Raw genomic sequence first — 113,844 nt, 5'->3', positions numbered from 1 at the left:
GGCGCGCCGGAGAACGATCCGGCGCGCCCCGCCTCTCCCCCGTCCCCGCCTCTCCCCTGTCGGCAGAGCCCTACTTCGTCGTCGGCACGATCGGCGACGCCGCCACGGACTGCGGCGACGTCGTGGAGGCGTACGCGGACGGGGCGGCCACCGCCGCTGTCGGGTCGGCGGGCGCCGTCTCCCCGTCCGCCTGGGCCGGCAGGCCGCCCACGATCTGGATGTCGGCCGCGTCGAAGGCGATCTTGATGCGCCAGCGCAGCTCGCGCTCGACCGACAGCGCCTTGCCGGGCATGGTCTTGGCCGAGACGCGGACCACCATCGAGTCGAGCAGCACGCTGTCCAGGCCGAGCACCTCGACCGGCCCCCACAGCCGCTCGTTCCAGGGCTCGTCCCGGCTCATGCCCTCGCCGACCTCCACCAGGACGCGGCGCACCTTCTCCAGGTCCTCGTCGGGGCGCACGGTGACGTCGACGCCGGCGGTGGCCCAGCCCTGGGAGAGGTTGCCGATGCGCTTGACCTCGCCGTTGCGGACGTACCAGATCTCGCCGTTGTCACCGCGCAGCTTGGTCACGCGCAGCCCGACCTCGATGACCTCACCGGAGGCCACCCCCGCGTCGATGGTGTCGCCCACCCCGTACTGATCCTCGAGGATCATGAAGACGCCGGACAGGAAGTCCGTCACCAGGTTCCGGGCACCGAAACCGATGGCCACGCCCGCGACACCGGCCGACGCCAGCAGCGGGGCGAGATTGATCTCGAAGGTGGCGAGCACCATCAGCGCGGCCGTCCCCAGGATCAGGAAGGACGCGACCGAGCGCAGCACCGAGCCGATCGCCTGCGACCGCTGACGGCGCCGCTCGACGTTCACCAGCAGACCGCCGAGGGCGGTGCCGTCGACCGCCTGGGCCGTGCGGTTCATACGGTCTATGAGCTTGGTGATGGCCCGGCGGATCACGACTCTCAGCGCCACCGCGACGACCACGATCAGCAGCACCCTGAGCCCGATCGCGAGCCAGGTGGACCAGTTCTCCTCGATCCAGCCGGCGGCGTTCGTCGCGCTCTCCTGGGCGTCCTGAAGCGTGGGCACAGCGGGCGTCGACGTCTCCGAGGGCGTCGGCGACGGCTCGGAACCGGCGGCCAGTAGGACGGCGGGCAAGGACACGGCAGGTACCTCCAGGTGCAGCGGTCCGCTCCGGCACGGCGACCGAGGTCATCTGAGGCCAAGGTCACCGGCGACCGAGGCCACGGTCGACCAAGGTCACGAAACGGTCACCGCGCGGGCGGACCCACCACACTATCGGGGCATCGCGGGCAGTTCGTCCCCATGTTCTAGGGATGGACTGTGCGCACCCCGGATGAACAGGAGGGATGAAGCACTCCTGTTCCGGGGGATGAATGAGGTGTGGTCGAAAACACTCCCAGCCCGTTACGGGCACATGGTGGCGCTTCCACCAGGCATGAGGGGAGACTGACTACGGATCGTCCCGGCGCGAGCCACGCGCCGCCGGCGTACAAGGAGGCATCCGTGCCGCATGTCCTGGTCCTCAACGCGTCGTACGAGCCACTCGGCGTCGTACCGCTCCGCCGCGCGCTCGTCCTCGTCCTCGAGAACAAGGCCGTCTGCCTCGAGGAATCCGGCGCCCATCTGCACAGCGCGACCATCACTCTCCCCGCGCCCAGCGTGGTCCGGCTGAAGAGGTTCGTGCGGGTCCCTTACCGGGGGCCCGTTCCACTGACCCGCCGAGCGCTGTTCGCGCGCGACGGCGGCCGGTGCATGTACTGCGGTGGCGTCGCAACCAGCGTCGACCACGTCATCCCGCGCAGCCGCGGGGGCAAGCACGTCTGGGACAACGTGGTCGCGTCCTGCCGCCGCTGCAACCACGTGAAGGCCGACCGCCACCTCACCGAGATCGGCTGGCGGCTGCGCCACAAACCCGCTCCGCCCACCGGCCTGGCCTGGCGCATCATCGGCACGGGCCATAGGGACCCGCGCTGGCTGCCATATCTGCAGCCGTACGGCGCGGACGACGCTCTGGCCCGGATCGACGGCATCTCCGCCTGATGGTCCGGGCTTTCGCATGTCCGGAGTTCATGCACGGGGGTGCGAGTGGTCTGCCCTGAGGCCTGTCCCGCGTCCGAGCGCGCCCACTGCAGACCGCGCGCCCCGCGGCCTCATGCCCGTCGCGGGGCCTTCCCCATGCCTGCGGTCAGCCGAACCAACTCACCTGTACCACCACGATCCGCTCGCCCCGCACGTCCGTCAGATACTCGAGCATGAGGAGACCGCGACTCTCGGTACGCACACCGGGCCCGGGTCCGGTGTAAGCGGCTCCTTCGAGGTAGACCATGGACTCACGCACAGCGATTTCGTTGGCCAGCCGCTCGGTCTCGGCGCGGGCCGCTTCCGGAAGCCCTTCCTGCAGATCGTCCTGGAACGGCTCCCAGCGCCAGTCAGCCACCGGCGACCTCGCGATGCGCCGCGCGCACGATCTCCCCGGCCTCACGAATGGCGCGCTCGCGCACAGCGGCGTCTGGGCTGCTGATGGCCTGCTCGGCCGCGTGCAGACGACGCGCGGTCTCGGGGTGGCGCTCGATCTCCACGACGACGGCCCACTGCCGGTAGAACATGCGGATCGGTACGACGCTGTCCTCGTCCCCGGCCCGCACGAACGCCTTCTGCAGATCCTCGAAGAACTCGGGCAGCCGCGACGGGACGACCGTGGCGACGGCCTGGCGCAGGGACGGCAGCGTCATCTCGGGCCGAGGGATCAGCGGACCGTCCTCGTCCGCGTACGGCATGGTCATCGGCCGTCCCTTCCGCTCGCCCAGCGCCCACTCGGCGCGTGCCCACGCTACCGCCATTCCCATCACCCCCTCGCGTCCATGAGAGGAAACGGGCTACACAGCGACGAGGTCACATAGGTCACATACGCACCTGCCGACTGTTGTCACGCCCAGGTCGGCGGCCGCGGCCAGGGAACGAGGGTCGACTTGATTCCGGAGAGACCGAAAAGCGGCAGCCGCAGAGTCAGGACGACGTTGAGCAGCAGTCGTCATCGACGGTGCGAAGCCTGGACCTGCGGGCGCCGGCAGCCGGGCTACCAGCCTTCTTCGGACGGCCCCACGACTTCGGCGCCGACCCGGGCCGCCAGCCAGGCGGCTCGGGCGTCATGTCCGGGTCGCGCGTGGACGAAGACGGTGTGCTCGGGTGCCCACTCACCACTGTGGATGGTGTGGCTGTTGCCCGCGATCTGCAGCTCGGCGTACTTGTACTCCTCGCCCAGTCCGAGCTCAGGTACCTCCGGCCACTTCAGGTTGTGCCAGAGGACGTAGCCCATGGTGATGTTCAGGCAGGTTCCGAGGGCGTCGCGGGCTTGCGGCACTGTCCCGAGCCCCAGATTCACGCTGACCGGCAGCCCGGTACGGCCCTGCCCGTCTCCGGTGCGGCCCTCCCCGTACGAAGTGGCCTCGGCCTCCGGGAAGGCCGCGGTCAGACGTCGCAGGTCACTCTCGGTGCGCGCCCAGGCATCCAGATAGCAGGCGTCCGGGTCGTACCAGGACGCGACCGACAGCAACCGTTCCGCGAGGCTCACCGCCTCGTCCAGGTCCGTGGTCCGCAGCACGGGCCATGCACATGTGTTCCCCATGCGCGCATCCTGACAGAGCGATCACTCCGGCTTCACGCGCATAAGGCCGTGAGGCCAGAGACGATGTCGCACCGCGGATCGCCCCGAGACGGCGACTGCCGGCCGTCCCGGGCGATCCGCGCAAGCCGGTGGGAGTGCCCTCAGCGCCCCAGAAGCTCCGTGACGCGGACGAATCCGTCCGTCCCGTGACCTCGTGCGATGACACGGCGGGCCCAGCCCTCAACAACCCGCATCACCCCAGCGTCGATGCCATGGGCCTCGGACGCGTGGATGATGTGCGCCATGGACGACGCCGCCGAGGTGATCGGGTTGATCTCGCCGGAGTAGCTTCCGCTGTCCACGTCCCCGGCGAACTCCTCGAAGAGCGGCGGCAGGATCGCGGCGATCCCCTGGGCGAACGGGGCCAGCTCCCCGGCGGTGACTCCCTCCGCCTTCGCCACCGCCAGGGCGTGCGCGTAGCCCGCCATCGCGGTCCAGAAGATGTCGAGCAGCGCGATGTCGTACGCGGCCGCCCGGCCGATGTCCTCACCGAGGTGGGTATGCGTACCGCCGAGCTTCTCGATGACGGGCCGGTGCTCCCGGTAGAGCTCCTCCGGGCCGCTGTGGATGAACACCGCGGCCGGTGTCCCGATGGTGGTGGCCGGCGTCATGATCGCACCGTCCAGGTAACGGACGCCGTGCTCGGCCGCCCACGTCGCGGTGTCCCGGGCCCGGCCCGGCGTGTCGGCGGTCAGGTTGACGACCGTGCGGCCCTTGAGCGCGGTGGTGACCGCCTCCCGCCGCAGAATGGCGTCCGCGGCGTCGTAGTTGACCACGCAGACCACGATCAGCTCGCTCACGGCGACGGCTTCCTCGGCCGACGGGGCGCTGACCGCACCCCGCTCGACCAGTTCACGGTCCCGGCCCGGCGTCCGGTTCCAGACCGTGGTGCGCAGGCCGCCGTCGAGGAAGGCGCTCGCCAGGGCCCGGCCCATCGGGCCCAGACCGAGGACGGTGACGGAAGAAGGTAACTGGTGCGACTGTTCGCTGTGCAGGGACATGACTCAACTCCGTGAACAAATCAACGAATTGTGACGAATGGGGTAGTGATGACGCGCAGCCGTGCCCTGGACCCGGATGTCTGTGGGGTGACCGCCGCGATCGCGGTGATCGACGGCAAATGGAAGACGGCCCTGCTCTGGCTGCTGGAATCGGGCCCGCACCGCCCCGGCGAACTGCGCCGGCAGCTGCCGGGCCTCAGCGAGAAGGTGCTGACTCAGGCGCTCCGCGAGATGGAGACCGATGGACTGGTGCACCGTGAGGTGCACGACGTGCTTCCACTCAAGACCGTGTACTCCTTGACCACGTTCGGTCGAGAACTCTCCGAGGCGCTGGCACCCCTCTCCGACTGGGGCCACCGCCGCCTGGACAAGCTTCGCGAGACCAGGTCGGCCTCCTGACCCCTCCGGGGCTCCGACCGCCCTTCATCAGGATCAACCCCTTGCCGGCAGCCGCCAAGTACCCACACAAAAGTGGGTACTCGGTGGCTACGCGGAGGAGTGAGCGCTCGACGGGCCACAAGAAGGTCGGATGCGCGCTCAGGTTGCCGGTCGGCGGCCGTGTCCGTCGTCGTCCGGCGGACACGGCCGTGCAGACGTGCTGGGCGCCGGTGGCGTCAGCCGGGCATTGCGGAAGGTCACCGGTCGGACGTCAAGGAAGCCTTGCGTCGGCGAACCACGTAGACCGCACCGACACCGGCGCTGACCGCGAGACCGCCGGCCAGGGCGATGGTGGGGAGGGCGGGACCGGCGCCGGTCTCAGCCAGGTGGCCGGTCGCCGTCGGCGCGTTGGTGGCTGTGGCGGTGGCGGTGGGCGTCAGCGGCTTCTCGTCCTTGTCGCCCTGGGGCTTGGTCCCGGGCGCGGTGCCGGGCTTGGTGCCGGGCTTGGTGTCGGGGTCGGTGCCGGGTTCCGTCTGCGGCGGCGTGCTCGGGGTCCAGCCGGCCGGTCGGATGTCGAACACGCCGGGGTGGTAGCCGTACCAATCCCATTCGCCGGAATAACAGGTACCGCCATACCCGTCGTCGTACTCGCCAAGGGTGAGGACCATGCCCAGCGCGGGCGAGGCCTCACTGGCCACGCTGATGCGCATGTCGATGTACAACGACTCCTGGGCCGCGACGTCGACGGTGGTGATGTGTCCGCCCGAGACGTCCGCCCACTGGCCGGTGGCCGGGTCCTTGTACTGGGCGGTGATGTACCTGCTCTCGTCTTCCCCGGTCCCCCAGACCTCCGAATCGAAGTCGATGCTGAGCCTGAGGGCCGTGAGGTCACGATCACTCTTGTTCCACACGTTGTAGCCGAAGTAGTGGAACCCGGCGCCGGCGACAACCGTCGGCAATTGGTTCGTGAAGGCGTTCAGCTTGCGGTTGATCTCGTACGGGTCACCGGGATTGCACCGGCCCATGACCGGTTCGGCCTCGCCCTTCGGGCCGTCCGAGCCAGGCTTGGCAGGGTCCGCTTCGGCGTCCTTCACCTCGCCACCGGTGTTGTTCTCACCGGACGGTCCGCCAGCGCCTTCGCCGCCGGTCGAGCCACCTTCCTCACCGTCGGCGGCCCCGTCCTCGTGACCGGCGGAGCCGGAGCCGGACTCACCCGGGCCGGTGCTGTCGTTCGCGTCGTCGAGCGGGTTCGTGTCCCCTGCGGACGGGGCCGAGTCCTCCTCGGTCGTCGTAGAGGCATCGTCCTGAGCAGCGACGGTGACACCCGACGTGTCCTCGGGCGAGGCACCGCCCGTCGCGTACGCGCCTGGAGCTGAGAAGAGTACGGCGGGAGCCATGGCGGCCGTCGCCGCCGCGAGAGTCAGAGAACGGCGCAACTTCATGTTCACCTTCACGGCATCTGTGATCAATGTTCAACGTGATGCCTCCATGACCACCCACCCCGTCAAAGGGTTGTGTGGCTACGCGGCACCCAGGACGCACCACACGTACTTGCCACGGCTGCCGTGTCTGGCCAGCGGCTGCCAGCCCCAGAGATCCGCGCAGGCACGGACGAGGTCGAGCCCGCGCCCTTCCTCACGATCGCCAGCGGGGAGGTGGGCCGCGGAGTACGGAGGGTCCGGCGGTTCCGGACTGGCGTCCCACGCACCGATACGGAGGACGCCGTCCGCCCAGAGCACACGGAGCGCGGCGGGGCCCTTGGTGTGGCGTACGGCGTTGGAGACCAGCTCGGTGGCCAGCAGTTCTGCCGTGTCGGTGAGGTGGGGGAGGTCGTGCATGGTCAGGATGAGGCGCAGGGTGCGGCGGCTGACGGTGACGGCGCGGGGGTCGTTGGGGATGTGGAGCCAGTACTCCCACGGTGCGGCCGGGGCGCTTTCGGGCATGGCGGTGCTCCGTTCTGCTGAGGGGTGGGTGAACTTCTCGCCGCGGGGTGGCGGGCGGTGGCATTGCCGCAGCCGTCATGGCAGGACGGAGTGGTGCGCTTCCGGATCCCCGGTGTTCCGCAACGTGTGCGTCGCGTCACCGACAGTAGGTCCCTAAATTAGGACCGGGCAAGTCGTTGCCGTAATCTCACCCCCGAACGAGTCACTGCCTCCCAGCAGTTGGGGGCGAGGAGGAAGCCATGCCACGCAGGCCGCACCCCACTGCACGCCAGGCTCGCCTGGGCGCTGAGCTGCGGAAGCTGCGCGAGGCCGCAGGCCTCAAGGCACGCGAAGCCGCTGTACTGCTCGACGCCGATTCGGTTCAGATGAGCCAGATCGAGTCCGGCATCGCGGGGGTGAGCGAAGCGCGCGTACGGCGCCTTGCTGCCCATTACGCGTGTGACGACGCGGACTTGATCGACGCCTTGGTGGCCATGGCCGTCGACCGGACCCGCGGCTGGTGGGACGAGTACCGAGGAGTCCTGCCGCAGGTGAATCTGGACGTCGCCGAGGCGGAACACCATGCGACGTTCTTGCGCGAGGTCGTCATCAATCACGTACCCGGGCTGCTTCAGACCCCTGATTACGCTCGCGCGGTCTTCACGTACATGCGCCCAGAGCTGCCCGAGGACGAACTGAAGCCCCGGGTGGAGCACCGGATGAGGCGACGGGCTGTCATCGAGGGCGACGATCCCACCCCGTACACGACGATCATTCACGAGTTCGCCTTGCGCATCCGGGTGGCCGACCGCCGGACCTCCCGCGCTCAACTTCGTTGGGTACTGGACAACATCGAGCACGGCAGCGTCTCTGTCCGCGTCATCCCTGTCGACCAGGACGGTTTCGGCGGAGCGGGTGCCTCGATGATGTACCTGGGTGGTCCGGTCCCCCAACTGGACACCTGCCTCAGGGACGCCCCCACCGGTATCGCGTGCATTGACGCGCGGCCCCAGCTGGAACGGCTCCGAACACTCTTCCGTAAGGTGGAGGCAGCGTCGCTGGACACCGTGGCGTCGCGGGACTTCGTCCACCGGTTGTCGAAGGAACTGTGAGGCGTTCCATGACTCAGGCCCTGCGCTGGCAGAAGTCCACCTTCTCCGACGGCGGCGAGGGCAACACCTGCGTCGAGCTCGCCACCGCCCCGGACGCCCTCCACCTCCGCGAAAGCGACACCCCCACCACCCTCCTCACCACGGCCCCCGCCCCCGTCGCCCACCTCCTCCACGGCATAAAAACCGGCAAGTTCGGCTGAACCCGGGCGCGTCCCGGAGGGAACCGAACCACCCCGCCCCGCGTATTCATGAGCAGGAGGTGGTACGGGAAAACTCGTGCGGTTCGGTGCACTGGTGGCCGGATCGGCCGGACGGTTCGGCCGGACGGTGATTCGAACAAGATCCGGGCAAGGCTGATGCGCGATGTCGGTCCCGGGGACGATACTTGCGGCCGGGCACCTCCGCTCGCGTGCCGAGCATCGGGCACCCGTGCGGCGCGACGCGCGGCACACGCACCACACGCACCTCGTACGGCACGGCGCAGGGAGGCGTCGGCCGCCGGGCCGGGGTGTGTGACGGATGACCATGGGGGAGGTCAAGTGACGTACACGCCCAAGGCCGGCGTGGGCAGTGCGGCACCGCCGACACAGGCGGGTCCGTCGGTCCCCGCGGTCCCGGCCGCCCCGTCCCGGGCTGTGCGGCCGTCATCCACGGTGTCCACCGTGTCCCCGGCGCCCTCGTCGCCCGGTGGCCCGGGCGAGCCGCCGCGTCGTACCGCTTTCGCGGAGGGACTCGACCAGCTGCGCGCCGCCGCGACGACCGAACCGGGGCGGCTGCGGATCATCGGTGCCGCCCTCGCCCTCCTGGTCGTCGCGTTCGGCGCCGTGGCCGCCTGGCAGATGGCGGACCGTTCCGCCGCCGCCGACGACGTCCTCGGCAGCAGTCAGCCCCTGAGCGTCGCCGCGGCTGACGTCTACCGCTCCCTCGCGGACGCCAACACCGCCGCTTCCAGCGGCTTCCTCGCCGGCGGCCAGGAGACCCCGCAGTCCCGCGACCGCTACGAGCGGAACATCAAGGAGGCCGCCGACGGGCTGGCCGAGGCCGCCGCCGCCTCCGAGCCGGGCTCCTCCTCCGCGCGGACCGTCGCCGAGCTCGGCAAGCTGCTGCCGGAGTACAAGGGTCTCGTCGAGCGGGCCCGCGCCAACAACCGCCTGGGCTATCCGCTCGGCGGCGCGTATCTGCGGTACGCGAACGACAAGATGCAGGACGAGATGCTCCCCCGGGCCGAGCGGCTCTACAAGAACGAGAACCAGCGGCTGCGGGACGACTACGACGCCGCGACTCCCTACCCATGGGCCGCGATCGGTCTCGGCCTGCTCGCCCTCGGCACTCTCGTCTGGGCGCAGCGGCGCAACTACCGGCGCACGAACCGCGTGCTGAACCACGGCCTCGTCGCCGCCACCGCCGCCTGTTCCGTGGTCCTGCTGTGGCTCGTCCTCGGCCACACCCTCGCCCGCTCGGGCCTCAACGACTCGTACGACCACGGGGTGCGCTCGCTCAACGTGCTCAACGACGCCCGTATCGCCTCCCTCAAGGCCCGCGGCAACGAGAACCTCACCCTGGTCAGCCGGGGCGCGGAGATCACCGGCGACGGCGAGGACAAGTTCGACGCCGCCTACCAGGACGAGATGAGGACGCTGTCGCGGTACCTGACCGCCGCCGCCGACATCGCCGACGACAAGGCAGGCGAGGCGCCCGTCGAGGCCGCCACGGGCAACATGGAGGTCTGGCAGGAACGGCACCGGGAGGCACGCGACGCCGACACCGGCGGCGACTACCAGACGGCTCTCGACAAGGTGATCGGCACTCCGGACAAGAAGCCGACGGGCGAGTGTTTCGACGCCGTCGACGACAACCTGAAGAAGGCGCTCACCCACGAGCAGAACGAGTTCCGGGAGGCGGCCCGGGACGGCAGGAGGGCGATGAGCGGGCTTCCCCCGGGGTCCGCCGCCCTCGCCGTGCTCGCCGCGGCGGGCGCCGTGCTCGGCATCGGACGCAGGCTTTCGGAGTACCGGTGACAAGGACGGTGGGGACGGGGAAAGGGGGAGCGGTGATGAGTGCGATACGACGTCTGAGGGCCAGTGCGAAGGGCTGGGGCGGCGTGGGCGCGATGGTGGTCGCCTGCGCCCTCACCGCCGTCCTGGCGCTGCTGCCGCTGCGCGACGCGCGCGGGAGCGGCGACGCGGGACTCGGCGGCCCCGGCGCCGCCCGGGTCACGTACGCGACCGCCGAGGACTGCACGGAACCCGAGAAGAAGAGCCCCGCCCCGTCCACCGACGAGAGCGGTGTGACGATCGAGAAGATCAAAGAGCGCGGTTACCTGATCGTGGGCGTCGACCAGAACAGCTACCGCTGGGGCTACCGCGACCCGAACAGCGCGAAGGCCGGCGGCGAGCTCGAGGGTTTCGACATCGATCTCGCGCATGAGATCGCCGACAGGATCCTCGGCAGCGGCCGACCGGACAACATCCGCTTCCGGGCCATTCCCACGAACCAGCGCATTCCGGCGATCCAGAAGGGGGAGGTGGACATGGTGGTCCGGACGATGACGATCAGCTGCACGCGCCTGGAGGAAGTCACCTTCTCCGCGCCCTACTTCAAGACCGGCCAGCAGGTGCTCGCACCGCGCTCCTCGCCCGTCGGGGGATACGACGAGACGCTGGCGGACCAGCGGATCTGCGCCGCCGAGGGCTCCATCGCGCTGGAGACGCTGCGGAACGACAAGGCGGACGGCGACCTCCCGCCCTCCGCCACCATCGCCGAGCCCGTCCCCAACCAGCTCGACTGTCTGGTGCGGCTCCAGCTCGGCGAGGTCGACGCCGTGGTCACCGACGGCGCCCTCGCCGCGAGCCAGGCCGCGCAGGACCCGACGGTCGAGCTCAAGGGCAGGCCCTTCACGACCGAGTACTACGGCGTGGCGATGCGGAAGGGCGCGGACGACCTGGTGCGCCGGGTCAACCGGATCCTGGAGGACTACCGCGAGAGCGGCTGGCAGGAGTCGTACGAGGACTGGCTGTCGCCGACGCTCGGCGACGACTGGTCGAAGTCGCTGCCGCCGCCCCCCGACTACCGCTGACCCGGACCCGGACCCGGGTACGGACCGGGTACGGCCAGGGCCCGGTACGGCGCGGACCCGGGACCGCATCCGGAACGAACAGAACCCCGAGCCGGACAACCGACCTGATACGACTGGAGAGTTGCCCGGGCGCCGATGACGCGCGGGGGACGGACGAGAGCGAGAGGTGATCGATGGGCGTCGCGGGATCCACCGGGCCGGTGATGGACCGGGACGAGGTGGACCGTGCGCTGGCGCGGCTCGGCGCGGAGCACGAGGCCATCGAGACCTCGCTCCTCGCGCTGCAGGACCACGCGGGCCGCCGACTCCTCGAAGGCGCCGAGCTCACGGGCGTGACCAAGGAACGCTGGACGGCCACCGAGGCCTCCATCGGCCTGCTGTGGGCGTACTTCGACGCGTACACCGACGCGCTGCGCACCGCCCGCGAGGTCCGCTCCCGCCGGCGCTGGTCGAGCCGTGAGGACCTGGTCGAGCTGACGGAGCTGCTGCGCGGCGAGAGCGTCACGGTGGCGGGCAGCACCACCGCCGCCGTCACGGCGCACGTACCGGAACAGGGCCTGGCCGGGGCGGGTGCCGGGAAGCTGAGCGAGCGGTTCACCCTGGCCTCGCTCGTGGACCGGATGAACGAGCTGTACGCGTCCTCACTGGACATGGTCGTCACCGCGGACGCGGTCTGGTCGGCGCTGCCCGCCCGTATCGATCTGCTGTCCGCCGAGTTGCGGCGCACCCGCCGGCTCGCGCACGACGTGGGCGTCCGCCCCGGCGAGCATCCGGCGGGCGACGACCTGGACCGGATCACCCACACCCTCAGCGCGCTGCGCGAGCAGGTGGTGTCCGACCCGCTGGCCTTCTGGGTCCGGGCGCCCGGGAGTTCCGCGCCGGGCGGCGGCCGGCCGGACACCTCGACGTACGACCGGGAGGCACGCGCCCTGGAGGACGTACGGCGGGAGATCGACGCCGTACTGACGGTGCGTCAGGACGCGGAGGCGCGGCTGATCAAGCTGCGGGACCTGCTGAGCCGCGCGGACCGTACGCTCGCCGAGGCGCGCAGTGCCCGCGGCGAGGTGCTCGCGAAGATCGCCGCGACCGAGGTGCCGAAGGTCAGCGGCCCGCCGACGGTGCTCCAGGAGCAGCTCGCGACGGCCGCCGAGTACCGCAGACGCGCGCAGTGGCACCGGCTGTCCCCCCTGCTGGAGGCCCTGGAGGAGAAGGCCGAGGACGAACTGCTGCGCGCCCGCGAGTCCCTGACGGCGGTCACCGCTCCCCTTGCGGTCCGCGCCGAGCTGCGCGGCCGTCTCGATGCGTACAAGGCCAAGGTCGCCCGGCACGGCCTGGCGGAGGACCCGGAGCTGGTCGAGCGGTACGAGAGGGCGCGCCGCATGCTGTGGAGCGCGCCCTGTGACCTGCGCGCCGCGGAGCACGCCGTGCTGCGCTACCAGCAGGCCGCCGCCGAGATGCTCGGTCCGCGGGTACCTGAGCAGGGCGGAACCGGCAGGGCGCAGGACGGGAGGGGGCCCGGAACGTGAGCGGCAGAGGTGGTGCGGCATGAGTGAGCAGCCTGAACAGCCGGAGCAGCCGGAGCAGCCGGAATCCTGCCAGCGGCCCGGCTGTGACGGGCAGTACGAGGACGTGGGCGGCGGCGAGCTGTACTGCGACACGTGCGGACTGGCGCCGGTGGTCTCCGTGCGGGGTGAGGTCGGCTCTCCGGCCACGGGCGTCACCATGGGCAGGAACTCCGACGGGTCGGGCAGCGGTTCCCGTCCTTCGTCGAGGTCGTCGTCCCGATCTTCACGGTCGTCGTCCCGTTCGTCGTCCCGTTCGTCGTCGCGGTCGTCGTCGCGGTCGTCGCAATCCCGGCGTTCCGTGTCCGGGCGGCTGTCGCGTTCACTGTCGGGGAAGTCGACGGGCCGCTCGGTGTCGGTCCGCAGCTCCGGCTCGGCCGCCAGTTCCTCGGGGCGCGCCCGGCTCGGCATGGGCCTGGTGCAGGTCCCGCAGGTGCCCCGGCCCGACCCGCGCGCGATGGTGCTGGAGAACCCGGAGGTACCCGAGCGGAAGCGGTTCTGCTCGCGCTCCGACTGCGGGGCGCCGGTCGGGCGGGCGCGCGGCGACCGGCCGGGGCGCACGGAAGGCTTCTGCACCAAGTGCGGCCACCCGTACTCGTTCGTCCCGAAGCTGAAGGCCGGCGACGTCGTGCACGGGCAGTACGAGGTCGCGGGCTGCCTGGCGCACGGCGGTCTCGGCTGGATCTACCTCGCCGTCGACCGCGCGGTGTCCGACCGCTGGGTGGTCCTGAAGGGCCTGCTGGACACCGGCGACCAGGACGCGATGGCCGCCGCGATCTCCGAGCGCCGCTTCCTCGCCGAGATCGAGCACGCCAACATCGTCCGCATCTACAACTTCGTCGAGCACCTCGACCAGCGCACCGGCTCGCTGGACGGGTACATCGTCATGGAGTACGTCGGCGGCAAGTCCCTCAAGGAGATCGCCAACTCCCGCCGCACCCCGGACGGCAGACGCGACCCGCTGCCGGTGGAGCAGGCGTGCGCGTACGGTATCGAGGCGCTGGAGGCGCTCGGCCACCTGCACAGCCGCAACCTGCTGTACTGCGACTTCAAGGTCGACAACGCCATACAGACCGAGGACCAGCTCAAGCTGATCGACATGGGCGCGGTGCGCCGGATGGACGACGACGAGTCCGCCATCTACGGCACGGTCGGCTACCAGGCGCCCGAGGTCGCCGAGGTCGGCCCGTCCGTGGCGAGCGACCTGTACACGGTGGCCCGCACCCTCGCCGTGCTCACCTTCGACTTCCAGGGCTACACGAACATCTACGTGGACTCCCTGCCCGATCCCGACCACATCGAGGTCTTCCGCCAGTACGAGTCGTTCTACCGGCTCCTGGTCCGCGCCACCGACCCCGACCCGGCCCGCCGCTTCGCCTCCGCGCAGGAGATGGCGGAGCAGCTCACCGGCGTGCTGCGGGAGGTCGTCTCCCTGCAGTCGGGCCGTGCGCGTCCGGCGCTGTCCACCCTGTTCGGTCCCGAACTGAGGGTCACGGACACGGAACTGTTCATGGAGCTCGACGGGGAGGTGTCCCGACTGGGGGCGCGATCCGTCCCCGTACGCCGCGGGAGCGGCAACGGCGGCACAAGCAGCACGGGCGGCACAGGCGGCACAGGCGACACAAACAGGGCAAGCGGCACCGGCGGCGGAAGCAACGCAAGCGGCACCGGCGGACGGACGGCCCTGACCGCCCGGGCCGCCCTGGTCGCACCGCTGGACACGGCCGCCGCCGCGCTCGCCCTGCCGGTTCCGCGTGTCGACCCGAACGATCCGAACGCCGGGTTCCTCGCCGGTCTCATCGCCTCCGCGCCCGCCGAGCTGATCGCCGTGCTGCACGCGGCGCCCTCCCCGTCGCTGGAGCTGCGACTGCGGGAGCAGCGGGCACGCCTGGAGATGGGCGAGTCCGCCGGTGCCCTCGGCACGCTGGAGGCCCTGGAGCGGGACCACGCCGACGACTGGCGGGTCGTCTGGTACCGGGGCGTGGCGGCGCTCGCGACCGGCGACCACGAGAGCGCGGCGCTGGCGTTCGACGCGATCTACGACGCGTTCCCCGGCGAGCCCGCCCCGAAGCTGGCCCTCGGCCTGTGCGCGGAGGTGCTCGGACAGCTGGACAACGCCGCCGAGTACTACCGCCTGGTGTGGTCGACCGACCCCAGCTATGTGAGTGCCGCGTTCGGCCTGGCCCGGGTACGGCTCGCGGCCGGGGACCGCGGTGGTGCCGTACGGACACTGGAGTCCGTGCCGGAGTCGTCGATCCACTACACCGCGGCCCGGGTCGCCGCGATACGGGCACGGCTGCGGCAGCGGACGGCCGAGGAGTCCGGCGCGTCGTTCCTGGATGACCTGGTCGCCGCCGCGGGCCAGGTGGAGGCGCTCGGCGGATACGGTCTGAGCCCGGTGCGCCGCGAGCAGTTGGCCACGGAGGTCCTCGGCTGCGCCCTGGACTGGGTACTCTCCGGTAGCCAGGGTTCAGCGCCTCCGGCGGGCGGCGGACGTGCGCTGCTCGGCAGCGAGCTGGACGAGCGCGGCCTCCGTTTCGGCCTCGAACGCTCGTACCGTGCGCTGGCCCGGCTCGCCCAGCGCGGCGAGGAAAGGATCGACCTGGTGGAACGTGCCAACCGTTACCGCCCCCGGACGTGGGTGTAGTTGATGTCGCAGATGCCCCAGCTGGCCGCCTGCCCGAGCTGTGAGTGGCCCCTCGAATCGGGCGACCGCTTCTGCGGTGCGTGCGGGTACGACCTGTCGGCGGTCCCGCCACCGCCGCGGGACACCCCGACGCTCACCATGAACGGGACGGCGTCGCCCCCGCCGTCCGAGGCCGCGTCGGTGGACTGGCCGTCGGCTCCCGCCGGTGGTCAGGGCACGCCGCCGCCGGTCCATCTGCCCGACGACATCCCGGGCACCGACTCGGGTGACGCCGAACCGCCGTCGCCGTCGTCCTCATCTCTGCCCTCGTCCTCATCCATGCCCTCGTCCTCATCCATGCCCTCGTCCTCATCCATGCCCTCGTCCTCCTCTCCGCTCTCCTCCGTGCCCGCGCCTCCGTCCGGGCCCGCGCCGGACGAGCCGACCGGGCCGGATGGGCCGGATGGGCCGGACGAGCCGGACCACTACCCGCTGGCCGCCCCGCAGCCCGTCGACCCGCGCACCGCCGACCTCGCCACTCCCCCGGCGGGCACCAAGACCTGCGTGGCCTGCCGCGCAGGCCGCGTCGACCGGGACGGCTACTGCGAGAACTGCGGTCACGCCCAGCCCCGCGAGCGCGACCACATGGAACAGGAACTGGACGCGGTGGCCGCGGTCAGCGACCGGGGGCTGCGCCATCACCGCAACGAGGACGCGTTCGCGGTCTCCGCCACCGCGCTGCCCGACGGTTCGCCCGCGGTGATCGCGATCGTCTGCGACGGCGTGTCGTCCGCGACCCGCCCCGACGACGCGTCACTCGCCGCCGCCCACACGGCCAACGAGACGCTGCTCGCGTCGCTGCCGCGGGGTGCGCATCCGCAGCAGGCCATGCACGACGCGATCGTCGCCGCCGCCGAGGCCGTCAACCTCCTGGCCGGGGAGCCCAGGACAGCTCAGCAGCAGGCCCCGCACCAGAACGCGCCCGCCTGCACGCTGGTCGGCGCCGTCGTGACCCCCACCCTGCTGGTCGTGGGCTGGGTCGGGGACAGCCGTGTCTACTGGATCCCCGCGGACCGCGGCGCGCCCCCCGCCCGGCTGACCGAGGACGACTCGTGGGCCGCGCAGATGGTCGCCGCGGGACTGATGAGCGAGGCCGAGGCCTACGCCGACGACCGCGCCCACGCCATCACCGGCTGGCTGGGCGCGGACGCGTACGAACTGGAGCCGCACACCGCTTCCTTCAAGCCGGATCGTCCGGGTGTAGTGGTGGTGTGCACCGACGGACTGTGGAACTACGCGGAGACGGCCGGGGAGATGGCCCGGGCCGTACCCCTCGACGCGGCGCGACGTCCCCTGCACACCGCTCAGGTACTGGTGGGCCACGCCCTGGACGGCGGGGGCCACGACAACGTAACAGTGGCCGTCCTGCCGTTCCCGGCCCCGCCGCAGGGGGCAGGATCGGCCTGAGGACGCCCCGCGCGGGCCCCTGGCCGGACGGGACCGGCCGCCAGGACACAGGGTGGGCGGCCGGGCCACGGACCCGGCCGTACGGCCGAGGGAGAACCGTCGGCGCAGGGCGTCGGCCGACGGACCGGAGGGGACGGACCGGAGGGGACGGACCGGAGGGGACGGACCGGAGGGGACGGACCGGAGGGGACCGGTCCGCTCACGCAGGCACAGTCATCGCCCCACGTCGCCGTGGGGGGCCTTGAGGGGGAGCGGAGAAGGCATGGCCAATTTCTCGAAGTCGAACGTGCCGCAGTTCTCGGTGGACGTCTACCAGAACGAGTACCTGCCGGAGGGGGGCCGCGAGGTCAACGCCATCGTGACGGTCAGCGCGACGGGCGGCGGCACGATCGGCAGCGCCGTCACCGCACCGCACCTGTACTCGCCGGGGCAGGGCCCGTCCGCGGCGGTCGCGATCATGGTCGACTGCTCGGGCTCGATGGACTATCCGCCGACGAAGATGCGCAACGCCCGCGACGCGACGGCCGCCGCGATCGACACCCTGCGCGACGGGGTGCACTTCGCGGTGGTCGGCGGTACGCACGTGGCCAAGGAGGTCTACCCGGGCGGCGGCCGGCTCGCCGTGGCGGACGCCACCACCCGCGGCCAGGCCAAGCAGGCGCTGCGCAGGCTGAGCGCGGGCGGCGGCACCGCGATCGGCACCTGGCTGAGGCTGGCCGACCGCCTGCTCTCCTCCGCGGACGTCGCCATCCGGCACGGCATCCTGCTCACCGACGGCCGTAACGAGCACGAGTCGCCGCAGGACCTCAAGACCACGCTCGACGCCTGCGCCGGCCGCTTCACCTGTGACGCGCGGGGCGTGGGCACCGACTGGGAGGTCAAGGAGGTCACCGGGATCGCCTCCGCGCTGCTCGGCACCGCCGACATCGTCGCCGACCCGGCGGGCCTGGCCACCGACTTCACGCAGATGATGGAGACGGCCATGGGCAAGGAGGTGGCGGACGTCGCGCTGCGGCTGTGGACACCGGTCGGCACGACGATCAAGTTCGTCAAGCAGGTGGCGCCCACGGTGGAGGAGCTGACCGGCCGCCGCACCGAGGCGGGCCCGCGTGCCGGGGACTATCCGACGGGTTCGTGGGGCGACGAGTCGCGCGACTACCACGTGTGCGTGGAGGTCCCGTCCGCCGGGATCGGCCAGGAAATGCTGGCCGCCCGTGTCTCGCTGGTGATCCCGCAGCCCGACGGGACCGTGCAGAACCTGGGCGCGCAAGGCCTCGTACGGGCCGTGTGGACCGACGACATGACCGCCTCGACCTCGATCAACCCGCAGGTCGCGCACTACACGGGTCAGGCCGAACTGGCACAGGCCATCCAACAAGGGCTGGACGCCCGCAAAGCGGGAGACATCGACGGCGCAACGGCCAAGCTGGGCCGGGCCGTTCAGCTCGCGAGCGTCTCGGGGAACGCCGATACTGCGAAACTGCTCGCGAAGGTGGTGGACGTCGTGGACGCCGCGGCAGGTACTGTGCGACTGAAAGCGAAGGTCGCGGAGGCCGACGAGATGACTCTCGAGACTCGGTCGACAAAGACTGTTCGCGTAAAGAAGTAGCGAGCCGAACCCCGACCGGGGATCGGACAAAACCGGTCACACTGGCCCACTTGTGGCCGAGAAACCCGGCCCGGACGGCCGGAGAGGAAAGGGGGACGCACCTCCATGCCGACCTGCCCGAACGGACACCAGTCGGGTTCCGACGACTGGTGCGAGGTCTGCGGTCACCGCATGTCCGGTGCCGTGCCCCCGCCACCTCCGCCGCCACCCCCGGCCCCCGGTTACGGCTACCCGCCGCCCGGCTCCGCTCCCCCGCCGCCCGGTGCGGCCGGGCGCCCTCCGCACCTGTCCGGTGCGCCCGACTACGAACCGGAGCTCTGCCCGCAGTGCCGTACGCCCCGTGAGGGCGGTGCGCCGTTCTGCGAGGAGTGCCGGTGGAACTTCCTGACGAACACGGCCACCACGTACACCCCGGCCGCACCCCGGCCCTCGGCGCCCGGTCCCGCAGGACCGGGCGGCCCGGGAGGACCTGGCGGGTTCGGCGGAGCGGGCGGTCCCGGCGGGCCCGGCCCGTCGGGTCCTCCCGGTGGGCCTGCGGGCCCCGGAGGCCCCGGAGGACCGAATCCGGCACTCCGGTTCCAGCAGCCGCCCGGACCTCCGTCCTTCGGCGGTGACGCGTACGAGTACCAGGGGTCACGGCCCTCCCAGGTGAACCGGCCGGCGGAGCCGATCCCGCCCGGCCCGCCGTTCGGCGAGCCGTCGGGTCCTGGCGGTCCGTCGGGTCCTGGTGGCCCCTCGGGCTTCGGCGACCCGTCGCGTCCGGTTCCGCCGCAGGCCGGGCCGACGCCCGGTGGGCCGGGTGGACCTGCCCGTGGCCCGGGTGGGCCCGGTGGTCCTGGCGGTCCTGGTGGACCTGCCGGTCCTGGTGGTCCTGCCGGTCCCGGTGGGCCCGGGATCCCCGGTCTGCCGCAGGCGTTCCAGCAGCCGGGGCCGCCCGCTCCCCCCGCGTTCCCGCAGGAGACGGGACACCCGGGGCCGGCCGGTCCCGGCGGTCCGGGTGCTCCCGGTGGCCCCGGCGGTCCCGGCGGTCCCGGCGGTGGTCCGCAGCGCGGTGGGCCGTCCTTCGGGGGCGGGAACGACGACTGGGTGATCTCGCCCCCGTCGTCCGGTCCCAGCGGTCCCGGCGGCCCGGGCAGCCACGGCGGCCCCGGCGGTCCGGCCGGCCCCGCCCAGGGCGGATACGGCTATCCGCAGCCCGGCGCCACCACGGCGCCACCCGGCCCCGGATACCCGCAGCAGCCCGCGACCTGGACGGCGACGATCGGCCCGGACCGCGAGTACTTCATGTCGATGATGCAGCGCTCGGGCCCCGAGGCCGCGGGGCTCAACCTGCCCGCGTACTCCCCCGAGCAGCAGCGCACCCTCAGCGGCAACCAGATCACCATCGGCCGCCGCCGCCACTCCACCGGTGACACCCCCGACATCGACCTGTCGGTGCCGCCGGAGGATCCGGGTGTCTCGCACCAGCACGCGGTCCTGGTCCAGCAGCAGGACGGCAGCTGGGCGGTCGTCGACCAGAACTCCACGAACGGAACCACGGTCAACAACTCCGAGGAGCCCATTCAGCCCTTCGTGCCGGTACCCCTGCAGGACGGGGACCGCGTGCACGTGGGCGCGTGGACGACGATCACCATCAGGCGCGGCTGAGGACGGCACGGGAGGGGAGTGCGCGGCTCACGGGAGGGGCCAGGAGTACGGCCCCTCCGGGTCGTCCAGCCACGCCCACGCGCGCTCGTCGCTCACGGTGATCCCGTACCGCTCCCGTACCGGCCGGCCCTCGCGGTCCCACAGGGCGAGGGCCTCGTGCGGATCGAGGTGGCCCGAGGCCAGGGTGAGCAGGAACCGGAAGAGTTCGTGCTCCCTGGCCCGCTGCGGCAGCCCGCCGAGGTACGGGCGGACCCGCTCGGACCCTCCCCCCGGTTCCCGGCCGCGCCCGGGCGGGAAGGCGCCCTCCGCGCCCCGCAACGGCACGAAGTACGCCGGCGTGGACAGGAACCGCCCCTCGGCGTACCCGGCGTCCTCTACCCGCAGCCTGACCAGGCCCGTGGCCAGCGGCGTCAGAATGCGGGCGCCGGGGGCGCACTGCGCCAGCCAGGCGCGCGGGATCGAGGGCAGCATGCAGGTCGCGATGATCCGGTCGTACGGCGCGCGTTCGGGCACCCCGCGCGCCCCGTCGCCGGTGACGACGGTGGGGTGGTAGCCGGCGGCGTCCAGATGTCTGCGCGCCCCCTCGGTGAGGTCGGGGTCGAGGTCCACCGTGGTGACCAGGTCGTCCCCGAGGCGGTGCGCCAGCAGAGCGGCGTTGTAGCCCGTGCCGGCGCCGATCTCCAGGACGCGGCTGCCGTTCTCCACCTCCAGTTCGGCCAGCATCCTCGCCATCAGCGAGGGCTGGCTGCTGGAGGAGATCAGCTCACCGTCGCGGACCCTGGTGGCGAGCGGGGCGTCGGCGTACGCGCCGCGCAGCCAGCGCTCTCGTCGGCGCGGATCGCGTTCCTCGCCCCACAGGCGCTCGTATCCGCCGAGGACGCCGATGAAGTAGTACGGCACGAAGAGGTGGCGGGGGACCGACGCGAACGCCTCCCGCCAGACCGGGTCGTCGTCCCAGACGCCGCTCGCCTCGATCTCGCGCACCAGGGCCGCACGGACCTCCGACGCGAGGTCCTCCAGGCCGTGGCCGAACGCGTGCGAGCCCATGTCTCCACTGTGCTGCGCGATCCGTCCCGAGGCGAGCACCACGGCCCGACGACCCGGAATCCCCTCCTCCTTCGGCCGCGGTCCTAAGCCTCGAGTCCTCGTCCCTTCCGTCTGAGACCATGGACGTGTGAGAGAGATACGGCGCGGCACACTGTCGGAGCAGACCTTCTACGAGCAGGTCGGCGGCGAGGAGACCTTCCGGCGCCTCGTGCGCCGTTTCTACGAGGGCGTCGCCGACGACCCGCTGCTGCGGCCCATGTACCCCGAGGAGGACCTGGGGCCGGCCGAGGAGCGTCTGGTGCTCTTCCTCATCCAGTACTGGGGCGGCCCCACCACGTACAGCGAGAACCGTGGCCACCCCCGTCTCCGTATGCGCCACGCCCCGTTCACCGTCGACCGCGCCGCCCACGACGCCTGGCTGAAGCACATGCGCGTGGCCGTCGACGAGCTCGGCCTCTCCGAGGAACACGAGCACACGCTGTGGAACTACCTGACGTACGCGGCGGCGTCGATGGTGAACACCCCCGACTGAGCTCTGCCCGCCCTGCTCCGGACCGGCCGGACGTCAGCGGCGCACGCTGACGTCCAGGGCGCCGAGTCCCGCCCTGCGTACGGCGATCGACCCGTAGGGCGTGCGCAGCCTCAGCCACGCTCCCGACGAGAACAGCCCCAACTCCCTCTCACCGGAGGTCTCGGCCTCGGGAGTGCCGGGCGCTCCGGGAGCATCTGTGGGGCGCGGGCGGAGGAAGCCCAGTGCCTGTGCCGCGTGCGCGGCCCGGACCGGGAGGCCGGTGCCGCCGATCGACCGGGACCAGATCTCCCGCCCGACGCGGTCGAGCTCGGCCCGCGTACGCCGCTCGGGCGCCAGCTCCCCCGTACGTGACCGGAACTCCGCCACCGCGGCGGCGACCGTCCTGCGTACGGCGTCCGGTGCCGGCAGCCCGGGCTCCGGCCGCCAGCCGCCGCGCGGGGGCAGCACCCCGGCCCACGGCGGCCCGGTGACCGCCGTCGGCACGACCGCCGTGGCGGCCTGCTCGTCGACGGACTCCAGGAGTTCACCGGCCGACACGGTCACGTCGAGGCCGACCTCGAGCCCGTTCTCGTACGGCTTCGCGAGCCGTGCCGTACGGATCGCGAGGACCTCGAACGACGGCGGGCGCCCGAACACCGCGAGCTTCGTCCCGGCCGCCTGCAGCCGCACCGCGGCCGCGCGGTCGTAGTGGATCAGCCGGCCGAGGAAGGCGGCCAGGTCGGCCGCCTCCCCGTCGTCGGCGAGGTGGAGCACCGTCATGCCGCGACGGCCTCGTCCCCGTGCTTCTCGGCGGCGGCGTCGGCGGCCGACCCGGACCTGTCGTCCCGGTACTCCTCCAGGAACTCCCGCTCCTCGGAGGTGATCCGGCGCGGCCGCTGCGCCTCGAAGTCGAACGGCACTATCACCGTCGAGGCCCGGACGTAGACCTGGTCCGGGTCCTTGACCTCGTAGGCGAGCGTGAACGACGCCGCCCTTATCTCGGTGACCCACAGCTCGATGTCCACCGGGGTGTGCCGGTGGACGAGCTGGCGCTTGTAGTCGATCTCATGGCGCGCCACCACGGAACCCTGCTGGAAATCCTTGTCCGGGCGGAACAGGAAGTCGATACGGGCTTCTTCCAGGTAGCGGAGGAACACCACGTTGTTGACGTGGCCGTACGCGTCCATGTCCGCCCAGCGCAGCGGGCAGCGGTAGAGATGCCGCAAGATCAGCCCCGGGTCAGCTTCTTGTAGGTGGCACGGTGCGGACGGGCCGCGTCCGCGCCGAGCCGCTCGATCTTGTTCTTCTCGTACGACTCGAAGTTGCCCTCGAACCAGAACCACTTGGACTCGCCCTCGTAGGCGAGGATGTGCGTCGCCACGCGGTCCAGGAACCAGCGGTCGTGGGAGACGACCACGGCGCAGCCCGGGAACTCCAGCAGCGCGTTCTCCAGCGAGGACAGGGTCTCCACGTCGAGGTCGTTGGTCGGCTCGTCGAGGAGCAGCAGGTTGCCGCCCTGCTTCAGGGTCAGCGCCAGGTTCAGGCGGTTGCGCTCACCGCCGGAGAGGACGCCGGCCGGCTTCTGCTGGTCCGGGCCCTTGAAGCCGAACGCGGAGACGTACGCGCGCGAGGGCATCTCGACCTGGCCGACGTTGATGTAGTCCAGCTCGTCGGAGACGACGGCCCACAGCGTCTTCTTGGGGTCGATGTTCTCGCGGGACTGGTCGACGTAGGAGATCTTGACGGTGTCGCCGACCTTGATGGTGCCGGAGTCCGGCTCCTCCAGGCCCTGGATCATCTTGAACAGGGTGGTCTTGCCGGCGCCGTTCGGGCCGATGACGCCCACGATGCCGTTGCGCGGCAGCGTGAAGGACAGGTCGTCGATCAGGACCTTGTCACCGAAGGCCTTGTGGAGGTTGCTGACCTCGACGACCACGTTGCCCAGGCGCGGGCCCGGCGGGATCTGGATCTCCTCGAAGTCCAGCTTCCGCATCTTCTCGGCCTCGGCGGCCATCTCCTCGTAGCGGGCCAGACGCGCCTTGGACTTGGCCTGCCGCCCCTTGGCGTTGGAGCGGACCCACTCCAGCTCTTCCTTGAGGCGCTTGGCGCGCTTGGCGTCCTTCTGGCCCTCGACCTTCAGACGGGTCTGCTTGGTCTCGAGGTACTTGGAGTAGTTGCCCTCGTAGCCGTGCAGGCGGCCGCGGTCCACCTCGCAGATCCACCCGGCGACGTTGTCCAGGAAGTACCGGTCGTGGGTGACCGCGACGATCGTGCCCTCGTACTTGGCGAGGTGCTGCTCCAGCCAGTTCACGGACTCGGCGTCGAGGTGGTTGGTGGGCTCGTCGAGGAGCAGCAGGTCGGGGGCCTCGAGGAGCAGCTTGCAGAGCGCGACGCGGCGCTTCTCACCACCGGAGAGGTTGACGACGGGCCAGTCGCCGGGCGGGCAGCCCAGGGCGTCCATGGCCTGCTCCAGCTGGGAGTCCAGGTCCCACGCGTTGGCGTGGTCGAGGTCCTCCTGGAGCTTGCCCATCTCCTCCATCAGCTCGTCGGTGTACTCGGTCGCCATCTGCTCGGCGATCTCGTTGAACCGGTCGAGCTTGCCCTTGATCTCGGCGACACCCTCCTGGACGTTCTCCAGGACGGTCTTCTCCTCGTTCAGCGGGGGCTCCTGGAGCAGGATGCCGACGCTGGCGCCGGGCGCCAGGAACGCGTCACCGTTCGAGGGCTGCTCGAGACCGGCCATGATCTTGAGGATGGTCGACTTGCCGGCGCCGTTCGGGCCGACCACACCGATCTTCGCGCCGGGCAGGAAGTTCAGCGAGACGTCGTCAAGGATCACCTTGTCGCCGTGCGCCTTGCGCGCCTTGCGCATGGTGTAGATGTACTCAGCCAAGAGAAACCGTCCGGCAGCTTGATATCTGGCAGTGGGCAGTACCACCCATCTTGCCGCACTGCCACCCCTCGACGGAAACCGGATCCCGGGGGTCCTCGGACGACCGCCGCGGACAGCCACCCACGAAGGCCGCGGCCCCGGCGCCTGGGGTGCGCACCGGGGCCGCGCCGCTCGCCCAGGTCACCGCGCGGTCACTCTCTGTTGAGTTGCCAAGGGGCAGTGCCGTAGGGCCTGGGTCCGGCCGCGCGCGGGCGTGTTGTCCTCGTCACTCCTGCGTGGGCGCCTTCTCCTGTGCGGCCGCCTTCTTCTTGCCGACCAGGAGCAGCGCGGCGCCGCCGATCACGACCAGGGCGATGGCCACGCCCCCGATCAGGACGGTCGCCCCGGAGCTGCCCGTCTCGGCGAGGTCGGTGCTCTCCTCGACGGAGGGGCCCGCCACCGTCGCCGGGCTGGGCTCACCGGCCATCTGGACCGCGTCGCCGCCCGCGGCGGCCGCGGTCTCGGTCGCACAGTCGAGGACGCCCTTGAACCGCTGCTCGAAGCCGTTCGGCCCCGTGATGGTGAAGTCGTACGCCTGGTCCTCCTGCAGCGGGACCGTCACGGTCTCCGTCGCACCCGCGGTGATGGTGTGCTCGGTTCCCATGAGCTCGAAGGTGAAGGGCTTGTCACCCTGGTTGACCGCCGTGATGTCCACGCCGCCCTCGGCGCAGTTCTTCTCGGCGGACAGCGCGGGTATCGCGCCCTCCTTCGCCCAGTTGACGGTGGCCGTCGCGGAGACCGTGGACTCGCTGGAACCCGCGAGTATCTGCGTCTGGCTGCGGGTCTCGGAGGCGAAGGCACGGCCGACGGGCACGGTGGTGGAGGCCTGCACGGTCACCGTGGCCGAACCGTCCGCGGCGTCCTCGGGCACGTCGAAGTACAGTCGGCTGCCGTTGCGCGCGGTGGTCACGGCCTTGCCGTCCTCGTCGACGAGGCGCACTCCGCCGGCCGCCGCGTCCGCGGACGGCGTCACCGTCGCGGAGTCCGCGTTGGTGCGGACCGTGACCGGGCCGAGGCGCTCGCCGACGCGGCCGGAGACCGCGGGCGGGTCGAGAGTGAGGGACGCCTTCGGCTCCGCCAGGTTCCGCGCGTTCTCCTCCAGGTAGTCCGCGAGCTTCTCGGCCTGCGGGTCCACGGCCTGTACGTCGGCGCCGTCCGAGTAGCGCCAGATGGCCACCTGGGTGCCGGCCGCCGCGTCCTGCTCGGTGAGGCCGGCCGCCCCGGCCTCCTCGGCGAGCGCCGCCAGATCGTTCACCTTCGGGTAGGAGTTCTGCAGGATCCAGCGGATCCTGCCCGCGTCCTTGTTGCCGTTCAGCGACGTGCCGCTCCAGGGTGTCTCCTGGTATCTGGCGTCCTGCTGCGTCGGGTTGTGCAGGTCGATGCAGTAGGTCTGCAGCATGCCGCCGCCCTCGACGGACATCTCGAACAGGCCGGCGGACACGTGCTGCTCCTCGCCGTCCTCACGGATGACGGCGTCCCCGTACGTCTTCAGGCCGTCCATCGTGGCGGTCGCGCCGCCGGGGCTCTGCGAGGTCTCCTCGGCGGCGGCCGGGCCCGCGGTGGCCACCGCACCCGCGACGACGATCCCGGACGCCAGCGTCACTGCGGCGAGGCGGGCGGCACCTCGCCCGCGCGCGGCCGACGCAGAGAGCGAAGAAAACACTGAACTTCCCTTCGAGCGAGACCTGTTGCCGCAGTGGTGTGGGTCATCACCGGCATCAACAGTCCCATGAGCCATGTCGGGCATCCTAGGGAGAGCCGCGCGCCGCTCCTCCCGGTCATGCGGCCCGACGGCCGATCCGAATCGGAATCGTTATCGCTCACACAGGCTGTTCACACATGCGGTGAGCTGCGCTTATCCAGAGCTACTTACGGAGTGTCCACAACGCTCTCCCCGATAAGCCGCAGTCCGGTCAGGCCGGTCGAACCGTCATCTGATGTCACGTCACACCGGCTGTTTCGCGGTGGTGTTGTGGGGCGTCGACCGACTGACTGGCCGATGCCGTATGCCAGTTGGGTTCGGACGCGGGCGGCGTGGCCGTCGCCGCGTTCGGTTCCGCCCTGGCGCCCCGGCGGAACGCCGATGTGCCGCGCGCGAGATCGTGGCCGATCGCCGTCGCGTCGATGTCCGCCCAGGTGCGGCTCTCGCCCTCCTCCGTCCGCTCGGTGCGCACCCTCAGCCGGCCCTGGACGATGACCGGGTCGCCCACCGACACCGAGGAGGTCACGTTCGCCGCGAGCGTGCGCCTGGACCACACCGTGAAGAAGTTGGTGTGCCCGTCCGTCCACTCGTTCTTCTCGCGGTCCCAGTACCGTGACGTCACCGCCAGCCTGAACCTGGCCGACGTGCCGAGGGCCGTCTCCTTGCACACCGGCCGGGTGGCCACGTTCCCCACCACGCACAGCGTCGTCTCGTTCATCGCGAATCCCCTCCTCCGCCCGGCACCCGGGCCTGGCGGACACGCGCACGGGCCCGTCCCGTACGGCTGCGTCCGACGCGGCGAACCGCGTCCGCCGCGGTCACCGCGAGATTCAGACTGCCTCTGCCGGGCCGACCCCGCTGAACCCTGTGCACAACCTCCGACCTGTGGAGAACTCCGCCACCCGAAAGAGCGAAGCACCGAGCGACAGCGATCGCGGCGAGCCTAGGCAACGAGCAAGGCCCCCCGGCTCACCGCACGACGGTGGTCATTCCCAGCACTCGTCCGTACTGCTCCCGTACCTCCTGGTACCGCAGCAGTTCCGCGGCCACCGGTTCCAGCACGCGCGTCCGACCGCAGCCGGCGGCCGCTTCCCTCAGTCGGTGTTCCGCCTCCAGCCCGTAGCGCCGGGCCGGGCCGCGCGCCGCCAGTCTGCTGCCCCACTCGACGACCGGTCCGCCGACGATGCCCATCGCCATGAGCAGGGCCGGCACCCCGAGGTTCGGTGGCAGGACCCCCGCGATCTGCGCCACCAGCCACAGCCCTCCGAGGACCTGCAGAAGCGTCATGCATGCCTGGGCGAGGACAGCCACCGGCCACCAGCCGGGGCGCGGCGGCCGCCCCTGTGGTCCGGTGGCCCGCGCAGCCAGCCCGTCCAGCGCCTCGGGCAGCCCCTGAGAACCGTGCAGGGCCGCTTCACGCACGGCCTGAGCCCAGGGATCGGGCAGGCCGGCGACGGCCCGTTCGGACAGCGTGCGCACGGCCTGCTCGACGCGCTGCCGGGCGGTGGCCTCCTCCTCCGCGGGTACCGGCAGGATCAGCCGCCCGGTGGAGGGCTCCCGGCGACTCTGGAGCCATCGCCACAACCGCAGCCAGGGCGTGCCGCACGCGCGGTTGGCGTTGCGCAGCCAGGCCCGTTCGGCCGCCTCGCCCGCCGCGCTCGCGCCGACGGCGTCCGCCAGCCGGGCGGCGAAGTCGTCGCGCGCCTCCTCACCGAGCCCGGAGCGCTCCCCGGTCGCGTACGCGGACCGCAGCCGCCAGGCCGCCGCGTCCAGGTCGGCGGCGACACGGCGGGCCGGGGCACCCTGCTCCGCCACGAACCGGCCGAGCGCCTCGCGCAGCTCTCCGACCCCGTCCCCGGTAAGCGCGGACAGGGCGAGCACGGTCGCGCCCGGTTCGCCGTACTCCCCCACCGCGATCCCGTCCTCGTCGAGCAGCCTCCGCAGATCGTCGAGGACCTGGTGGGCGGCTTCCCCGGGCAGCCGGTCCACCTGGTTGAGGACCACGAACATCACCTCCGCGTGCCCCGCCAGGGGCCGCAGATAGCGCTCGTGGAGGACGGCGTCGGCGTACTTCTCCGGGTCGACGACCCAGATGACCGCGTCCACCAGCGCCAGGATGCGGTCCACCTGCTCGCGGTGCTGCACCGCCGCGGAGTCGTGGTCCGGCAGGTCCACCAGGACCAGCCCGCGCAGCGCCGACTCCCCCTCCACGCCCTCCAGCGGGCGGCGGCGCAGCCGCCCCGGTACTCCCAGCCGGTCGATGAGACTGCCCGCGCCGTCGCTCCAGCTGCACACGATGGGCGTGGCGGTCGTGGGGCGGCGGAGGCCGGTGTCCGAGAGAGGGGCGCCCGCGAGCGCGTTGAAGAGCGTCGACTTGCCGCTGCCGGTCGCTCCCGCGAGGGCCACGACGGTGTGCTGCCCGGAGAGCCTGCGCCGCGCGGCTGCCTCGTCCAGGACACGTCCCGCCTCGGCGAGCGTCCCGCTGTCGAGACGCGCGCGGGAGACACCCACAAGCTCCCGAAACTCGTCCAGCCGCGACCGCAGCGGTACGTCGTAGGCGACGGGGAACACGATCTGCGTGCCGGTCGGCCCGGACTTCGCCAGGTCGCCCTGCGCCGCCTGGGCTGCCTGAGCCGTCTGTCCCGCCTGTTCGGCTTGCCCGGTCTGTGCGGTTTGCGTGGCCTGCTGGGCGGGCTCCTCGTCAGTCGCGCGTCGGGCGATCAGGCCGTCGTCCCACTGGCTCCCGTCCCGGGGTCTGCCCTCCGCGTCCGCGTGCGCATACGCGTCCACCTCGGCCTCGGTCTCGGTCCCGGCGTCGGCATCGGCATCGGCATCGGCATCGGCACCGGTCTGCGCAGGGGCGTCCCCGCGTGAGGCCGTGCCATCGGAGCGCGGGGGCGGGTCGTCGGGGCGCGAGGCCGGAGCATCGGGATGCACGCGCGCGCGGGCACCCTTTTCGCCCCCGTCGTGGTCCGTGCGGTCGGTGACGGCGGTCACGGCAGTCATCTCTCCTTCTGCAGTACGGACAGCGCGGCGATCAGTTCGACCTGGGGTTCGGGAGTCACGTCGAGTGCCTCGAGCGGGGCGAGCCGACGCTCACGCTCGACGCGCAGCGCCCTGCCGAGGTACTCGGTGAGCAGCCGCCCGCCCCGGTCGCGCAGCCGGAGGGCACCGTGCGCGCCGATCAGCTCGGCCAGCCGTTCCCCCGCGGACCGCACCCGGCGCCCGCCCAGGAGCGCGGTCGCGACCAGTGCCGCCAGGGCCTCGGGATCCGGCGTGGTGCTTCCGCCGAGGTCGCGCGCCTCCTCCTCGGCGTACTCCTCCAGGACGCGCCGCCAGCGTCGTACGGCCATCCCGATGCGGTGCTCGGCGCTCTCCAGCACCGGGTCGCGGCGCGTCAGTTCCGGGGCGCCCGCGGCCGGCTCCCGTCGCCAGGCGTCGTCGACGCACTGGTCGGCGGCGATGACGGCGCACAGCAGCAGCGCGGCGAGGCTCTCCACGAGCGCGTCGAGGAGTTCTCCGGCGGTGCAGTCCAGCGGGTAGCCGCGCCACCTCTTGAGCGCGTCCCCGGCGAGTACGGCCCCGCTCTGCAGACTCCTCTTCACGCGCGTGTGCTCCCGGTCGTACGCCGTGTCGACGGCCGCGGTGAGCCGCAGCGCGGCCGCGTACTGGGCGGCGGCAGCTCCGGCGAGCTCGGGCATCCGTGCCCTGAGCGAGTCGAGTACGCCGTGAGCGGTGCGTGCCATCGCCTGGTGCCGGGCCCCGGGGTCGGTCGCCTGGTGTGTCAGCCAGCTGCGCAGCGGCGCCACGGCCGTGGCCGGCAGCAGCCCGCCGCCCCAGGCGGATTCGGGCAGCTCGGGCACGGTGAACCGAGGCACCTCGCCGAGGCCGGCCTTGGCGAGCAGTGCCCCGTACTGCCGTGAGACCTCGGACACCACCTGGTGGGGCACCCGGTCGAGCACGGTGATCAGGGTCGCCCTGTGCTGCTTGGCCGTGCGCAGCAGATGCCAGGGCACGGCGTCGGCGTAACGGGCTGCTGTGGTGACCATCACCCAGATGTCGGCCGCGGAGATCAGTTCGGCGGCCAGGACGCGGTTCTCGGTGATGAGGGAGTCGACGTCGGGCGCGTCGAGGAGGGCCAGCCCGGGGGGCAGGCTGTCGGCGGTCTCGATCCGCAGGACGCGCCGACCGTCGCCGCCGTCCGGGAACGGCTCGCCACCGGGCTCCCGACGGGGCACCCACGCGCGCGTGAGATGGGGCAGCACGCGCATCCCGCTGAACCAGTGGTGATCCCCCGGGTGGCACACGAGCACCGGAGTGCGGGTGGTGGGGCGCAGCACCCCCGCCTCGCTGACCCTCCGGCCCACGAGGGAGTTGACGAGGGTCGACTTCCCGGCGCCTGTGGAACCGCCCACGACGGCGAGCAACGGCGCTTCGGGCTCTCTCAGCCGGGGCACCAGGTAGTCGTCGAGCTGTGCGAGCAGTTCGTCGCGGTTGGCTCGCGCGCGTGGGGCCCCCGCGAGGGGCAGCGGGTAGCGCACGGCGGCGACACGGTCGCGCAGGGCGGAGAGTGCGTCGAGGAGCTGAGGCCGTACGTCCAGAGTCACCACACGCGAAGAATGCCCAATTTTGATGGCATTTTGAAGCATATGAACACGTCAGCGCGCCGACAGAACACAAGGGACGGAAGGGACTACTGGGACTCAGGCATAACGAGTGCACAACACCCGGTGCGCGAGACGCGAAAAGCGATGCACGATTCGTACCTGCCTGCGATTATCAGGACCGCTTCACTGAACCTCCACATTGAGCCACGGAGGCGAAGCAACAGGGACACGGACGCGGGAGCCCTATCCTTGTCCCCGGCAACGTCACGGATCAGCCCACACCCGGGCACCACGACAGAGGCCACCACACCCGGCCCCCGTAGCTCAGTGGATAGAGCAGGCGCCTTCTAAGCGCTTGGCCGCAGGTTCGAGTCCTGCCGGGGGCGCCACCGGCCGTCCGACATCCAGCCCTCCCTCGGGAGGGCTTTTCCGCTGGCCGGATACCGCGAGCGCGCCCGCGCGCGGGCGCGGGGCAAGGTTGGCCGAAGGTGATCGTCGCACCCGCACATTCGCGCCGCCCCGCCCGTTCTCCGACCCGCCCCGCCGCGCTCCTCGTCCCACCATGGCCCGCCCTTCGTCCCGTCCCGGCCCATTCCCCGGCGCACGGGAAAAACCCTGTTCAAATGGGGTGATCCCTAACGAATGCCGTGACTCGCGGTGCGTGAGCGCGTTGAAGGAGAGTGCGGCCGCGTACGGGCGGCCGGCTCATCGAACGAAGGAGAACGCGATGTCTCGCATGGCGAAGGCTGCCGCCGTCGCGCTGGGCACGTCCGCCGTGATGCTCAGCGGGGCCGGCCTCGCGACGGCCGACTCGGGCACCCAGGGCTCGGCTCTCAACTCGCCCGGCATCATCTCGGGCAACGCAGCGCAGCTGCCTCTCGACGTGCCGATCAACCTCTGCGGCAACTCGATCAACATCATCGGCCTGCTGAACCCCGCGTTCGGCAACGTATGCGCCGATGTGGGCCGCAAGCACCACCACGGTCACCAGAACGGGCACAACAACGGCCACAACAACGGCCACAACAACGGGCCTCAGAACGGATCGCACAACGGGTCGCACCACGGGTCCCAGAACGGGTCCCACAACGGGTCCCACGGCTCCGGTGGCTACGGTCGCTGACATGCGAAGACGCCGACGGACGCGGTCGGCGGAGGAGAGCCCCGGTGGCGGGAGACCACCGGGGCTCTTCCGTGCGGTACGCACCGTCCTCGTATCCGTGCTGACAACCGCGTCTCGCCCGCGCCTGCACCCGCCCTTGCTTCCGCGTTTGCACCCGCCCCTGCTTCCGCGTTTGCACCCGCACCCGCGCCCGTTCACGCGTACCGGTAGATCTCCCCGACCTCCTCCATCCGGTCCGGAGTCGCCTCCCACGGCGGCAGGGGCTCGTGCCGCGCGACGACCCGGCCCCGCTGCGGGTCGTCCACATCGAGCGGCCGGGCCGGCAGGTACCGGGCCTCCGGGTGCCGCCGCCGCCAGCGCGTCCACTGGAGGTCCACGAAGGCGTGGTGCAGCCAGAAGACGGGATCGTTGACGGAGGCGGCGCCGACCATGTGGCCACCGACCCAGCGGTGCACCCGGTTGTGGATGCGCCAGGAGGCGCTGCCCCGCCCGGCCCCCCAGCCCTCCAGCTTGTTGCGGAAGCCCTTCCGGGAGGTCGAGTCCCAGGGCGCGGAGTCGTAGACGGGATCAGCCAGCGCCTCGTCGACTTCGCGGCGCGTGGGCAGGTCCACCGGTTGTCGGGTATGACCGAAGTCCCGGGTGAGGTACGCGACATCGGTGACCCCCACTGTGACCGTCCAGTCCCCGGTGGCGTAGGCGAACGGCCCGGTCATCACCCGGTGGTCCGTACGCCGCCCGTTGCCGCCGAGCAGATCCCCGGTCCAGGGCGCGGACGTCGTCGAACGATCGCGGGTCCAGTCCCAGTACGGAATCGTCACCGAGGGCTCCACGCGGCGCAGCGCCCGCTCGAACTCCAGCAGGTACGCGCGGTGCCAGGGCAGGAAGGAGGGCGCCATGTGGGCGGTGCGCAGTCCCCTCTCGCCGTCGGGCACGTAGTAGTCGATGTGCGTCCGTACGAACTCGTCGTACTCGCCCCGCCGTTTGAGCTCCAGCAGCGCGCCGACGAACCGGCGCCGCTCCGCGCGCGTCAGCGTGCTGACGTCCTTACGCACGTACGCCATGGCTGTTCTCCCTGTGCCTCTTCTCCCTCTGGTGGTTCTCCCTGTGGCCGTTCTCTCTCTCGTGGCTCTCCCTGTGGCCGTTCTTCCGGTGGCGTCCGCCCGGCACGGCGTCCGTGACCCGCAGACGCTGCGCGGGCCCCAGTTCGTCGACGGCGGCGCGCGTCGCCTCCAGGGCGGTGGGATACGACCGGTAATGGTCCACCATGCTCAGGTACGTGCCGTCCGCGCGCCGCATCAGATGCAGCGGGCGTCCGTCCACGGTGACCTGCCACCGCGCACCCATGGCCGTCGCGCGCTCCTCGGCGGCGATCCCGCCCCGGATCCGGCAGCCGCAGTACGTCTCGTCGAACGCCACGTCCACCTCGTCGAGAGCGATGCCGCCGGAGGGCGCGGTGTGGCCCGGGGGCAGCACCGTGCTGCCCGGATGGGCCGGGTGTCGGGAGTGCCGGTTCCGTGACGCGGTGACGACCGGGGCGAGTGCCAGGGCGGTCGCCACCGCGAACAGTCCCCGCATCACGTTCCGGCGCCGCACTCCGCTGACGAACAACACGCTCGCTCTTCTGACGAACAACACGCTCGCTCTCCTTACGAGCACGCTGACGACCGGCGTACGGGCCGTACTGGCCGTAGGGCCCGTGGAGGCCCTACGGGCCGCGTCGGCTCCGCGGCCCGTACCGGGTCGGCGTGTCGCTCCGCCGTGGCCACCGTCAGCTGCGGGGGCTACGGGCCGGCAAGAGGACGTGGGCGGCGCTGGACAGCGTCTCCGGGGCGCCCGCGAACGCGGCCAGCGCCTCGGGCTCGACGGACCTGCCGGGGGCCGCCTCGGGCCAGGGGCGGGTGGCGAAGACGAGATGGGCGTACCCGCGTTCGGTGACGGCGGCGAGCCACTCGTCCGGCGCGGGGCACCGGGCGGCGAAATGCGGCATGGCCACGACGGCCTGCCCGGCCTCGAGGACGAGGGTCACCGGCAGGTGGGGCAGGCCTGCGGCGTCGGTCTCCTCTCCGAGGGGAAGGCCGATATCGCGCAACAGCTGTCCTACGGCGGCCGAGGAGGCCTCCGGGCCGTTCTCGCCGTCCCCCAGGGGATAGGCGAGGAGATAGGGCATGTCACCGTCGGCAGTTCCGCCGCTCCAGGCCATGACGACGAGCGTGCCCAGGTCACCGGGACGGAAAGGGCGTGCTTCAGTGGGAGTTGAGGTCACCGCGGCACCCTAACCGCGCTCCCGGCCCGGTCATGCACCTTTCTCACCCGACTGGGCGATACGCCTCGATCGACCACACGAACGAGGGATGCGCGTCATCCGCACGCCGGAGTGTCGTCGAACGGCATACGGCGGACAATCCGCATCGCACAGTACGAACGGCCTGCTGCACTCCATATGTAATGCCGATATGCATTCCGATCGCGGATACCGAGTGCGAATATCGGATGCGGACCGGATGCGGACCGGATGCGGACCGGATGCGGACCGGATGCGGACCGGATGCAAACCGGATGCGGACCGGATGCGGACACCGATATGGAATGCCGATGCGGACTTGGTTCCAGCGCGGGGCCGGTGCAGGACCGGGAAGCGCTCACCGCCCGAGAGGCAGACCGCCCAGGAGCCGTAGCGGACTGCCGGCCGCATTGAGGGCCGTGGTGGCGCTCTTCACGCTGCTGAGCAGCGAGTCCTTGTTCTCGGTGTCGAGCATGTTCGACTGCTGCTTCAGCGGGGAGATGTCGATGGGCTCGCTCATGAGCTGGTTCCAGGCGCCGTTCAGACTCATGGGCGCCACCTCCGAGGGGTCGAACGCAGAGGCCGGTGTGGCGGCACCAGCCAGGACGACGGACCCGGTAACGACAGCGGCGGCCTTCAGCGACTTCATGGTGTTCCTTTCTTCGGCGACTTGCACCGCCGGGGAATTCTCACCGCCCGGGCAGGGAAAGACCCGGGCTCTCACTGCGCCCTGCCCAACGAGTCCCGGACGCCCCGGAAACCCCGTGTTCCGGAAATTCCTGGTCTCCTCGCAAGGAGACCGTCGTACTGGCCGGACAGAGGCCGGCACGACTGATTTCCCTGTGAAACGGCTTATACGAGGAGGTGATGAGCCGTTGCTCCCGGCGGGGGCTCAGAAGGGGAGCAGCGGAGCGGTGGGCGATTTCTGCGGCAGGATCGAGGCCGTGTCCGCCGGTGGTGCCTGCTCGGGTCTGCCGGCCGCGTCCGCAGCCGGCACTCCATTGCCGAGCAGGGCGGCCGCGACCACGTTGGCCAGGCCGGTCAGCACGCTGTCGGCGGCGGGCTCCACGTCGGCGGACTCACCGGAGGAGCCGGCGGCCAGCAGGGCGTCGACCGCCGCCTCGAGAGCGGTGATCGCATCACTCTTGGCCGCGGCAGGGTCGTCGACCCGCGACGCGTCCGCAGGGGTGTGGGGCGCGGCGGGAGACGAGGGCTCCGCGGGGTACGGCGGCTCGGCGGGGTACGGCGGCTCGGCGGGGAGTGACGGGCTCGCGGGCGCGGTGGGCCATTGCGGCAGCGCGGGGGAGACAGGACTCGCCGGACTCGTCGGCGCCGCGGGGCTCTGCGGCGCTACAGGGCTTTCCGGCGCCACGGGACTCTGGGGCACCGCGGGACTCTGCGGCTCCACGGGACTCTGCGGGAGCGTCGGCGCGACGAGAGCCAGCGAGTTCAACTTGGTGACCACCTGCTGGACGGCATCCCGGTACGCCGCCACTTGGCCGTCGGAGAACCTCTCGTCGTCGTCGGCTTCGAGTGCCGACTCGAGCAGGTCGGTCAGCGGCTCGAGCGCATCGTCGAGCCCGCTCAGCGCTCTCGTCCGCGCCAGGAGCGTTTCCGCGTCGGGGGCCGGTGCCGCCGTCTGGACGCGGTCGCGCGCCGGGTCGCTGCCGGCCGCAGACGCGCCGGGGGCGGCGATCCCTAGCAGGACCGTGGCGCAGAACGCGGACGACGCGAGATGTCGGACGGGCGGGAGACTCATGGGGGCTGTTCCCTTCGGTCGGTGCGACAGATCGTGTGATCACCGTGAAATCGGTCATCGCCGCCTGCAACCGATCGCCCGTGCCGCGCGGCGGCCCGTCGCTCGTGTCGTCCACGTCCTCGCTGGTGAGGCCCCATGCACGAGCCTGCCGCCCGCCAGCCCCCATTCGGGGCATCCCCGACCGGTCACCGCACAACGCGGTCCGGCCGTCCTCCCCGTACAGGGAGGACGGCCGGCCGTCGGGCGGTACGTCGTGATGTCAGTCGTTGACGCACTGATTGCCGAACGCAGGGTTCAGCAGACCGATGATGTCGATGGAGTTCCCGCAGAGGTTGACCGGAAGGTGGATCGGAATCTGGGCAGTGTTGCCCGAGATGACACCCGGGGAGTTGGAGGCGGCCCCCTGCGCGCCACTGTCGGCGACGGCGGCGCCGGCGGTGCCCGCCACGGCGGCGGCGGCAACGGAGGTCAGGGCCAGGCCCTTCGCGATACGCGACATGGAGAAGTGCTCCTTGGTGTTGACGCAGAACATCCGGGCAGTGCGCCCGACGCTGGCATCAACGCCCGGACGCGCGCGGGGTTGCGCGTCCGAAGGAGTGATCCACGCAAACGCCCATCTTGCCCATGGCGACACATTTTTCCTGTTTCACCGATAAGCGCGGATAGGGGGACAGCGGGATACGGTTGTGGTCCCTCCCGGGTCGCCGTCCGCCGTCCGCCGCACGCCGTCCGCCGCTCGCCTCCCGACACCCCGCCGCTCGCCTCCCGGCACCCGGCACCCGGCACCCGGCACCCGGCATCCGGGGTGACGCGGCGTCCCCGAGGCGGTCCCGCGCGTCACCTACGCGACAACCGAAAGAGCACTGCCGGTCATGCGTCACTCCCCGGACCGTCCGTCGCGCCGTCCTCCGCGCCGTCCGCCGCGCCGTGCGGCGCTGGACCTCCGCCGTGCCCTCTCCGCGTCCGCCCACCGGGTTCCAGGGATGCCCCTGACGGCCCCTGTGCCGCGTGGCCACCGGCGCTCATCACGTGTGCACGCCGGTGCGTGCTCCCGCGCTCGGACGTGGCCTCGCTGCCGCCGGTCCGGGCAATGGGCTCCGTCCCCGTGGTGACCAGTTGGTCTCCTCGCTCGTTTCGCAGCGCGGCGCCGCCCGGGCAGGGGCGCGCTTCGTCGTCGTCAACGCCCAGCAGTGACGCGCGCCCCCAGCGCCGTCCGCGAGCAAGGAACCCGCATGTGCCCGTCACCGCCCGACTCCTCGTTGCCCTCGTGGTCCCCCTTGCCCTCCCTGCCCCCGCTGCGGGTGCTGCACATCGCCCAGCCGGTCGGCGGCGGAGTGGCCCAGGTGGTCACGGACCTGGTACGGGCCCAGCTCGCCGACGGTCTGCGTGTCTCGGTAGCCTGCCCCGGCGGCTACGGCACTCCCGCCCGCGCGCTCCGGGCGCTCGGGGAGCTTCAGGCGCTCGGGGCGCTCCGGGCGCTCGGGGCCGACGTACGGCATTGGGATGCGACGCGTTCGCCCGGGCCGTCGCTGCTCGGGGAGGTGCGCCGGATCGCCCGGATCGTCGACGCGGTACGGCCCGATCTGGTGCACGCGCACAGCGCCAAGGCCGGGCTGGCCGGGCGGATCGCCGTACGCGGGCGGATCCCGACCGTGTTCCAGCCGCACGCCTGGTCCTTCGAGGCGGCCGGCGGGGTCACCGCAGCGCTCGCCCGGACGTGGGAGCGATGGGCGGTGCGGTGGGCCGACCGGGTCGTGTGCGTGAGCGAGGCCGAGCGGCTGACCGGGGTGCGGGCCGGGCTTCGGGCGCACTGGCGGGTGATTCCGAACGGAGTCGATACGGAGCGCTTCCGCCCCATGGCGGCGGCGAAGGCCCTACGAGCCGCGGTGACCACGAAGGCCGCAGAGACCGCAGAAACCGCGGAGACCGCAGAGACCTCGGAGATCGCAGAGATCGCAGAGGTCGCGAGGGTCGTGGAGGCTACAGAAGCCGCAGAGAGCGTACGGGCCCGGATTCCGCTGCTCGACGGGGTGCCAGCGCGGGCTCCGCTCGTGGTGTGCGTCGGGCGGCTGTGCCGGCAGAAGGGGCAGGATGTGCTGCTGGCGGCGTGGAGTTCGGTGGTGCTGCGGGTGCCGGAGGCGCGTCTCGTGCTCGTCGGTGACGGGCCGGACGCCGCGCGACTGCGCAAGCTCGCCGGCGCCGGTGGGGGCGTGCTGTTCGCGGGGGCGGCCGCCGACGCCGTGCCCTGGTACCGGGCCGCCGATCTCGTCGTCCTGCCGTCCCGCTGGGAGGGCATGGCGCTGGCACCGCTGGAGGCCATGGCGTGCGGACGGCCCGTCGTGCTCACGGATGTGGACGGCGCCCGCGAGAGCCTGCCGCCGGGCCGGAAACCGGTGCCTGTCGGCGACCCGGCCGCACTGGCCCGTGCGATCGTCCGGCTCCTCCTCGATCCGTCGCTGCGCGCCCTGCTCGGCCGCCAGGCGCGCCGCCACGTGCTGACCGCGCACGACGTACGGCACACGGCCGAGGCCGTCACGGGCGTGTACCGCGAGCTGCTGGGCACCGCAGAGGCCCACCGCGAACTGCCCGGCGGCGAAGCCATCGGATGCGGGGCCGAGCACAGGACCGAGTGCAGGGAGTCCACCCACACGTGACTGCGGAAAGCGCGGAAAGCACCGTCCCCTCCCCGGCCGGACCGGCCGACCCAGCAGAACCGGCCGAACCGGCCGAACCGGCCGAACCGGCCGAACCGGCCGAAGGAGCACGGGCCTACGGTGTCCCTTTCGTTTCCTCGCCCGGCTCCCCGTTCGGCTCCGTCCTCCTTCCACTCCGCGCCACCCCCGGTCCCGGCCCCGGGTTCTCGATCGGTGAGCGGTCCGTCGTACGAGTGCGGCTCTCGGTGCTGCCGCTGCTCGCCATGGACGCGGGGGCCGCGCTGCTCGCGGCCCTGGTGGTGGCGGGGAGCCGGGCGCCGGGGCAGCCGCTGCCGGCCGCCGGACTGCTGCTCACGGTCGTCTGCCTGAACGCGCGGGCCGGTCTGTACCGGCCGCCTGCCGTGCCCGCGGCGCTGGCCGAACTGCCCGCGCTGTGCGGCCGGGTCTCGGTGGGCTGGTGCGCGCTGGCGGCGGCCGTGGCCGCGTACGGTCCCGGCCACGCGCTGTCCGTACGGGCCCTGGTCCTCGGCTGCTTCCTGCAGACGGTGGCGAGCTGCACGGGCCGTGCCGCCGTGCACGGGTGGCGACGCCGGGTCCTCGTCCGCAGGCCCGGAGCGGCCCTGGTGGCCGGGCCCGCGGAGACGGCGCAGTGCGTGGCTGCCGCGTTTCTGCGGCAGCCGGGGTGCGGGCTGCGGCCCGTGGGCGTCGTCGCGGAGCGCCCCATCGGGGCTCCTGGAGTTCCCGGGGGCCCCGGGGGGCCCGGGGGGCCCGGGGGGCCCGGGGGGCCCGGGGGGCCCGGGGGGCCCGGGGGGCCCGGGGGGCCCGGGGGGCCCGGGGGGCCCGGGGGCCCCGGGACTCCCGAAGGCCTGGCGGTCTCTACGGACACGGACGCCAGGGGCTTCTACGAACCCAGGGACGGCCTTCTGCCGGTGCTGACCACCGGCGAGGAGGTGCGGCGGGCCGTCGTCCAGAACGGGGTACGGGCCGTCCTCGTCCTGGACGTGCGGCCCGAACGCGCGCCCCTGCTGCGGGCGCTGGCCGACTCGGGGTGCGTGCTGTGGCACGTGGATGCGGACTCGTCCGCGTACGACCGCGGGGGCGAGCGGCACGAGCGGCTTGAGCGGCTTGAACGGCTTGAGCGGCAGGAGCGGATCGCCGGGTTCGCGTGCCGGCGGCTGGGGACGGCGGAGCACCGTCACACGTGCGGCAAGCGACTGCTCGACGTGTCCCTGGCGGGGACGCTGCTCCTTCTCACCGGCCCGCTGCTGCTGGCCACCGCGGCGGCCCTGCGGTGGAGCGACGGGCCCGGCGTGGTGTTCCGCCAGGAGCGGATCGGCAAGGACGGGCTGCCGTTCACCCTGCTGAAGTTCCGCACCCACCGCCCGGCCGACGCCCACGAGGCGGCGACCCGCTGGAGCGTGGCGGACGCGCGGGAGATGAACCGGTTCTGCCGCTTTCTGCGCCGGACCTCGCTGGACGAGCTGCCCCAGCTGTGGAACGTCCTGCGCGGTGACATGAGCCTGGTCGGGCCGCGCCCCGAACGGCCGTACTTCGTCCGCAGGTTCCGTCACACGTACCCGGACTACGCGGCCCGGCACCGCGTGCGGACCGGTGTCACCGGCCTCGCCCAGGTCAACGGGCTGCGCGGCGACACCTCGATCGAGGACCGTGTCCGCTTCGACAACGCCTACATCGACGACTGGTCGCTGTGGCAGGACGTCTGCATCCTGCTGCGTACGGTGGCCGCGCTCGTCCGGCCGACGGGGAGCTGACCCGTGTCCCTCTCCGGCACTTCCGGCTCCCCGAGCGCAGGGGAACGCCCCTGCCGCGCCGTCCGGCCCGCTTCGCCCGTGCGATCCGTCCTGCCGGACGTGGCGGTCGTGCCAGTCGTGGCGGTCGTGCCGGTCGTGGCGGTCGTGCCGGTCGTGGCGGTCGTCGTCATGGTCGCGCTGCCCCTCGCCCCCGGCGGCGGAGGCGTGGGGGGAGCTGGAGTCGACGGCGGTGGGGGCGGGGGCGGGGCGACCGCAGCCGACGCCGTCTCCGGGCTTCTGGTGGTGTGGTGCGCGATCCGTCTCGTACGCGGGCGGCGGCGCCCGCTGTCCCGTACGGCCGCCGTGCTGCTCGGGCTGCCCGTGACGGGACTCGCGCTCGCCGCGGCGGGAGCGGTGTCGCCGGGGGCCGGGCTCACCGGGTTCGCCCGGTACCTGCAGGTGTTCGTGCTGGTGCCGGCGGCCGTGCTGCTGAGCGTGCCGGGCCGGGCCGGGTTCCGGGTGGTGGCCTGGTCGTTCGTGGGGTCGGCGCTGTTCCAGGGGGCCGTCGGGGTGCACCAGTACGCCACCGGGACCGGGGCCTCGTACGCGGGCGAGGAGGTCCGCGCGGTGGGGACCTTCGGGCCGGCGGACGTCATGGGGATGGCGACGGTCGTGTCGTTCGGGCTGGTGTGCGCGGTGGGGCTGGCCCTCGGGCCGGGCCGCCGGGCCGGGCAGCGCGCGGCGGCCGCGGGGTGCGCGGTGATGCTGCTGGTGCCTCTCGCGGTGTCGTTCAGCCGGGGGGCGTGGATCGCCACGGTGGTGGCGTGCGGACTTCAGCTGGTGCTGACGGGGCCCCGGCGGGCCGTCAGGGTGTGCGCGGCGCTGACCGCCGTGGGCGTGGTCCTCGTGGGCGGACCGGGGATCGGCACCGCGCCGTTGCGGGAGCGGCTCGGCAGCATCACACGGGTCACCGACGCCCCCGACCAGTCGGTCACCGACCGGTACACGATGTGGGCCGCGGCCGTCGGCATGTGGCGAGAGCGACCGCTGACCGGCGTGGGCCTGAAGGGTTTCCCCGAGTACCGCGACACGCACGCCTCCCTGGCCCTGTCGTCCGGCAGCGACATCGCGGGGGCCGGGACCGCCTTCCAGAAGCAGCCGCTGCTGTCCCCGCACAACATGTACCTGCTGGTGCTGAGCGAGCAGGGGCTCGTCGGTCTGTCGGCCCTGGCGGGGAGCTGGCTCGCCCTGCTGGTGTGCGCGCTGCGGACAGGCTTCGGGGCCAGGTCGGACTCCGGGTCGAAGTCCGGCTCCGGGGCGAGATCCGGCTCCGGGACCGGCCGTCCGGACTGCGCGCTCGTCGCCTGCGGGCTGCTCGTCTGGATCCTGGTCGACTTCGTGTACGCCGACATCGGCGGGCCCACGACCGTGCTGACGGCCGTGGCCCTCGGGCTCGCGGCGTGGTGGGCGCTGCCGGATCGGACGTCCGCCGCCGTATCGGGCGGGGCGGGGACGCGATGACCGTGGCACCGCCGCCGACGAACGGCCCGGACAGCCAGAGCAGTTCAAGCCGTGCGAGCGGCTCGAGCAGTACGAGCGCTTCGAGCAGTACGAGCAGTACGAGCGGCTCGAGCAGTTTGAGCAGTGCGAGCGGTTCGAAGAGCCCGCATGTGGTGAGCGGCGCGAAGGGCGCGGTACACGCCGTCAGGTCCGGCCCGCGCTACGTTCCGTGCCCCGCCTCCGAACCCGCACCTTCGCGCATCGCGGCGCCGACCGGACGGTTCCTCGCCCGCGCCACACTCGTCACAGCCGCGTTCACCGCCGCCGGGGCGTTGCTGGGCCTGGGCCGCGACCAGGTGCTGTCGTACCTGTTCGGCGCCGGTGCCGAGACGGACGCCTTCCTGGTGGCCTGGACGGTGCCGGAGTTCGCGGCGACGCTGCTGATCGAGGACGGGCTGGCGTACGTGCTCGTACCCATGTTCAGCGTGGCCGTGGCCCGTCGCGCGCGGGGCGCCCACCGGGATCCGGTGCGCTCGTTGGTCGCCACGACGCTGCCCCGGCTGGCGCCGGCGTTCATGGCGGTGGCCGCGCTGCTGGTCGTCGGGGCGCCCGGGCTCGTGGCGGTGCTCGCCCCCGGGCTGCCGAATCCCGGACCGGCCGTGGCCTGCACCCGACTCACGGCCACGTGTGTCCTCACCTTCGGGCTCGCCGGGTACTGCAGCGCGGCCCTGCGCGCACACCGCCGGTTCACCGCGCCCGCGGCGATCTACGTGGCGTACAACGCCGGGATCATCACGGCGATGTTCCTGTTCGGCGGGCGCTGGGGGGTGCGCTCGGCGGCGATCGGGGTGGCGGTGGGCGGCGGGCTCATGGTGCTCGCCCAGCTACCGTTCCTCGCGCGTGAGCTGTATGGAGCACAAACCGTCCGCGCCCTCGAGACACTCCGCAAGCCCGAACCCGAGCCCGAGGCCAAACCCGGGGCCGAACCCGAATCCAGACCCAAGGCAAATCCCAAGGCCGATCCCAAGGCCGAGTCCGAGCCCGAGGCCGAATCCAGACCCAAGGCCGAGCCCGAGGCCGAGGCCGAGTCCGAGCCCGAGCACCCGATGGACCTCCTCCTCGTCACCAGCGTCCTGCTCTTCGCGCTGTGCCGTCAGTCCCAGATCCTCGTCGAACGCTTCCTCGGCTCGACGCTGCCCGCCGGGGCCATCTCGCACCTCAACTACGCGCAGAAGATCGCCCAGATCCCGATGACCCTCTCGCTGATGCTGTGCACCGTCACCTTCCCGATCGTGGCCCAGGCACTCGCCGAGGGGGACACCGAGCGGGCCCGCCGCCGGGTGGAGAAGGATCTCGCGCTGGTCTCCTGCCTGGTGCTGTCCGGCGCGGCGGTGATCGTCGCCTGTGCTCCGCAGATCGTGGAACTCCTCCTCCAGCGCGGCGCGTTCACCGAGCGGGACACCGCGGCCACCGCCGCCGTGATGCGCGTCTACGCCCTCGGGCTGCTCGGTCACGCACTGGTGAGCGCCCTCGTCCGCTCGTACTTCTGCTCCCGGCGTCCCACCTGGTACCCACTCGCCTCGATGGTCGCCGGGCTCGTCACCACCGCCTCGATCGGCGCGCTCACCGTCGGCGCCTGGGGCGTGCTCGGGATCGCCGCCGCCAACGCCGTCGGCATCACCCTGACGGCCCTGCTCCTGCTGTACGGCATCGGCGGGCGCGGAGTGCCGATCCGCACCCGGCAGGTGGTGGACGGGATGGGCGGGCCGGTGCGGGCGGCCGTCGTCGCGAGCGGGCTGGGGCTGTTCTGCGCGGGCCACGTGGACTCGCCCGCGCTGGGGCTCGCCGTGGGCTGCGCCGTGGTGACCGCCGTATTCGTCCCGTCGGCCCGGGCGCTGAGGACCTCCGGCGCACGTGAAGACAACGAAGACCGCGAAGACCGCAGCAGCCGCAAAAACGCAAGGACCACAAGAGCCACAACAAGCACCAAACTCACACGAAGGCTTCCCCATGCCGGTAACCGCTGATCCCGCCGCCCCGACGACCACCCGCTCCAGACCCGCGACGGCCGCACCGCCATGGGTGGCGATGTACCACTCCGTGGGCGACTGCTCCGACGACCCGTACCGCATCACGGTCTCGCCCCGCCGTCTCGACCGGCAGCTCGGCTGGCTGCGCCGCCGGGGCCTGCGCGGAGTGAGCATGGCCGACCTGCTCGCCGCCCGCTCCCGAGGCGAGGGCCGAGGCCTCGTGGGGCTCACCTTCGACGACGGGTACGCCGATTTCGTCGACCACGCGCTGCCCGTACTGCGCCGCCACGGCTGCGGTGCCACCCTGTTCGTCCTGCCCGGACGACTGGACGGCGTCAACGCCTGGGACCCGATCGGCCCGCGCAAGCAGCTGCTCGGCAAGCGGGGCATCCGGGTGGCCGCCGCCACCGAGGGCATCGAGATCGGCTCGCACGGGCTGACCCACGTGGACCTGACGAAGGCGGACGACAGGACGTTGCGCGCCGAGGTCGCCGGGAGCAGGGCCGTCCTGTCGGAGCTGGTCGGCGCCCCCGTACAGGGCTTCTGCTATCCGTACGGGACCGTCGACCAGCGGGCCGTCCGCACCGTACGGGACGCAGGGTACGCGTACGCCTGCGCCGTCGACCTCGGCCCCCTCAGCGGCCCGTACGCGCTGCCCCGCGTGCACGTCGGCGAGCGGGACACCTCCTGGCGGCTGCACCTCAAGCACCGGCTGCACCGGCTGCGGCGCCGCCCGGTCGAGGGGGTGTGAGGTGAGAACCCCGACACCCCCGACACCCCCGACACCTCCGACTTCCCCGACTCCCCTAACTCCCCCAATGCCCTTGACGCCCCCAGTGCCCCCGACGATCCCCACGATCCCGACCACCCCGACCATCCCGGCGAAAGTCCTGCACATCATCACCGGCCTCGGCGTCGGCGGCGCGGAGCAGCAGTTGCGGCTGCTGCTGCAGCATCTGCCCGTCGAGTGCGACGTGGTGACGCTCACCGAGCCCGGCCCGGTCGCCGAGGGACTGGCCGACGACGGTGTGCGCGTCGTCCACCTCGGCATGGGTCACAACCGCGACCTCGCGGTCCTGCCCCGGCTGGTGCGGCTGATCCGCACGGGCGGCTACGACCTCGTCCACACCCATCTGTACCGGGCCTGCGTGTACGGCCGGATCGCCGCGCGCCTGGCCGGGGTCCGCGCGGTCGTCGCCACCGAGCACTCCCTCGGCGACTCGCAGCTGGAGGGCCGCAGACTGTCCCCCGGCGTCCGCGCGCTCTACCTCGCCAGTGAGCGGCTGGGCAGCGCCACGGTCGCCGTCTCCCCCACGGTGGCCGCACGCCTGCGCCACTGGGGCGTGCCCGCGCCGCGTATCGAGGTCGTCCCGAACGGCATCGACCTCGCCCGCTACCGCTTCGATCCGGCACTGCGCGCCCGCACCCGCACCCGGCTCGGGCTGCCCGAGGGGGCGTACGTCGTCGGGGGCGTCGGCCGGCTCACGGCGGGCAAGCGTTTCGACGTCGTCGTCCGCGCGCTGGCACAGCTGCCGGACGACTTCTGGCTGCTGCTGGTCGGCGGCGGCGCGGAGGAGAACGTGCTGCGCCGCACGGCCCAGCGGGCCGGGGTCGCCGACCGGGTGCTGTTCACCGGGGAGCGACCCGCCTCGGGCTGCCCGGGCGCCGATCTGCCGTCCCTGCTGCACGCCATGGACGTCCTCACCTCGCCGAGCGCCGAGGAGGCCTTCGGGCTGGCCGTCGTGGAGGCCCTGGCGGCGGGGCTGCCCGTGCTGTACGTGTCCTGTCCCGCGATCGAGGACCTGCCGCCCGGCACGGCGGCCGACGTCCGGCGGGTGCAGGGCACCGCGGACTCCTTCGTCCGCGCCCTGCCGGCGGTCCGCGCCGAGGGGAACCGCTCCCGCGCCGTGTCCGCCGCGGCCCACCACTACTGCATCACCCGCAGCGCCGCCCAGCTCATGGAGGTGTACACGGCCGCCGTGACGAGTACGCCGCCCATCGGCCCCCACCTGGGAGTTCCCTCCGCATGACCGACATGGCCCCCACGAACGCCTCCCATGCCCCGCACCCCACCACCACCGGACCCACCGGACCCACCGGAACTACTGGACCCATCGGAACTATTGGACCCACTGGACCAACTGGATTCATCCGCCTCAGAAGCCGGTCACGCCGCTCGGCGCTCGCGGCCGGGCTCCTGCTCGGCGGTCTGGCCGGCGGCGTGTACGGCATGGTCACGCCACCCACGTACACGGCCACGAGCTATGTGGTCGCCGTACCCGACGGGGAGTCGGACCCGCAGTCCGCGCTGGGCTTCGCGCAGGCGTACGGGCGGGTGGCGACCCAGCCGGCGATCCTCGCGGACGCCCGGACACGGGCCGGAGTACCGGTGCGGATCCTGCGGGCGAACGTGCGCACGGCGACCTCGCCGGACGCCCCGATGGTCGCCGTCTCGGCCACCTCCACGCGCCCCGGCCTAGCCGCCGACATGGCCAACGCCGTCTCCCGCGCCCTGACCCGGCACGCCGCGGACGCCGGACAGGCCACGCACGTCAGGCTGACGCGGTTCGCGCGGGCCACCGCACCGACCGAGGCGTCGTCGGCCCCGCCCGCCGTGACGGGCCTCGTCGGTGCCAGCGCGGGCGGGCTGCTCGGCGGACTGCTCCTGCTGGTGCGCCCGCGCGGCACCGCGCACGACGACGCCCCGGCACCGGCTCGGGTACCGGTCCCGGCCCCCGCCGTCGACGTGCACGCGCAACCGTGACCGGCACGCCGCTGCCCGTCCGGGCGCGGGAACGCGGCACACCGCGGGCCGAACTCTGCACGTCGGACGAGGAGTTCGCCCGCCTCACCGCGCCCTGGGACCGCCTGTACCGACGATGCGGCGCGGCCACGCCGTTCCAGAGCCACGCCTGGCTGCACTCGTGGTGGCTGTCGTACGGCCGGCGCGGCGGCCTGCGGCTGGTGCTGGTCCGCGGAGAGGGAGACGAACTTCTCGCGGTCGCTCCGCTGATGCTCGTACGGGGTCCGCTGCCCGCGCTCGTACCGCTGGGCGGCACGGTCTCCGACTACGCGGACGTGCTGATCGACGACGGGCACACGGAACGCGCGACCACGGCACTCACCGAGGGTCTGGCGGCCGCCGCCCGTACCGCGCTGATCGACTTCCGCGAGGTGCGGCCGGGCGCAGCGGTGGAACGGGTGTACGAGCGGTGGCGGGGACCGCGCCGGAGGGTGGCCGACTCGGTGTGTCTGGAGCTGCCCGCGCGGCCGTTGGAGAAGCTGCTCGAACGGCTGCCGCGGGCGCGGGCCCAGCGGGTACGGGCCAAGATCCGCAAGCTGGCGGACCTGGGTGTCGAGCACCGTTCCGTACGGCGGCCGGAGGAGGTCGAGACGGCCCTGCGGACCATGCTGGACCTGCACCGCCTCCAGTGGCAGGGCCGCGGGGTGACCGGCGAGCACCTCCGCCCGCGCTTCCTCGCGCACCTGGTCCGCTCGGTGGTCCCGATGGTGTGCTCCGGTGAGGCCCTGGTCACCGAGTTCCGGCTGGACGGGGAGGTGGTGGCGGTCGATGTCACCCTGTTGTCTCGACGGGTGGCGGGCGGCTATCTGTACGGCGCCCATCCGCGGCTGCGGGAGCGCAAGGCGGACGTGGCCACCATGCTGCTGCACGCCTCCGCCGGACAGCTGGGCGGCGGCGGGCACGAGGTGCTGAGCCTGCTGCGCGGGGCCGAGCCGTACAAGTACCGCTGGCGTCCGGACACCGTGGTCAACCAGCGGATCCTGCTCGCCCGGCGGCGCACGGCACCACTGCTGTCGGCGGTCGTGTGCGGCACGGCCCTGCTCGGCCTGGGCAAGAGGCTGCTGCGGCGGTGACACCGGCCGCGGCCGAACGGCCCCCGTTCGGCCCGCGTCACTGAGCGGGCGGCAACCAGTCGAAGCGCAGGCAGAGCTTCTCGCCGAGCCAGTACTCCATCCAGTCGCCCATCTCCAGTGGCGAGCACTGCGCCTGGCGCACCGGCGTGGTGGGGACGGACGTCGCGGGGACAGGAGTCGCCGCAGGAGTTGTCGGGACTGGAGTCGTCGGGGCAGGAGTCATCGGGGCAGGAGTCGTCGGGGATGACGAGGAAGGGGACGGCTCCGGCGGGGTGCCGGTGCGGCCGGCGAGCGTGGACCAGTAGATCTCGGACGCCTTCGGGTTCGCCGAGCACTGCCACACTCCGTGCGGGCAGTAGTCGGTGAGGGTGTTGTACAGCGGCTTGTGCTCGTCCATCCAGGCGAGCATGCCCTTCATGTACTCCGTGTTGTCCCCGTTGCGGAACAGTCCCCACTCCGGGTACGAGACCGGCTTGCCGTGGGCCTTCGCGAAGTCCACGTGCGCCTGGAGCCCGTACGGCTCCTCGACCTGTTCCCCGAAGGGCAGCCCGTGCGGCTGGTCGTAGGCGTCCATGCCGATGATGTCGACCGTGTCGTCCCCCGGGTAGCACTCGGTCCACGGAACGGCGTCCCGGCCGCGGCTCGGAGCCCAGTCGAACTTGAACTCCTGGCCCGGCACCGACCGCATGGCGGTGACGATCCGGTTCCAGTACTTCTTCCAGTTCTCCGGGTCCGGTCCGCAGCGGTGGGTGTACGTGGTGCCGTTCATCTCCCAGCCGAGCACGAGTACGGTGTCGGGCGCCCCGAGGCCGACCAGCCGCCCGGCGAGCTCGCGGAAGTGGTGGTCGAACTCGCCGGCGGCGCCGCGCCGCAGCAGTTCGCGGACCTCGTGGTCGGAAAGGCCCTCCTCGTTGCGCTCCAGCATCGGCACGTTGAGGACGAACATCCGGTCGTCGCGCTCCTGCCGCCACTCGGTCCACGGGTCGAGGAAGCCCGGCGGGCCCTCGATGTTGCTCCACCGGTCGCCGGGCAGATAGGTGTGCGCGACGCTCGGTTCGGCACCGGCCAGCCACGCGCCGAGCTCGGAGATCCGGGACACCCCCTGGGGGCCGTAGTCGAGGTAGGCACCGAACGCCGGGAACCGGGAGGCGGGGTACGACGGCGCGGACGGCATGACAGACACGGGGGGCGGGGACGGGGACGGGGGCACGGGCGGGGAGGGGGCCGGCGGCGGGGTCGGCGCCACGGGCCGGGCGGGGGCTGCCGACACCATGGGTGCGGTCGGAGCGGACGGCGCTGTGGGCGGGGACGGGGCCATGGGCGCGGTCGGTGCCGGGGCCGGTGCCGCGAGGCCCGGTGACGGAGCCGCAGGGCCGTCCACCTGCGATGCCGCGGACCCCACGGCGTATCCGGGTCCCGTGGCGAGGGCGAGCGACGCGACGACGCAGGCCGCGATGTACGCCTGTCGTGCCTTTTGGGGCCGCTGCTGCTGTGGGGCCATGAGTGCTCCTCTTCGACGTCCCGTACCGACACCCAGTCATATGAAGCGCTCACCCACCAACCGGAACTCCGGCCTTCGGGTGGTCCGATCGCCCGCGTGGGTGATCACGGATGGGCGGCGGCCTGCCCGGCGGCATCCACCGACGTCCGGCAACGGAGAAGCGGGCCGCTGCTGACGCAGCGACCCGCTGGTGGTGGTCGTGTGAGTTCACCGGGTGCCGGACGCGGGGGTCGTCCGGCACCCGGAAGGTCACCGGCCGGAGACGGCCCGGCTCCGTCGGTACAGAAGGGCTCCGCCCGCGATCAGCGCGGCACTGACGGCCGAGGCCGCGAACAGCCCCTCACCGCCGGTCTCCGCCAGGGTCGGCGGCAGATCGGACGCGGTTCCTGGCAGGGTTTCCGGCGTGGCGCCCGGAGGCGGCGCCGGCGAGGACGCCGGCGGGTCGTGGGGCGGCTCGCCCGGCGGCGGGGTGCGGGAGTCTTCGTCCGACGGGTCGCGGGGCGGGTCATGGGGCGGGTCATGGGGCGGGGCGTCAGCGTCCCCGCCAGGCGTCCGGTCATCATCGCCGGGCGTCTCGTCGTGACCGTAACCACCCGGCGCATCCCCGTGATCCCTCGGATCCCTCGGCTTCCCCGGATCCCTCGGATCCCTCGGATCCCTCGGATCCCTCGGCGGGGCGTCCCCGTCCTTCCTCGGCGACTCGTCATGTCCGGGACCGGGCGGCTGAGCAGCCTCACTGTTCGGAGATTTCCCGTCGTGTCCGTCCGACGGGGTCCCGTGCTCCTTCGGCGGCGCCTCGTGGTCCTTCGAGTCCCTTTCGTGGTCCTTCGAGTCCCTCTCGTGATCCTTCGAGGTTGTGCCGTGCTTCTTCGGAGGCTTCTCGTCCTGCTCCCCCGGCGGTGCTTCACGCCCCTTCGTGCGGCCCGGCCCGTGGTGCGCCGCATGGTCCGCCACCCCATTGACGCACTTACTGCCGAACGCCGGGTTCAGCAGCGCGATGACATCGACGGTGTTGCCGCACGCGTTCACCGGGAGGTCCACCGGCAGCTGCGCGGTGTTGCCGGTGAGAACGCCGGGTGAGCCCTCGGCAATCCCGTTGGCGCCCGAGTCCGCGGCAGCCGGGCTGCCGTACAGGGACAGGATGCTCGTCGCGGCCGCCGCCGCGACCACTCCCTTGTTGAGGGTCTGTCGCACTCTTGTGGTCTTCCTGGTCGAAGAAGTGGGAGGAAGCGGGAAAGGCCGGCCTCGGGACCCGTGCTGAGGGTCCAAGGCCGGCCATGACACAGCCGGTCGGCTGCTGCGCTACATCAGTCGTTGACGCACTTGTTGCCGAACGCGGGATTGAGCAGCCCGATGATGTCGATGGTGTTGCCGCACAGGTTGACGGGAACATGCACGGGAACCTCGACGACGTTGCCGGAGACGACACCGGGGGATTCGGTGGCGACACCCTGGGTGCCCGCGTCCGCGACGGCCGGGGCGGCCACGCCCATGGCCATGATCGCACCGGCGGCGACAGTAACGCTCTTCCTGAGCATCTCGTCTTTTCCCTTCTTAGCGGTCATGCCTCGATGACGGCCGAACCGAGCGAGCCCAGCTGGATAACTCGCACCATGACCTGCAGCCTGTAAACGAGGAATAGACAAATCAAGAAACTACGGAACGTGTGACGCGGGGCGATTCACTCGAATGCCGCGTACCACACTCGATCGACGCGTCGCCCCGAGGTGAGCGCGGTTTCCCTCGCTCACCTCGGGAGCACCGAGCCGGTGCGCGACAGCGCCACTGTTTCGAGGTGCCGGCCGCACGACCGGGCACCACTACGGAAGAGCCCGGGCGGGCCGCACGACAACGACGGACCGCCCGGACCGCTCCGGCGCCTCTCAGTCGTTCTCGTGGCTCGACGACAGGATGTCCAGGTCCGCCAGGACCTCCGACAGTGCAGCGTCGCGGTGCGCCGACGTGGTGTTCTCGGTGCACTGCATGTCGTCGTCGGTGGAGATGATCGGGATGTCCTGGATGAGGACGCCGATGTCCTGCAGACCCACGCACGGCTTGTTCAGCGTTCCCTGGATCAGCGACAGCTGAGGACTCATCTCGCCCTTGGTCACCGAGTTGCCGAACGACGTCGCGGCGCCGTTGCCGCTGGCCGATGCCGGGCCGGAGTCGTCGCTGATGGCAAGCGCCTGGGGGGCCGCCGCCACCGACATACCGATGACAGAAGCGGCGGCCGCTGCGGCGACCATTGCCTTCTTGAGCACTTCGCGTTCCTTTCCTCGTAGCGACGCATGTCCTACGGCCTCATCAACCCGGCGCTTCATGATTGGTTGCGGGGGTTCACCCAATCGGCCCGCACCACACCGGGAACGCGTGGGAATGGCCGTTCCCGACCGACGGGGAAGAATTGCTCCATCGGCCAACCGGGTGAACGGAAGAAACTAGGTTGCCCCCGTTCAGTTGATCAGAGCGATCCGGTGACGGGGTTTCTTTCAGAAAGGACTGGTCGATGATCAAGAAGGTTATGGCCACGGCGGCCCTGGCCGCCTCCGTCGTAGGGGCCTCTGCCGCCGCGGCTCCGCAGGCGATGGCGGTCGACTACGACATGGGACCGGCCAGCGGGAGCGGCAACGCCGCGATGCAGGCTTTCGGCAACTCCAGCACGTACGGCAACATGAGTCCACAGATCGCGCTTATTCAGGGCTCGTTCAACAAGCCGTGCATCGCGGTCACGGACGTGGGTGTGCTCCAGGATCTCCCGCTCCTCGCCAGCGACGACGACATGTCGTGCACCGAGAACTCCACGTCGGCGCACCGCGACGGCGCGCTGTCGAATGCCTTGAGCGACCTGGGCATCCTCGCCTACGAGGCCGAGAACAACCACTGATCCAGGCATACCGGCACATGACGGAGCGGGCCGCCCGGTCACCCGGCGGCCCGCTCCGCCGTGCCCGGCACGTCAGGACCGGCCCGGTGCTCAGCCCCCGTACAGTGCCTCGATCTCGGCCGCGTACGCCTCCGCCACCGCCTGTCGCTTGACCTTCAGGGACGGTGTGAGAAGCCCGTTCTCCTCCGTGAACTCGCCCTCCACCAGGCGGAACGCACGGATGGACTCGGCGCGGGAGACCACCTCGTTGGCGAAGTCCACGGCCTTCTGGACGTCGGCCCGCAGGCGGTCGTCGTTCACCAGCTCCGCGAGCGGCGTACCGGCGGGCAGGCCGCGTACGTGCAGCCAGTGGGCGACGTCCTCCGGGTCGAGGGTGATCAGGGCGGCGACGTAGGGGCGGTTGTCGCCGACGACGACGCACTGGCCCACGGGCGGGCGGCTTCGCAGCCGGTCCTCCAGGACGGCCGGCGAAACGTTCTTGCCGCCCGAGGTGACGAGGATGTCCTTCTTGCGGCCGGTGATGGTGAGGTAGCCGTCCTCGTCGAGGGAGCCCAGGTCTCCGGTGGCGAACCAGCCGTCGGTGAGGGCGGCGTCCGTGGCCCGCGGGTCGTTCCAGTAGGCGCCGAAGACGATGCCTCCCTTGACCAGCACCTCACCGTCGTCGGCGATACGGACCGCGGTGCCCGGCACAGGCCGGCCGACGGTGCCCGGGCGGGGACCCAGGGGCGGGACGACGGTGGCGGCCGCGGTGGTCTCCGTGAGGCCGTACCCCTCGTAGATCATGATTCCGGCCGCGTAGAAGAAGAGGTTGAGGTCGCGGTCGAGCGGGGAGCCGCCGCTGATCGCGTAGCGGGTGCGGCCGCCGAGCTCCTTGCGGACCCGGCGGTAGACCAGCAGGTCGTACAGGGCCCACGCGGCGTACAGCCGGGCGCCCGGGCCCTTGCCCCGGCCCAGGAACCGCTCCAGATGGGCGTGCCCGAAGCGGACCGCGATCCGGTGCGCGCGGTCGAAGGAGGCACCGCGGCCGAGGCGCTCGGCGGTGGCGCGGCCGGTGGCGTGGATCTTCTCGAAGAGGTACGGAACGCCGACGAGGAAGGTGGGCCGGAACTCCTTGAGCGCGGGCCGCAGTTCGGCCGGTTTGATGCTCGGCCAGTGGCCCAGCTCGATGCGGGCCATCAGGCAGGCTATCTGGATCGTCCGGCCGAGGATGTGCGCGAGCGGCAGGAAGAGCAGGGTCGAGGCGGCCTGGCCGGTGACCTCCTGGAACACGGGGTGGAGGAGCTCTACCGTGTTGGCGGCCTCCGCGTGCAGGTTGGCGTGGGTGAGCACACAGCCCTTCGGCCGGCCGGTGGTGCCGGAGGTGTAGCAGACGGTCGCGACGGAGTCGGGGGTGAGGGCACCGCGGCGCTTGGCGACCTCCTCGTCCGGGACGTCCCGGCCCAGGGCGGCGAGCGCGGACAGCGCGTCGCCGTCGGCTCCCTTGCCGCCGCTCCCACCGTCCTCACCGTCCCCGCCGCCCTCACCGTTCCCGCCGTCTTCGCCGTCCCCGCCGTCTTCGCCGTCCCCGCCGTCTTCGCCGTCCCCGCCGTCTTCGCCGTCCCCGCCGTCCAGCTGCCAGACGCGCGGCGGTTCGGCGTGCCCGGCCGTCCCGGTGCGGACGGCCGCCGCGTTCTGCGGGGTCTCCGCGAACACGAAGCGGGCCCCCGAGTCCCGGACGATCCATTCGATCTGCCCGGGTGAGGACGTCGGGTACACGGGGACGGTCTCGCCGCCCGCCGCCCAGACGGCGAAGTCGAGCAGGGCCCACTCGTAACGGGTGCGGGACATCACCGCGACGCGGCCGCCCGGTTCCAGGCCGGCCGCGATCAGGCCCTTGGCGGTGTCGGTGACCTCGCGGGCGAAGGCGGCCGCCGTGACGGGCTGCCAGGCGCCGCCCCGGTGGCGGCGCAGGACCACGGCGGCGGGGGCTTCGGCCGCGTTGGTGAAGGGCAGGTCGGCGATGCTGCCGGCCGCCGGTGCCGGGGCGAGGGCCGGGGTGCGGGCCTCGCGGACGGTGCCGTGCGGGTCCCTGACGACCTCGACGTCGACGCGGTCCGCCAGGTCACCACGCTGTCTCGCCTGCTTCAGATCCTTGCGTACGCCCATGACGGCTCCCGGTCGCGGCTCTGCTGGCGTGCTGCCGTAGGTGCTCGGCTGCGCTTCACTGTGCTTACGCGGGAGTCAACTTACCGGTAAGTAAGAAAAATTCAATGGGGTGGGCGATGCTCCCCCGTCCGTCCATCGCCCTAGGACACGACGTCCTTGCCGGCGAAATGACGGAAGGCCAGGGCGAACAGCACCAGCGCGTACGTCGTGGAGACGGCCGCGCCCTGGATCATCCCGTCCCATTCCAGTTGCGGCTGGACGGCGTCGGTCCAGGCGTACTGCCAGTGCGCGGGAACGAAGTCGCGCCAGTCGCCGAGGGCTGTCACCTCGTCGAGGACGTTTCCGATGATGGTCAGGCCCACCGCGCCGCCGACCGCGCCCAGCGGTGCGTCCGTCTTGGTGGAGAGCCAGAACGCGAGGCCCGCGGTGACCAGCTGGGACACGAAGATGTACGCCACGACGATCACGAGGCGCTGCGCGGCCGTGCCGGTGGGCAGCGTGCCGCCGACGGGGAGTTGCAGCGGGCCCCAGCCGTACGCCGCGGTGCCGACGGCCAGGGCGACGACCGGCAGCAGCACGAGCGCGGCCAGGCTGAGGCCGAGCGCGACGACGAGCTTGGACCACAGCAGGCGGGCGCGGGGCACGGGCGCCGCGAGCAGATAGCGCAGCGACGACCAGTTCGCCTCGGAGGCGACCGTGTCCCCGCAGAACAGCGCGACGGGGATGACGAGGAGGAAGCCCGCGGAGGCGAACAGGTTCACCGCCGCGAAGTTCGCCCCCGACGCCGTGGCCGTGTCCATGAGGTTCATGCGGTTGTTGCCCTGGCCGGGTTCGCCCCCGACCTGGAAGGCGACGAGGAGGACGACCGGCAGCGCGGCCAGGATCCCGAACATGACGAGCGTGCGCCGCCGCTTCAGCTGCCGTACGAGTTCGACGCGCACCGGCAGGGTGCGGCCCGCCCGGTAGCCGGAGGCCACCTCGTGCGACTCGGCGAGCGTGCTCATCCGGAACCTCCGATCAGCGTGAGGAAGGCGTCCTCCAGGCGGCGGTGGGGGCCGAGGGACGCGACGGGGATCTCCAGCCGTACGAGGTCGACGAGGAGCCGGGCGGCGGCGGCCGAGTGCGGCGCCTCGGTGCCGGTGACGGCGCCGTCGGTGACCGCGCCGTCGGCGGCCGCCCGGTGGCCGTCCTCGCCCGGTGCCAGCCGTACCAGCAGGCCGCCCTCCGTCCGTTCCGCCGACGCGACGCCCGGCAGGGCCGCCACCTTCTCCACCACCGGGTCCGCGATGCCGGCGGCCAGGCCGACGAGCAGGGCGTCGCCCGCGCCGGTGATCTCGTGCACGGCTCCGGCCCGGACCAGTCGGCCGCGCTCCATGACCACCAGGTGTGTGCAGGACTGCTCGACCTCGGACAGGAGGTGGCTGGAGACGATGACCGTGCGCCCGCCGGCCGCGTAACGGATCATCACCTCGCGCATCTCACGGATCTGGGGCGGGTCGAGGCCGTTGGTCGGCTCGTCCAGGATGAGGAGGTCGGGCAGGCCGAGCATGGCCTGGGCGATGGCGAGGCGCTGGCGCATGCCCTGGGAGTAGGTGCGGACCGCGCGGGACAGGGCGTCGCCGAGGCCCGCGATCTCCAGCGCCTCGTCCAGGTGGGCGTCCTCGGGCGGTCGGCCCGTGGCCTGCCAGTACAGCTCAAGGTTCGCGCGGCCCGAGAGGTGGGGCAGGAAGCCCGCGCCCTCCACGAAGGCGCCCACCCGGGACAGCACGGGGGCTCCGGGCCGGATCGCGTGGCCGAAGACGTGGATCTCCCCGTCGTCCGGCTTGATGAGGCCCATCAGCATGCGCAGGGTCGTCGTCTTGCCCGCGCCGTTCGGGCCGAGCAGGCCCAGCACCTGACCCCGTTCCACGCGGAAGGAGAGGTCCTTGACCGCGTACCGGTCCGTGGACTTCGCGTACCGCTTGCTCAGCCCGGTGATCTGGAGCGGAACGTCCGCCAGCGCCGGGTCGGGGGCGGGCGCGACGGTGCGGCGGCGGCCCGTCAGCAGCAGTCCGAGGGCCACCAGGGCACCGGCCGGCGGCAGCCACCAGACCCACGAGGGCAGCGGTGCGTCCGCCGTGTCCTCGCCCAGGGGCGACGGCACCCGCAGGTCGCCCTTCAGGGAGACCGTGTACTTGGCCGGGGCGGCCGGGGAGGCGTAGCCGAGGTCGGTGGAGGAGAGGACCAGCCGCAGCCGGTGGCCGTCGTCCACCTCGTGGTCGATCGCCGGGAGGGTGATCGTCACGTCCTTGCCGGCCTTGGCGCCCCGCACCCTGACGGGCTCGACCAGCTGCGCCGGCAGCACCGGCTGGGCACCGTCCGGCCCGACGTCGTAGACCTTCGCGAAGAGCACGGCGTCGTCACCGGTCGACCTCACATGGACCGTCACCGTCGGCGAGCCGGTGATCTGGAGGTCCTCCGCGACCGGCGCCGACTCGAACGCGGCGTACTGGCCCGGGAAGTCGAGGGAGAGGCTGAGGCCCAGCGAGGAGAGCTGGGAGAGGCCGCCGGTGCCGCCGACCCCCGGCAGGCCCGAGATGGAGGGCGGGTTGCCTCCGGCGGGGTTGTCGAAGGTCTGCGTCCGCTCGCGGCCGGTCAGGGCGACCGGGCGCATCCCGTCGCCCAGACCGGGGTACGTGTCCGCGTCCACGCCGGTCAGCGGCACGGTGCCGTCGCTGTCGGCCCGGCCGGCCTCGCGCGAGACACGGAAGGCGGGCCCGGTGCCGGTGCCCTCGTCGTCCTTGAGGTAGCGGTCGAACCATGCCGTCGTCCGGGCCTGAACCCGGTCGGCCTCCATGTCGCCGCCGTCGTGGCCGCCCGCGATCCAGTCGACGTCCACGGGGGCGCCGTTGGCGCGGATCGCCTCGGCCGCGGCGTCCGCCTGGCCCAGCGGGAAGAGGGAGTCGGTCTGTCCCTGCATCAGGAGCGTGGGCACCTCGATGCGGTCGCCGACGGCGGAGGGGCTGCGCTCCTGGAGCAGCTTCACCGCCTCGGCGTCCGGCGTCCCGGACGCGGCGACCCGCTCGTACATCGCGCAGAGCCGTGCCTCGAACGCGTCGCAGCCGCCGCCGCTGTTGATGAAGTAACCGGCCCACAGCTTCTTGAACACGCCGTTCGGGAACAGGGCGTCCGCCAGGTCCCAGTACGTGATCGCCGGCGCGATGGCGTCCACCCGCCGGTCGTGCCCGGCGGCCAGCAGGGCGATCGCCCCGCCGTACGAGGCACCGGCGACGCCCACGCGCGGGTCGCCGCTCTTGTCGAGCTCGACCTCGGGGCGCTCGGCCAGCCAGTCGATGAGCCGGGTGACGTCGGCGACCTCGCCCTCCGGGTCGTTGAGCCCGATCTTCCCGGTCGACTCGCCGAAGCCGCGTGCCGACCACGTCAGGACCGCGTACCCGTCTCTCGCCAGACTCTCCGCCTGCTCCCGTACGTCGGCCTTGCTGCCGCCGAAGCCGTGCGCCAGCAGGACGGCCGGGCGGCGGCCGGAGGCGCCGGAGGTGAAGTAGGACGTGTCCAGGCGTACCCCGTCTCTCACGGCCACGACCCGGTCGGCGCGGTGCACCGGGGGCGGGTCGTCGGAGGCGACGGCCGTCCACGTGCCGGCGCCGGCGAGCACGGCCACCGCGGCCACGGCGGCCGGCAGACGCCAGGGCCCCCGCAGCCGCAGCCGGTCCCGCAGTCCGGACAGTCGAAGATCCATGCGTCAACGGTACGGGCCCCCACCGACAGCCAGTGCGCCCAGGGGCTGAACTGCCGCACCTCCCGCAGAGGTACGGCAAGGCCGGCACGTACCGCAGCCGTGGTACGTGGCGGCGGGCCGGGGGTGTGTCCGGACGCGGTCAGGAATTGCGCTACGGCCCGGTTCGGGGAGGATTTTGTTCTGGGTTGGGAGCGTCTGCGGCACCCGCTGCCGACGTGATCCGCGCTGGCCGCCTCCGGCGCGCCTGCATCCGAGAGAGGTTGGCCATGCCTGTCTGCACGACTCGTGACGGCGTCGAGATCTTCTTCAAGGACTGGGGACAGGGCCGTCCCGTGGTGTTCATCCACGGCTGGCCGCTCAACGGCGACGCCTGGCACGACCAGCTCAAGGCGGTGGCCGACGCGGGATACCGCGGTATCGCCCACGACCGCCGCGGGCACGGCCGTTCCACCCCCGTCTGGGACGGCTACGACTTCGACACCTTCGCCGACGACCTCGAAGACCTTCTCACGCACCTGGAACTGACAGATGTCACGCTGGTCGCCCACTCCATGGGCGGTGGCGAGCTCGCCCGCCACATCGGCCGCCACGGCACCGGACGGATCCGTTCCGCGGTCCTCCTGTCCGCCGTCCCCCCGATCATGGCGAAGAGCGACACGAACCCGGAGGGTGTGCCGGGCGAGGTCCTCGACCAGATCAAGGCCGGCATCCTGCACGAGCGCTCGCAGTTCTGGAAGGACACCGCGGAGGGCTTCTTCTCCGCGAACCGGCCCGGCAACAAGGTCACCCAGGGCAACAAGGACGCCTTCTGGTACATGGCCATGGCGCAGACCATCCAGGGCGGTGTCGCCTGCGTGGACGCGTTCGGGTACACCGACTTCACCGAGGACCTGCGGAAGTTCGACGTGCCGACGCTGGTCGTGCACGGCGACGACGACCAGGTCGTGCCCATCGACGCCACCGGGCGCAAGTCGGCCGGGATCGTCCGGGACGCCGAGCTGAAGGTCTACGAGGGCGGCTCCCACGGCATCGCGATGGTCCCGGGTGACAAGGAGCGGTTCAACCGGGACCTGCTCGACTTCCTCGAGAAGTAGGGGGCCGACCGCCGCGTCAGTGGTTGCGCGGGAAGCCCAGGTCGACGCCCGCCGGGGCCTCCGACGGGTCGGGCCAGCGGGTGGTGACGACCTTGCCGCGGGTGTAGAAGTGCGTGCCGTCGTTGCCGTAGATGTGGTGGTCGCCGAAGAGGGAGTCCTTCCAGCCGCCGAAGGAGTGGTAGCCGACGGGGACCGGGATCGGCACGTTCACGCCGACCATGCCGGCCTCCACCTCCAGCTGGAAGCGGCGGGCGGCGCCGCCGTCCCGGGTGAAGATCGCGGTGCCGTTGCCGAACGGTGAGGCGTTGATGAGGTCCACGCCCTCCTCGTACGTGTCCACGCGCAGCACGCACAGCACCGGGCCGAAGATCTCGTCCTGGTACGCCTTCGCCGTGGTGGGCACCTTGTCGAGCAGCGAGATGCCGATCCAGTGGCCGTCCTCGTAGCCCTCGACCGTGAAGCCGGTGCCGTCCAGGACGACCTCGGCGCCCTCCGCCGCCGCGCCGCTCACGTACGACGCCACCTTGTCGCGGTGGGCCGCGGTGATGAGCGGGCCCATCTCGGAGGCGGGGTCGTCGCCCGGTCCGATCCTGATCTTCTCGGCGCGCTCGCGGATCTTGGCGACCAGCTCGTCGCCGATCGAACCGACCGCGACGACCGCCGAGATCGCCATGCAGCGCTCGCCCGCCGACCCGTAGGCCGCCGACACCGCCGCGTCCGCCGCCGCGTCGAGGTCGGCGTCCGGGAGGACCAGCATGTGGTTCTTGGCGCCGCCGAGGGCCTGGACGCGCTTGCCGTTCGCGGACGCGGTGGTGTGGATGTGGCGGGCGATCGGGGTGGAGCCCACGAAGGAGACGGCCGCCACGTCCGGGTGCTCCAGCAGCCGGTCCACGGCCGCCTTGTCGCCGTGCACGACGTTGAAGACGCCGTCCGGCAGGCCCGCCTCCGCGAGGAGTTCGGCGAGGCGGACGGAGGCCGACGGGTCCTTCTCGCTCGGCTTCAGCACGAACGTGTTGCCGCACGCGATGGCGATCGGGAACATCCACATCGGCACCATGGCCGGGAAGTTGAACGGGGTGATGCCCGCGACGACACCCAGCGGCTGCCGGATCGCGGCCACGTCCACGCGGTTCGCCACCTGCGTGGACAGCTCGCCCTTCAGCTGCACGCTGATCCCGCACGCCAGGTCGACGATCTCCAGGCCGCGCGCGACCTCACCGAGCGCGTCCGAGTGGACCTTGCCGTGCTCGGCGGTGATCAGCGCGGCGATCTCGTCGCGGTGCGCGTCGAGCAGGGCGCGGAACCGGAAGAGGACCGACGTGCGCTGGGCCAGCGAGGAGGTGCGCCAGGTCCGGTACGCCTCCTTGGCCGCCGCCACGGCCGCGTCCACCTCGTCCACGGAGGCGAAGGCGACGCGGGTGGTCACCGCGCCGGTCGCCGGGTCGGTGACCGGCCCGTACGTGCCCGACGCGCCCTCGACGGCCTTGCCGCCGATCCAGTGGTTGACGGTCTTCGTCATGCCCGAGAACTCCTTCGCAGATGGCGGCGCGGGGAAAGGTGCCGGTCGTGCCGGTCGCAGCGGTGGTGCCGGTCGTGGCGGTGGTGCGGCAGCGGGCGCGCGGGCCGCGTCCCGGCCATGGGGACCATCCCACCAGGCCCGCGGGGGCGGCGCGCCCGACAGAGTGTCTGCCGTTCCCGTCCTCGCGTAGACACATGTGAGGGTGCCGGGCCCCGGCCGCCCAGGGCGTGGACCTCCGGCGCGGGGCCGCAGCGGGCGGGGAGTCGTCGCTCGCGGTTCGCTCCTGCCAGGGCGAAGCGGCCTCCCGCGCCGGAGGCGATCGATGGGCACCGTACAGGCGTGCGGGTGCCGCCGCGGGCGTACCGCGAGGGCTCGACGGTGGTCCCGGAGTCCCTCGGAGCCGTACGGCCGGCCCCGGCCGTCCCCGGCTGTCTCGTCGTCATCCCGCCCTCACAGCAGTCCCGTTCACCAACGGTCTAGCGGCACTCCGGGACCCCTGTCAACATTTTGTCCAGACATTCGGACCACCTCTTGACACCCTTCCCCGGGCGCCCGCACGCTGGCGCCCATGACGTCGTTGTCGCCTCAGCCCTCGTCAACTCCCCCCTCCCTCTCCCGCATCCGGATCGGGTCGGCGCCCGACTCCTGGGGCGTGTGGTTCCCCGACGATTCGCGGCAGGTCCCCTGGCAGCGCTTCCTCGACGAGGTCGCCGCGTCCGGTTACGAGTGGATCGAACTGGGCCCGTACGGCTATCTGCCCTCCGACCCGGCCGTGCTGGCCGAGGAGACGGCGCGGCGCGGTCTGAAGGTCTCGGCGGGCACCGTCTTCACCGGCCTGCACCACGGCCCGGACGTCTGGGACGAGACCTGGGCGCACGTCGCCGACATCGCCGCGCTCACCCAGGCGATGGGCGCCTCCCACCTCGTCGTCATCCCCTCCTTCTGGCGGGACGACAAGACGGGCGACGTCCTGGAGCCCGACACGCTGACGGCCGCCCAGTGGCGGCACCTCACCGGACTGACCGAGCGGCTGGGCCACGAGGTGCGCGAGCGGTACGGACTGCGGATCGTCGTCCATCCGCACGCGGACACCCACATCGACAGCGAGGAGAACGTCGTCCGCTTCCTGGACGGCACCGACTCCGACCTCGTCTCCCTGTGCCTGGACACCGGCCACTACGCGTACTGCGGCGGCGACAGCGTCAAGCTGATCGAGACGTACGGGGAACGCATCGGCTACCTCCACCTCAAGCAGGTGGACCCGGAGATCCTCGCGGAGGTACGGGCCGACGGGACCCCCTTCGGGCCCGCGGTGGCCCAGGGCGTGATGTGCGAACCGCCCGCCGGCGTCCCGGCGCTGGAGCCCGTACTGGCGGCCGCGCAGCAGCTGGACGTCGACCTGTTCGCGATCGTCGAGCAGGACATGTACCCGTGCGAGCCGGACAGGCCGCTGCCGATCGCGCAGCGCACCCGGGCGTTCCTGAGGTCGTGCGGGGCGTAGCCACTCCGCGCGTCAATCACCCCCGTCCACACGTCACCCGCACCCATTCACCCCCTGTGTCACAAAGAGCACTCCTTCGTCACGCATGTCACGTCTGAGTGGCTCTTGGGTCACATCCGCTCCACAGCGGATTTCCCATGGTCACCGTGGGCCGTTGAGGGGAACAGCCTTTGTGATCGCCGACGCAGCGCCCCGGCTCCCCCGACGGCCGGCCCCGGCCGCCACCGCGGCGCGCGCGAGGAGGTGCCACTGATGACCAACAGTCTCTGGTCCTACAAGGAGATCGCCGCCCACATCCGGGTACAGACCGACACCGTGCGCTCCTATCGCAAGCACGGGCTCCTGCCCCCGCCCGACCACGTGGAGGGAGGCAGACCCTTCTGGTACGCGGACACCGTCCGGGCCTGGGTCGCCTCCCGCCCCGGGAACCGCGGGCGCAGAACCGATTGACCTGACCGGCGGCCGACGGCACGGGGACGGGACCCGTGCCGTCGGCCGTTGGCCGTCGGCTGTTGGCCGTCGGCTGTTGGCCGTTGGCCGTTGGCCGTTGGCCGTTGGCACACCATCGGCCGGTCACCTCGCCGAGGGCGACCGGTCAGCCCCACGGTTCGATGACCGTGACGCCCGCCCCGGGTGCCGTTCCCATCGCCTCCAGCGCGGCCGGGACCGCGTCCAGGCCGATGGTGGAGGTGACCAGGAGGTCGGGGCGCAGCACGCCGGTCCGTACCAGTTCCAGCATCGGCGGGTAGGCGTGGGCCGCCATGCCGTGGCTGCCCAGGAGTTCGAGTTCCAGGGCTATGGCGCGGGCCATGGGCACGGGGGTGGTGCCCGTCTCCGACGGCAGCAGGCCGACCTGGACGTGGCGGCCCCGGCGGCGCAGGCCGTTCACCGAGGCCGCGCAGGTGACGGGCGAGCCGAGCGCGTCCAGGGAGAGTTGGGCGCCGCCGCCCGTCAGGTCCCGTACGGCCGCGGCCGTGTCCGGTACGCGCGAGGCGTCCACGCACTCGGCCGCCCCGAAGGTCCGCGCCAGCTCCAGGGCGCGGGGCGAGACGTCGACCGCGACGACACGCGCGCCCGAGGCAGCCGCGATCATCACCGCGGACAGCCCGACCCCGCCACAGCCGTGCACGGCCACCCACTCCCCGGCCGCCACCCGCCCCTGCGTCACCACCGCGCGGAACGCCGTGGCGAACCGGCAGCCCAGCGAGGCCGCCGTGCCGTACGACAGCTCGTCCGGCACGGCCACCAGGTTCACGTCGGCGTGCTCCAGGGCGACGTACTCGGCGAACGACCCCCAGTGCGTGAACCCGGGCTGCGTCTGCCGCTCGCACACCTGCTGGTCGCCCGCCGCGCAGGAGGGGCAGGTGCCGCAGGCGCAGACGAAGGGCACCGTGACCCGGTCGCCGGGCCGCCAGCGCTCCACCCGGTCCCCCACCGCGGCCACCACTCCGGCCAGTTCGTGCCCGGGCACGTGCGGCAGCGTAACGTCCGGGTCGTGCCCCTGCCAGGCGTGCCAGTCGCTGCGGCACAGCCCCGTGGCCTCGACGCGCACCACGACGCCGTGCTCCGGGGGCGCCGGGTCGGCGACCTCCCGCACCTCGGCCGGCTCCCCGAACCGTTCGAACACCACCGCGCGCATTCGCCCTCGCCCTCGCCTTCCTCACGGATCCGGTGATCGCTTCGATCGCCACGATCGCCACGGTGGTCACCGTGGCCACCGTGGCGGACACCCTCCATGGGCCCTTCCTTGGCTTATACCCCCTAGGGGTATAGTCTGGAGATGTTGGAGGGGAACCCGGTTACCCCAGGGCCTCTCCCGCCCACACACCACCACACCCACGCCCTCCACGAGGAGAACGCCATGACCGGCCAGACCGACACCCCGGGCACCGTCACGACCGTCTACAAGGTGACCGGCATGACCTGCGGGCACTGCGAAGGAGCGGTGTCCGGTGAGATCTCCGAGCTCCCCGGCGTCAGCTCCGTGAAGGCCGTCGCCGCGACCGGCGAGGTCACCGTGGTCTCCGCCGCGGCCCTCGACGAGGAGGCCGTGCGCGCCGCCGTCGACGAGGCCGGCTACGAGCTCGTCGGCAGGGCCTGAGCGCCCGGCCGTCCGCCACGCCACCCGCACACGGGCCGTACGGGACCGGCCGGCCTCACCGCCGGTCCCGTACGGCCCGGCCCGTTCCCCAGGAGTACCGGAGCACCGGAGCAGCGATATGACCAGCCCTCTCACGGAGGCGCCCGCGGACGGGCCCCGCCATCAGGTCGAACTGACGATCGGCGGGATGACCTGCGCCTCCTGCGCGGCCCGCGTCGAGAAGAAGCTCAACCGCATGGACGGCGTCACCGCCACCGTCAACTACGCGACGGAGAAGGCCCGGGTCACGTACCCGGAGGGCGTCCAGGTCGCCGATCTGATCGCCACCGTGGTGAAGACCGGCTACACCGCCGAGGAACCTCCGCCGCCGGCTCCCCCGGCCCCGGAGGACGGCGCGCCCGCCACCACGGAGGACCCCGAGCTCGCCGCCCTGCGCGAGCGCCTCACGGTCTCCGCGCTCCTCTCGGTGCCGGTGGTCCTGCTCTCGATGGTCCCGGCCCTCCAGTTCGACAACTGGCAGTGGCTGTCGCTGACCCTCGCCGCGCCCGTCGTGGTGTGGGGCGGGTTCCCGTTCCACCGGGCCGCGTTCACCAATGTCCGGCACGGCGCCGCCACCATGGACACCCTGGTCTCGGTCGGCACGCTCGCCGCCTTCGGCTGGTCCCTGTGGGCGCTGTTCCTCGGCCACGCGGGCATGCCGGGCATGCGGCACGGCTTCGACCTCACCGTCTCGCGCACCGACGCCTCGTCGACCATCTACCTGGAGGTGGCCGCCGGGGTCGTCACCTTCATCCTCCTGGGCCGCTATCTGGAGGCCCGCTCCAAACGCCGCGCGGGTACGGCCCTCAGAGCGCTCCTCGAACTCGGCGCCAAGGACGTGGCCGTCCTGCGGGACGGGGACACGGGCGTCCGTGAGGTCCGTGTCCCGGTGGCGCAGCTGACTGTCGGCGACCGGTTCGTCGTACGGCCCGGCGAGAAGATCGCCACCGACGGCGTCGTCGTCGAGGGCTCCTCGGCCGTGGACGCGTCCATGCTGACCGGCGAGTCCGTGCCGGTCGACGTGACGGCCGGGGACACGGTCACGGGCGCCACCGTCAACGCGGGCGGCCGGCTCGTCGTCGAGGCCACCCGGATCGGCGCGGACACTCAGCTCGCGCGCATGGCCCGGCTGGTCGAGGAGGCGCAGAACGGCAAGGCCGAGGTGCAGCGGCTGGCCGACCGGGTCTCGGCCGTCTTCGTCCCGGTCGTCATGCTGATCGCCGTCGGCACGTTCGGCGGCCGGCTCGGTGTCACCGGGGACCTCGCCGCCGCCTTCACCGCGGCCGTCGCGGTCCTGATCATCGCCTGCCCGTGCGCGCTGGGCCTCGCCACACCGACCGCGCTGATGGTCGGCACGGGCCGCGGCGCCCAGCTCGGCATCCTCATCAAGGGCCCCGAGGTCCTGGAGTCCACCCGCCGCGTCGACACGGTCGTCCTGGACAAGACCGGCACGGTCACCACCGGCCGGATGACCCTCCAGGAGGTGTACGTCGCTCAGGACGCCGAGGACGCCAAGGGCTCCGGCGGCTCAGCAGGCTTCGACGAGAAGGACGTACTGCGCCTCGCGGGCGCCCTGGAGCACGCCTCCGAGCACCCGATCGCCCGGGCCGTCGCGGCGGGCGCGGAGGAGCGCACGGGTGCCCTGCCTCCGGTCGAGGGGTTCGAGAACGTGCCCGGGCGCGGCGTACGGGGCAGGGTCGGGGGCCGCGAGGTGATGGTGGGCCGGCTCGCCCCCGCACCGCTCCCCGCGGCGCTCGCACGGGCCGAGGAGGCCGCCGCGGCGGCGGGCCGTACGGCCGTCGTCGTCACCGTCGACGGGACCGCGGCCGGCGTCCTCACCGTCGCCGACTCGGTCAAGGAGACCAGCGCGGAGGCCGTACGGCGGCTGCGCGCCCTGGGGCTCACCCCGGTGCTGCTGACCGGGGACGACGAGCGGGTGGCCCGTGCGGTGGCCGATGCCGTCGGGATCGACGAGGTGATCGCCGAGGTGCTGCCGGAGGACAAGGTGGCCGTGGTCCGCCGGCTCCAGGGCGAGGGCCGCCGCGTGGCCATGGTCGGGGACGGGGTCAACGACGCCGCCGCGCTGGCCGCAGCCGACCTGGGGCTCGCCATGGGCACGGGCACCGACGCGGCGATCGAGGCGAGCGACCTGACGCTCGTGCGCGGCGATCTCAGGGTGGCCGCCGACGCGATCCGGCTGTCCCGCAGAACGCTCTCCACCATCAAGGGAAATCTGGTCTGGGCCTTCGGGTACAACGTGGCGGCGCTGCCGCTCGCCGCCGCCGGACTGCTGAACCCGATGATCGCGGGAGCGGCCATGGCCTTTTCGTCCGTATTCGTGGTGACGAACAGCCTGCGTCTGAGGGCATTCTCATGACGGCGGCGCAGGAGTCCCTCTGGAGTCCAACGGCAGCCTCACATAAGCTCTTCACAAGGCTCGCGCACCATCCTTACGCTGGGCCCTCGATCAACGTATCGGGGCTCTTGCGCACCTTCAGGACATATGCAAGAGACACAGATCACAGTGGCGTGAACGTAACCAGCGAAGGGGTTCGTGAGTCTAAGTTGGCGATGTCAGAAGCGTCTTGGGGGGCGTGACTGACATCTGGGGATGTCTTGGGGGACGTTCCCGGAGATTGCGTTGCCGGGGCACGTGCACCGGGGAGCTTTGAGCGGCCCTCCCGTCCGTACGTACCCCGGCAGACCGCAGCAGGGCGGGACAGGGGGTCCCATCCGATCTGCGACCAGCTCAGCGATTCAGGCGCTGGCCCACCAGACGCCCGGCCGGATCCCGTGGGGGGAATCCGCACCGGGACATGGGAAGGCGCCCTGCTCGCCGGCCCGTGGGGGGACCGGCGTGGCAGGGCGCCTTCTGTATTTTTTGTGGCTTACTCGCCTCCGGGGTGGCCCTGAGGGAACCCTCGGTCGGACATTTTGCGTCAGTTACCCGATCGCTGGGCGAACGCGACAGGGGCCGGTGTCATACACCGGCCCCTGCATACGCGAGAAGAAAAGCGTCAGCGCTCCTCGACCGGGACGAAGTCCCGCTCCACCACGCCCGTGTAGATCTGGCGCGGGCGGCCGATACGGGAGCCCGGCTCCTTGATCATCTCGTGCCACTGGGCGATCCAGCCCGGCAGGCGGCCGAGGGCGAAGAGGACCGTGAACATCTCGGTCGGGAAGCCCATGGCGCGGTAGATCAGGCCGGTGTAGAAGTCGACGTTCGGGTAGAGCTTGCGCTCGACGAAGTAGTCGTCGGAGAGCGCGTGCTCCTCCAGCTTCAGGGCGATGTCGAGGAGCTCGTCCGACTTGCCGAGGGCGGAGAGCACATCGTGCGCGGCGGCCTTGATGATCTTGGCGCGCGGGTCGAAGTTCTTGTAGACCCGGTGGCCGAAGCCCATCAGGCGGACGCCGTCCTCCTTGTTCTTCACCTTGCGGATGAAGGTGTCGACGTCGTTGCCGGAGTCGCGGATGCCCTCGAGCATCTCCAGCACCGACTGGTTGGCGCCGCCGTGCAGCGGGCCCCAGAGGGCGGAGATACCGGCCGAGATCGACGCGAACATGTTCGCCTGGGAGGAGCCGACCAGGCGGACCGTGGAGGTCGAGCAGTTCTGCTCGTGGTCCGCGTGCAGGATCAGCAGCTTGTCCAGGGCGGCGACGACCACCGGGTCGAGCTCGTAGTCCTGCGCGGGCACCGAGAAGGTCATGCGCAGGAAGTTCTCGACGTAGCCGAGGTCGTTGCGCGGGTAGACGAAGGGGTGGCCGACCGACTTCTTGTACGCGTACGCCGCGATCGTCGGAAGCTTGGCGAGCAGCCGGATCGTCGAGAGGTGGCGCTGCTTCTCGTCGAACGGGTTGTGGCTGTCCTGGTAGAACGTCGACAGGGCGCTGACCACGGACGACAGCATGGCCATCGGGTGGGCGTCGCGCGGGAAGCCGCGGTAGAAGTTCTTGACGTCCTCGTGCAGCAGCGTGTGCTGCGTGATGTCGCTCTTGAAGGCGGTCAGCTGGTCGACCGTCGGCAGCTCGCCGTTGATCAGCAGGTAGGCGACCTCCAGGAAGGTGGAGCGCTCGGCCAGCTGCTCGATCGGGTAGCCGCGGTACCGGAGGATGCCCTGCTCACCGTCGAGGTAGGTGATGGCGGATTTATAGGCGGCGGTGTTCCCGTAACCGCTGTCCAGGGTCACCAGACCGGTCTGGGCGCGGAGCTTCCCGATGTCGAAGCCCTTGTCACCGACGGTGCTGTCGATCACCGGGTAGGTGTACTCGCCGTCGCCGTACCGCAGTACTACAGAGTTGTCGCTCACGTCTTCCCTCACCGACATAGTGCCTCATCTTCGAGGTGCCCTGACTGTCTCTACCATCCCCCATTTGGCTCAGGAGAGTGCACTCGGGGTCGACCATTGGGCTCTTCGGCGGCACTCAGTGCCGCCAACTTGCCCATCCTGCCCCCTGCACCCCGCCGCGCGTAAGTGCTGTGTGACGTTTCCGACTCGTTTGATCGATCATTTTTCGCGCAACCTCGTGCGGGCGCCTCACCGCGACCGCCTCGGAGCGGTTTCCGGCCGAGTACCCGCGTCCGCGCCGCCCGTCTCAGCCGTCGAGCGGGCGGGGTGCGAGCCGGAAGTCGAGGGCCGTGCACCGCCGCCCGGCCGACACCGTGCGGACCGCCTGGCCGATCGCCTTCCGGGAGCCGACCAGGACGACGAGCTTCTTGGCCCGGGTCACCGCCGTGTAGAGCAGATTGCGCTGGAGCATCATCCACGCGCCCGTGGTGACCGGGACGACCACCGCCGGGTACTCGCTGCCCTGGGAGCGGTGGATGGTGACCGCGTACGCGTGCGCCAGCTCGTCCAGCTCGTCGAAGTCGTACGGCACCTCCTCGTCCTCGTCGGTCAGGACGGTGAGGCGCTGGTCGACCGGGTCGAGGGCGGTGACGACGCCGACGGTGCCGTTGAAGACGCCGTTCTCCCCCTTCTCGTAGTTGTTGCGGATCTGAGTGACCTTGTCGCCGACGCGGAAGACCCGGCCGCCGAACCGCTTCTCGGCGAGGTCCGGGCGGGCCGGGGTGATCGCCTGCTGGAGCAGGCCGTTGAGGGTGCCCGCGCCCGCGGGGCCCCGGTGCATGGGCGCCAGTACCTGGACGTCGCGGCGCGGGTCCAGGCCGAACTTCGCCGGGATCCGGCGGGCCGCCACGTCCACGGTGAGCTGGCCGGCCTCCTCCGTCTCGTCCTCCACGAAGAGGAAGAAGTCCTTCATGCCGTCGGTGACCGGGTGCTGCCCGGAGTTGATCCGGTGGGCGTTGGTGACCACCCCTGACTGCTGGGCCTGGCGGAACACGCGGGTGAGGCGGACTGCCGGGACCGGGCTGCCGTCGGCCAGCAGGTCGCGCAGCACCTCGCCGGCGCCGACGCTCGGCAGCTGGTCCACGTCGCCCACGAAGAGGAGGTGGGCACCCGGGGGCACCGCCTTGGCCAGCTTGTTGGCGAGGAGGAGGTCGAGCATGGACGCCTCGTCGACGACCACGAGGTCCGCGTCCAGGGGGCGGTCGCGGTCGTACGCCGCGTCGCCGCCCGGCTTGAGCTCCAGGAGGCGGTGGACGGTGGAGGCCTCGGCGCCCGTGAGCTCGGCGAGGCGCTTGGCGGCCCGGCCCGTGGGCGCGGCCAGCACCACCTTCGCCTTCTTCGCGCGGGCCAGCTCCACGATCGAGCGGACCGTGAAGGACTTGCCGCAACCGGGGCCGCCGGTGAGCACGGCGACCTTCTCGGTGAGCGCGAGCCGCACGGCCGCCTCCTGCTCGGGCGCCAGCTCCACGCCCGTACGCCCCTTCAGCCAGCCGAGCGCCTTGTCCCAGACGACGTCACGGAAGGCGGGCATGCGGTTCTCGTCGGTGCGCAGGAGGCGCAGCAGCTGGGCGGAGAGGGAGAGTTCGGCCCGGTGGAAGGGGACCAGGTAGACGGCCGTCACCGGGTCGCCGCCGTCGGGGCCGGGGACCTTCTCGCGGACGACGCCCGGGTCCTCGCCCTCCTCCGGGGGTGCGGCGAGTTCAGCGAGGCATTCGATGACCAGGCCCGTGTCCACCTGGAGCAGCTTCACGGCGTCGGCGATGAGCCGCTCCTCCGGGAGGTAGCAGTGGCCCTGGTCCGTGGACTGGGAGAGGGCGTACTGGAGCCCCGCCTTGACGCGCTCCGGGCTGTCGTGCGGGATACCGACGGACTGGGCGATCTTGTCGGCGGTGAGGAAGCCGATGCCCCAGACGTCGGCCGCGAGGCGGTACGGCTGGTTCTTGACCACCGAGATCGAGGCGTCGCCGTACTTCTTGTAGATGCGCACGGCGATGGAGGTGGAGACCTCGACGGTCTGGAGGAAGAGCATGACCTCCTTGATCGCCTTCTGTTCCTCCCAGGCGTCGGCGATCTTCTTGGTGCGCTTGGGGCCGAGGCCGGGCACCTCGATGAGCCGCTTCGGCTCCTCCTCGATGATCTGGAGCGTGTCCAGGCCGAAGTGCCGGGTGATGCGGTCGGCGAAGACCGGGCCGATGCCCTTGACCAGGCCGGAGCCCAGATAGCGGCGGATGCCCTGGACCGTGGCCGGGAGGACGGTGGTGTAGTTCTCCACCGTGAACTGCTTGCCGTACTGCGGGTGGGAGCCCCAGCGGCCCTCCATGCGCAGGGACTCGCCGACCTGGGCGCCGAGGAGCGCGCCGACGACCGTGAGGAGGTCGCCGGCGCCGCGGCCGGTGTCGACGCGGGCGACCGTGTAGCCGTTCTCCTCGTTGGCGTACGTGATGCGTTCCAGGACGCCTTCGAGGACGGCCAGGTGCCGCGTCCCGTTCCCGGCTCCGTTTCCGGCCTGATTGGACATGATCCGACGCTACCGCCCGGGTACGACATCGGGAGAAGACTGCGGACAACGGTCGCAGTCGGCAGACGGTCGTCATCGGCAATCCCTGAGGACTACTGCGGAGCGGGGCGGATAAAGCCGGATTGCCGCCAGGGTGATCCGGCAACACTCCCGACAATACGCCGGACGGTCACAAGCCAACGTGGTAGTTTGTGAGTCGTGCCAACCTATGAGAAGCGGGCTTTCAAGTACCGCTTCTATCCGACCGATGCGCAGGCAGCGGAGCTGTCGCGCACCTTCGGATGCGTGCGCAAGGTCTACAACCTGGCACTCGCCGCCCGCACGGAGGCATGGGTGCTGAGGGCTGAGCGGGTCAACTACAACGCCACGTCGGCGATGCTCACGGCGTGGAAGAAGACCGAGGAGCTCGCCTACCTCAATGACGTTTCCTCCGTCCCGCTCCAGCAGGCCCTGCGCCACCTGCAGACGGCGTTCACGAACTTCTTCGCCAAGCGGGCGAAGTACCCGCGCTTCAAGTCCCTGAAGAAGTCGCGGAAGTCCGCGGAGTACACCAGCAGCGCGTTCCGGTTCCGAGACGGGAAGCTGACGCTGGCAAAGATGACCGAGCCCCTCGCCGTCGTGTGGTCGCGCCCTCTGCCAGAGGGCGCGCAGCCGTCCACGGTGACCGTGTCCCAGGACGCGGCCGGACGCTGGTACGTGTCCCTGCTGGTGGAGGACCCCGCCGTCCAGCCGCTGCCGGCCGTCGGTACGGCGGTCGGGGTGGACGTCGGCCTGGACCACCTGCTGACCCTGTCGACCGGCGAGAAGATCGCTAATCCGAGGTATGAGCGGCGCGACCGTGCCCGGTTGGCCAAGGCCCAGCGGGAGCTGTCCCGCAAGGCCGAAGGCGACGGCACCAACCGAGGCAAGGCCCGCAAGAAGGTCGCCCGTATCCATGCCCGTATCGCCGACCGACGCAGCGACACCCTGCACAAGCTCACCACTCGGCTCGTTCGTGAAAACCAAACGATCGTGATCGAAGACCTCACCGTTCGCAACATGCTGAGGAACGGCAAGCTCGCCCGCGCCATCTCCGACGCGGCGTGGAGCGAGTTCCGCGGCCAACTGGAGTACAAGGCCCGGTGGTACGGCCGCGAAGTGATCGCGGTCGACCGCTGGTTCCCCTCCTCCAAGCTGTGCTCCAGCTGCGGCGTCATGCGGGACAAGATGCCGCTCAACGTCCGTACCTGGACGTGCGCCTGCGGCACGACCCACGACCGCGACGTGAACGCGGCGCAGAACCTTCTGGCCGCCGGGCTGGCGGTGTCGGCCTGTGGAGCCGGTGTAAGACCTCAACGGAGATCTCCGGGCGGGCAGTCGGCGACGAAGCAGGAAAACCCATGGCGCGAGCTGTAGGAATCTCCCTCATTCAGGAGGGGGAAGAGGTCAAGTACGACTACGACCTGCTGGTCGTGGGCTCGGCCAACGCCGACCTGGTGATCGGGGTCGAACAGCGGCCCGCGGCCGGAGAGACCGTGCTCGGCTCCGACCTGGCCGTCCACCCGGGCGGCAAGGGCGCCAACCAGGCGGTGGCCGCCGCCCGCCTCGGGGCCCGTACGGCCCTGCTGGCCCGGGTCGGCGACGACGCGCACGGGCGGCTGCTGCTCGACTCGCAGCGGGACGCGGGCGTCGACACGGCCGGCGTACTGGTCGGCGGGGCGCCCACCGGGGTCGCGCTGATCACGGTCGACCCGTCCGGGGACAACAGCATCGTGGTGTCGCTGGGCGCCAACGCCCGCCTCGCCCCGGAGGACGTCCGGGCGGCGGCCGGCCTGCTGGGCGCCTCCCGGGTGGTCTCGACCCAGCTGGAGATCCCGCTGGAGTCGGTCGTGGAGGTGGCGAAGGTCGTACGGGACCTGCCGGAGGGCACGACGCGGCTCGTGCTCAACCCCTCGCCGCCGCAGCCCCTGCCCGAGGAGGTCCTCGCGGCCTGCGACCCGCTGATCGTCAACGAGCACGAGGCGCGGGTGATCGCGGGCGATGACCTCGGGGACTCCCCGGAGGACTGGGCGCGGGCGCTGCTCGCGCTGGGCCCCCGCTCCGTGGTGGTCACCCTGGGCGCGGAGGGCGCGCTGGTGGCGTCGGCCGAGGGCTCCGTGCGGGTGCCGGCGGTCAAGGTGGAGGCCGTGGACACGACCGGCGCCGGGGACGCGTTCACCGCGGCGCTGGCGTGGAAGCTGGGTCAGGGCGAGTCACCTGCCGACGCCGCCGCGTACGCCGCCCGAGTCGGGGCCGTTGCCGTCACCCGGGCCGGCGCCCAGGCGTCGTTCCCCACCGCCGAGGAGGTCGCCGCGCTGTGAAGAGGACCGGAATCCTGAACCGCCACCTGTCCGGCGCCCTCGCCGAACTCGGCCACGGCCACGAGGTGCTGGTCTGCGACGCGGGCATGCCGATACCGGTGGGCCCCCGCGTGGTCGACCTCGCCTTCCGGGCCGGGGTGCCGTCCTTCGCCGAGGTGCTGGACGGGCTGCTCGACGAGCTGGTGGTCGAGGGCGCGACCGGCGCGCACGAGGTCCGGGACGCGAACCCGGAGGCGGCGGCCCTGCTGGAGGCCCGCCTGCCCGCGCTGGAGTTCGTCCCCCACGAGCGCCTCAAGGAAATGTCGGCGGGCGCGCGGCTCGTCGTACGCACCGGGGAGGCACGGCCGTACGCGAACGTGCTGCTGCGGTGCGGGGTGTTCTTTTAGACCTGCGCTGCCGTACGGCGTCAAGGGGCCCGGTCCGTGACCGGGCCCCTCGGCCTCTCCCCCACCGGAACCGCAGCGATCCCCCCAGATCCCCCCGTCAGAGCGGTCCCGATGCCCAGTACGACCCGCGAGGTGCCGCGAGGGTTGCACGGGTCGCCGAAGATTTCCTTGGGCCTGTTGCCGCCTGGGCCACGCGGGCGTGTGTCCGGACGGTGTGTCCGGACGGTGTGTCCGGACGGTGAAGAACAGGGCTCGGGACGGCTTCATCTCGTACGGGCGCCCGGACTGAGCCCCGGCCACCGCCCGCGAGCACTCCCGCGGGCGGTGGTGCCGACCGGGGCCTCAGGAGCCGTCGAGCAGTTCCTTGACCTCGGGGGGCAGACCCCCGTCCGCGTCGAGAGCGAAGAGGGACGCCTTCTCGGGTGTGTCCCCGACCGCGATGGCGACGTCGGTGTCGAGCCCTTCGACCGCGTAAGCGGTGGACTTGTCGGCCGGGGCGGGCTCGTCCTCCCCGTCGCTCGGCGTGTCGTCGCAGGACGGCTTGCCGACCGTGCCGAGCTTCTCGCCGACCTGGAAGTCAACGTTGCTGATGCTCCGGTAGTTGTGGCCCTCATACGTCCACCGGACCGCGCAGGACCCAGCCGCGTCGCCACCGCCGTCCCCGCTGCTGCCCGAGGACGTACAGCCGGCCGCCCCCACCATGGCGACGGCCGACACCAGCAGTATCCGTACGACTCCGGCCCGGCCGACCGGGAAAGCGACCCTCATCGGTTGGATCCCTATCTCTCGAAAACGTTCCGGAGCGTTCTTGCACACCCCGGTCGGTGAATGCCCGGAGACCGGGAACACCGCCCTCGCCGAACACCCTGGCCCGGACGTGTCCGACCTCAGGACTACGACGGAGCGGATGCCGTTTTCGTTCGCACGGGTGTCGGTGAACACGGTCCGGGCGGCCGGCCTCGACACGTCGGGCCCCCTTCACGGGAAGGGGGGCCCGACGCACATACGTCCGGAGCCGGTCGTGGAGGTCATGCGGGTCCTGCGGACTCCCTGGCGGGCGGCACGCGATCCGTGCTCAGCCCCTCGCCGCCGCGCCCTCTACCGGCCGCGTACGCCCTGCGTGTCCCTACCGGAGACGTTCTGGGGATGCTGCCGCGCAGCCCCGGTTCAGTAGATGCTCCGAAGACCGAGGACATCGCCCTTGCCGAGCGTCCTGGCCTTGGTCGCGCACGGATCCGAGTCCGTGAACATGGTCAGGTTGTCATGCCCCGACCCGACGTGCCCCATCCCGAAGACGTGTCCGGCCTCGTGCGTAGCGACGGAGCGGATGTCGTACTTGTACGAGCAGCTGGACGTCGGCTTGTTCGTGAAGTCGTAGTCCGTCGTGTTGAAGCGGACGTCGGCTTCCCGCAGGTCGTTCTTGACGCCCGGCGTGGGCCACGACCACCAGCAGGCGTAGGCGACGAAGCCGGACAGGTCCCCGGCGTCCCAGGTGCTCTTGCCGTCGCGGTCCGTGCACGCGTTGCTCTTGCTGATGTCCGCCTCGTAGGTCGTGGTGCCCTTGTAGCTGGCCGAGGCGTCGACCTGGTCCGTGTAGCCGCAGTTGTTGTAGCTGCCGGTGATGTTGTTGATGGCGTCGGCGAAGGCGTCCTTCGCGGCCGACCTCGACAGGCCGCCGGGCATGCCGCCGTCGCCGATGTACCAGTTGTAGGTGCCGTATTCCTTGAGGTCGTTGGTCTTGTACGCCCCGTCGCTGCACGCCCCCGCGGCGGACGCGTCGTCGAGGTCCTCGACCAGCGCGTCGTCGGGCAGGGCCGTGTCCAGCGCGTCCGCGTTGTCGTCCTCCGCCTCCTCCGTGACGTCGTCGGCCGTCTCCACCACGTCGCTCAGGTCGTCGGGTATGTCGACACCGTCGACGGACATGTCGACCGGCGGATCGGACAGGTCGTCGTCGTTGGTGTACGAGATGGTGCCGTCATCGGCGACCTCCAGCGAGAACCCGTGCACCTCACCGTCGGGCGTGAGGCCCTCGGCTCCGACGGCCGTACCGGGCCGCGGCACCGTGAGGGCGGCGCCCTCGTGGGCGACGACGCGCCCGACCGCGTCACACTCGATCACGGACGACCCTTCAGGCAGGTCCTCCATGCTCAGGACGCCCTTCTCCAGGACGCAGTCCTCCGGAGCCCCGACGGCCTGCGCACCGCCGGACAGCGCCGACAGCGACGCGAAGAGCGCCAAGGCCGCGACCGTCCCGACCGTGCCTCTTCGTATCCGCTCAGCCACTTCCCACCCCTGTTCTTCACCGTCCGGACACACCGTCCGACGGAAATCAACAAAGCCGGTCGAGAGTAGCTTTGCTTTTGTTCGACAACTACCGTCTTTCAGACGAAGATCACGCACTTCGTTGACCGGATTAACGCTTGTGCGGATCCGGTTGCTTAGTCGTGCGTCGACAAGATGTGCGTCGGGCCCCTTCCCGCGCGGGAAGGGGCCCGACGCACATCCGTCAGATCTCCGTTCGGCACTCTCGTCAGGCCGTGTGCTCCACGAACCGCGCCGCCGTCTCCGCCAGCAACTCCCGGCCGTCCCGGGCCCACAGCTCGTCGTTGAAGAGCTCGACCTCGATGGAGCCGGTGTAGCCCGCCGCCTCCACGTAGCCCTGCCACTCGCGCATGTCGACCGAGCCGTCGCCGACCTGGCCGCGGCCGTTCAGCACGCCTTCCGGCAGCGGGGTGATCCAGTCGGCGAGCTGGAAGGTGTGGATGCGGCCGGAGGCCCCGGCCCGGGCGATCTGCGCGGGCGCGTCCTCGTCCCACCAGATGTGGTACGTGTCCACCGTCACGCCCACCTGCTCCGCCGGGAACCGCTCCGCGATGTCCAGCGCCTGCTTCAGCGTCGACACCACGCAGCGGTCCGAGGCGAACATCGGGTGGAGGGGCTCGATGGCGAGGCGGACGCCATTGGACGCCGCGTACGGGCCCAGTTCCGCCAGCGCGTCCGCGATGCGCTCGCGCGCGCCGCGCAGGTCCTTCGAGCCCGCCGGGAGGCCGCCCGAGACGAGGACCAGGGTGTCCGTGCCCAGGGTGGCCGCCTCGTCGACCGCCCGGCGGTTGTCGTCCAGGGCCTTCGCGCGCGCGTCCGGGTCGATGGCCGTGAGGAAGCCGCCCCGGCAGAGCGTCGTGACCGCGAGGCCCGCGTCGCGGACCAGTTTCGCCGCCGCGTCCAGGCCGTACGACTGGACCGGCTCGCGCCAGAGGCCGACCGCCGGGACGCCCAGGTCGACGCATGCGTCCACCAGTTCCGGCAGCGACAGCTGCTTCACCGTCTGCTGGTTGATGGAGAAGCGGGTCAGGTCGAGACCGCTCGTGTCGCTCATCGTTCTTGCTCCACCCCGTACAGGCTCAGCAGGTTCTTCATGCGGGTCTCCGCCAGCGCCGGGTCCGGGAACAGGCCGAGGCCGTCGGCCAGTTCGTACGCCCGCGCGAAATGCGGCAGCGAGCGCGCCGACTGGAGGCCGCCCACCATCGTGAAGTGGGCCTGGTGGCCCGCCAGCCAGGCCAGGAACACCACGCCCGTCTTGTAGAAGCGGGTGGGGGTCTGGAAGAGGTGGCGGGACAGCTCGACCGTCGGGTCCAGCAGTTTGCGGAAGCCGGCCACGTCGCCCGTGTCCAGGACCCGTACCGCCTCCGCCGCCAGCGGGCCCAGCGGGTCGAAGATGCCGAGCAGGGCGTGGCTGAAGCCCTTGTCGTCGCCCGCGATCAGCTCGGGGTAGTTGAAGTCGTCGCCCGTGTAGCAGCGCACGCCCTGGGGGAGCCTGCGGCGGAGGTCGATCTCGCGCTGGGCGTCCAGCAGGGAGATCTTGATGCCGTCCACCTTGTCCGGGTGCGCCGCGATGACCTCCAGGAAGGTGTCCGTCGCCGCGTCCAGGTCGGACGAGCCCCAGTAACCCTCCAGCGCCGGGTCGAACATCGGGCCCAGCCAGTGCAGGACCACCGGTTCGGCGGCCTGGCGCAGCAGGTGGCCGTAGAGCTCCAGGTAGTCCTCGGGACCGGAGGCGGCTGCGGCCAGTGCTCGGGACGCCATGAGGATGGCCTGCGCGCCCGACTCCTCGACGACGGCGAGCTGTTCCTCGTAGGCCGCCCGGACCTCCGCTAGGGAGCCGGAGGCGATCTGGTCCGTGCCGACGCCGCACGCGATCCGGCCGCCGACCGCCTTCGCCTCGGCGGCGCTGCGGCGGATCAGCTCGGCCGCGCCCGCCCAGTCCAGGCCCATGCCGCGCTGGGCGGTGTCCATGGCCTCGGCGACGCCCAGGCCGTGCGACCACAGGTGGCGGCGGAAGGCGAGGGTGGCGTCCCAGTCGACGGCGGCGGGCGAGTCGGGGGACACGTCGGCGTACGGGTCGGCGACGACGTGGGCCGCGGAGAAGACCGTACGGGAGGTGAAGGGGGCGCCGGTGGTCACCGCCAGGGGTTCGGTGCGCGGGGTGTAGGTGCGGAGTCCACCGTCCGCGCCCGGGAGTCGGATCGTCACAGCTGGATCTCCGGGACGTCGAGGCGGCGGCCCTCGGCCGAGGACTTCAGGCCCAGCTCGGCGAGCTGGACGCCGCGGGCGCCGGCGAGGAGGTCCCAGTGGTAGGGCGTGCCGGTGTAGACGTGCTTGAGGAACAGCTCCCACTGGGCCTTGAAGCCGTTGTCGAACTCGTCGTTGTCGGGGACCTCCTGCCACTGGTCGCGGAAGGAGTAGGTGGCCGGGATGTCGGGGTTCCAGACCGGCTTGGGGGTGGCCGAGCGGTGCTGGACGCGGCAGTTGCGCAGGCCCGCGACCGCGGAGCCCTCGGTGCCGTCGACCTGGAACTCGACCAGCTCGTCGCGGTTGACGCGGACGGCCCAGGAGGAGTTGATCTGGGCGATGGCGCCGCCCTCGAGCTCGAAGATGCCGTAGGCCGCGTCGTCCGCCGTCGCGTCGTACGGCTTGTCCTGCTCGTCCCAGCGCTGCGGGATGTGGGTGGCGGTGAGGGCCTGGACCGACTTCACACGGCCGAAGAGCTCGTGGAGGACGTACTCCCAGTGCGGGAACATGTCGACGACGATGCCGCCGCCGTCCTCGGCGCGGTAGTTCCAGGAGGGGCGCTGGGCGGGCTGCCAGTCGCCCTCGAAGACCCAGTAGCCGAACTCGCCGCGGACGGAGAGGATGCGGCCGAAGAAGCCGCCGTCGATGAGCCGCTTGAGCTTCAGCAGGCCCGGCAGGAACAGCTTGTCCTGGACCACGCCGTGCTTGATGCCGGCGGCGTTCGCGAGACGGGCCAGCTCCAGGGCGCCGTCGAGGCCGGTCGCGGTGGGCTTCTCGGTGTAGATGTGCTTGCCCGCGGCGATCGCCTTCTTGATGGCCTCCTCTCGCGCGGAGGTGACCTGGGCGTCGAAGTAGATGTCGATCGTCTCGTCGGCGAGGACCGCGTCGACGTCGGTGGACCAGTGCTCGAGGCCGTGCTGCTCGGCGAGCGCCTTGAGGGCGTGCTCGCGGCGGCCGACGAGGACCGGCTCGGGCCACAGCACGGTGCCGTCGCCCAGGTCGAGGCCGCCCTGCTCGCGGATGGCCAGGATGGAACGGACGAGGTGCTGGCGGTAGCCCATGCGTCCCGTCACGCCGTTCATGGCGATGCGCACCGTCTTGCGTGTCACGTCATTCCCTTCGTTCGTGCGCCGCGAATCCGCTCCGCGTCGCGTCCGTACGTCGCCCTGCCGTTCGTGCGTCCGTACGCGTCCGGCGCCGCGTACGCCCACCGGATGAGCGTGACAGCAAGCGCTTTCTATGTGATGAGACGCTAGCCTCTGTGCGGCAGATCGGACAAGACCGCGCGGGGTGAGAGATGCGCGGTTTCGTGTACGACTTGACCGTGGCGCGGCGCACGGACCGACCGTGGGCGGCGCACGGGTCGGCTGTGGGTGGCGTACGGGTCGGCTGTCGGGCGGCGCGCGGGTGGCCGCCGGGTGGCACGCGGGTCAGCTCTCGGGTGGCACCCGGGTCGGCGCTCGGGTGGTGCGCGAGTCAGCGCTCGGGTGGCGCGCGAGCGCTGGCGCGCAGCGGTGCTCGCGCGCCGGTGTACGGCAACCGGCGTCGCCGTACGGGCGTCTGTACGGCTGATCACGCGGCCGTTCCGGTGCTCGTACGGCCCGGGCGACGACGAGACGACACCGACGCGGTGCCGAGCGGGCCCGAACGGGCCCGAATGGGCCACGGCCGGGCCTGAACGGGGCTACGAATGGACCCGAACGGACCCACGGATGGATCCGAACGGACCCGGACGGACCCGGAAAGGGCCCTGACGGATCCGAACGGACCCGGACGGACCCGGGAAGGGCCCTGATGGACCCGAACGGGCCCGGACGGACCCGAGCAGAACGCGGCAAGGACCGGAGGACGACGAACGATGGACGACAAACGATGACCGTGACCCTCGCGGACGTGGCGGCCCGCGCGCAGGTGTCCCCCGCGACCGTCTCCCGCGTGCTGAACGGGAACTACCCGGTGGCGGCCTCCACCCGGGAGCGGGTGCTGCGGGCGGTGGACGAGCTGGACTACGTGCTCAACGGCCCCGCGAGCGCGCTGGCGGCCGCCACCTCCGACCTGGTCGGCATCCTGGTGAACGACATCGCCGACCCCTTCTTCGGGATCATGGCGAGCGCTATCCAGTCCGAGATCGGCGGGCCGGGCGGGCGCGCGGGCGGGGAGCGGCTGGCCGTCGTGTGCAACACCGGCGGCTCCCCGGAGCGCGAACTGACCTACCTCACCCTCCTCCAGCGCCAGCGCGCCGCGGCGGTCGTTCTCACCGGCGGTGCCGTGGAGGACTCGGCGCACGCGAGCGCCGTCGGCAACAAGCTGCGGAAACTGGCGGACGCGGGCACCCGGGTGGTGCTGTGCGGGCGGCCGCCGGCCCCGGAGGCGATCGCCCTCACCTTCGACAACCGCGGCGGCGGGCAACGGCTCACCGAGCACCTCATCGGCCTCGGCCACCGCCGCCTCGGCTACATCGCCGGGCCCGAGGAGCGCACGACCACCCGCCACCGCCTGGAGGGCCACCGCGACGCGCTCGCCGCCGCCGGCATCGAGGACGACCCCCGGCGCACGGTGCACGGCCGCTACGATCGCCACGCCGGCTACGAGGCCACCCTCGAACTGCTGCACCGCGATCCGTCGATCACGGCCGTGGTCGCGGCCAACGACACGGTCGCCCTGGGCGCGTGCGCCGCGCTGCGGGACTCGGGGCTGCGCATCCCGGACGACGTGTCGGTGGCGGGCTTCGACGACCTGCCGTTCAGCATCGACGCGGTGCCCGCGCTGACCACGGTCCACCTCCCGCTGGCCGAGGCGGGCGCCCGCGCCGGCCGTATCGCGATGGGCCGCGAGGAGCCTCCGGCGAGCGGTATCGCGACGGTGCCCGGAGAGCTGGTGGTGCGGGGATCGACGGGGGCGCCGCGGGAGTGAGCCATGAGCCACGGCTTCCGCGGACGCGTAAGCGGACGTGGGTGCGGCGCGATCGTGGACGCACAGGCGGGCCGGACGTACGCTCGGAACGGATTGTCTCTGACTGAGTCAGCGATTCTCCATACCGGCGACGGACGAGGGCGATCGATCATGACCGGTAAGACCGTGCAGACCGTGCAGGCCGTGCAGGACATTCGCTCGTTCAACCGCTTCTACACGGGCGTCATCGGCGCGCTCGACTACGGCCGCCATCTCTACGCCCCGTACACGCTCACCGAGGCCCGCTTGCTGTGGGAGCTGGCGCACTCGTCGCACACGGACGCGGCGGACCTGCGCGCCGAACTGTTCCTGGACTCCGGGTACTTGAGCCGGCTGCTGACGAAGTTCGAGCAGGACGGGCTGGTCGAGCGGACGCGCTCGGCGCGCGACTCCCGGCGCCGCCGCGTCACCCTCACCGCGCGCGGGCGCGAGGCGGCCGGCCTGCTGAGCGAGCGGTCCGACGAGGCGGTGGGCGCGCTGCTGGCGCGCGTTCCCACCGCCGACCGCCCCCGGCTCACCGAGGCCATGCGCACCATCCGCGCGATCCTCACCGACGGCCACCCGTCCCGCCCGCCCCGCTCGCCTCGCTCACCCCGCCCGCCGGACGTCGTGCTGCGCGGCCCCGGCCCCGGCGACCTGGGCTGGATCGTGCAGCGCAACGCGGCGCTCTACGCGGCGGAGTACGGCTGGAACGCCGAGTACGAGGGCCTGGTCGCGCGGATCGTCGCCGACTTCGCCGGGGACCACGACCCGCGGCGGGAGCGGGTGTGGATCGCGGAGGTGGACGGGCGGCCCGCCGGGTGCGTGATGTGCGTACGCGGCGAGGCCCCGGACACCGCCCGCCTGCGGCTGCTGCTGGTCGAGCCGGACGCGCGGGGGCTCGGTATCGGCGACCGCCTGGTGCGCGCCTGCGTCGGCTTCGCGCGCGGGACCGGCTGCCGCGAACTGGTCCTGTGGACGAACGACTGCCTCACGGCGGCCCGCCGGCTCTACCGGCGCCACGGTTTCGTCCTCGTCGCCGAAGAGCCGCACCACTCCTTCGGCGTGGACCTGGTCGGGCAGGACTGGCGGCTGGACCTGCGCGGCGGGGCGTAGCACGCGGACGGCACCGCACGGCTCCCGGGAGGCGTGGCGATCACGTGGCTTGCGGGCGGTCCGGATCCCCGGTATCCGGGTAATCGGATACCGTCCGCCGCACCCTGCCGACACCCCCAGCGAGGTGGGATACGTGAAACTGGCCTTCTCGTCCCTCGGCGTCCCCGGTCTCCCCCTGCCCGATGTCATCCGCCTGGCCACCGAGTACGGGTACCACGGCGTCGAACTCCGCGCGCACCCCGAGGAACCCGTGCACACCGGGCTCACCGCCGGGCAACGGGCCGAGGCGGCCGCCGCGTTCGAGGCGGCGGGCGTCGAGGTCACCGGCCTCGCCGGGTACGCGCGCGTGGCGGCGCCGGGCGACGACGACCCTGTCCTCGCCGAGCTGCGCGAACTCCTCGACCTGGCCCGGGACCTGGGCGCCCCCTTCGTGCGCGTCTTCCCGGGCGGGAGCGAGGAGCAGGACGCCGCCGAGGCGGACGCGACAGCGGCCCGGCGGCTCGGTACGGCGGCGGAGTACGCCACCGACGCCGGGGTGCGCATCCTGCTGGAGACCCACGACTCGCACCGCACGGGCGCCGCCGCCATGCGTGTGCTCGGCCTGGTCGGGCACCGTCAGGTCGGTGCGCTCTGGGACGTCATGCACACCTGGCTGGGCGGCGAGCAGCCGGCGTCGACCTACGCCGCCCTCTCCCCGCACCTGGGATATGTGCAGGTCAAGGACATCGCCTCGGCCGACGACACCACGCCCGTGCCGCTCGGCGCGGGCGTGCTGCCGCTCACCGAGTGCGTGGAACTGCTCTCCCGGGAGGGCTGGGACGGCTGGTTGTGCTGGGAGTACGAGAAGCGGTGGTACGAAGCCGCCGCGCCGCTGCCCGGGCTGCTCGCGGCGGGGCGGGAGCATCTCGGGCGCCTGCTGAACGAGGCCGCCTGACGGGCGTACGCGCGGGGGTGTCACGCCGGGGCGGCTTCCCTGTCATGCAGGGGACCGTCGACGGCTTCAGTTATGGAGCGGTCACTCCCGTGGTCGCGTACGTCATGGCGTGCCTGGGAGGCGCGCTGGGACTGCGCTGCGTGGTCCGGTCGGTCCACACCGCGGGCTCCTGGAAGCCCGGCTGGCCGGCGCTCGGCGCCGCCTCGATCGGCTGCGGCATCTGGACGATGCACTTCATCGGCATGGTCGGCTTCCGGGTCGAGGAGACCCGGATGCGTTACGACGTCCCGCTGACGGTGCTGAGCCTGGTCGTGGCCATCGTCGTGGTCGCCATCGGGGTGTTCGCGGTGGGCTACCGAGGGGTCTCCCGCGCCACGCTGGGCATCGCGGGCACCATCACCGGTCTCGGTGTCGCCGCCATGCACTACATGGGCATGGCGGCCATCGAACTGAACGGCACCTTCCAGTACAACCCGGTCACCGTCGCGCTCTCCGTGCTGATCGCGATCGCGGCCGCGACCGCCGCGCTGTGGGCGGCCGTCTCGATCCGCGGCTTCCTGCCGAGTCTCGGCGCCAGCCTGGTGATGGGCCTGGCCGTCTCCGCCATGCACTACACGGGCATGGCCGCCGTCGACGTACACCTGCACACCGGGACCGACATGGTCTACACGGGCGAGTCGCCCACCTCGCTGCTGCTGCCCATGATGACCGGGCCGGGGATCTTCCTGATCGTGGCCGCGGCGGTGGTGATGTTCGACCCGCTGCTGGTGATGGGCGACATGGAGAACGGTCCGTCGTCGTCCGCGCGCCGGCAGCAGGTCACGGTCAGCGGACTGTCCGAGGGCCCGGCACCGCTGCCCGGCGACTCCCTCTTCCAGCCGTCGCCCGGCGCGAACGGCCGACCGCAGGGCCCGCAGGGGCGTACGGATTCACCGGGCGCCTATGAGTGGTGAACCGGCGCCGGATCCGGGCGCTGGGCCCGTCGCACCCGCTGCGGCCGCGGCCCGCTACTGCCCGCTGCCCGAGGGGGTCGTCGAGGTGCCGCCCGGCCCCGTGCCCGTACGCCGTCCGTACGCGCTCCGGCGCACGGGGGCGTCCCGCCGCCCGGCGATCGCGGAGACGGTGCGGACACTTCAGGAGCACTGGCTGAGGATGTCGGCGCGTGCGCCGCGGCCTCAGTCGCAACCACAACCGCAACCACAACCGCAACCGCAACAACAGACACACCAGACGGGCTGAACGCGCCGGGCGCGTTCGGCCCGCGCCGGGCGCCCGCGTCGAGCCGCGCTGAGGGCTTCGTGCACCCGGCTGGCCGGAAGTGCCCGCCGAATCCTGTTGCTTCACACGCGTACCGACTTCCCGGAATCCGCGAAAAGCGGGGAACCCGAAGTCGCCCGCCCCCGTCATAGCGGCATGCTGCCGGATGAGTCTCCGCAGAGCGGTGTCGGCCTCGCTGCTGGCTGCGATCGCTGACCACCCTCTCCGCCGCCTGCGGCCGGCAGCACGCCGTCACCGGTGCGCCCCCCTCCGACTGCGCCGGTGACGGCCCCTCCCGTCGACCGCTTCGCTGTGCGCTCCCTTGACTGGAAGAAACCTTCCGGCTATTCGTGACTCCTCGGAAGTTTCCTTCAGTGGGAAGGAGCGCACGTGCGCGACTCCAGCACGGGAAGCACCACCTCCACCACCGCCTCCAGAGCGGGAAACACCACCCGGCCGTCCAGACGGACCGTCCTCGCCGCGACCGCGGGCCTCACCGCCGCCCACTTCGCCCAGGCCGTCCCCGCCCACGCCGCCGGACGGTCCGGGTCCCGGTGGCCCGACGACAGGAAGCTCCGCGCCCTCATCTCCCGGATGACGCCGGAGGAGAAGGTGGGCCAGCTCTTCGTGATGCGCGTGTACGGTCACTCGGCGACCGCACCGGACCAGGCCGACATCGACGCCAACCTCGACGAGATCGGCGTACGGACGGCCGAAGAGCTGATCGCCAAGTACCGGGTGGGCGGCATCATCTACTTCGTATGGGCGCACAACACCCGTGACCCGCACCAGATCGCGAATCTCTCGAACGGCATCCAGAAGGCCTCGCTCGCCCTCCCCCGCGGGCTGCCCGTGCTGATCTCCACCGACCAGGAGCACGGCATAGTGGCGCGCGTCGGCAGACCCGCCACCCTGCTCCCCGGCGCCATGGCCCTCGCTGCCGGCGGCTCCCGCGGCGACGCCCGCCGGGCCGCCCGCATCTCGGGCACCGAACTGCGCGCGCTGGGCATCCGCCAGGACTACGCCCCGGTCGCCGACGTCAACGTGGATCCGGCCAACCCGGTCATCGGCGTCCGCTCCTTCGGTGCCGATCCACAGGCCGTGGCGGAGTTCGTGGCGGCGCAGGTGAAGGGGTACGAAGGCGCCGGGGTCGCGGCCGCGGCCAAGCACTTCCCGGGGCACGGCGACACCGAGACCGACAGCCACGTCGACTTCCCCGTCATCCACCACAGCCGCGACGAGTGGACGCGGCTCGACGCGCCGCCGTTCCGGGCCGCCGTCCGCGCGGGCGTCGACACGATCATGACGGGGCACATCGCCGTGCCGGCCCTCGACCCGTCCGGCGATCCGGCGACCCTCTCCCGGCCGATCCTCACCGGCATCCTGCGCGAGGAACTCGGCTACGACGGCGTCGTGATCACCGACTCCCTGGGCATGGAGGGCGTGCGGCAGAAGTACGGCGACGACCGGGTGCCGGTGCTCGCGCTGAAGGCGGGCGCCGACCAGCTCTGCAACCCCCCTTCCCTCGACATCGCCTGGAACGCGGTCCTCCAGGCGGTACGCGAGGGCGAGCTCACCGAGGCCCGCCTGGACGAGTCGGTCCTGCGGATCCTGCGGCTGAAGTCACGGCTGGGGCTGTTCGGGAACCCGTACGCCGACGTGACGGGCGTGGACCGGGTGGTGGGCACCCCGCGGCACCTCGCCGCCGCGGACCGTATCGCCGAACGCACGACGACCCTGCTGGTCAACGAGCGGCGCCTGCTGCCGCTGTCGCGCCGTACGCACCGGAACGTCCTGGTCGTCGGCGCCGACCCGGCCTCCCCCTCGGGCACCACGGGACCGCCCACCACCGTCCTCGCCGGCGCCCTGGCCGAACTCGGCTTCACGGCCACCGCGCTGTCCACCGGCACGGCGCCCTCGGCCGCGGTGGTCGACCGGGCGGTGGCGGCGGCGGAGGGCCGGGACGCGGTGGTCGTGACGACGTACAACGTCACGGCGTCCAGTGCGCAGAAGACGCTCGTGGAACGGCTCGTCGCCACCGGGGTGCCGGTCGTCGCGGTCGCCGTCCGCAACCCGTACGACGTGGCCCACCTGCCCGGCGTCGGCGCGCTGCTCGCCTCGTACTCCTGGACCGACGTCGAGGTGCGGGCCGCCGCGCGGGTGCTGACCGGGCGCGCGAAGCCGCGCGGCAGACTGCCGGTGCCGGTGCAGCGGGCGGACGACCCGGCGCAGGTGCTGTATCCGATCGGGTACGGCCTGACGTACTAGGCCTACGCCGCACACCGGACGAACCATCCCTCTCCATCGCAAAGCATCCCCTATGTCTGGCGTGGCGTGCCGCGCCGGGGCCAGGCTGGACCTGGGGGATGTCGGAGGGGGGTGATCCTCGTGCGAGGAAAGCGGAGGGTGCCGCGGGCCGTACCGGCGGCCGTCGTCGCGGCGGTGGCGGCGATGACGGCGGCGGTGACGGTGCTGGCCGGCTGCCAGCAGCCGTCAGGGGCGTCCGGGGTGTCCGGGGTGTCCGGGACCGGACTGGAACCCGGCAAGGCGGCGGCGACGGCGGCCCCGCCCCCCGCGTACGACTACGAGCCGGTGTTCCTCGGCGTCGACGAGTGCAGCTCCTTCGGCACGACCAGCTTCACGGAGGTGTCCTGCGCGAGCGAGCGGGCGGCGGCCCGGGTGGTGGCCCGGCACGACGGCAAGGTCTCCGAAGGGCCGCCCTGCCCGGCGACCACGGACTTCGTCCTCCACATCAGCGCGCCCGGCCCCACCCGCGACGAGGACGGCGACGGCCGGATCACCCAGGGCTACGCCTGTATGCGCAAGCTCCAGGAGCCGCACCCCGGCGACCCGGGCGGCGGGGGCGGCCCCCGCACGATCGTCGGCGACTGCGTCTACAGCGCGGGCGAGGGCGAGGTCCGCGAGACGGCCTGCGACGGGAAGGGCCGGCACGCCCCCGAGTACCGGGTGACGCAGGCCGTCAAGAAACGTTCCGGGTGCCCCGACGCGACGGTCCTGTACGTCGGGCTCGGCGGATCTGAGCCGGTGGGGTGCGCCCGGCCGGTCTGAGACCGCGGCGGGAAACGGCGGCGCGGCCCGGCAGTTCGCCGGACCGCGCCGTATCCATGACCGCTGTGGCCGCTGTGGCCGCTGTGGCCGCTATAAAGCTACGGCCGCAGCGCCGGCTCCCGCTCCGTGCCGTGCTTGTCGAGCTTCGCGTCATACCTGGCCAGCGGCTTCGCGGCCGCTGGGTCGGACTGGACCGTCGCCGGAGCGACACCCGCCCACTCCTGGATGCGGGCGGTCGCCAGGTCGCGCTCGGACTCGACCAGACCCGCCACGTTGGCACCGTGGTTGGCGCCGGGGGCCGTGAAGACGTACGAGTCGCGCGCCTTCCTGCCGAGGTGGAACGGTTCGGCGCCCCACGGGTCGTTCTCGCCGTACACGAAGAGCATCTGGCGGGCGTTGTTCCGCACCCAGGTGTCCACGTCACGCATCGCGTTCGGCTGGAACTTCATCTTGATGTCACGCGGCACGAAGTTCCGCGGCGGCTGGTAGCCGTAGCGGACGTACTTCTTCTCGATGTGCGGGAAGTGGATCGTGGGCGCGCCGAGCTGCGTACCCGCCTGGTAGTAGTACGGCGTGTACGTGCTCAGCCCCTGGTCCGTGTAGGCGGAGAAGCCGGAGATCGTGTCGACGGACGTCCAGATCTCGTCGTCGGTCGCGTTCTTCGCGTCGGCCGGGATGAGGTCGGTCTCGCAGTCCGCGAGCGTGCTGTACTGCCAGAAGCCCCACACGTAGTCGAGGACGACCGCCTCGTACGCCCGGTCCAGGCTGCCGATCGTGTCGAAGGTGTAGCCCTCGGCGGCCGCGTACTCCTCGTACTTCTTCGCAAGCGGTGCGCGGCGCACCAGTGCCTCGCGCTGCACCGCGTTCAGCCGGTCGCGGCACTCCTCGGTGCCGACCTTCGCGAAGAAGCGGTCGTACGCCGAGTCCTCCTTGTTCACCACGTCGTTCGGCGCGACGTACGCGACGACGCCGTCCATGTCGCGCGGGTAGAAGCGCTCGTAGTACGTGGCGGTCATGCCGCCCTTCGAACCGCCCGTCGAGATCCAGTTCTTGGAGTAGATCGGCTCCAGCGCCTGGAAGATGCGGTGCTGGTCGCTCGCCGCCTGCCAGATGTCGAGCTTGGACCAGTCGGCCGGGGCGGGCCGGGAGGGGGTGAAGAAGCGATACTCCATCGAGACCTGGTTGCCGTCCACGATCTGGGTGGGTTCGCGGCGGCTCGGGTTCGTGGAGACGTTGTAGCCGCCGGTGTAGAAGACCGTCGGACGGCTGGTGTCCTTGTGCAGCACGGTGATCCGCTGCTGGAACGTCCCCTTGGACGGGTGCCGGTGGTCGACCGGCTGGGTGTAGTTGAGGACGAAGAAGCGGTAACCGGTGTACGGCTTCTCCTCGACCAGGCTCATGCCTGGGATCGCGAGCAGCCGGTCCTTGATGTCGGTCTCCGGCTGGGCGGCAGCGGCCACTCCGGCCGTGCTCGGCATGCCTATGAGCACCGCGAGGGCCAGCAGCCATCTGAGCGCCTTGCGCATGGACTCTCCCCTGTGAAACAACTGTGCGCCGGAACCTAGCGGAGCCACCGGTGGGCACACCAGGGGGAGCGGCGCCAACCGGCGCAGTGGCAGGGGGAGCGTAGGGAAAACCCTGGGCGTGGTGGTGCGTTCGGGTGAGGCGCGCGGCGATCATCGGCGATCGGCGCCCGGCAGCCGCGGATCAGCAGAGGATCCGGCCGGAGGGTCAGCAGAGGATCCGGCCGGAGGGTCAGCAGAGGATCCAGCCCGAGCTGACGCTCCCGCGCCCCACCTCGCCCTCGACCCACACGCACCGCTGCCCGGCGTGCACGGTCACGGGGCCCGCGTGGTACTTGAACCGGCCCCGGTCCACCACCGGCCGGCCGCCGCGCGCCCGCACGCTGACGGACATCCACTGCGTCTTGCCCTGCTTCTTGGCGACGGTGACGGCACAGACGTATCCGCCGCGCTTGTGGACCTGGACGGACCCGGTGGAGAAGGGCAGCGTGCGCACCTTGCGGCCCGCGCAGGACGCGGCCGCCTCCGCGTCGGCCGGACCCGCCACCACGAGCAGGCCGGACGCGGTCAGCAGAGCCATCGCGAGCGCGGCGCGCCGACGTGGCGCACCGCGGGCACCTCTCACTCCCCTGATCACTTCCGCCCCTCCCACCACACAGAACGTACTGCTGTACGGACGCACGAGGAAGGCCGGATGGTTCCGCTCGCACGGCCGGACCCGCCCCGGTGTCGCCCGTGCTGCCGGTGACACCGGCGGCACGGGCGTCACCGGTGGTCCCGGTGGACCGGCGTCAACTCGTCGTCGTGACCGCCGGCTCCCCGACGAACGTCCGCCACAGCTGCGCGTACCGGCCGCCGCGCCGCAGCAGTTCGTCGTGCGTGCCGTCCTCCGCGACCCGGCCGTGGTCCATGACGACGACCCGGTCCGCGCGGGCGGCCGTCGTCAGCCGGTGGGCGACGACCAGGGTCGTACGGCGTCCCGCGAGGCGCTCGGTGGCCTGGTTGACCTGGGCCTCGGTGGCGAGGTCCAGGGCGGCGGTGGCCTCGTCGAGGAGCAGGACGTCGGGGTCGACGAGCTCGGCGCGGGCGAGCGCGATCAGCTGGCGCTGCCCGGCGGAGAGGTTGCGTCCGCGCTCGGCGACCTCGTGCAGATAGCCGCCGTCCAGCGTGGCGATCATGTCGTGGGCGCCGACGGCCCGGGCCGCGGCCTCCACCTCGGCGTCGGAGGCGTCGGGCCGGCCGTACGCGATGGCGTCCCGGACGGTGCCCGGGAACAGGTACGCCTCCTGCGGGACGACGCCGAGCCGGTGCCGGTACGAGGTGAGGTCGAGGTCGCGCAGATCCGTGCCGTCGGCCGTGACCCGGCCGCCCGTCGGGTCGTAGAAGCGGGCGACCAGCTTCACGACCGTCGACTTGCCGGCGCCCGTCTCGCCGACGAAGGCGACGGTCTGCCCGGCCGGGATCGTGAGGTTCACCCCGCTGAGGGCCTCCTCGTCATCCCCATAGGCGAAGTGGACGTTCTCGAAGGCGATGTCACCGCGCAGGGACGGCACGTCCAGCGGCTGCTCGGCGGCCCCGGTCGACGTGCGCTCCCGCAGCAGCTCCTGGATGCGGCCGAGGGAGACCGTCGCCTGCTGGTAGCCGTCGAAGACCTGGGAGAGCTGCTGCACGGGCGCGAAGAACAGGTCGATGTAGAGGAGATAGGCGACCAGCGCGCCGGTCGTGAGCGTCCCGGCGTCGACGCGGCCCGCGCCCACGATCAGCACGGCGGCCGCGGCCACGGACGACAGCAGCTGCACGAACGGGAAGTACACGGAGATCAGCCACTGCCCGCGGATACGGGCCTGCCGGTAGCTGTCGCTGCCCGCGGCGAACCGCTCCCCGCCGTCCCGCTCGCGCCGGAACGCCTGGAGGATACGCAGCCCGGCCACCGACTCCTGGAGGTCGGCGTTGACGCCGGACACGCGCTCACGGGCGAGTTCGTACGCCTTCACGCTCGCCCGGCGGAAGAAGAAGGTGCCGATGACCAGCGGCGGCAGCGTCGCGAAGACGACGAGCGCGAGCTCCACGTCGATCACGAGCAGCGCGACCATGATGCCGAAGAAGGTGACGACCGAGACGAACGCGGTGACCAGCCCGGTCTGCAGGAACGTCGACAACGCGTCCACGTCCGTCGTCATCCGGGTCATGATCCGCCCGGTCAGCTCCCGCTCGTAGTAGTCGAGCCCGAGCCGCTGCAGCTGGGCGAAGATCTTCAGCCGCAGCGCGTACAGGACCCTCTCCCCCGTACGCCCGGTCGTCCGGATCTCACCGGTCTGCGCGGCCCACTGCGCGAGCACGGCGAGCAGCCCCAGCCCGGCGGCGGTCCACACGGCACCGAGGGCCGTCTCGCTGACGCCCTGGTCGATGCCGTGCCGGATCAGTACGGGGAGCAGCAGCCCCATACCGGCGTCGACGGCGACGAGCAGCAGGCTGAGGAGGAGGGGAGTGCGGAAGCCGCGCAGCAGCTGCCGCAGCCCGTACGAGCCGCCGGGCTCCGGGAGCACCGCGCGGGTCTCGTCGATGTCGGGGGTGTCGGTGGCCGGGGGCAGGGCGTCGACCCGGGCGAGCAGCTCAGGGGTGGCGGGCGTGCCGGAGAGGGCGGTGTCGCGCGGCTCGCGGTCCCCGGTCCACAGCCGGGGCGTGATGCCCCGCTCGGCGTCGAACTCGGCGTCCAGCTCGTCCCGTACCGAGGTGTCCTCGACCGGGGGCACGGGCTGGACGTGGCCGGGCGAGACCCCGCCGAGCTCGTCGGGGTCGGTGAGCAGCCGCCGGTAGAGGGCGGACCGCTGTTCGAGTTCCGTGTGGGTGCCGATGTCGGCGAGCCGTCCGTCGTCGAGAACGGCGATGCGGTCGGCGAGGTTGAGGGTGGACCGCCGATGGGCGATCAGCAGGGTCGTACGCCCCTCCATGACCTGCTTGAGCGCCTCGTGGATCTCGTGCTCGACCCGGGCGTCCACGGCGGAGGTGGCGTCGTCGAGGACGAGCAGCCGGGGATCGGCGAGGATCGCCCGCGCCAGGGCGACGCGCTGCCGCTGGCCGCCGGAGAGGGTGAGCCCGTGCTCGCCGACCTTGGTGTCGTACCCCTCGGGCAGCTCGGCGATGAAACGATCCGCCTGGGCGGCGCGGGCAGCGGCCTCGACCTGCTCGTCGGTGACGTCGGGCCGCCCGTACGCGATGTTGGCGCGCACGGTGTCGGAGAAGAGGAACGAGTCCTCGGGCACCAGCCCGATCGCGGCGCGCAGGGAGTCGAGGGTCAGCTCGCGCACGTCGTGGCCGCCGATGAGGACGGCACCGCGCGAGACGTCGTAGAAGCGCGGCAGGAGCAGCGACACGGTCGACTTGCCGGACCCGGAGGCGCCGACGACGGCGAGGGTCTCCCCGGCCCGGATCTCGAAGGACAGCCCGTCGAGCACGGGCGGCTGATCGGCGTCGTACCCGAACGAGACGCCGTCGAACTCGACGGTGGCGGGCGCGTCGGCCGGCAGGACCTTGGTTCCGTCGGTCAGAACCGGCCGGGTGTCGATCAGCTCCAGCACCCGCTCGGTACCGGCGCGGGCCTGCTGCCCGACGGTGAGCACCATGGCGAGCATCCGCACGGGCGAGACCAGCTGGGCGAGGTAGCTGGAGAAGGCCACGAACGTACCGAGCGTGATGTGCCCGCGCACCGCGAGCCAGCCGCCGAGCGCCAGCATGGCCACCTGCCCGAGGGCGGGCACGGCCTGGAGGGCGGGGGTGTACTTGCTGTTCAGCCGGATGGTCCGCAGCCGCCCGGCGAAGAGCCTGCGCCCGACCTCCCGCAGCTTCCCGGTCTCCTGCTCCTCCTGCCCGAACCCCTTGACCACGCGTACGCCGCCGACGGCGCCGTCGACCACGCCCGCGACGGCGGCGGCCTGGGCCTGGGCGTACCAGGTGGAAGGGTGCAGCCGGGAGCGGCTGCGCCGGGCGATCCACCAGATGGCGGGCGCGACGGCGAGCGCCACGAGGGTGAGGGGCGGCGACAGCCACGCCATGATCACGAGGGAGATGAGGAAGAGCAGGACGTTGCCGATGGTCATCGGCAGCATGAAGAGGAGCCCCTGGATCAGCTGGAGATCGCTGGTGGCCCGCCCGACGACCTGCCCGGTGGACAGCTCGTCCTGCCGCCGCCCGTCGAGCCGGGTGACCGCCCCGTACATCTCGGTCCGCAGATCGTGCTGGACGTCGAGGGCGAGGCGGCCGCCGTAGTAGCGGCGGATGTAGGTGAGGACGTAGACGAGGACGGCGGCGCCGATGAGGAGGCCGGCCCAGGGGGCCATGTCCCGGGTGCCGCTCCCGATCACATCATCGATGATCACCTTGGTGATGAGCGGCACGAGCGCCATGACGGCCATACCGCCGAGGGAGGCGCCGAGGGCGAGGACGACGTCCTTGGGACGGCGCCAGGCGTAGGCGGCGAGGCGGCGGGCCCAGCCGGGACCTTTCTCCGCCCCGCTCTTACAGTGCTCGTCCCCCTGCTGCGCTGCCACGCGGGTGCCCCTCTCATCTGCTGCTCTGCCGGAAGGCACCAACGCGGGCGGGGCGGGATTTCATCCCGCCGCAACATTCCGGGCCGGACGTCGTGACGGCGCCTTGTGACGGCGCTCACCGGAAGTCGGCCACGTGGTCCGCCGCCCACTGGCCGAACGTGCGGGCCGGGACGCCGGTGACGTCCCGCACGGTCGTGGTGATCTCGGGCCGCGTACCCACCGACGCGGCGAACGCACCGAGCATCGCCTCCACGATCCCCTGCGGCATGTCGGCGTACAGCTCCGCCGCGGCCTCCCGCGCCGTGATCTCGGTGAACCGCAGTGACCGGCCGAGAGCCGCCCCTATGGCCTCGACCTGCTCGGCCGTCGTGATCGCCGCCGGTCCGGTGAGGCGGTACACGCGGCCGTGGTGTCCGTCGTCCAGCAGGGCACACGCGGCGACGGCGGCGATGTCGTCCTCATGGATGGGCGCCATGACCGCGTCGCCGTGCGGAGCCCGGACCAGGTCACCGGCGCGGATCTGCGGCGCGTAGTGGAGGGAGTTGGTGGCGAAGGCGTTGGGCCGCAGCATGACCCACTCGGCGGCGGTGGCCCGCACGGCCCGCTCGGCCGCGAGGTGCCACGCCGCGATGGCGCTCTGCTGTTCCGCGTCCTCGTCGAGGATCGCTCCCGAGGAGAGCATCACCACGCGCCGCACACCGGCCCGTTCGGCCGCCGCCAGGACGTCCTCGGTGGCGTTGCCGACGCCCGCCAGGTTGAGGAAGAGTTTCGTGGCTCCGGCGAAGAGCTGCTCCAGTTCGGCCGGCCCGCCCGAGCGCGGGAAATCCGCCCGGACGGGCTCCACACCGGCCGGCAGCTCCACCCGTGCCGGATCCCGGGTGAGCCCCCGCACGGCCTGCCCCTCGGCGACGAGCCGGGCCGCCAGAGCGCGCCCCACATGTCCCGTCACACCGGTAATGATGATCACAAGGTCTCCGTGGTTCTCGTGGTCTTCGGTCTGCCGTGGCTCCACACCCCCGGCACATGTCCACGCTGCAACCTCAAGCGCGCTTCAGGTCAACCCGGCGGCGCGACGCCCACCTCGAGCCGGACCGGGCGGGTAGCCGAATCACTCCTCCCTCACTCGTTCGAGCGGTGGGAAGGCACTCCTGCTCGATAGGCTGACGCGTGGGATCAGAATCGCGCCCATGGGAGTAGCCATGACCACCTCGGCCGCTGGGCGACCGCCGCTCATCCCCCAGCCCCCTGCCACGGTTGCCGCGCTGCGGCAGGCCATCAGCCAGATCGCCCCCGCGGCACTACCGGCCTTCACCCGGGAGCTGGACCAGGCCGCCGACCAGTCCCGGCAGGGGTCCGACCTGGCACCGCTCCAGCGGTTCATCGCCCAGTGGGCCGTCTATGTCCACATCCAGCGCCAGCCCGACCTGGCGGCGGACCTCCGCCGCTGGGAGGACAGCGCCGAGACGGGCGACGCCGCTCAGGCACGGCGGGCCGCCTCCGAGATCGGACGCATCCTGGACGAAGCCCACTCGGCCGTCGGCCTCCCGACCCGGTGAGCACGGACTGGCGCTGGGAGTACGACCCCGACCACGACCACGTGGCGGGCGGCGTCCCCTTTCACGTGGTGGCGGAAGTGGAACGTCTGGTCGGCCAACTGGTCGACCTCGCCAGTACTGGCATCGACGTCAGCGACCTCGGCAACGGCCCCAGACCGGGCGGCCTGCGCCGCATGGACGCTGCCGGCGGCTGGTTCTACTTCCTGGTGGCACCGCGCGATCCGCTGATCGTCATCGTCCGTATCGTGCCCCCGTTCGACGCCTTGTAGCCGCCCGCCCGGACTCCTGTCGGGTGTGGTCATCGGTACGTATGCTTCCCGGCATGTTGAGGCTGGAACGGCTCCGGGCCGACCACGCGGATGCCCTGCTGGCCTTCGAGCGGGAGAACCGCGAGTACTTCGCACGGTCGATTCCTGACCGCGGGGACGCGTACTTCGCCGAGTTCGCCGCCCGTCATCGTGCGCTGCTCGACGAGCAGGACGCCGGTGTGTGCCACTTCCATGTCGTCCTGGACGGGGACGGCGAGCTGACGGGCCGCGTCAATCTGGTGGACGTCGAGGCGGGGGCCGCCGAGCTCGGCTACCGGATCGGCGAGCGCGCGGCGGGCCGGGGGACGGCGACGGCGGCGGTACGGGAGGTCTGCCGTCTGGCCGCCACGGCGTACCGGCTGTCCGCACTCACCGCCATCACCACCCTGGACAACGGGGCTTCCCAGACCGTGCTTCTGCGCAACGGGTTCACCGCGGCGGAGGACATCAGCATCGGCGGGCGCCCCGGAGTGCGTTACCGGCGCCGGCTTGCCGCGACGCACTGACCGACCCCCATCGCGTCACTCAGCTCAGTCAGTGCGCTCCGCGCTGTCACTGCGCTCTGTTCGCTTGGCCCGCCGTCTGAATGCGCACAGTGGTGCGGACCGGTACGGGTACGGATACGGGTGTTGCCGTCCGGCTCGTCCGGCACGGTCTCGCAGGCGCGCTCTGCCGCCTGCCACCGCCTGCCGTCGGCGGACCACGCACACGGCAGGATTCTCGCCGGCATCCGCCAAAGGCCCATCCCGACGTATCACTCGTGCGGCGCCTGGGCATGACGTTCCGCGCGCCGCGCACCCGAGGTGGGCGTCCGGGGTCTGTGCCGGGCACCGACGGCATTCTGACCATCCTCGTCCTGTCGGCAGGCGGCGCGCGGCGGTTTCGCGCATCCCACCCGCCCCGTCATGCCGCCCGGCCAGGCTGGGCTCCCCTGGGGATGGGCGCCGTCGCTGATGCGCGGGCCGGCTGGGAGCCGAAGCGAAGGGGAGGCGGCCGGGGTGGAGTTCTACCGGACGGGCTGGCCGGCAGGTGATGTGCCGGAGGAGACCACGAGCTTCGTCGGCCGCCGGGCCGAGCTGATCGAGGCCGGCTGCGCGCTGGAGGAGGCCCGGCTGGTGACGCTGACCGGGGTGGGCGGGGTGGGCAAGACCCGGCTCGCGCTGCGCGCCGCCCGCGAGGCGCGGGCTGCCTTTCCCGACGGGGTGTGGCTGGTGGAGCTCTCTTCGCTGCCCCGCACCGAGCGGTGCGACAGCGAGTTGCTCGCTCTGACGGTCATGGAGGCGCTGCGGCTGGCGGACCAGACCACTCGCCCGGCCACCGAGGTGGTGTGCGAGTGGCTGGCCGACAAGCACCTGCTGCTCCTCCTGGACTGCTGCGAGCACCTCGCCCCCGCCTGCGCCCACCTGGTCGGAAATCTGCTGACCGCCGCGCCGGAGCTGCGCATCCTGGCCACCAGCCGGCAGCCGCTGGGCACCCGGGGCGAACACCTGGTGGCGGTGCCCCCGCTGCCCGTTGCCGGACAGGACCGCTGGCCGGCCGATGCGGAGGACGGGCAGGACGCGGTCGCGCTGTTCCTCCAGCGGGCCGCCGACACCGCGCCCGGCCGGGCCGCCGACACCGCGGCTCACGCGGTGGTGGCGGAGATCTGCGCCCGCTTGGAGGGCATCCCCCTGGCGGTCGAGCTGGCCGCGGCCCGGCTGCCCGAGCTGACCCTCACCCAGCTCCGCGCCCACCTGAAGGCCCGCTTCGAGGTGCTCGCCGCCGACCCCGACGCGTACGGCGACGGCGAGCCGCGGCACCAGGCGCTGCGCACCACCATCGGCTGGAGCCACGAGCTGTGTGCGCCGCTGGAGCGGCTGCTGTGGGCGCGGCTGGCGGTCTTCGCGGGCGGCTTCGACCAGGAGGCGGCGCGGGCGGTGTGCGCGGGCGGGCCGCTGGCCGCCGCGGACGTGCCGCGGCTGCTGGACAGTCTGGTGGGCAAGTCGCTGCTGCAGCGGCGGGCGTACATGACGGGGTTGGTGCGGTACACGGTGCTGGACACGGTGCGCGAGTTCGGCGGGCAGTGGCTGGCCGGGCTGGGCGAGGAGCAGGCCACCGCCCGCCGTCACCGCGACCACTTCCTGGATCTGGCCCGGCGGGCCGATGCCGCCTGGGGCGGCCCCGGTCAGGTGGCCTGGTACGTGCGCACGGTCGTCGAGCATGCCAACTTCCGCACCGCCCTGGACTTCTGCCTGACCGAGGACGAGGGGCAGGTCGCGCTGGAGCTGGGCGGGGCGCTGTGGTTCTTCTGGTACGCCTGCGGATACGCGCGGGAGGGCCGCCACTACCTGGACCAGATCCTGGCCCGGTGGCCGGAGCCGGGGCCGGCTCGCAGCAAGGCGGTGTGGGCATGCGGTGCGGCCGCCCTCGTCCAGGGCGACGACGACGCGGCCGCTCGGCTGGGGAAGGTGTTCCGCGCGGACGCCGAGGCGGCGGGCACCCCCGCCATGCTGACTGCCGCGGCCCACCTCGACGGCACCGTCCTGGTACTGCGCGGACAGCACACGGAGGCCGCCGCGGCGTATGACGCAGCGCCATTTCCCCAGGATCACGACGGAGAGTATGCCGGGGCACGCCTCGTGCTGCGGGCGGCCCGCGCGTTCGTCCACGCCTTGATGGGGGAGTTCGCGGACGCCGCCGCGGTGGCCGACGCCGTGCGCGCGGAGTGCGACCAACGGGGTGAGCGGTGGGCCAGGGCCTGGGCCGACTACGTCCACGGACTGGCGGCGCGCGGACTCGGCCGGCCGGAGGAGGCCGACGTGCACGCCCGAGCCGCCCTGGAGGGCAAGGCCCTGCTCCACGACAGCCTCGGCATCAGCATGGCCCTCGACCTGCTGGCCTCGGTGGCCGCGGACAGCGGCCACGGAGAACGGGCGGCCCGGCTGCTCGGCACGGCCCAGCAGGTCTGGAACACTCTTGGCCGCTCCCAGATTGGCGTGCCCGAACTCGTCGCCGCCCGCGCCGCCTGCGAGCACCAGGCGCGGGAAGCCATCGGGGACGGCGCGTACGAGGCGGCCTTCCGCAAGGGCCTTCAGACCAGCATCGCCGACGGCCTCACGTACGCCCTGCGCGAGCCCTGAGCCCAGCCGGACGCATGTCCACGGTGCGTCACCGGCCCGTCCGCACCCGCAGGGCGTAGAAGCGGGTGGTCTGGGCCGCGTTCTGGTTGTCGTCGCTGGCCAGGAGAACGTTCAGGCGGCCCTTCGTGCTGCCCGTGACCGTCATGGCCTCGATGTTGTCGAGGAGCGGGTTGGGCTGGGGCTGCTTGGCGGTGGCGCCCAGGGACGGGCAGTCCACGAGGTCTGCGAGGAGGCTCTTCCTGATCAGCCGTACGCCGCGCTGTCCGGTGAGGGTGTCGATGCCGCTGGTGTCCGTCGCGTGCTTCGGGTCGGCCAGGTAGAGGCGGACCGTGTTGCCGACGCCCGCGGTGAAGCCGCGCTCCAGGACGAGGAGGCGGCCGTCCGGGGTCGCCGTGACCTCGGGGACGCCGAGGCCGGGGTCGGTGCGGTAGGCGTACTGGGCGGAGAGCCGGAACTGTCCGCCGCGCTTCGTCCCCTGCCGCTGCCAGGTCTGGAAGCGGACGATGTCGCCGCTGTCACCGGAGAGCGCGTACTCCATCGAGGCCAGCAGGGTGCGTCCGCCGGGCAGCATGGTCAGGCCCTCGAAGGTGCCGTTCGGGGTGGCGCGCCCGGCCGGAGCCACCCGGAGCCCGTCCGGCACGGGCAGCTCGTCCAGGACGCGGCCGTCGCGGGCGTGACGACGTACGGCGGGCTTGGTCTCGTCGCTGATCAGCCGCGCACCGTCGCGGTCGACGACCAGGCCCTCCGAGTCCAGCGCGGCCCCGCCGCCGTCGGCGAGCGGGACGACGCCGGTGGGCCGGAGGGTCTGGCGGTCCAGCGTGAACAGGGCGGACCGGTCGGAGACCGCGACGAGGGAACCGTCGCGGTCCACGGCGAGACCGGAGAAGTTGCCGACGTACGTGCCGTCGTACGTCGTCTTGTCGAGGACGTCGGAGAAGCCGGCGATGGAGACGGCGGGTGAACAGGCCCTGGCAGTACGGGAGTCACCCGCGTGAGCGGGTACGGCGACCGTGAGCGTGGTGGCCGCCGTGAGGCCGGCGGTGAGGGTCGCGAGAAGGGTTCTCAGGCGCATGCCGTCACCGTAGGCCGGGCGAGGTGGTACGGGGGTGGACTTGCCGTGAACGCCCGGGACTTCACTTTCCGGGCGGCACCGGTACCGACGCCTCCTTCGGCTTGTCCGTGGGCACGTACCGTTTCGCGCTCGCGCCGGAGGTGACCGGTACGAGGTCCTTGTGGATGGCCCTGGCTATGCCCTGGATGGTGGCGACGCCGTAGTTCATGGTGCTGTTGCCGTGTGTCAGGACGGTGATCGTGTAGTCGTGCCCGGCGCCCTTGAAAGCGCCGATGCTGTGGACGCGCCAGCCGTACGTCGATCGGGACAGCCAGCCGTTCTTGACGTGCACCGAGACGTTGGAGGGCGCTCCGGCGGGGGTGCCCCAGCGCTGCGAGGCGACGACCTCGCCCATCAGCTCGAGGATGTACGCGCGGGAGTCGGAGCGCAGGACGGTGTTCGAGGCCGTGACCAGCGCGAGCAGCTTCTGCTCGTCCTGGACGGTGATCTGCGTGAGTCCCCAGTAGCCGTTCGCACCGGGCCTGGTCTGCGTCATTCCGGCGGCTTTCAGGAAGCCCTTGATCTTCGTCATCCCCAGCTGCCGCCACAGTGTGCTGGTGGCCGCGTTGTCCGACTTGGTGATCATGGCGGTGGCGAGCTGCTCCTCGCGCCGGGTGAGTTCACGGCCGTGGTTCTGCGCGTCCCACAGGAGCGCCGCGAGCACCGTCACCTTCACCACGCTGGCGGAGTCGAAGGGGGTGCTGCCGCGCAGGCTGCAGGTGGTGCCGGTCATCCGGTCGTACAGGCCGAGCGCGATGGTGCCCTTGCGGTGCGCGAGCGCGGCGGTGATGTCCCGGCGCAGCGTCGGGGCCAGGCCCGCCTGGCCGGACGTGCAGTACACCTGCGGCGCGGAGCCGCCTCCCCCGGGCGGCAGGGGCGACGCCGCCGCGGGCGCCGCGACGGCTACGGACGGTATGAGCAGCCCGGCGGCGACGGCCAGGCGTGTACGACCGGATGTGAATCTACGGTGAGTCATGAAGGTTCCCCCTCCCCAGGGACTGCCGGACCCGCAACCGGAACCGGCAGGAGCACGCTCCCGTCGTGCTCGCCTCCATCGACTCACAGCGGCGACCGGGAGTTGTACGCGAATTCCGCGCCGCATACGTCCCGAAGCGGAAACCGGTCAGTCTCCCGGGTCGGCGGCGACCACGAGCCGAGCTCCCCGGCTCTCCGCGATCCGGTGCACGTCGGTCAGCGCCTCGCGCATGCGCGCCAGCAGGTAGCGCAGCTGCGCGGGGGTCGCACGGCGGTCGGCGAGCATGTCGGCGGCGTGACCGAGGAGGTCGTCCGCCATCCCCAGCTGCACGGTCTCCATCGTGTCGGCCACCTGCGAGAGATGACCGGTTCCGTCGCTGATGAGGTAGCAGCGCCTGCCCTCCGGGCCGGCCCAGGGCAGCAGGCGCGGGCTCTCGACGCAGTCGTCGCTCACACCGTCACCTCCACTCCGTGGATGACGCGCGGCCCGATGTCGATCCCGTGCACGGCGAGCCACAGCGCACGGCGCCGGGCTCGCTGCCGCCGTGCTTCTTCGCGCCGCTCGTGCGCTACGAGGTAGGGCCGGACCAGGTGGTTGTCCTCGCCCCGAAGGGGGCGGGAGCCGGCCTGCCGGGTGGTCGGCAGGCCGGTCTGCCGGGCGAGGGGCGGGGTGGCCACTCGTCGGTGCCGTCCACGGCCGGGGAACAGAAGCCGTAGCAGCGGCTCGACGAGCCAGGCGATACGGTCACTCATGTCGTCAACTCCCTTGGATTCGTTGATGGCCATGCCCCCGGACCGGTCGCTCGGTCGCGGGGGTGTCGCTTTGTGTAGCGATCCACTCACAGAGTGATGTCGCTGTGGCTAGGCTCGCCAGAGGGATGTTGATACGGGGCGGTTGTAGCAAGGGGGTTGACGGGTTGGGCAACGTCTACGGCGACTGGCTCAAGGAGCGGCGCGAGGCAGCGGGACTGACGCAGCAACAACTGGCCGACGCCGCGATCATGAGTCGCTCACTCATCGGGCACATCGAGACGGGCCGCCGGATCCCGTCCAAGGAGGACGCGCAGCGGCTGGACACGGTCCTGAACACCGGGAACGTGCTGAGCAGCTTCCTCCCGCAGGAAAACACGGCAGTGGCCGACTACTTCGAGACGGCGCGGCAGCTCGAGCAACAGGCGGTGATGATCCAGGAGTTCGCTCCGTGTCTCGTCCCCGGCATCCTGCAGACGGAAAGGTACGCGCGTGCGATTCTGGGTACGACCTTCCCCCCTGTGAGTGAAGAGGAATGTGACAGGCGCCTTGTCACACGGCTTGAACGCGCGAAGATCCTCGACGATCCGGTCACTCCCGTAGTGTGGGCACTGCTCGACGAGGCAGTGCTACGCCGTCCAATCGGCGGGCCGCACGTCATGGCGGAGCAGATCGACCATCTCGTACACCTCGCGGAGAGCGGCAGGGTCCAGGTGTACGTGATGCCGTTCGCTCTGGGGTTCCACCCTCTCCTGAGCAACATGCTCACGCTGATGTGGTTCGAGGACCAGCCACCCGCGGTCTACGGCGAGGGCCTGTACATGGGGAAGGTTCACGACGCCCCATCCGTGGTCCAGGAACTCCAACATCGCTACGCCCTCGCTCTGGCGAACGCGCTGCCACACAAGGAAACATTGGCTCTACTCAGGGCGACAGCAAGGGATTACCAACGCCATGACTGACATACCGAACGCCGCGGCGCTGAAGGGCTGGCGAAAGTCCTCCCACAGCAACGACCAAGGTGGGAGTTGCCTGGAAGTTCTTGACGGCCACCTTTCCGGCGTCCCCGTTCGGGACTCAAAGCTTCCGGACGGCCCAGTGCTGCTCTTCGCCGCAGGGCCTTGGTCGTCCTTCGTTACTGCTGTCAAAAAGGGCGGTTTCCCTGCCTAGCCCGGACGGCGAGCAAGCTGAAGGGTCTCGCGCCATGCTGAAGGCGACAGTGAAGGAGTACGAGCGCCGTGACTAAACCCACCAGGTGGCGCAAGTCGTCGTACAGCGGCTCCGAAGGCGGCAGCTGCCTCGAAGTCCTGGACAGCCACCCCGCAGGGGTCCCCGTCCGGGACTCCAAGATCCCGGACGGCCCCGCCCTGCTCTTCACGGCAGCCCCTTGGTCGTCGTTCGTCGCCGCCCTCAAGAACGGCGACCTCCCCGACTAGGAGGCCTCGCGGCGGCGAGCCAGCAGCGTGGAGTCCTCGGCCTCGACCGGACCCCCTTCGCGCTGCAGCACCCGCTGCCGCTGCTCGGCCACGAGGACCTCGAAGTCGTCCGGCAGGCCGGGCAGCAGGTCCTCGGCGAGGAACATCGCCTTGCGGTGGGCCGCGGACATCCGGGTGAACTCCCCGGACGGCGCGTGGCCGACCACGAGCAGGTGACCGCCGGGGGCCACCGCATCGGTGAGCCGGCGGGTCACCTCCACCATTCCGCCGTCCGGCGCGTGCAGGTAGTGGCTGGTCACCAGGTCGTACGAGCGGCCGTCCGCCGCGAAGGCCCGGGCGTCGACCTGCCACCAGTCGACGCGGTCGGCGACCCCTGCCTCCTCGGCGTGCCGGGCGGCGCGGGCCAGGCCGTTGGCGGAGAAGTCGGCGCCGGTGACCGTCCAGCCCTGGCCCGCCAGCCAGATCACGTCACCGCCCTCGCCGCAGCCGACATCGAGCGCGGTACCAGGGGTCAGCCCGGAGGCCACGGCGACGAGCTGCGGATTGGGGTTGCCGCTCCAGAACCTCTCCTGGCCCGCATACCGCTCGTCCCAGGCCGGCGGCTCGAACATGGCGGCCGCCTCTTCTTCGCTGACACTGACATGGTCGTGGGTAGTCATGCCGCGATGGTGCACGCGCCCCGGAGGCGCCGTCACGAAAGATTGCCGGAACGGCAAAGCCAGGTGATCGTGATCAGCGGGCGGTCAGCGGTCTGCGTCGCCCGTACCGACCGCTTCTCCGGCGGGACCACTCGTCCCGGGAACGACGTCCTCCGGTCCGAGAGGGCGGCCCTCCCAGAGGAGCACCCGCCAGCCCCGATCGGGAGAGCCGTCGAGGACGACGACACCGGTGTTCCGCAATATGTGTGCGGCCGCGTACTCCGCGCTGACGTTCTCCGCCCGCGCGGCCACCCACATGCGTATCGCGGCGCCGTGGCTGACCATGGCCACCGTCTCCGCTCCGCTCTTCGCGGCCTCCTCGACGACGGCGTCGAAGCGGCCGAGGGCCTCCACGCCGTTCTCCCCGCCCGGCATACGGAGCTCGGTGTTCCCCGCGGACCAGGCCAAGGCGGTGGTGATGTACGTCTCACCGGCTTCGTCGTCGCCGCGCATCTCCAGATCACCGGCGGAGATCTCCCGGATCCCGTCACGGACGAGGACATCCAGCTGCTTCGCGGCGGCCAGCGGTGCGGCGGTGAGCTGCGTGCGCACCAGCGTCGACGCGTACAGGGCGTCGATCCTCTCCGCCGCCAGCGCCTGCGGCAGCGCGGCTGCCTGCTCCTGTCCCAGGGGGGTCAGCGCCGGGCCCGGCTCCGCGGTGTCCAGAAGGTGCTTGACGTTGGAAGGGGTCTGGCCGTGGCGGATGAGCAGCAGGCGCATGTAAGGGTCTACCTCCGAGGGGAGTGGTCACGTTCTTCCACTCTGCCACGTGCGCTTGCGTGTCCGGTGAGGGGAGACACCAGGGTGGGCGCACAGTCCGAGCGGCCGGCGCGCGGGCCCCGATGACCGGAAGTCGTACATACGCACGTCGTACTGGGATTCGAGACGGCTCGGGCCGGGCAGTGTGTTGAACGTTCACCGACGGCACGGGGGCAGGAGACGCCATGGCGGGCGACGGGCAGGACTCCGAGGCGTACACGTGCGGGCGGCTCTACTCGACGCTGCACGCGCTGCGGGTCATCGGCACGGGCAGCAGTGACCTGAAAGAGCATCAGCACATCAAGAAGGTGTACTCCACCCCGAGGGACGAGCTGCTCAGACACCTCCAGCAGGCGGGCGAGCACCTCCACAGGGCGGTGGCCCGCAAGGAGGACAAGCGGACGGCGGCGGCCACCAAGCTCTTCCAGGCGCTGCCCGGTGCCCTTCCGCCCGGCGGCATCCCCCGTGGGAACTTCGACAACAAGGCGACCGCGGACTTCCTCGACGGCTTCAGGAAGCAGTTGTCCGTGTTCGAGGAGGAGTTCCCCGCCCTCCTCGACTGACCGGTCTCCTCGACTGACCGGGGTCGGCGTGCCGGGCCCCGTCACCCGACCGTCCACTGCCGTTCACACAGCGCAGCACCCTTCCATGCCACCCTCCTCCCGTTGGCCGCTCATTCAACTCGCGTAGAACGGACACCCCATGCCCGACACGCACATACGCCCGGTGCACCGCCCCCACGGTGCCCGCGGCTGGAGAACGCCGGCACTCCTGACCTCCGCCCTGCTCGTCGGCCTCGCCCTGCCGATGACCACGGCCTCCCCCGCCTCCTCCGTCCCCTTCACCGCCCTCGTCCCGGCGGCGACCACCGCGTACGACGACACGTACTACGCGGACGCGACCGGCAAGACCGGTACGGCTCTCAAGGACTCCCTGCACGAGATCATCAGCGACCAGAAGAAGATCTCGTACTCGGCCGTCTGGGAGGCGCTGAAGGTCACCGACCAGGACCCGAACAACAGCAGCAACGTGAAGCTGCTGTACTCGGGCATCTCCCGCAGCAAGTCGCTGAACGGCGGCAACACCGGTAACTGGAACCGCGAGCACGTGTGGGCCAAGTCCCACGGCGACTTCGGGACGGCGACCGGCCCCGGCACCGACCTGCACCACCTGCGCGCGGAGGACGTCCAGGTCAACTCCATCCGCGGCAACAAGGATTTCGACAACGGCGGCAGCGCGGTCAGCAATGGCGGCGGCAGCCTCACCGACTCCGACTCCTTCGAGCCGCGCGACGCCGTCAAGGGCGACGTGGCCCGGATGATCCTGTACATGGCCGTCCGCTACGAGGGCGACGACAGCTGGCCCGACCTGGAGGCCAACGACAAGGTCGGCAACGGCAGCGCCCCGTACCTCGGGCGCCTCTCCGTCCTGAAGCAGTGGAACGACGAGGATCCGCCGGACGCCTGGGAGCAGCGCCGCAACGAGGTCATCCACAGCACCTACCAGGGCAACCGGAACCCGTTCATCGACCACCCGGAGTGGGTCGAGGCGATCTGGTAGGCAGAGATCTGGTAGGCAGAATCGTTTCCTCGGCCACGGCTCACGGCACGCTGGGACCGGTGATGCGCCGGCCGTTGCCGTCGTAGGGCCAGGCGTTGGGCTCGCAGCCCTTGAGGCCCTTGATCTGCTGCATCATCGCCGGAGCGGGCATGCCCGCTCCGGGGCAGGTCTCGTGGCCGTGGCCGAGGAAGTGCCCGACCTCGTGGTTGATGATCAGCGCCCGGTACTCCGGCACGTCGTCCGCGTAGTACTGGGTGGCCAGCAGCCACCGCTTGAGGTTGACCATGACGTCCTGGCCCACCCGGCAGTTCACCTCGCCGCCGGTGTCCAGGCCGTACTCGCCGCAGATCCGGTCCACCGTCTCCGCGGTGGCGAGCCGTACCCGGAAGTCGGACGTGCCGCCGGACGCCTGCCGGAAGCCGACCTTGCCGTCGGCCGTCCAGCCCCGGGGGTCGGCGAAGACCCGCTCGACCTCGTCCGCGACCTCGTCCGCCGGTATCCCGATGCCGTCCTCGACCTGGACCCGGTAGCTCAGCAGCCGCTCGGTCCCTCCGGTACGGGTGTCGTCGCCTTCGGCGGTGGTGAACGTCCCTGGACCCGAGGACGGGATCGAGGAGGGATCCACGTCCTTCCCCTTCCCCTTCCCCTTTTTATCCTTCTCGTCCTTCTCGTCCTTCTCACCCTTCTCGTCCTTCTCGGTCCCGTCCTTCCTCTTCTCGTCCTTCTCCTTCTCCGGGCCCTCGGCCTCCGCGGAGGGACTGGACGCGGGTTTCGCCTGTGCCGTGCGGGACGTCCCGTCGGCGCCGGCATCCGCGGGACGATCGGACGCGTCCGGCCGTCCCATCAGGGCAACCCCGCCCGCGAGCAGCAGTACGACGACGGCCGCCAGCCCGGACCGGAGAACCGGGGGCTTCCGGGCGCGGCGTCTCCGGTGACGGCGGCGACGATGGGCTCCGGAAGTGCCGGAGGCGTTGGTGGCCGGTGAGGACGTCGATCGGTGCACGCTCATGACCGGTCAGCGTGCTCCCGGCGTGTGCTCGTGCCTGGACCGCTGTTGGACCAATCTGTAACAGCCGCCACTCTGCCTGCCGACCGTCACACACGTCACCGCATACTGGCCTCCATGCCCCGTGTCCTGATCATCGAAGACGACCGCGCCGTCCGGGAGGGCCTGCGACTCGCCCTGCGGCGCCAAGGGCACGAGGTCGCCGCGGCCGCGACGGGCGAGGACGGACTGGAGCAGCTGCGGTCGTTCCGGCCCGACGCCGTGATCCTCGATCTGATGCTGCCGGGCATGCCCGGCCTGGAGGTGTGCCGCCGGATCCGCACCCACGAACAGGTGCCGATCATCATGGCCACCGCTCGCGGCGACGACGCGGACGTCGTCGTCGGGCTGGAGGCGGGGGCGGACGACTACGTGGTCAAGCCCGTCCGCGCCCGCGTACTGGACGCACGCGTCCGGGCGGTGCTGCGCCGCGCGGGCGGTCCGCCCGTCGGCCACGGCGCACCGCGGACCGAGCACTACGGTGACCTGGCCGTCGACCGCGCCGGCCTGACCGTCACCCACCGGGGAACGCCTGTCGCCCTCGCCCCCTCCGAACTCCGGCTGCTGCTCACCCTGTCCGCCTCACCCGGGCAGGTGTTCAGCCGCCAGCAGCTTCTGGAAGCGGTGTGGGAGCACAGCTACCACGGGGACGCCCGGCTCGTGGACGCCTGTGTCAAACGGCTCCGCGCCAAGCTCGGCGAGTCGTCGGAGCGGCCTCGGTACGTCCACACCGTGCGCGGCTTCGGCTACCGCTTCGGGGTCAGACACGAGACCCGGTCCGAGGTCCGGTGAGAACCCCGCGGCTGCCGCGCGCGCTGAGCGGGCTGCGCGTGCGGCTGGTGGTGGCCTTCGCCCTCGTCGCCGCCGTGGCCACCGTGACCACGGGCGCGCTGACCTTCCGCGAGGCACGGACCGGGATCCTGCAGCAGAGCCAGGACACGGTGATCGACGGCTTCCGTGACCGGGTCGACGCCCTCGTGCCCAACTACCGGTTTCCGCCCGCCCGTTCCGACCTCCAGTCGTTCGCCACCGACGTGGCGAGCGGCCGGCGGTCCCAGAACTGGCGTGTGCTGGCCGTCTACCGGGACCTGAGCGCGACGTCCGCCCCCGGGGACGCGTTCGAGGAGCTGTCCCCGGAGATGCGCGACTCCGTGCGCTCCCGCCGCGCCACGGTCTTCCAGCGGGTGTCGCGTGACGGCCGCTCCGCCCTCGTCGTCGGCATGCCCGTCACCTTCGCGGACGCCACCGCCACCTCGCGCGACGCGTCCGGACTCGAGGTCTACCTCACCGTGCCGCAGGGGGAGGAGCAGGGTTACGTCGACGCCCTGGTCACCGCCGCCCAACGCGCCACCGTGCCCGCCCTCGGCCTGGCCGTCCTCCTCGCCCTGCTGGCCGCGCGCCAGGTGCTGCGGCCCGTCAGGGCGCTGCGCCGGGCGACCCGGGACATCGCCGAGGGCCGCCTGGACACCCGGCTCACCGTCCGCGGCTCCGACGAACTAGCCGAGCTCTCCCGCAGCTTCAACGAGACCGCCGCCGCCCTGGAGGAGTCCGTGGCGGAACTGCGGCGCATGGAGGCCGGTGCCCGCCGCTTCGCCGCGGACGTCTCGCACGAGCTGCGCACCCCGCTCGCCGCGATGTCGGCGGTGACCGACGTGCTGGACGAGGACGCCGCCCGCCTGGACGGCGACACCGCCATGGCCGTACGCCTCATCAGCGAGGAGACCACGAAGCTGGCCGGCCTGGTGGACGACCTGATGGAGATCTCCCGGTTCGACGCGGGCGCCGCCGCCCTCCACCTGAACGACATCGACCTCGCCGAGTCCGTACGGCGCACCCTCGCGTCCCGCGGCTGGGCGGACACGGTGGAGACGCGCCTGCCGGAGCCCGGCGCCCTGCGCGGCCGGGCCGACCCGCGCCGCCTCGACGTCGTCGTCGCGAATCTCGTCGCGAACGCCTTCCGGCACGGCGCCCCGCCCGTACGTCTGCGCCTCCACGAACACGAACGGAACCCCACCGACGCGACGGGACGGCAGGCGGTCATCGAGGTCGCCGACAGCGGGAAGGGCATCCCCGACAGCGTCCTGCCGCATGTCTTCGACCGCTTCTACAAGTCGGACACCGCCCGGACCCGGAGCGAGGGCAGCGGTCTCGGACTGGCCATCACCGCGGAGAACGTACGCCTGCACGGCGGCACCGTGCGGGCGGCCAACCGTCCGGGCGGCGGTGCCGTCTTCACGGTCGTCCTCCCGCTGCGGCACGACGACGCGGAGGCGGAGCACGACGACGCGCACGCGGAACACGACCTCGCGAGGAAGGACCTGCCATGACGGAAGGACCTGCCGTGCCGGAAGGACCTGCCGTGACCCCGGCGGCACCGTGCGCCGCACCGGCCGTCCGGCGCACTCTCCCGTTCCTGCTGGCCACGGGCTTGGCGCTCGCCGCCTCCGCCTGCGGCATCCCCGCGACCGGCGTGGTCGAGGCGGGCGAACCCGCGACCGGTGTCCTGGAACCGGGCACGGCCGTCCCGGCGGAGGTCACGGGCCCCGCCGCGCACGCCGACACCGTCCTGGTCTACTTCCTCAGGAACGGTTCCCTGGTCCCGGTCACCCGCACCGTGGACAGCCCGGCCGATCCGGGGCCCGCCCTCCTCATGCTGTTCAAGGGCCCGGACGACCAGGAGCGCGAGGAGGGACTGGCCACCGAGCTGCGGCCGTTCACCGTGATGCCGACCGTACGGACCGATGGCGCGACGGTCGTGATCGAACTGCCCGAGGCCGTCGGGAAACTGAGCGACACCGCCACCGACCAGCTGGCCTGCACGGCAGCGGCCGCGCGGCTGCGCCAGGACCCGGATCTGGCAGCGGCGCAGGTGACCGTGACCGTGGAGCAGCCCGGCGGCCGGCTGGCCGGCCGGTCCAGCGACCACTGCCCCGGCGCGCCGACCGCCGCCGAGCCCACCGCCGCGGCTTCCGTCCCGGCGGTGCGCTGACGACCGCGACCTCGCGCTACTCCTCCCGGTCCGCACCTCCCGTACCGAAGCAGTACCGCTCCCCGCCCCGCACCAGACAGGCGCGCACCCGGTCCAGGTCACCGCGGCCGGCGGCGACCATGGGTGTGGTCAGGGAGCCCTCGGCGTCGTACTCGTCCTTCACCTCGGTCCGGCGCGGAGCCCGGTGCGGTACGCGGATCTCGACGCGGTCGCCCACGTTCCCGAGGTCGATACGGGCCCACACCGCACCGCAGACGGTGCCGTGACGGATCTTGATCACGGTCCGCCCGGGGAAGCCGTGCCGGCGCAGGGTGGTCGGCGGGGGCGCGGCCCCGCAGCCGTACTCCTCGGGGTTCTTGCCGGTACAGCTGCTGCCGTGGCAGCCCGTCGTCCGGACGGTGGGTGACGGGGGCCCGCCCCCGCCGGGAGCGCGGGTGCCGTCGGCGGAACCGGGGGTGAGGGCGCCGGTGACCAGCAGCGAGACGGCGATCCCGAGGGCGGCCGGCACGCCCGCCACCACGGCGATCAGCCGGCGTGGACCACCCGCGTCGCCCGGTGGCGGGGACGGTGCGACCGGTTCCGGTGGTGGAGCCGGTGGTGGCGTCCCGCCGGCCGCTCGGCCGCTCCATGCCGCGTCGGCCAGTTCCCACAGGGCGAGGGGCCGGGCGCGCGGCTCGCCCGCCAGTTCGCACAGGACCACGACGGCCTGCCTCGGCGGCAGCGCCTTGCCGTTGAGATAACGCTCCCAGGACGACTTGCTGTACGGCGTCTTGGCCGCCAGCGCGGCCATGCTCAGCCCCGTCCCCGCGCGCAGCTCCCGCAACGCCGCGGCCAGCCGCTCGCTCTCCACCGGCCGGTCCCCGGACGTCATCCGCGCAGCACCTCCCAGGTGTCCTCGCCGATCACCCCGTCGACGACGATGTCCGCCTTGTCCTGCAGCCGCTTCACCGCACGCTCGGTCCTGCTGCCGTAGGCCCCGTCGGCGATTCCCGGCGGAAACCCGTGGTGCCGCAGCAGGCACTGCGCCTCGACGACGGACCACTGCGTGGATCCCACGCCCAGCAGGGCCGTACGGGTTCTGCTGTAACCGGCCCGGAGCAGGCCGTTTCTGTCGCGGTCCACCTCGCAGGGGTAGTCCTTGCCGACCTGGAACACGAACGGGCCCCTGTCCGAGCCCTCCTCGTCGCCCGGACCCGCCGTCGGCCCCTCCGCCGCCGACACGGACCGTTCGTCACGCGCCCCGCCACCGTCGTCCCACACCTCGGCCACCAGCAGCGCGGTCAGCGCCACGACGGCCGTCACGGCCGCCACCACCGCGAGGACGAGCACCGGACGCCGCCGGTCACCGGGTCGCGCCGCCCCCTCGTCCCGCCCCGCCGTCCGCTCCGTTCCGGCGGCCGCCGGAACGGCCCCGCCACCGTCGCTCGCCTCCACGGCGACCTCGTGGAGGGCCAGCAGCCGGGCCGGGTCGATGTCGCAGGCGCGGGCGAACGCCTCCACCGCCCGCTGCGGAGGCAGTGCACGGCCGTTGAGATAGCGGTCCCACGAGGAGCGGCTGTAGCCGGTTCTGGAGGCCAGTGCCCGCAGGCCCAGGCCGCTGTGGTCCTTCGCTCTGCGAAGGTGCACGACCAGCTGCCGGACGCGCGGGTCCAGCGAGGTCGGCAGCTGCTTCCACCGAGACATGTTTCCCCCGTGTCCCTGCTCGGTTCAGTCTGCTCGGTTCAGTCTGCTCGAAGCCGTCCGCTCGAAGTCGTTCGCTCGAAGCCGTCCGCTCGAGGTCGTCTGCTCGAGGTCGTCTGCTCGAAGTTGTCACCGAGGATGCCGTACGCAGCCGCTCCGGTTCCCGCGCCCGGCCGCTCCATACCGCCCGAAAACACGTTTTCGGACACCGCTGACAGCGTCCCGCCGTCCCGCCGCTGCCTCGTCCCATGGCACGTCTCCGCAGGTCAGACAGTGGGACGTCCCGCGTGGACGGCATCCGTCCGACAGCCCTGGCACGGCACGGAAGTCGGCGGGCACTGTCGGTGGTGCCGACAGGCGGCGCACGCCGATCCACTCCGCGCCGCCCCCGGCCCAGCGGGTCCACCGCACCGAACCCGCACGAACCGACTCGGGATTCGGAATCCGGAGTTCGGAACCGGAAAAGGAACCGACCCAGAAACGGGGAGCCACTCATGGCCTTCATCACAACCCGCCAGTCCCTCGGCATCGGCATCGCGACCCTCGCCCTCCTGGGCGGCGCCGCCGGCGGTGTCGCCACCGCGAGCACCTCCGACACCGCGGGCACCGCCAGGGCCGCCACCGTCCACACCGGCTCGGGCGATGTCTCCACCGCGGCGGGCAAGAGCTGCTCGTACACCGAGATCGGCTGGTACTGCGGCTACTACAAGGGCAGCAAGACGGTCGGCTACGGCAGCAAGGGCCGTGCCGTCAAGGAGGTCCAGGCGCTGATCAACGAGACCACCGACTACAAGCCCAAGCTCTCGGTCGACGGCCACTTCGGCTCGAAGACCAAGAAGGCCGTGATCTGGTTCCAGAAGCAGTACGACGTCAAGCCGTACGACGGCATCGTCGGCCCGAAGACCTGGAAGGAGTTCCGGCTGAAGTAGGGCCGGAGACGCGGGCGGCCCGTCCTTCCGGGGGTGAAGGACGGGCCGCTCCCGCGCGCCGGCGGAGGGCGGCCGGGAACGCCGCCAGGGCGGCGTACGCCGACGCGGTGTCGGGGGTACGCCGCCCTGGGCGGGGTGGGGCGGAAGGGGGCGGGACGGGGTGTGGTGGGGGGCGGTTTCTGTCCTGCTGTCATGGGGGTTACTTCGGGTCGCGGTTGAACGTCGCGGTCGACCAGAAGTAGCCGAGTACCGCGAGACCCAGGCACCAGGCGGCGGCGAGCCACCCGTTGTGGCCGATCTCGGTGCCGAGGAGCAGGCCGCGGAGGGTTTCGATGGCGGGCGTGAAGGGCTGGTACTCGGCGATCGGTGCGAACCAGCCGGGCATGGAGTCGACCGGGACGAAGGCGCTGGACAGGAGCGGCAGCAGGATCAGCGGCAGCGCGTTGTTGCTGGCGGCCTCGGCGTTCGGGCTGACCAGGCCCATGCCGACCGCGATCCAGGTGAGCGCCAGGGCGAAGAGCACGAGCAGCCCGAACGCGGCCAGCCACTCCAGGGCGGTGGCATCGGTGGAGCGGAAGCCGATGGCCACGCCGACGGCACCGACGAGCACCACGCTCGCGATCGACTGGAGCACGCTGCCGACGACGTGTCCGACGAGCACGGACGGGCGGTGGATCGCCATCGTGCGGAACCGGGCGATGATGCCCTCGCTCATGTCGTTGGAGACGGAGACCGCGGTCCCGATCACGGTGGAGCCGATGGTCATCAGCAGCAGGCCCGGGACGATGTAGGCGATGTACGCGGAGCGGTCCGCGTCGCCGCCACCGATGCCCGCGCTCATCGTGTCGCCGAAGATGTAGACGAAGAGCAGGAGCAGCATGACCGGGGTGAGCAGCAGGTTCAGGGTGAGGGAGGGGTAGCGCCGGGCGTGCAGGAGATTCCGCCGGAGCATGGTGGAGGAGTCGCGTACGGCGAGGGAGATCCGGGTCGCGCGGGCGGGAGCCAGGGGGGT

The 113,844-nt window shown here is 71.9% G+C and carries 100 protein-coding genes, 1 tRNA gene and 2 pseudogenes; 51 read left to right on the top strand and 52 right to left on the bottom strand.

The annotated features are described in order from the left end of the window. Window positions 1-70: 70 nt before the first annotated feature. Window positions 71-1,162 carry a mechanosensitive ion channel family protein gene (locus IE242_RS20835; protein WP_189861483.1) on the bottom strand — a complete coding sequence of 364 codons (1,092 nt, stop codon included), beginning with the start codon at window positions 1,160-1,162 and terminating at the stop codon, window positions 71-73. A 363-nt stretch (window positions 1,163-1,525) separates the two neighbouring features. Between IE242_RS20835 and IE242_RS20830 the strand changes: the two genes are divergently transcribed. After that, window positions 1,526-2,062 (top strand): HNH endonuclease, encoded by a 537-nt coding sequence (locus tag IE242_RS20830; protein WP_189861481.1) that lies wholly within the window; start codon window positions 1,526-1,528, stop codon window positions 2,060-2,062. A gap of 145 nt (window positions 2,063-2,207) precedes the next feature. Here the strand turns inward: IE242_RS20830 and IE242_RS20825 are convergent, their stop codons facing one another. From IE242_RS20825 to IE242_RS20810, 4 genes are all read right to left on the bottom strand, one after another. Beyond that, window positions 2,208-2,459 carry a hypothetical protein gene (locus tag IE242_RS20825; RefSeq protein WP_189861479.1) on the bottom strand — a complete coding sequence of 84 codons (252 nt, stop codon included), beginning with the start codon at window positions 2,457-2,459 and terminating at the stop codon, window positions 2,208-2,210. Continuing rightward, window positions 2,452-2,862, bottom strand: a complete 411-nt coding sequence (locus tag IE242_RS20820; protein WP_189861476.1) for a hypothetical protein — start codon at window positions 2,860-2,862, stop codon at window positions 2,452-2,454. The genes IE242_RS20825 and IE242_RS20820 overlap by 8 nt, the downstream gene beginning before the upstream one ends. A 236-nt stretch (window positions 2,863-3,098) precedes the next feature. Beyond that, the gene (locus IE242_RS20815; protein ID WP_189861474.1) at window positions 3,099-3,647 is read right to left on the bottom strand and encodes a hypothetical protein; all 549 of its coding nucleotides are present in this window, start codon (window positions 3,645-3,647) and stop codon (window positions 3,099-3,101) included. A 140-nt stretch (window positions 3,648-3,787) separates the two neighbouring features. After that, the gene (locus tag IE242_RS20810; protein ID WP_189861472.1) at window positions 3,788-4,687 is read right to left on the bottom strand and encodes an NAD(P)-dependent oxidoreductase; all 900 of its coding nucleotides are present in this window, start codon (window positions 4,685-4,687) and stop codon (window positions 3,788-3,790) included. Window positions 4,688-4,735: 48 nt separating this feature from the next. Here IE242_RS20810 and IE242_RS20805 point away from each other — a divergent pair, with 48 nt between their 5' ends. Next, complete coding sequence (locus IE242_RS20805; protein WP_189861471.1) at window positions 4,736-5,086, top strand: winged helix-turn-helix transcriptional regulator; 351 nt, start codon at window positions 4,736-4,738, stop codon at window positions 5,084-5,086. Between the two features lie 236 nt (window positions 5,087-5,322). On the opposite strand, the gene IE242_RS20800 is transcribed toward IE242_RS20805, so the two are convergent. Further along, entirely contained in the window at window positions 5,323-6,501 is a 1,179-nt protein-coding gene (locus IE242_RS20800; RefSeq protein ID WP_189861470.1) for a hypothetical protein, read from the bottom strand. Between the two features lie 84 nt (window positions 6,502-6,585). Next, window positions 6,586-7,008, bottom strand: coding sequence for an ATP-binding protein (locus IE242_RS20795; protein ID WP_189861469.1), 423 nt, complete (start codon window positions 7,006-7,008; stop codon window positions 6,586-6,588). 239 nt (window positions 7,009-7,247) lie between these two features. On the opposite strand from IE242_RS20795, the gene IE242_RS20790 reads away from it, so the two are divergent. From IE242_RS20790 to IE242_RS20750, 9 genes are all read left to right on the top strand, one after another. Further along, window positions 7,248-8,099: a helix-turn-helix domain-containing protein gene (locus IE242_RS20790; RefSeq protein ID WP_189861468.1), complete on the top strand. Its 852-nt coding sequence runs from the start codon at window positions 7,248-7,250 to the stop codon at window positions 8,097-8,099. An 8-nt stretch (window positions 8,100-8,107) separates the two neighbouring features. Beyond that, entirely contained in the window at window positions 8,108-8,299 is a 192-nt protein-coding gene (locus IE242_RS20785; RefSeq protein WP_189861466.1) for a DUF397 domain-containing protein, read from the top strand. A gap of 339 nt (window positions 8,300-8,638) precedes the next feature. Then, window positions 8,639-10,117, top strand: a complete 1,479-nt coding sequence (locus tag IE242_RS20780) for a GlnX family signal transduction membrane protein (protein ID WP_189861465.1) — start codon at window positions 8,639-8,641, stop codon at window positions 10,115-10,117. 35 nt (window positions 10,118-10,152) lie between these two features. Further along, the gene (locus tag IE242_RS20775; protein WP_189861463.1) at window positions 10,153-11,175 is read left to right on the top strand and encodes a glutamate ABC transporter substrate-binding protein; all 1,023 of its coding nucleotides are present in this window, start codon (window positions 10,153-10,155) and stop codon (window positions 11,173-11,175) included. A gap of 173 nt (window positions 11,176-11,348) precedes the next feature. Continuing rightward, window positions 11,349-12,701, top strand: coding sequence for a hypothetical protein (locus IE242_RS20770; protein ID WP_189861461.1), 1,353 nt, complete (start codon window positions 11,349-11,351; stop codon window positions 12,699-12,701). Between the two features lie 19 nt (window positions 12,702-12,720). Continuing rightward, window positions 12,721-15,384: a serine/threonine-protein kinase gene (locus IE242_RS20765; protein WP_189861460.1), complete on the top strand. Its 2,664-nt coding sequence runs from the start codon at window positions 12,721-12,723 to the stop codon at window positions 15,382-15,384. Beyond that, entirely contained in the window at window positions 15,385-16,830 is a 1,446-nt protein-coding gene (locus IE242_RS20760) for a PP2C family protein-serine/threonine phosphatase (protein ID WP_189861458.1), read from the top strand. It abuts the gene before it with no gap. 262 nt (window positions 16,831-17,092) lie between these two features. Next, window positions 17,093-18,439 carry a vWA domain-containing protein gene (locus tag IE242_RS20755; protein ID WP_189861456.1) on the top strand — a complete coding sequence of 449 codons (1,347 nt, stop codon included), beginning with the start codon at window positions 17,093-17,095 and terminating at the stop codon, window positions 18,437-18,439. 105 nt (window positions 18,440-18,544) lie between these two features. Beyond that, on the top strand, window positions 18,545-20,086 hold the full coding sequence (locus IE242_RS20750; protein WP_189861454.1) for an FHA domain-containing protein: 1,542 nt from the start codon (window positions 18,545-18,547) through the stop codon (window positions 20,084-20,086). 27 nt (window positions 20,087-20,113) lie between these two features. Here IE242_RS20750 and IE242_RS20745 read toward each other — a convergent pair whose 3' ends face one another. After that, window positions 20,114-21,133: a methyltransferase domain-containing protein gene (locus tag IE242_RS20745; protein WP_189861452.1), complete on the bottom strand. Its 1,020-nt coding sequence runs from the start codon at window positions 21,131-21,133 to the stop codon at window positions 20,114-20,116. Between the two features lie 127 nt (window positions 21,134-21,260). On the opposite strand from IE242_RS20745, the gene IE242_RS20740 reads away from it, so the two are divergent. Then, window positions 21,261-21,665 carry a globin gene (locus tag IE242_RS20740; protein WP_189861450.1) on the top strand — a complete coding sequence of 135 codons (405 nt, stop codon included), beginning with the start codon at window positions 21,261-21,263 and terminating at the stop codon, window positions 21,663-21,665. A gap of 33 nt (window positions 21,666-21,698) precedes the next feature. Here the strand turns inward: IE242_RS20740 and IE242_RS20735 are convergent, their stop codons facing one another. The 7 genes from IE242_RS20735 to IE242_RS20705 all read right to left on the bottom strand — a co-directional run bounded on the left by IE242_RS20735 (window position 21,699) and on the right by IE242_RS20705 (window position 30,888). Further along, window positions 21,699-22,424: a DUF8185 domain-containing protein gene (locus tag IE242_RS20735; protein ID WP_189861448.1), complete on the bottom strand. Its 726-nt coding sequence runs from the start codon at window positions 22,422-22,424 to the stop codon at window positions 21,699-21,701. Next, window positions 22,421-22,870, bottom strand: coding sequence for an acyl-CoA thioesterase (locus IE242_RS20730; RefSeq protein ID WP_189861446.1), 450 nt, complete (start codon window positions 22,868-22,870; stop codon window positions 22,421-22,423). The genes IE242_RS20735 and IE242_RS20730 overlap by 4 nt, the downstream gene beginning before the upstream one ends. A 2-nt stretch (window positions 22,871-22,872) precedes the next feature. Continuing rightward, window positions 22,873-24,537: an energy-dependent translational throttle protein EttA gene (gene ettA / locus IE242_RS20725; protein ID WP_189861444.1), complete on the bottom strand. Its 1,665-nt coding sequence runs from the start codon at window positions 24,535-24,537 to the stop codon at window positions 22,873-22,875. A 265-nt stretch (window positions 24,538-24,802) separates the two neighbouring features. After that, window positions 24,803-26,239 (bottom strand): Cys-Gln thioester bond-forming surface protein, encoded by a 1,437-nt coding sequence (locus IE242_RS20720; RefSeq protein ID WP_229859196.1) that lies wholly within the window; start codon window positions 26,237-26,239, stop codon window positions 24,803-24,805. A 277-nt stretch (window positions 26,240-26,516) separates the two neighbouring features. Continuing rightward, window positions 26,517-26,996 (bottom strand): single-stranded DNA-binding protein, encoded by a 480-nt coding sequence (locus IE242_RS20715; RefSeq protein ID WP_189861439.1) that lies wholly within the window; start codon window positions 26,994-26,996, stop codon window positions 26,517-26,519. Between the two features lie 251 nt (window positions 26,997-27,247). Beyond that, window positions 27,248-29,284: a YfjP family GTPase gene (locus tag IE242_RS20710; protein ID WP_189861437.1), complete on the bottom strand. Its 2,037-nt coding sequence runs from the start codon at window positions 29,282-29,284 to the stop codon at window positions 27,248-27,250. Continuing rightward, window positions 29,281-30,888 carry a dynamin family protein gene (locus tag IE242_RS20705; RefSeq protein ID WP_189861430.1) on the bottom strand — a complete coding sequence of 536 codons (1,608 nt, stop codon included), beginning with the start codon at window positions 30,886-30,888 and terminating at the stop codon, window positions 29,281-29,283. The genes IE242_RS20710 and IE242_RS20705 overlap by 4 nt, the downstream gene beginning before the upstream one ends. Window positions 30,889-31,198: 310 nt before the next feature. On the opposite strand from IE242_RS20705, the gene IE242_RS20700 reads away from it, so the two are divergent. Continuing rightward, window positions 31,199-31,274: transfer RNA gene (locus IE242_RS20700), tRNA-Arg, on the top strand. A gap of 338 nt (window positions 31,275-31,612) precedes the next feature. Beyond that, complete coding sequence (locus tag IE242_RS20695; RefSeq protein WP_189861428.1) at window positions 31,613-32,008, top strand: chaplin; 396 nt, start codon at window positions 31,613-31,615, stop codon at window positions 32,006-32,008. A 194-nt stretch (window positions 32,009-32,202) separates the two neighbouring features. Here the strand turns inward: IE242_RS20695 and IE242_RS20690 are convergent, their stop codons facing one another. The 6 genes from IE242_RS20690 to IE242_RS20665 all read right to left on the bottom strand — a co-directional run bounded on the left by IE242_RS20690 (window position 32,203) and on the right by IE242_RS20665 (window position 36,547). After that, window positions 32,203-33,069, bottom strand: a complete 867-nt coding sequence (locus IE242_RS20690) for a tyrosinase family protein (RefSeq protein ID WP_189861426.1) — start codon at window positions 33,067-33,069, stop codon at window positions 32,203-32,205. Beyond that, window positions 33,053-33,643 carry a tyrosinase family oxidase copper chaperone gene (locus IE242_RS20685; RefSeq protein ID WP_229859194.1) on the bottom strand — a complete coding sequence of 197 codons (591 nt, stop codon included), beginning with the start codon at window positions 33,641-33,643 and terminating at the stop codon, window positions 33,053-33,055. The genes IE242_RS20690 and IE242_RS20685 overlap by 17 nt, the downstream gene beginning before the upstream one ends. A gap of 133 nt (window positions 33,644-33,776) precedes the next feature. Beyond that, window positions 33,777-34,271 (bottom strand): DUF5949 family protein, encoded by a 495-nt coding sequence (locus tag IE242_RS20680; RefSeq protein ID WP_189861424.1) that lies wholly within the window; start codon window positions 34,269-34,271, stop codon window positions 33,777-33,779. Window positions 34,272-34,647: 376 nt separating this feature from the next. Further along, the gene (locus IE242_RS20675) at window positions 34,648-34,938 is read right to left on the bottom strand and encodes a hypothetical protein (protein WP_189861422.1); all 291 of its coding nucleotides are present in this window, start codon (window positions 34,936-34,938) and stop codon (window positions 34,648-34,650) included. Window positions 34,939-35,181: 243 nt separating this feature from the next. Further along, window positions 35,182-36,048, bottom strand: coding sequence for a hypothetical protein (locus tag IE242_RS37830; protein WP_229859243.1), 867 nt, complete (start codon window positions 36,046-36,048; stop codon window positions 35,182-35,184). 259 nt (window positions 36,049-36,307) lie between these two features. Next, entirely contained in the window at window positions 36,308-36,547 is a 240-nt protein-coding gene (locus tag IE242_RS20665) for a chaplin (RefSeq protein WP_189861421.1), read from the bottom strand. A gap of 733 nt (window positions 36,548-37,280) precedes the next feature. Here IE242_RS20665 and IE242_RS20660 point away from each other — a divergent pair. The 8 genes from IE242_RS20660 (at window position 37,281) to IE242_RS20620 (ending at window position 47,859) form a co-directional block, all read left to right on the top strand. Then, on the top strand, window positions 37,281-38,702 hold the full coding sequence (locus tag IE242_RS20660) for a glycosyltransferase (RefSeq protein WP_189861419.1): 1,422 nt from the start codon (window positions 37,281-37,283) through the stop codon (window positions 38,700-38,702). After that, window positions 38,699-40,474, top strand: coding sequence for a sugar transferase (locus IE242_RS37825; RefSeq protein ID WP_229859192.1), 1,776 nt, complete (start codon window positions 38,699-38,701; stop codon window positions 40,472-40,474). Before IE242_RS20660 ends, IE242_RS37825 begins: the two co-directional genes overlap by 4 nt. 168 nt (window positions 40,475-40,642) lie before the next feature. Beyond that, window positions 40,643-41,974 (top strand): O-antigen ligase family protein, encoded by a 1,332-nt coding sequence (locus IE242_RS20645; RefSeq protein WP_189861804.1) that lies wholly within the window; start codon window positions 40,643-40,645, stop codon window positions 41,972-41,974. Then, window positions 41,971-43,980 carry a murein biosynthesis integral membrane protein MurJ gene (gene murJ, locus IE242_RS20640; protein ID WP_229859186.1) on the top strand — a complete coding sequence of 670 codons (2,010 nt, stop codon included), beginning with the start codon at window positions 41,971-41,973 and terminating at the stop codon, window positions 43,978-43,980. Before IE242_RS20645 ends, murJ begins: the two co-directional genes overlap by 4 nt. 61 nt (window positions 43,981-44,041) lie before the next feature. After that, window positions 44,042-44,734 carry a polysaccharide deacetylase family protein gene (locus IE242_RS20635; RefSeq protein WP_189861801.1) on the top strand — a complete coding sequence of 231 codons (693 nt, stop codon included), beginning with the start codon at window positions 44,042-44,044 and terminating at the stop codon, window positions 44,732-44,734. A gap of 85 nt (window positions 44,735-44,819) precedes the next feature. Next, a complete protein-coding gene (locus tag IE242_RS20630; RefSeq protein WP_229859185.1) occupies window positions 44,820-46,013 on the top strand; it encodes a glycosyltransferase in 1,194 nt (397 codons plus the stop codon). Beyond that, on the top strand, window positions 46,010-46,747 hold the full coding sequence (locus IE242_RS20625) for a YveK family protein (RefSeq protein ID WP_308436770.1): 738 nt from the start codon (window positions 46,010-46,012) through the stop codon (window positions 46,745-46,747). Before IE242_RS20630 ends, IE242_RS20625 begins: the two co-directional genes overlap by 4 nt. Further along, the gene (locus tag IE242_RS20620; protein WP_189861416.1) at window positions 46,744-47,859 is read left to right on the top strand and encodes a GNAT family N-acetyltransferase; all 1,116 of its coding nucleotides are present in this window, start codon (window positions 46,744-46,746) and stop codon (window positions 47,857-47,859) included. The genes IE242_RS20625 and IE242_RS20620 overlap by 4 nt, the downstream gene beginning before the upstream one ends. Before the next feature lie 37 nt (window positions 47,860-47,896). Here IE242_RS20620 and IE242_RS20615 read toward each other — a convergent pair whose 3' ends face one another. From IE242_RS20615 to IE242_RS20600, 4 genes are all read right to left on the bottom strand, one after another. Then, window positions 47,897-49,360 carry a glycoside hydrolase family 26 protein gene (locus IE242_RS20615; protein WP_189861414.1) on the bottom strand — a complete coding sequence of 488 codons (1,464 nt, stop codon included), beginning with the start codon at window positions 49,358-49,360 and terminating at the stop codon, window positions 47,897-47,899. 249 nt (window positions 49,361-49,609) lie between these two features. After that, a complete protein-coding gene (locus IE242_RS38770; protein ID WP_189861412.1) occupies window positions 49,610-50,554 on the bottom strand; it encodes a chaplin in 945 nt (314 codons plus the stop codon). A gap of 113 nt (window positions 50,555-50,667) precedes the next feature. Further along, on the bottom strand, window positions 50,668-50,925 hold the full coding sequence (locus IE242_RS20605; protein ID WP_189861411.1) for a chaplin: 258 nt from the start codon (window positions 50,923-50,925) through the stop codon (window positions 50,668-50,670). 318 nt (window positions 50,926-51,243) lie between these two features. Beyond that, window positions 51,244-51,621, bottom strand: coding sequence for a rodlin (locus IE242_RS20600; RefSeq protein WP_189861797.1), 378 nt, complete (start codon window positions 51,619-51,621; stop codon window positions 51,244-51,246). A 245-nt stretch (window positions 51,622-51,866) separates the two neighbouring features. On the opposite strand from IE242_RS20600, the gene IE242_RS20595 reads away from it, so the two are divergent. Beyond that, window positions 51,867-52,244 carry a rodlin gene (locus tag IE242_RS20595; protein ID WP_189861409.1) on the top strand — a complete coding sequence of 126 codons (378 nt, stop codon included), beginning with the start codon at window positions 51,867-51,869 and terminating at the stop codon, window positions 52,242-52,244. A gap of 90 nt (window positions 52,245-52,334) precedes the next feature. Here the strand turns inward: IE242_RS20595 and IE242_RS20590 are convergent, their stop codons facing one another. The 3 genes from IE242_RS20590 to IE242_RS20580 form a co-directional block, all read right to left on the bottom strand. Next, a complete protein-coding gene (locus IE242_RS20590; RefSeq protein ID WP_189861407.1) occupies window positions 52,335-54,389 on the bottom strand; it encodes an AMP-dependent synthetase/ligase in 2,055 nt (684 codons plus the stop codon). Window positions 54,390-54,529: 140 nt separating this feature from the next. Next, window positions 54,530-55,393, bottom strand: a complete 864-nt coding sequence (locus IE242_RS20585; RefSeq protein ID WP_189861405.1) for an ABC transporter permease — start codon at window positions 55,391-55,393, stop codon at window positions 54,530-54,532. Beyond that, window positions 55,390-58,128, bottom strand: a complete 2,739-nt coding sequence (locus IE242_RS20580) for a CocE/NonD family hydrolase (RefSeq protein ID WP_189861403.1) — start codon at window positions 58,126-58,128, stop codon at window positions 55,390-55,392. The genes IE242_RS20585 and IE242_RS20580 overlap by 4 nt, the downstream gene beginning before the upstream one ends. Before the next feature lie 266 nt (window positions 58,129-58,394). On the opposite strand from IE242_RS20580, the gene IE242_RS20575 reads away from it, so the two are divergent. Beyond that, window positions 58,395-59,222, top strand: coding sequence for an alpha/beta fold hydrolase (locus tag IE242_RS20575; RefSeq protein ID WP_189861401.1), 828 nt, complete (start codon window positions 58,395-58,397; stop codon window positions 59,220-59,222). Window positions 59,223-59,238: 16 nt separating this feature from the next. On the opposite strand, the gene mmsA is transcribed toward IE242_RS20575, so the two are convergent. After that, entirely contained in the window at window positions 59,239-60,741 is a 1,503-nt protein-coding gene (gene mmsA / locus IE242_RS20570) for a CoA-acylating methylmalonate-semialdehyde dehydrogenase (protein WP_189861399.1), read from the bottom strand. 220 nt (window positions 60,742-60,961) lie between these two features. Next, window positions 60,962-61,061 (bottom strand): annotated as a pseudogene (locus IE242_RS37820) (5-deoxy-glucuronate isomerase); the annotation flags it as partial. A 248-nt stretch (window positions 61,062-61,309) separates the two neighbouring features. Between IE242_RS37820 and IE242_RS20565 the strand changes: the two are divergent. After that, window positions 61,310-62,242 (top strand): sugar phosphate isomerase/epimerase family protein, encoded by a 933-nt coding sequence (locus tag IE242_RS20565; RefSeq protein WP_189861391.1) that lies wholly within the window; start codon window positions 61,310-61,312, stop codon window positions 62,240-62,242. 252 nt (window positions 62,243-62,494) lie between these two features. Next, window positions 62,495-62,692 carry a helix-turn-helix transcriptional regulator gene (locus IE242_RS20560; protein WP_189861389.1) on the top strand — a complete coding sequence of 66 codons (198 nt, stop codon included), beginning with the start codon at window positions 62,495-62,497 and terminating at the stop codon, window positions 62,690-62,692. A gap of 145 nt (window positions 62,693-62,837) precedes the next feature. Here IE242_RS20560 and IE242_RS20555 read toward each other — a convergent pair whose 3' ends face one another. After that, complete coding sequence (locus IE242_RS20555; RefSeq protein ID WP_189861387.1) at window positions 62,838-63,881, bottom strand: zinc-dependent alcohol dehydrogenase family protein; 1,044 nt, start codon at window positions 63,879-63,881, stop codon at window positions 62,838-62,840. A gap of 222 nt (window positions 63,882-64,103) precedes the next feature. On the opposite strand from IE242_RS20555, the gene IE242_RS20550 reads away from it, so the two are divergent. Beyond that, complete coding sequence (locus tag IE242_RS20550) at window positions 64,104-64,343, top strand: heavy-metal-associated domain-containing protein (RefSeq protein ID WP_189861385.1); 240 nt, start codon at window positions 64,104-64,106, stop codon at window positions 64,341-64,343. A 118-nt stretch (window positions 64,344-64,461) separates the two neighbouring features. Continuing rightward, entirely contained in the window at window positions 64,462-66,759 is a 2,298-nt protein-coding gene (locus IE242_RS20545; RefSeq protein WP_189861384.1) for a heavy metal translocating P-type ATPase, read from the top strand. Between the two features lie 640 nt (window positions 66,760-67,399). Here IE242_RS20545 and IE242_RS20540 read toward each other — a convergent pair. Both IE242_RS20540 and recD2 read right to left on the bottom strand, forming a co-directional pair. Then, the gene (locus IE242_RS20540) at window positions 67,400-68,689 is read right to left on the bottom strand and encodes a citrate synthase (RefSeq protein WP_189861382.1); all 1,290 of its coding nucleotides are present in this window, start codon (window positions 68,687-68,689) and stop codon (window positions 67,400-67,402) included. Window positions 68,690-68,975: 286 nt separating this feature from the next. Next, on the bottom strand, window positions 68,976-71,246 hold the full coding sequence (gene recD2 / locus IE242_RS20535; RefSeq protein WP_189861373.1) for an SF1B family DNA helicase RecD2: 2,271 nt from the start codon (window positions 71,244-71,246) through the stop codon (window positions 68,976-68,978). A gap of 198 nt (window positions 71,247-71,444) precedes the next feature. Here recD2 and IE242_RS20530 point away from each other — a divergent pair, with 198 nt between their 5' ends. From IE242_RS20530 to rbsD, 3 genes are read left to right on the top strand one after another with little or no spacing between them, the layout of a single operon-like run. Further along, on the top strand, window positions 71,445-72,641 hold the full coding sequence (locus tag IE242_RS20530; RefSeq protein WP_189861371.1) for an RNA-guided endonuclease InsQ/TnpB family protein: 1,197 nt from the start codon (window positions 71,445-71,447) through the stop codon (window positions 72,639-72,641). Beyond that, window positions 72,626-73,585, top strand: a complete 960-nt coding sequence (locus IE242_RS20525; RefSeq protein ID WP_189861369.1) for a ribokinase — start codon at window positions 72,626-72,628, stop codon at window positions 73,583-73,585. The genes IE242_RS20530 and IE242_RS20525 overlap by 16 nt, the downstream gene beginning before the upstream one ends. Further along, complete coding sequence (rbsD, locus tag IE242_RS20520) at window positions 73,582-73,971, top strand: D-ribose pyranase (RefSeq protein WP_189861367.1); 390 nt, start codon at window positions 73,582-73,584, stop codon at window positions 73,969-73,971. Before IE242_RS20525 ends, rbsD begins: the two co-directional genes overlap by 4 nt. Window positions 73,972-74,313: 342 nt before the next feature. On the opposite strand, the gene IE242_RS20515 is transcribed toward rbsD, so the two are convergent. The 5 genes from IE242_RS20515 to IE242_RS20495 all read right to left on the bottom strand — a co-directional run bounded on the left by IE242_RS20515 (window position 74,314) and on the right by IE242_RS20495 (window position 79,649). Then, complete coding sequence (locus IE242_RS20515) at window positions 74,314-74,739, bottom strand: DUF6281 family protein (RefSeq protein ID WP_189861360.1); 426 nt, start codon at window positions 74,737-74,739, stop codon at window positions 74,314-74,316. Window positions 74,740-75,138: 399 nt separating this feature from the next. After that, window positions 75,139-76,209, bottom strand: coding sequence for a matrixin family metalloprotease (locus IE242_RS37815; RefSeq protein WP_229859184.1), 1,071 nt, complete (start codon window positions 76,207-76,209; stop codon window positions 75,139-75,141). Window positions 76,210-76,501: 292 nt separating this feature from the next. Then, window positions 76,502-77,347, bottom strand: a complete 846-nt coding sequence (locus IE242_RS20505; protein ID WP_189861358.1) for a sugar phosphate isomerase/epimerase family protein — start codon at window positions 77,345-77,347, stop codon at window positions 76,502-76,504. Further along, on the bottom strand, window positions 77,344-78,501 hold the full coding sequence (locus tag IE242_RS20500) for a dihydrodipicolinate synthase family protein (RefSeq protein WP_189861356.1): 1,158 nt from the start codon (window positions 78,499-78,501) through the stop codon (window positions 77,344-77,346). The genes IE242_RS20505 and IE242_RS20500 overlap by 4 nt, the downstream gene beginning before the upstream one ends. After that, on the bottom strand, window positions 78,498-79,649 hold the full coding sequence (locus IE242_RS20495) for a Gfo/Idh/MocA family protein (protein WP_189861354.1): 1,152 nt from the start codon (window positions 79,647-79,649) through the stop codon (window positions 78,498-78,500). The genes IE242_RS20500 and IE242_RS20495 overlap by 4 nt, the downstream gene beginning before the upstream one ends. Before the next feature lie 763 nt (window positions 79,650-80,412). Between IE242_RS20495 and IE242_RS20490 the strand changes: the two genes are divergently transcribed. The 7 genes and pseudogenes from IE242_RS20490 (at window position 80,413) to IE242_RS20465 (ending at window position 87,847) form a co-directional block, all read left to right on the top strand. Beyond that, window positions 80,413-81,453, top strand: a complete 1,041-nt coding sequence (locus IE242_RS20490) for a LacI family DNA-binding transcriptional regulator (protein ID WP_189861352.1) — start codon at window positions 80,413-80,415, stop codon at window positions 81,451-81,453. A 150-nt stretch (window positions 81,454-81,603) separates the two neighbouring features. Then, complete coding sequence (locus IE242_RS20485; RefSeq protein ID WP_189861350.1) at window positions 81,604-82,587, top strand: bifunctional helix-turn-helix transcriptional regulator/GNAT family N-acetyltransferase; 984 nt, start codon at window positions 81,604-81,606, stop codon at window positions 82,585-82,587. A gap of 133 nt (window positions 82,588-82,720) precedes the next feature. Next, window positions 82,721-83,521: a sugar phosphate isomerase/epimerase family protein gene (locus tag IE242_RS20480; protein ID WP_189861348.1), complete on the top strand. Its 801-nt coding sequence runs from the start codon at window positions 82,721-82,723 to the stop codon at window positions 83,519-83,521. Window positions 83,522-83,565: 44 nt separating this feature from the next. Further along, window positions 83,566-84,474 (top strand): MHYT domain-containing protein, encoded by a 909-nt coding sequence (locus IE242_RS20475; protein WP_189861346.1) that lies wholly within the window; start codon window positions 83,566-83,568, stop codon window positions 84,472-84,474. A gap of 61 nt (window positions 84,475-84,535) precedes the next feature. Next, a pseudogene (locus IE242_RS37810) lies at window positions 84,536-84,760 on the top strand (hypothetical protein); the annotation flags it as partial. Window positions 84,761-85,168: 408 nt separating this feature from the next. Continuing rightward, on the top strand, window positions 85,169-87,046 hold the full coding sequence (locus tag IE242_RS20470) for a glycoside hydrolase family 3 protein (protein WP_189861344.1): 1,878 nt from the start codon (window positions 85,169-85,171) through the stop codon (window positions 87,044-87,046). 183 nt (window positions 87,047-87,229) lie between these two features. Continuing rightward, window positions 87,230-87,847 (top strand): hypothetical protein, encoded by a 618-nt coding sequence (locus IE242_RS20465; protein ID WP_189861793.1) that lies wholly within the window; start codon window positions 87,230-87,232, stop codon window positions 87,845-87,847. A 98-nt stretch (window positions 87,848-87,945) separates the two neighbouring features. Here IE242_RS20465 and IE242_RS20460 read toward each other — a convergent pair whose 3' ends face one another. From IE242_RS20460 to IE242_RS20445, 4 genes are all read right to left on the bottom strand, one after another. Beyond that, the gene (locus tag IE242_RS20460) at window positions 87,946-89,373 is read right to left on the bottom strand and encodes a S28 family serine protease (RefSeq protein ID WP_189861343.1); all 1,428 of its coding nucleotides are present in this window, start codon (window positions 89,371-89,373) and stop codon (window positions 87,946-87,948) included. A gap of 229 nt (window positions 89,374-89,602) precedes the next feature. Beyond that, window positions 89,603-89,950, bottom strand: a complete 348-nt coding sequence (locus IE242_RS20455) for a hypothetical protein (protein ID WP_189861341.1) — start codon at window positions 89,948-89,950, stop codon at window positions 89,603-89,605. Window positions 89,951-90,161: 211 nt separating this feature from the next. Continuing rightward, window positions 90,162-93,917, bottom strand: a complete 3,756-nt coding sequence (locus IE242_RS20450) for an ABC transporter ATP-binding protein (protein WP_189861339.1) — start codon at window positions 93,915-93,917, stop codon at window positions 90,162-90,164. A gap of 115 nt (window positions 93,918-94,032) precedes the next feature. After that, window positions 94,033-94,884: an NAD(P)H-binding protein gene (locus IE242_RS20445; protein WP_189861337.1), complete on the bottom strand. Its 852-nt coding sequence runs from the start codon at window positions 94,882-94,884 to the stop codon at window positions 94,033-94,035. Between the two features lie 232 nt (window positions 94,885-95,116). Between IE242_RS20445 and IE242_RS20440 the strand changes: the two genes are divergently transcribed. From IE242_RS20440 to IE242_RS20425, 4 genes are all read left to right on the top strand, one after another. Beyond that, on the top strand, window positions 95,117-95,473 hold the full coding sequence (locus IE242_RS20440; protein ID WP_189861791.1) for a DUF6247 family protein: 357 nt from the start codon (window positions 95,117-95,119) through the stop codon (window positions 95,471-95,473). Continuing rightward, window positions 95,470-95,742 carry a hypothetical protein gene (locus IE242_RS20435; protein ID WP_189861335.1) on the top strand — a complete coding sequence of 91 codons (273 nt, stop codon included), beginning with the start codon at window positions 95,470-95,472 and terminating at the stop codon, window positions 95,740-95,742. Before IE242_RS20440 ends, IE242_RS20435 begins: the two co-directional genes overlap by 4 nt. A 53-nt stretch (window positions 95,743-95,795) precedes the next feature. Further along, window positions 95,796-96,287: a GNAT family N-acetyltransferase gene (locus tag IE242_RS20430; RefSeq protein ID WP_189861333.1), complete on the top strand. Its 492-nt coding sequence runs from the start codon at window positions 95,796-95,798 to the stop codon at window positions 96,285-96,287. 492 nt (window positions 96,288-96,779) lie between these two features. Next, on the top strand, window positions 96,780-98,900 hold the full coding sequence (locus IE242_RS20425) for an ATP-binding protein (RefSeq protein WP_189861332.1): 2,121 nt from the start codon (window positions 96,780-96,782) through the stop codon (window positions 98,898-98,900). A gap of 28 nt (window positions 98,901-98,928) precedes the next feature. Here IE242_RS20425 and IE242_RS20420 read toward each other — a convergent pair whose 3' ends face one another. The 4 genes from IE242_RS20420 to IE242_RS20405 form a co-directional block, all read right to left on the bottom strand. After that, a complete protein-coding gene (locus IE242_RS20420) occupies window positions 98,929-99,972 on the bottom strand; it encodes an esterase-like activity of phytase family protein (protein ID WP_189861331.1) in 1,044 nt (347 codons plus the stop codon). 61 nt (window positions 99,973-100,033) lie between these two features. Then, the gene (locus tag IE242_RS20415) at window positions 100,034-100,987 is read right to left on the bottom strand and encodes a serine hydrolase (protein ID WP_189861329.1); all 954 of its coding nucleotides are present in this window, start codon (window positions 100,985-100,987) and stop codon (window positions 100,034-100,036) included. 147 nt (window positions 100,988-101,134) lie between these two features. After that, window positions 101,135-101,440, bottom strand: a complete 306-nt coding sequence (locus IE242_RS20410; RefSeq protein ID WP_189861327.1) for a hypothetical protein — start codon at window positions 101,438-101,440, stop codon at window positions 101,135-101,137. Then, window positions 101,437-101,739 carry a hypothetical protein gene (locus IE242_RS20405; RefSeq protein ID WP_189861325.1) on the bottom strand — a complete coding sequence of 101 codons (303 nt, stop codon included), beginning with the start codon at window positions 101,737-101,739 and terminating at the stop codon, window positions 101,437-101,439. The genes IE242_RS20410 and IE242_RS20405 overlap by 4 nt, the downstream gene beginning before the upstream one ends. Before the next feature lie 164 nt (window positions 101,740-101,903). Here IE242_RS20405 and IE242_RS20400 point away from each other — a divergent pair, with 164 nt between their 5' ends. The 3 genes from IE242_RS20400 to IE242_RS20390 all read left to right on the top strand — a co-directional run bounded on the left by IE242_RS20400 (window position 101,904) and on the right by IE242_RS20390 (window position 103,172). Next, complete coding sequence (locus IE242_RS20400; RefSeq protein WP_189861324.1) at window positions 101,904-102,698, top strand: helix-turn-helix domain-containing protein; 795 nt, start codon at window positions 101,904-101,906, stop codon at window positions 102,696-102,698. After that, window positions 102,691-102,906, top strand: a complete 216-nt coding sequence (locus IE242_RS20395; RefSeq protein WP_189861322.1) for a DUF397 domain-containing protein — start codon at window positions 102,691-102,693, stop codon at window positions 102,904-102,906. The genes IE242_RS20400 and IE242_RS20395 overlap by 8 nt, the downstream gene beginning before the upstream one ends. Before the next feature lie 68 nt (window positions 102,907-102,974). Continuing rightward, the gene (locus IE242_RS20390) at window positions 102,975-103,172 is read left to right on the top strand and encodes a DUF397 domain-containing protein (RefSeq protein WP_189861320.1); all 198 of its coding nucleotides are present in this window, start codon (window positions 102,975-102,977) and stop codon (window positions 103,170-103,172) included. Here the strand turns inward: IE242_RS20390 and IE242_RS20385 are convergent. Continuing rightward, a complete protein-coding gene (locus IE242_RS20385; RefSeq protein ID WP_189861318.1) occupies window positions 103,169-103,831 on the bottom strand; it encodes a class I SAM-dependent methyltransferase in 663 nt (220 codons plus the stop codon). The two genes, IE242_RS20390 and IE242_RS20385, sit on opposite strands and share 4 nt — an antisense overlap. An 84-nt stretch (window positions 103,832-103,915) precedes the next feature. Next, entirely contained in the window at window positions 103,916-104,590 is a 675-nt protein-coding gene (locus IE242_RS20380; protein ID WP_189861316.1) for a histidine phosphatase family protein, read from the bottom strand. A 224-nt stretch (window positions 104,591-104,814) separates the two neighbouring features. On the opposite strand from IE242_RS20380, the gene IE242_RS20375 reads away from it, so the two are divergent. Continuing rightward, entirely contained in the window at window positions 104,815-105,192 is a 378-nt protein-coding gene (locus IE242_RS20375) for a hypothetical protein (RefSeq protein WP_189861314.1), read from the top strand. 139 nt (window positions 105,193-105,331) lie between these two features. Next, window positions 105,332-106,189, top strand: a complete 858-nt coding sequence (locus IE242_RS20370) for an endonuclease I family protein (protein WP_189861313.1) — start codon at window positions 105,332-105,334, stop codon at window positions 106,187-106,189. Window positions 106,190-106,229: 40 nt separating this feature from the next. On the opposite strand, the gene IE242_RS20365 is transcribed toward IE242_RS20370, so the two are convergent. Continuing rightward, window positions 106,230-107,198 carry a DUF3152 domain-containing protein gene (locus IE242_RS20365; protein ID WP_189861311.1) on the bottom strand — a complete coding sequence of 323 codons (969 nt, stop codon included), beginning with the start codon at window positions 107,196-107,198 and terminating at the stop codon, window positions 106,230-106,232. 114 nt (window positions 107,199-107,312) lie between these two features. On the opposite strand from IE242_RS20365, the gene IE242_RS20360 reads away from it, so the two are divergent. From IE242_RS20360 to IE242_RS20350, 3 genes are read left to right on the top strand one after another with little or no spacing between them, the layout of a single operon-like run. Further along, window positions 107,313-108,026 carry a response regulator gene (locus tag IE242_RS20360; RefSeq protein ID WP_189861309.1) on the top strand — a complete coding sequence of 238 codons (714 nt, stop codon included), beginning with the start codon at window positions 107,313-107,315 and terminating at the stop codon, window positions 108,024-108,026. Beyond that, window positions 108,023-109,561 (top strand): ATP-binding protein, encoded by a 1,539-nt coding sequence (locus IE242_RS20355; RefSeq protein ID WP_229859183.1) that lies wholly within the window; start codon window positions 108,023-108,025, stop codon window positions 109,559-109,561. The genes IE242_RS20360 and IE242_RS20355 overlap by 4 nt, the downstream gene beginning before the upstream one ends. Then, window positions 109,558-110,223 (top strand): hypothetical protein, encoded by a 666-nt coding sequence (locus IE242_RS20350; RefSeq protein ID WP_189861307.1) that lies wholly within the window; start codon window positions 109,558-109,560, stop codon window positions 110,221-110,223. Before IE242_RS20355 ends, IE242_RS20350 begins: the two co-directional genes overlap by 4 nt. A gap of 16 nt (window positions 110,224-110,239) precedes the next feature. On the opposite strand, the gene IE242_RS20345 is transcribed toward IE242_RS20350, so the two are convergent. Together IE242_RS20345 and IE242_RS20340 are read right to left on the bottom strand one after the other, a co-directional pair. After that, window positions 110,240-111,094 carry a helix-turn-helix domain-containing protein gene (locus tag IE242_RS20345; RefSeq protein ID WP_189861305.1) on the bottom strand — a complete coding sequence of 285 codons (855 nt, stop codon included), beginning with the start codon at window positions 111,092-111,094 and terminating at the stop codon, window positions 110,240-110,242. Beyond that, window positions 111,091-111,906 (bottom strand): helix-turn-helix domain-containing protein, encoded by an 816-nt coding sequence (locus tag IE242_RS20340; RefSeq protein ID WP_189861303.1) that lies wholly within the window; start codon window positions 111,904-111,906, stop codon window positions 111,091-111,093. Before IE242_RS20340 ends, IE242_RS20345 begins: the two co-directional genes overlap by 4 nt. Window positions 111,907-112,397: 491 nt before the next feature. Here IE242_RS20340 and IE242_RS20335 point away from each other — a divergent pair, with 491 nt between their 5' ends. Further along, a complete protein-coding gene (locus tag IE242_RS20335; RefSeq protein ID WP_189861301.1) occupies window positions 112,398-112,832 on the top strand; it encodes a peptidoglycan-binding domain-containing protein in 435 nt (144 codons plus the stop codon). 199 nt (window positions 112,833-113,031) lie between these two features. On the opposite strand, the gene IE242_RS20330 is transcribed toward IE242_RS20335, so the two are convergent. After that, window positions 113,032-113,838 carry an ABC transporter permease gene (locus IE242_RS20330; protein ID WP_229859229.1) on the bottom strand — a complete coding sequence of 269 codons (807 nt, stop codon included), beginning with the start codon at window positions 113,836-113,838 and terminating at the stop codon, window positions 113,032-113,034. Window positions 113,839-113,844 lie beyond the last annotated feature (6 nt).

It is taken from the genome of Streptomyces poonensis, from assembly GCF_014650915.1.
Lineage (GTDB): Bacteria > Actinomycetota > Actinomycetes > Streptomycetales > Streptomycetaceae > Streptomyces > Streptomyces poonensis.
The sequence above is the reverse complement of the archived record's forward strand: the minus strand, read 5'-3'. Positions and strand labels throughout refer to the sequence as shown.

Coding starts and splice junctions, on each gene's coding strand:
- IE242_RS20820 (WP_189861476.1), bottom strand. CDS start 2,862: ATGGCGGTAGCGTGGGCACGCGCCGAGTGGGCGCTGGGCGAGCGGAAG.
- IE242_RS20815 (WP_189861474.1), bottom strand. CDS start 3,647: ATGGGGAACACATGTGCATGGCCCGTGCTGCGGACCACGGACCTGGAC.
- IE242_RS20810 (WP_189861472.1), bottom strand. CDS start 4,687: ATGTCCCTGCACAGCGAACAGTCGCACCAGTTACCTTCTTCCGTCACC.
- IE242_RS20805 (WP_189861471.1), top strand. CDS start 4,736: ATGACGCGCAGCCGTGCCCTGGACCCGGATGTCTGTGGGGTGACCGCC.
- IE242_RS20795 (WP_189861469.1), bottom strand. CDS start 7,008: ATGCCCGAAAGCGCCCCGGCCGCACCGTGGGAGTACTGGCTCCACATC.
- IE242_RS20790 (WP_189861468.1), top strand. CDS start 7,248: ATGCCACGCAGGCCGCACCCCACTGCACGCCAGGCTCGCCTGGGCGCT.
- IE242_RS20785 (WP_189861466.1), top strand. CDS start 8,108: ATGACTCAGGCCCTGCGCTGGCAGAAGTCCACCTTCTCCGACGGCGGC.
- IE242_RS20775 (WP_189861463.1), top strand. CDS start 10,153: ATGAGTGCGATACGACGTCTGAGGGCCAGTGCGAAGGGCTGGGGCGGC.
- IE242_RS20770 (WP_189861461.1), top strand. CDS start 11,349: ATGGGCGTCGCGGGATCCACCGGGCCGGTGATGGACCGGGACGAGGTG.
- IE242_RS20765 (WP_189861460.1), top strand. CDS start 12,721: ATGAGTGAGCAGCCTGAACAGCCGGAGCAGCCGGAGCAGCCGGAATCC.
- IE242_RS20755 (WP_189861456.1), top strand. CDS start 17,093: ATGGCCAATTTCTCGAAGTCGAACGTGCCGCAGTTCTCGGTGGACGTC.
- IE242_RS20750 (WP_189861454.1), top strand. CDS start 18,545: ATGCCGACCTGCCCGAACGGACACCAGTCGGGTTCCGACGACTGGTGC.
- IE242_RS20745 (WP_189861452.1), bottom strand. CDS start 21,133: ATGGGCTCGCACGCGTTCGGCCACGGCCTGGAGGACCTCGCGTCGGAG.
- IE242_RS20735 (WP_189861448.1), bottom strand. CDS start 22,424: ATGACGGTGCTCCACCTCGCCGACGACGGGGAGGCGGCCGACCTGGCC.
- IE242_RS20715 (WP_189861439.1), bottom strand. CDS start 26,996: ATGAACGAGACGACGCTGTGCGTGGTGGGGAACGTGGCCACCCGGCCG.
- IE242_RS20710 (WP_189861437.1), bottom strand. CDS start 29,284: ATGACTGCCGTGACCGCCGTCACCGACCGCACGGACCACGACGGGGGC.
- IE242_RS20695 (WP_189861428.1), top strand. CDS start 31,613: ATGTCTCGCATGGCGAAGGCTGCCGCCGTCGCGCTGGGCACGTCCGCC.
- IE242_RS20690 (WP_189861426.1), bottom strand. CDS start 33,069: ATGGCGTACGTGCGTAAGGACGTCAGCACGCTGACGCGCGCGGAGCGG.
- IE242_RS20675 (WP_189861422.1), bottom strand. CDS start 34,938: ATGAAGTCGCTGAAGGCCGCCGCTGTCGTTACCGGGTCCGTCGTCCTG.
- IE242_RS37830 (WP_229859243.1), bottom strand. CDS start 36,048: ATGAGTCTCCCGCCCGTCCGACATCTCGCGTCGTCCGCGTTCTGCGCC.
- IE242_RS20665 (WP_189861421.1), bottom strand. CDS start 36,547: ATGTCGCGTATCGCGAAGGGCCTGGCCCTGACCTCCGTTGCCGCCGCC.
- IE242_RS20660 (WP_189861419.1), top strand. CDS start 37,281: ATGTGCCCGTCACCGCCCGACTCCTCGTTGCCCTCGTGGTCCCCCTTG.
- IE242_RS20645 (WP_189861804.1), top strand. CDS start 40,643: ATGGTCGCGCTGCCCCTCGCCCCCGGCGGCGGAGGCGTGGGGGGAGCT.
- murJ (WP_229859186.1), top strand. CDS start 41,971: ATGACCGTGGCACCGCCGCCGACGAACGGCCCGGACAGCCAGAGCAGT.
- IE242_RS20635 (WP_189861801.1), top strand. CDS start 44,042: ATGTACCACTCCGTGGGCGACTGCTCCGACGACCCGTACCGCATCACG.
- IE242_RS20625 (WP_308436770.1), top strand. CDS start 46,010: ATGACCGACATGGCCCCCACGAACGCCTCCCATGCCCCGCACCCCACC.
- IE242_RS20615 (WP_189861414.1), bottom strand. CDS start 49,360: ATGGCCCCACAGCAGCAGCGGCCCCAAAAGGCACGACAGGCGTACATC.
- IE242_RS20605 (WP_189861411.1), bottom strand. CDS start 50,925: ATGACCGCTAAGAAGGGAAAAGACGAGATGCTCAGGAAGAGCGTTACT.
- IE242_RS20595 (WP_189861409.1), top strand. CDS start 51,867: ATGATCAAGAAGGTTATGGCCACGGCGGCCCTGGCCGCCTCCGTCGTA.
- IE242_RS20590 (WP_189861407.1), bottom strand. CDS start 54,389: ATGGGCGTACGCAAGGATCTGAAGCAGGCGAGACAGCGTGGTGACCTG.
- IE242_RS20585 (WP_189861405.1), bottom strand. CDS start 55,393: ATGAGCACGCTCGCCGAGTCGCACGAGGTGGCCTCCGGCTACCGGGCG.
- IE242_RS20580 (WP_189861403.1), bottom strand. CDS start 58,128: ATGGATCTTCGACTGTCCGGACTGCGGGACCGGCTGCGGCTGCGGGGG.
- IE242_RS20575 (WP_189861401.1), top strand. CDS start 58,395: ATGCCTGTCTGCACGACTCGTGACGGCGTCGAGATCTTCTTCAAGGAC.
- mmsA (WP_189861399.1), bottom strand. CDS start 60,741: ATGACGAAGACCGTCAACCACTGGATCGGCGGCAAGGCCGTCGAGGGC.
- IE242_RS20565 (WP_189861391.1), top strand. CDS start 61,310: ATGACGTCGTTGTCGCCTCAGCCCTCGTCAACTCCCCCCTCCCTCTCC.
- IE242_RS20560 (WP_189861389.1), top strand. CDS start 62,495: ATGACCAACAGTCTCTGGTCCTACAAGGAGATCGCCGCCCACATCCGG.
- IE242_RS20555 (WP_189861387.1), bottom strand. CDS start 63,881: ATGCGCGCGGTGGTGTTCGAACGGTTCGGGGAGCCGGCCGAGGTGCGG.
- IE242_RS20550 (WP_189861385.1), top strand. CDS start 64,104: ATGACCGGCCAGACCGACACCCCGGGCACCGTCACGACCGTCTACAAG.
- IE242_RS20545 (WP_189861384.1), top strand. CDS start 64,462: ATGACCAGCCCTCTCACGGAGGCGCCCGCGGACGGGCCCCGCCATCAG.
- recD2 (WP_189861373.1), bottom strand. CDS start 71,246: ATGTCCAATCAGGCCGGAAACGGAGCCGGGAACGGGACGCGGCACCTG.
- IE242_RS20525 (WP_189861369.1), top strand. CDS start 72,626: ATGGCGCGAGCTGTAGGAATCTCCCTCATTCAGGAGGGGGAAGAGGTC.
- IE242_RS20515 (WP_189861360.1), bottom strand. CDS start 74,739: ATGAGGGTCGCTTTCCCGGTCGGCCGGGCCGGAGTCGTACGGATACTG.
- IE242_RS20505 (WP_189861358.1), bottom strand. CDS start 77,347: ATGAGCGACACGAGCGGTCTCGACCTGACCCGCTTCTCCATCAACCAG.
- IE242_RS20490 (WP_189861352.1), top strand. CDS start 80,413: ATGACCGTGACCCTCGCGGACGTGGCGGCCCGCGCGCAGGTGTCCCCC.
- IE242_RS20485 (WP_189861350.1), top strand. CDS start 81,604: ATGACCGGTAAGACCGTGCAGACCGTGCAGGCCGTGCAGGACATTCGC.
- IE242_RS20475 (WP_189861346.1), top strand. CDS start 83,566: ATGCAGGGGACCGTCGACGGCTTCAGTTATGGAGCGGTCACTCCCGTG.
- IE242_RS20465 (WP_189861793.1), top strand. CDS start 87,230: ATGACGGCGGCGGTGACGGTGCTGGCCGGCTGCCAGCAGCCGTCAGGG.
- IE242_RS20460 (WP_189861343.1), bottom strand. CDS start 89,373: ATGCGCAAGGCGCTCAGATGGCTGCTGGCCCTCGCGGTGCTCATAGGC.
- IE242_RS20455 (WP_189861341.1), bottom strand. CDS start 89,950: ATGGCTCTGCTGACCGCGTCCGGCCTGCTCGTGGTGGCGGGTCCGGCC.
- IE242_RS20440 (WP_189861791.1), top strand. CDS start 95,117: ATGACCACCTCGGCCGCTGGGCGACCGCCGCTCATCCCCCAGCCCCCT.
- IE242_RS20430 (WP_189861333.1), top strand. CDS start 95,796: ATGTTGAGGCTGGAACGGCTCCGGGCCGACCACGCGGATGCCCTGCTG.
- IE242_RS20420 (WP_189861331.1), bottom strand. CDS start 99,972: ATGCGCCTGAGAACCCTTCTCGCGACCCTCACCGCCGGCCTCACGGCG.
- IE242_RS20415 (WP_189861329.1), bottom strand. CDS start 100,987: ATGACTCACCGTAGATTCACATCCGGTCGTACACGCCTGGCCGTCGCC.
- IE242_RS20405 (WP_189861325.1), bottom strand. CDS start 101,739: ATGAGTGACCGTATCGCCTGGCTCGTCGAGCCGCTGCTACGGCTTCTG.
- IE242_RS20395 (WP_189861322.1), top strand. CDS start 102,691: ATGACTGACATACCGAACGCCGCGGCGCTGAAGGGCTGGCGAAAGTCC.
- IE242_RS20385 (WP_189861318.1), bottom strand. CDS start 103,831: ATGACTACCCACGACCATGTCAGTGTCAGCGAAGAAGAGGCGGCCGCC.
- IE242_RS20380 (WP_189861316.1), bottom strand. CDS start 104,590: ATGCGCCTGCTGCTCATCCGCCACGGCCAGACCCCTTCCAACGTCAAG.
- IE242_RS20375 (WP_189861314.1), top strand. CDS start 104,815: ATGGCGGGCGACGGGCAGGACTCCGAGGCGTACACGTGCGGGCGGCTC.
- IE242_RS20370 (WP_189861313.1), top strand. CDS start 105,332: ATGCCCGACACGCACATACGCCCGGTGCACCGCCCCCACGGTGCCCGC.
- IE242_RS20365 (WP_189861311.1), bottom strand. CDS start 107,198: ATGAGCGTGCACCGATCGACGTCCTCACCGGCCACCAACGCCTCCGGC.
- IE242_RS20360 (WP_189861309.1), top strand. CDS start 107,313: ATGCCCCGTGTCCTGATCATCGAAGACGACCGCGCCGTCCGGGAGGGC.
- IE242_RS20350 (WP_189861307.1), top strand. CDS start 109,558: ATGACGGAAGGACCTGCCGTGCCGGAAGGACCTGCCGTGACCCCGGCG.
- IE242_RS20345 (WP_189861305.1), bottom strand. CDS start 111,094: ATGACGTCCGGGGACCGGCCGGTGGAGAGCGAGCGGCTGGCCGCGGCG.
- IE242_RS20340 (WP_189861303.1), bottom strand. CDS start 111,906: ATGTCTCGGTGGAAGCAGCTGCCGACCTCGCTGGACCCGCGCGTCCGG.
- IE242_RS20335 (WP_189861301.1), top strand. CDS start 112,398: ATGGCCTTCATCACAACCCGCCAGTCCCTCGGCATCGGCATCGCGACC.